Annotated in this window: 109 protein-coding genes and 4 pseudogenes (1 of these 113 running past the window's edge); 22 read left to right on the forward strand and 91 right to left on the reverse strand. The window is 34.2% G+C overall.

Annotated features, from left to right (window positions below; all coding sequences use genetic code 11):
* The 24 genes from ACYFX0_RS15145 to ACYFX0_RS15260 all read right to left on the reverse strand — a co-directional run.
* Positions 1–2,591: the 5' portion of a DNRLRE domain-containing protein gene (locus tag ACYFX0_RS15145; protein ID WP_000331177.1), read on the reverse strand. The gene continues 1,765 nt to the left of window position 1, outside the view; 2,591 of the gene's 4,356 nt are visible here — the first part of the coding sequence; it begins with the start codon at positions 2,589–2,591; its stop codon lies off the left edge, out of view.
* A gap of 42 nt (positions 2,592–2,633) precedes the next feature.
* A complete protein-coding gene (locus ACYFX0_RS15150) occupies positions 2,634–5,522 on the reverse strand; it encodes a fibroblast growth factor (RefSeq protein ID WP_000350106.1) in 2,889 nt (962 codons plus the stop codon).
* Positions 5,507–6,118 carry a hypothetical protein gene (locus ACYFX0_RS15155; protein ID WP_000602965.1) on the reverse strand — a complete coding sequence of 204 codons (612 nt, stop codon included), beginning with the start codon at positions 6,116–6,118 and terminating at the stop codon, positions 5,507–5,509. Before ACYFX0_RS15155 ends, ACYFX0_RS15150 begins: the two co-directional genes overlap by 16 nt.
* A 40-nt stretch (positions 6,119–6,158) precedes the next feature.
* Entirely contained in the window at positions 6,159–6,650 is a 492-nt protein-coding gene (locus ACYFX0_RS15160; RefSeq protein WP_001111327.1) for a hypothetical protein, read from the reverse strand.
* A gap of 75 nt (positions 6,651–6,725) precedes the next feature.
* Entirely contained in the window at positions 6,726–7,169 is a 444-nt protein-coding gene (locus tag ACYFX0_RS15165) for a hypothetical protein (RefSeq protein WP_000345538.1), read from the reverse strand.
* Between the two features lie 78 nt (positions 7,170–7,247).
* Complete coding sequence (locus tag ACYFX0_RS15170) at positions 7,248–7,979, reverse strand: hypothetical protein (protein WP_000537241.1); 732 nt, start codon at positions 7,977–7,979, stop codon at positions 7,248–7,250.
* An 11-nt stretch (positions 7,980–7,990) separates the two neighbouring features.
* On the reverse strand, positions 7,991–9,112 hold the full coding sequence (locus ACYFX0_RS15175) for a hypothetical protein (protein ID WP_000022192.1): 1,122 nt from the start codon (positions 9,110–9,112) through the stop codon (positions 7,991–7,993).
* 13 nt (positions 9,113–9,125) lie between these two features.
* Entirely contained in the window at positions 9,126–13,796 is a 4,671-nt protein-coding gene (locus tag ACYFX0_RS15180) for a ring-infected erythrocyte surface antigen domain-containing protein (RefSeq protein ID WP_016098070.1), read from the reverse strand.
* A 76-nt stretch (positions 13,797–13,872) separates the two neighbouring features.
* The gene (locus ACYFX0_RS15185; RefSeq protein ID WP_000052790.1) at positions 13,873–15,762 is read right to left on the reverse strand and encodes a hypothetical protein; all 1,890 of its coding nucleotides are present in this window, start codon (positions 15,760–15,762) and stop codon (positions 13,873–13,875) included.
* 23 nt (positions 15,763–15,785) lie between these two features.
* Positions 15,786–17,921 carry a hypothetical protein gene (locus tag ACYFX0_RS15190; RefSeq protein WP_001146342.1) on the reverse strand — a complete coding sequence of 712 codons (2,136 nt, stop codon included), beginning with the start codon at positions 17,919–17,921 and terminating at the stop codon, positions 15,786–15,788.
* A gap of 122 nt (positions 17,922–18,043) precedes the next feature.
* Positions 18,044–19,720: a hypothetical protein gene (locus tag ACYFX0_RS15195; RefSeq protein ID WP_001146340.1), complete on the reverse strand. Its 1,677-nt coding sequence runs from the start codon at positions 19,718–19,720 to the stop codon at positions 18,044–18,046.
* A 149-nt stretch (positions 19,721–19,869) separates the two neighbouring features.
* Positions 19,870–21,795, reverse strand: coding sequence for a hypothetical protein (locus ACYFX0_RS15200; RefSeq protein WP_106103103.1), 1,926 nt, complete (start codon positions 21,793–21,795; stop codon positions 19,870–19,872).
* Positions 21,796–21,808: 13 nt separating this feature from the next.
* Positions 21,809–22,108 (reverse strand): hypothetical protein, encoded by a 300-nt coding sequence (locus ACYFX0_RS15205; RefSeq protein ID WP_460270863.1) that lies wholly within the window; start codon positions 22,106–22,108, stop codon positions 21,809–21,811.
* A 13-nt stretch (positions 22,109–22,121) separates the two neighbouring features.
* Positions 22,122–24,707 (reverse strand): hypothetical protein, encoded by a 2,586-nt coding sequence (locus tag ACYFX0_RS15210; RefSeq protein WP_106081361.1) that lies wholly within the window; start codon positions 24,705–24,707, stop codon positions 22,122–22,124.
* A gap of 15 nt (positions 24,708–24,722) precedes the next feature.
* Positions 24,723–25,163, reverse strand: coding sequence for a hypothetical protein (locus tag ACYFX0_RS15215; protein WP_106081362.1), 441 nt, complete (start codon positions 25,161–25,163; stop codon positions 24,723–24,725).
* A 14-nt stretch (positions 25,164–25,177) separates the two neighbouring features.
* Positions 25,178–25,894 carry a hypothetical protein gene (locus ACYFX0_RS15220; protein ID WP_106081363.1) on the reverse strand — a complete coding sequence of 239 codons (717 nt, stop codon included), beginning with the start codon at positions 25,892–25,894 and terminating at the stop codon, positions 25,178–25,180.
* Positions 25,895–25,972: 78 nt separating this feature from the next.
* Positions 25,973–29,164, reverse strand: coding sequence for a M23 family metallopeptidase (locus ACYFX0_RS15225; protein WP_098838305.1), 3,192 nt, complete (start codon positions 29,162–29,164; stop codon positions 25,973–25,975).
* 13 nt (positions 29,165–29,177) lie between these two features.
* A complete protein-coding gene (locus tag ACYFX0_RS15230; RefSeq protein ID WP_106081364.1) occupies positions 29,178–30,251 on the reverse strand; it encodes a hypothetical protein in 1,074 nt (357 codons plus the stop codon).
* Positions 30,252–30,253: 2 nt separating this feature from the next.
* Positions 30,254–30,871, reverse strand: a complete 618-nt coding sequence (locus tag ACYFX0_RS15235) for an S-layer homology domain-containing protein (RefSeq protein ID WP_000068593.1) — start codon at positions 30,869–30,871, stop codon at positions 30,254–30,256.
* 58 nt (positions 30,872–30,929) lie between these two features.
* On the reverse strand, positions 30,930–36,251 hold the full coding sequence (locus ACYFX0_RS15240) for a phage tail tape measure protein (RefSeq protein ID WP_106103105.1): 5,322 nt from the start codon (positions 36,249–36,251) through the stop codon (positions 30,930–30,932).
* A gap of 72 nt (positions 36,252–36,323) precedes the next feature.
* Positions 36,324–36,542 (reverse strand): hypothetical protein, encoded by a 219-nt coding sequence (locus ACYFX0_RS15245; protein ID WP_223266653.1) that lies wholly within the window; start codon positions 36,540–36,542, stop codon positions 36,324–36,326.
* Between the two features lie 110 nt (positions 36,543–36,652).
* Positions 36,653–37,123, reverse strand: coding sequence for a hypothetical protein (locus tag ACYFX0_RS15250; RefSeq protein WP_016098062.1), 471 nt, complete (start codon positions 37,121–37,123; stop codon positions 36,653–36,655).
* A gap of 231 nt (positions 37,124–37,354) precedes the next feature.
* Positions 37,355–38,443: a hypothetical protein gene (locus ACYFX0_RS15255; RefSeq protein WP_000077128.1), complete on the reverse strand. Its 1,089-nt coding sequence runs from the start codon at positions 38,441–38,443 to the stop codon at positions 37,355–37,357.
* Complete coding sequence (locus ACYFX0_RS15260) at positions 38,443–38,895, reverse strand: hypothetical protein (RefSeq protein ID WP_000465972.1); 453 nt, start codon at positions 38,893–38,895, stop codon at positions 38,443–38,445. The genes ACYFX0_RS15255 and ACYFX0_RS15260 overlap by 1 nt, the downstream gene beginning before the upstream one ends.
* A 616-nt stretch (positions 38,896–39,511) precedes the next feature.
* Between ACYFX0_RS15260 and ACYFX0_RS15265 the strand changes: the two genes are divergently transcribed.
* Both ACYFX0_RS15265 and ACYFX0_RS15270 read left to right on the forward strand, forming a co-directional pair.
* Entirely contained in the window at positions 39,512–39,871 is a 360-nt protein-coding gene (locus tag ACYFX0_RS15265; protein WP_001048701.1) for a BRO-N domain-containing protein, read from the forward strand.
* Positions 39,872–40,014: 143 nt separating this feature from the next.
* Positions 40,015–40,299 (forward strand): hypothetical protein, encoded by a 285-nt coding sequence (locus tag ACYFX0_RS15270; protein WP_001008319.1) that lies wholly within the window; start codon positions 40,015–40,017, stop codon positions 40,297–40,299.
* A 743-nt stretch (positions 40,300–41,042) separates the two neighbouring features.
* On the opposite strand, the pseudogene ACYFX0_RS15275 reads toward ACYFX0_RS15270, so the two are convergent.
* The 7 genes and pseudogenes from ACYFX0_RS15275 to ACYFX0_RS15305 form a co-directional block, all read right to left on the reverse strand.
* Positions 41,043–41,339, reverse strand: a pseudogene (locus ACYFX0_RS15275) (nuclear transport factor 2 family protein); the annotation flags it as partial.
* Between the two features lie 142 nt (positions 41,340–41,481).
* Positions 41,482–41,901 (reverse strand): annotated as a pseudogene (locus tag ACYFX0_RS15280) (chemotaxis protein); the annotation flags it as partial.
* Positions 41,902–42,167: 266 nt separating this feature from the next.
* A complete protein-coding gene (locus ACYFX0_RS15285) occupies positions 42,168–42,722 on the reverse strand; it encodes a TlpA family protein disulfide reductase (protein WP_016098059.1) in 555 nt (184 codons plus the stop codon).
* Between the two features lie 18 nt (positions 42,723–42,740).
* Positions 42,741–42,881 (reverse strand): hypothetical protein, encoded by a 141-nt coding sequence (locus tag ACYFX0_RS15290; RefSeq protein WP_162495423.1) that lies wholly within the window; start codon positions 42,879–42,881, stop codon positions 42,741–42,743.
* A gap of 48 nt (positions 42,882–42,929) precedes the next feature.
* The gene (locus ACYFX0_RS15295; protein WP_106081366.1) at positions 42,930–43,742 is read right to left on the reverse strand and encodes a M56 family metallopeptidase; all 813 of its coding nucleotides are present in this window, start codon (positions 43,740–43,742) and stop codon (positions 42,930–42,932) included.
* Between the two features lies 1 nt (position 43,743).
* Positions 43,744–44,160, reverse strand: coding sequence for a BlaI/MecI/CopY family transcriptional regulator (locus ACYFX0_RS15300; protein WP_016098055.1), 417 nt, complete (start codon positions 44,158–44,160; stop codon positions 43,744–43,746).
* Positions 44,161–44,270: 110 nt separating this feature from the next.
* Positions 44,271–44,666, reverse strand: a complete 396-nt coding sequence (locus ACYFX0_RS15305) for a DUF3942 family protein (protein WP_016098054.1) — start codon at positions 44,664–44,666, stop codon at positions 44,271–44,273.
* Positions 44,667–45,059: 393 nt separating this feature from the next.
* On the opposite strand from ACYFX0_RS15305, the gene ACYFX0_RS15310 reads away from it, so the two are divergent.
* Positions 45,060–45,758: a peptidase E gene (locus ACYFX0_RS15310; RefSeq protein ID WP_016117545.1), complete on the forward strand. Its 699-nt coding sequence runs from the start codon at positions 45,060–45,062 to the stop codon at positions 45,756–45,758.
* A 57-nt stretch (positions 45,759–45,815) separates the two neighbouring features.
* Here the strand turns inward: ACYFX0_RS15310 and ACYFX0_RS15315 are convergent, their stop codons facing one another.
* From ACYFX0_RS15315 to ACYFX0_RS15325, 3 genes are all read right to left on the reverse strand, one after another.
* Positions 45,816–47,225: an MATE family efflux transporter gene (locus ACYFX0_RS15315; protein WP_016098052.1), complete on the reverse strand. Its 1,410-nt coding sequence runs from the start codon at positions 47,223–47,225 to the stop codon at positions 45,816–45,818.
* A 97-nt stretch (positions 47,226–47,322) separates the two neighbouring features.
* Entirely contained in the window at positions 47,323–48,087 is a 765-nt protein-coding gene (locus ACYFX0_RS15320; RefSeq protein WP_016098051.1) for a DUF2087 domain-containing protein, read from the reverse strand.
* Positions 48,088–48,577: 490 nt separating this feature from the next.
* The gene (locus ACYFX0_RS15325; RefSeq protein WP_460270870.1) at positions 48,578–48,745 is read right to left on the reverse strand and encodes a hypothetical protein; all 168 of its coding nucleotides are present in this window, start codon (positions 48,743–48,745) and stop codon (positions 48,578–48,580) included.
* A gap of 163 nt (positions 48,746–48,908) precedes the next feature.
* Between ACYFX0_RS15325 and ACYFX0_RS15330 the strand changes: the two genes are divergently transcribed.
* Positions 48,909–49,331 (forward strand): PH domain-containing protein, encoded by a 423-nt coding sequence (locus tag ACYFX0_RS15330; RefSeq protein ID WP_000669083.1) that lies wholly within the window; start codon positions 48,909–48,911, stop codon positions 49,329–49,331.
* 95 nt (positions 49,332–49,426) lie between these two features.
* Here the strand turns inward: ACYFX0_RS15330 and fumC are convergent, their stop codons facing one another.
* Positions 49,427–50,815 (reverse strand): class II fumarate hydratase, encoded by a 1,389-nt coding sequence (fumC, locus tag ACYFX0_RS15335; RefSeq protein WP_460270872.1) that lies wholly within the window; start codon positions 50,813–50,815, stop codon positions 49,427–49,429.
* A 191-nt stretch (positions 50,816–51,006) separates the two neighbouring features.
* Between fumC and ACYFX0_RS15340 the strand changes: the two genes are divergently transcribed.
* Together ACYFX0_RS15340 and ACYFX0_RS15345 are read left to right on the forward strand one after the other, a co-directional pair.
* Positions 51,007–51,717, forward strand: a complete 711-nt coding sequence (locus ACYFX0_RS15340) for an SDR family NAD(P)-dependent oxidoreductase (RefSeq protein WP_016098047.1) — start codon at positions 51,007–51,009, stop codon at positions 51,715–51,717.
* A gap of 16 nt (positions 51,718–51,733) precedes the next feature.
* Positions 51,734–52,114, forward strand: coding sequence for a MerR family transcriptional regulator (locus ACYFX0_RS15345; protein WP_016098046.1), 381 nt, complete (start codon positions 51,734–51,736; stop codon positions 52,112–52,114).
* Between the two features lie 39 nt (positions 52,115–52,153).
* Here the strand turns inward: ACYFX0_RS15345 and nhaC are convergent, their stop codons facing one another.
* The 4 genes from nhaC to ACYFX0_RS15365 all read right to left on the reverse strand — a co-directional run bounded on the left by nhaC (position 52,154) and on the right by ACYFX0_RS15365 (position 56,683).
* Positions 52,154–53,557 carry a Na+/H+ antiporter NhaC gene (gene nhaC, locus ACYFX0_RS15350; RefSeq protein WP_000843986.1) on the reverse strand — a complete coding sequence of 468 codons (1,404 nt, stop codon included), beginning with the start codon at positions 53,555–53,557 and terminating at the stop codon, positions 52,154–52,156.
* A gap of 463 nt (positions 53,558–54,020) precedes the next feature.
* Positions 54,021–54,680: a class I SAM-dependent methyltransferase gene (locus ACYFX0_RS15355; RefSeq protein ID WP_001104666.1), complete on the reverse strand. Its 660-nt coding sequence runs from the start codon at positions 54,678–54,680 to the stop codon at positions 54,021–54,023.
* A 112-nt stretch (positions 54,681–54,792) separates the two neighbouring features.
* A complete protein-coding gene (locus ACYFX0_RS15360; protein WP_000409945.1) occupies positions 54,793–55,677 on the reverse strand; it encodes a TIGR03943 family putative permease subunit in 885 nt (294 codons plus the stop codon).
* Positions 55,678–55,690: 13 nt separating this feature from the next.
* Complete coding sequence (locus ACYFX0_RS15365) at positions 55,691–56,683, reverse strand: permease (RefSeq protein ID WP_187298993.1); 993 nt, start codon at positions 56,681–56,683, stop codon at positions 55,691–55,693.
* Positions 56,684–56,851: 168 nt separating this feature from the next.
* Here ACYFX0_RS15365 and ACYFX0_RS15370 point away from each other — a divergent pair, with 168 nt between their 5' ends.
* A complete protein-coding gene (locus tag ACYFX0_RS15370; RefSeq protein WP_000757662.1) occupies positions 56,852–58,039 on the forward strand; it encodes a GTP-binding protein in 1,188 nt (395 codons plus the stop codon).
* A gap of 35 nt (positions 58,040–58,074) precedes the next feature.
* Here ACYFX0_RS15370 and ACYFX0_RS15375 read toward each other — a convergent pair whose 3' ends face one another.
* Positions 58,075–58,305: a hypothetical protein gene (locus ACYFX0_RS15375; RefSeq protein ID WP_050583512.1), complete on the reverse strand. Its 231-nt coding sequence runs from the start codon at positions 58,303–58,305 to the stop codon at positions 58,075–58,077.
* An 8-nt stretch (positions 58,306–58,313) separates the two neighbouring features.
* Between ACYFX0_RS15375 and ACYFX0_RS15380 the strand changes: the two are divergent.
* A pseudogene (locus ACYFX0_RS15380) lies at positions 58,314–58,433 on the forward strand (GntR family transcriptional regulator); the annotation flags it as partial.
* A gap of 52 nt (positions 58,434–58,485) precedes the next feature.
* On the opposite strand, the gene fbpA reads toward ACYFX0_RS15380, so the two are convergent.
* Together fbpA and ACYFX0_RS15390 are read right to left on the reverse strand one after the other, a co-directional pair.
* Entirely contained in the window at positions 58,486–58,656 is a 171-nt protein-coding gene (gene fbpA, locus ACYFX0_RS15385) for a Fur-regulated basic protein FbpA (protein ID WP_000098300.1), read from the reverse strand.
* A gap of 193 nt (positions 58,657–58,849) precedes the next feature.
* Complete coding sequence (locus ACYFX0_RS15390; RefSeq protein WP_000510030.1) at positions 58,850–59,749, reverse strand: cation diffusion facilitator family transporter; 900 nt, start codon at positions 59,747–59,749, stop codon at positions 58,850–58,852.
* A 211-nt stretch (positions 59,750–59,960) separates the two neighbouring features.
* Between ACYFX0_RS15390 and ACYFX0_RS15395 the strand changes: the two genes are divergently transcribed.
* Positions 59,961–61,034 (forward strand): WD40/YVTN/BNR-like repeat-containing protein, encoded by a 1,074-nt coding sequence (locus ACYFX0_RS15395; protein WP_106103106.1) that lies wholly within the window; start codon positions 59,961–59,963, stop codon positions 61,032–61,034.
* A gap of 41 nt (positions 61,035–61,075) precedes the next feature.
* Here ACYFX0_RS15395 and ACYFX0_RS15400 read toward each other — a convergent pair whose 3' ends face one another.
* Positions 61,076–62,182: a DUF4179 domain-containing protein gene (locus tag ACYFX0_RS15400; protein WP_106081371.1), complete on the reverse strand. Its 1,107-nt coding sequence runs from the start codon at positions 62,180–62,182 to the stop codon at positions 61,076–61,078.
* Positions 62,179–62,745, reverse strand: coding sequence for a sigma-70 family RNA polymerase sigma factor (locus tag ACYFX0_RS15405; protein WP_044783488.1), 567 nt, complete (start codon positions 62,743–62,745; stop codon positions 62,179–62,181). Before ACYFX0_RS15405 ends, ACYFX0_RS15400 begins: the two co-directional genes overlap by 4 nt.
* A gap of 261 nt (positions 62,746–63,006) precedes the next feature.
* On the opposite strand from ACYFX0_RS15405, the gene asnB reads away from it, so the two are divergent.
* Positions 63,007–64,830 (forward strand): asparagine synthase (glutamine-hydrolyzing), encoded by a 1,824-nt coding sequence (gene asnB, locus ACYFX0_RS15410; RefSeq protein ID WP_106081372.1) that lies wholly within the window; start codon positions 63,007–63,009, stop codon positions 64,828–64,830.
* A 42-nt stretch (positions 64,831–64,872) separates the two neighbouring features.
* Here asnB and ACYFX0_RS15415 read toward each other — a convergent pair whose 3' ends face one another.
* Positions 64,873–65,700, reverse strand: coding sequence for a protein phosphatase 2C domain-containing protein (locus ACYFX0_RS15415; RefSeq protein WP_106081373.1), 828 nt, complete (start codon positions 65,698–65,700; stop codon positions 64,873–64,875).
* Between the two features lie 121 nt (positions 65,701–65,821).
* On the opposite strand from ACYFX0_RS15415, the gene ACYFX0_RS15420 reads away from it, so the two are divergent.
* From ACYFX0_RS15420 to ACYFX0_RS15430, 3 genes are read left to right on the forward strand one after another with little or no spacing between them, the layout of a single operon-like run.
* Positions 65,822–66,232: a MarR family winged helix-turn-helix transcriptional regulator gene (locus ACYFX0_RS15420; RefSeq protein WP_001059787.1), complete on the forward strand. Its 411-nt coding sequence runs from the start codon at positions 65,822–65,824 to the stop codon at positions 66,230–66,232.
* The gene (locus ACYFX0_RS15425) at positions 66,216–66,545 is read left to right on the forward strand and encodes a DUF3147 family protein (protein WP_000545623.1); all 330 of its coding nucleotides are present in this window, start codon (positions 66,216–66,218) and stop codon (positions 66,543–66,545) included. The genes ACYFX0_RS15420 and ACYFX0_RS15425 overlap by 17 nt, the downstream gene beginning before the upstream one ends.
* The gene (locus tag ACYFX0_RS15430; RefSeq protein ID WP_002083200.1) at positions 66,506–67,438 is read left to right on the forward strand and encodes an alpha/beta fold hydrolase; all 933 of its coding nucleotides are present in this window, start codon (positions 66,506–66,508) and stop codon (positions 67,436–67,438) included. The genes ACYFX0_RS15425 and ACYFX0_RS15430 overlap by 40 nt, the downstream gene beginning before the upstream one ends.
* A 21-nt stretch (positions 67,439–67,459) precedes the next feature.
* Here the strand turns inward: ACYFX0_RS15430 and ACYFX0_RS15435 are convergent, their stop codons facing one another.
* From ACYFX0_RS15435 to ACYFX0_RS15460, 6 genes and pseudogenes are all read right to left on the reverse strand, one after another.
* The gene (locus ACYFX0_RS15435; protein WP_000461779.1) at positions 67,460–67,831 is read right to left on the reverse strand and encodes a hypothetical protein; all 372 of its coding nucleotides are present in this window, start codon (positions 67,829–67,831) and stop codon (positions 67,460–67,462) included.
* Positions 67,832–67,920: 89 nt separating this feature from the next.
* Positions 67,921–68,496, reverse strand: coding sequence for a histidine phosphatase family protein (locus tag ACYFX0_RS15440; protein ID WP_000208260.1), 576 nt, complete (start codon positions 68,494–68,496; stop codon positions 67,921–67,923).
* A 152-nt stretch (positions 68,497–68,648) separates the two neighbouring features.
* Complete coding sequence (locus tag ACYFX0_RS15445) at positions 68,649–69,278, reverse strand: DUF3885 domain-containing protein (protein WP_106081389.1); 630 nt, start codon at positions 69,276–69,278, stop codon at positions 68,649–68,651.
* A 68-nt stretch (positions 69,279–69,346) separates the two neighbouring features.
* A pseudogene (locus ACYFX0_RS15450) lies at positions 69,347–70,438 on the reverse strand (serine hydrolase).
* A gap of 238 nt (positions 70,439–70,676) precedes the next feature.
* On the reverse strand, positions 70,677–70,838 hold the full coding sequence (locus ACYFX0_RS15455) for a hypothetical protein (RefSeq protein WP_000108702.1): 162 nt from the start codon (positions 70,836–70,838) through the stop codon (positions 70,677–70,679).
* 65 nt (positions 70,839–70,903) lie between these two features.
* On the reverse strand, positions 70,904–71,020 hold the full coding sequence (locus tag ACYFX0_RS15460; protein ID WP_002011946.1) for a hypothetical protein: 117 nt from the start codon (positions 71,018–71,020) through the stop codon (positions 70,904–70,906).
* Between the two features lie 40 nt (positions 71,021–71,060).
* On the opposite strand from ACYFX0_RS15460, the gene ACYFX0_RS15465 reads away from it, so the two are divergent.
* Positions 71,061–71,483, forward strand: a complete 423-nt coding sequence (locus tag ACYFX0_RS15465; protein WP_106103108.1) for a YfmQ family protein — start codon at positions 71,061–71,063, stop codon at positions 71,481–71,483.
* A gap of 49 nt (positions 71,484–71,532) precedes the next feature.
* Here the strand turns inward: ACYFX0_RS15465 and ACYFX0_RS15470 are convergent, their stop codons facing one another.
* Genes ACYFX0_RS15470 through ACYFX0_RS15490 form a run of 5 tightly spaced genes read right to left on the reverse strand, consistent with a single transcriptional unit; the run spans position 71,533 to position 77,324 of the window.
* Positions 71,533–72,366: a hypothetical protein gene (locus ACYFX0_RS15470; RefSeq protein ID WP_000755318.1), complete on the reverse strand. Its 834-nt coding sequence runs from the start codon at positions 72,364–72,366 to the stop codon at positions 71,533–71,535.
* A 20-nt stretch (positions 72,367–72,386) separates the two neighbouring features.
* Positions 72,387–73,649 carry an MBL fold metallo-hydrolase gene (locus ACYFX0_RS15475; RefSeq protein WP_033668886.1) on the reverse strand — a complete coding sequence of 421 codons (1,263 nt, stop codon included), beginning with the start codon at positions 73,647–73,649 and terminating at the stop codon, positions 72,387–72,389.
* Positions 73,646–75,316, reverse strand: coding sequence for an ABC transporter permease (locus ACYFX0_RS15480; RefSeq protein WP_106103109.1), 1,671 nt, complete (start codon positions 75,314–75,316; stop codon positions 73,646–73,648). The genes ACYFX0_RS15475 and ACYFX0_RS15480 overlap by 4 nt, the downstream gene beginning before the upstream one ends.
* A gap of 12 nt (positions 75,317–75,328) precedes the next feature.
* Entirely contained in the window at positions 75,329–76,354 is a 1,026-nt protein-coding gene (locus ACYFX0_RS15485) for an ABC transporter substrate-binding protein (RefSeq protein WP_460270879.1), read from the reverse strand.
* Entirely contained in the window at positions 76,332–77,324 is a 993-nt protein-coding gene (locus ACYFX0_RS15490; RefSeq protein ID WP_016077895.1) for an ABC transporter ATP-binding protein, read from the reverse strand. The genes ACYFX0_RS15485 and ACYFX0_RS15490 overlap by 23 nt, the downstream gene beginning before the upstream one ends.
* Before the next feature lie 162 nt (positions 77,325–77,486).
* Between ACYFX0_RS15490 and ACYFX0_RS15495 the strand changes: the two genes are divergently transcribed.
* Positions 77,487–78,380, forward strand: coding sequence for a LysR family transcriptional regulator (locus ACYFX0_RS15495; protein WP_016098035.1), 894 nt, complete (start codon positions 77,487–77,489; stop codon positions 78,378–78,380).
* Positions 78,381–78,420: 40 nt separating this feature from the next.
* Here the strand turns inward: ACYFX0_RS15495 and ACYFX0_RS15500 are convergent, their stop codons facing one another.
* Together ACYFX0_RS15500 and ACYFX0_RS15505 are read right to left on the reverse strand one after the other, a co-directional pair.
* Positions 78,421–78,945, reverse strand: a complete 525-nt coding sequence (locus ACYFX0_RS15500) for a DUF4398 domain-containing protein (RefSeq protein WP_000736417.1) — start codon at positions 78,943–78,945, stop codon at positions 78,421–78,423.
* Positions 78,946–79,058: 113 nt separating this feature from the next.
* Positions 79,059–80,327: an MFS transporter gene (locus ACYFX0_RS15505; RefSeq protein WP_000502462.1), complete on the reverse strand. Its 1,269-nt coding sequence runs from the start codon at positions 80,325–80,327 to the stop codon at positions 79,059–79,061.
* Between the two features lie 116 nt (positions 80,328–80,443).
* Between ACYFX0_RS15505 and ACYFX0_RS15510 the strand changes: the two genes are divergently transcribed.
* From ACYFX0_RS15510 to ACYFX0_RS15530, 5 genes are all read left to right on the forward strand, one after another.
* A complete protein-coding gene (locus tag ACYFX0_RS15510; RefSeq protein WP_000212336.1) occupies positions 80,444–81,658 on the forward strand; it encodes a helix-turn-helix domain-containing protein in 1,215 nt (404 codons plus the stop codon).
* A gap of 66 nt (positions 81,659–81,724) precedes the next feature.
* Positions 81,725–81,904, forward strand: a complete 180-nt coding sequence (locus ACYFX0_RS15515) for an H-type small acid-soluble spore protein (protein WP_001025740.1) — start codon at positions 81,725–81,727, stop codon at positions 81,902–81,904.
* A 217-nt stretch (positions 81,905–82,121) separates the two neighbouring features.
* Entirely contained in the window at positions 82,122–84,347 is a 2,226-nt protein-coding gene (locus ACYFX0_RS15520; protein ID WP_000059017.1) for a glycosyltransferase, read from the forward strand.
* Positions 84,348–84,416: 69 nt separating this feature from the next.
* Positions 84,417–84,752, forward strand: a complete 336-nt coding sequence (locus ACYFX0_RS15525) for an antibiotic biosynthesis monooxygenase family protein (RefSeq protein WP_000799455.1) — start codon at positions 84,417–84,419, stop codon at positions 84,750–84,752.
* A gap of 2 nt (positions 84,753–84,754) precedes the next feature.
* The gene (locus tag ACYFX0_RS15530; RefSeq protein ID WP_000660112.1) at positions 84,755–85,339 is read left to right on the forward strand and encodes a dienelactone hydrolase family protein; all 585 of its coding nucleotides are present in this window, start codon (positions 84,755–84,757) and stop codon (positions 85,337–85,339) included.
* Between the two features lie 79 nt (positions 85,340–85,418).
* Here the strand turns inward: ACYFX0_RS15530 and ACYFX0_RS15535 are convergent, their stop codons facing one another.
* The 18 genes from ACYFX0_RS15535 to ACYFX0_RS15620 form a co-directional block, all read right to left on the reverse strand.
* Positions 85,419–85,589, reverse strand: a complete 171-nt coding sequence (locus tag ACYFX0_RS15535; protein ID WP_000602229.1) for a DUF3951 domain-containing protein — start codon at positions 85,587–85,589, stop codon at positions 85,419–85,421.
* Positions 85,590–85,651: 62 nt separating this feature from the next.
* Positions 85,652–85,963 (reverse strand): AzlD domain-containing protein, encoded by a 312-nt coding sequence (locus ACYFX0_RS15540; RefSeq protein WP_000425944.1) that lies wholly within the window; start codon positions 85,961–85,963, stop codon positions 85,652–85,654.
* Positions 85,954–86,679 (reverse strand): AzlC family ABC transporter permease, encoded by a 726-nt coding sequence (locus ACYFX0_RS15545; RefSeq protein WP_000030479.1) that lies wholly within the window; start codon positions 86,677–86,679, stop codon positions 85,954–85,956. Before ACYFX0_RS15545 ends, ACYFX0_RS15540 begins: the two co-directional genes overlap by 10 nt.
* Positions 86,672–87,508 (reverse strand): TrmB family transcriptional regulator, encoded by an 837-nt coding sequence (locus ACYFX0_RS15550; protein WP_000343356.1) that lies wholly within the window; start codon positions 87,506–87,508, stop codon positions 86,672–86,674. The genes ACYFX0_RS15545 and ACYFX0_RS15550 overlap by 8 nt, the downstream gene beginning before the upstream one ends.
* Before the next feature lie 17 nt (positions 87,509–87,525).
* A complete protein-coding gene (locus ACYFX0_RS15555; RefSeq protein ID WP_460270884.1) occupies positions 87,526–88,236 on the reverse strand; it encodes an alanyl-tRNA editing protein in 711 nt (236 codons plus the stop codon).
* A gap of 138 nt (positions 88,237–88,374) precedes the next feature.
* Entirely contained in the window at positions 88,375–89,673 is a 1,299-nt protein-coding gene (locus tag ACYFX0_RS15560; protein WP_106081393.1) for an NtaA/DmoA family FMN-dependent monooxygenase, read from the reverse strand.
* 169 nt (positions 89,674–89,842) lie between these two features.
* The gene (locus ACYFX0_RS15565) at positions 89,843–90,616 is read right to left on the reverse strand and encodes a flagellar basal-body rod protein FlgG (RefSeq protein ID WP_001013934.1); all 774 of its coding nucleotides are present in this window, start codon (positions 90,614–90,616) and stop codon (positions 89,843–89,845) included.
* 42 nt (positions 90,617–90,658) lie between these two features.
* A complete protein-coding gene (gene flhF / locus ACYFX0_RS15570) occupies positions 90,659–91,969 on the reverse strand; it encodes a flagellar biosynthesis protein FlhF (RefSeq protein ID WP_000446178.1) in 1,311 nt (436 codons plus the stop codon).
* A gap of 14 nt (positions 91,970–91,983) precedes the next feature.
* Positions 91,984–94,050, reverse strand: a complete 2,067-nt coding sequence (gene flhA / locus ACYFX0_RS15575; RefSeq protein WP_000472586.1) for a flagellar biosynthesis protein FlhA — start codon at positions 94,048–94,050, stop codon at positions 91,984–91,986.
* Between the two features lie 23 nt (positions 94,051–94,073).
* The gene (gene flhB / locus ACYFX0_RS15580; protein WP_001040120.1) at positions 94,074–95,120 is read right to left on the reverse strand and encodes a flagellar type III secretion system protein FlhB; all 1,047 of its coding nucleotides are present in this window, start codon (positions 95,118–95,120) and stop codon (positions 94,074–94,076) included.
* 10 nt (positions 95,121–95,130) lie between these two features.
* Positions 95,131–95,892, reverse strand: coding sequence for a flagellar biosynthetic protein FliR (locus tag ACYFX0_RS15585; RefSeq protein ID WP_001055718.1), 762 nt, complete (start codon positions 95,890–95,892; stop codon positions 95,131–95,133).
* A 15-nt stretch (positions 95,893–95,907) separates the two neighbouring features.
* Positions 95,908–96,183, reverse strand: coding sequence for a flagellar biosynthetic protein FliQ (locus tag ACYFX0_RS15590; RefSeq protein WP_001098080.1), 276 nt, complete (start codon positions 96,181–96,183; stop codon positions 95,908–95,910).
* Between the two features lie 33 nt (positions 96,184–96,216).
* On the reverse strand, positions 96,217–96,975 hold the full coding sequence (locus tag ACYFX0_RS15595) for a flagellar type III secretion system pore protein FliP (protein WP_001220582.1): 759 nt from the start codon (positions 96,973–96,975) through the stop codon (positions 96,217–96,219).
* Positions 96,972–97,292 (reverse strand): hypothetical protein, encoded by a 321-nt coding sequence (locus ACYFX0_RS15600; RefSeq protein WP_000121178.1) that lies wholly within the window; start codon positions 97,290–97,292, stop codon positions 96,972–96,974. Before ACYFX0_RS15600 ends, ACYFX0_RS15595 begins: the two co-directional genes overlap by 4 nt.
* A gap of 12 nt (positions 97,293–97,304) precedes the next feature.
* Positions 97,305–97,664 carry a flagellar motor switch protein FliN gene (gene fliN, locus ACYFX0_RS15605; RefSeq protein WP_000680010.1) on the reverse strand — a complete coding sequence of 120 codons (360 nt, stop codon included), beginning with the start codon at positions 97,662–97,664 and terminating at the stop codon, positions 97,305–97,307.
* A 10-nt stretch (positions 97,665–97,674) separates the two neighbouring features.
* A complete protein-coding gene (gene fliM, locus ACYFX0_RS15610) occupies positions 97,675–98,661 on the reverse strand; it encodes a flagellar motor switch protein FliM (RefSeq protein WP_000012361.1) in 987 nt (328 codons plus the stop codon).
* Positions 98,662–98,675: 14 nt separating this feature from the next.
* Positions 98,676–98,900, reverse strand: coding sequence for a flagellar motor switch protein FliN (locus ACYFX0_RS15615; protein ID WP_000775712.1), 225 nt, complete (start codon positions 98,898–98,900; stop codon positions 98,676–98,678).
* A gap of 62 nt (positions 98,901–98,962) precedes the next feature.
* Positions 98,963–99,748 carry a lytic transglycosylase domain-containing protein gene (locus ACYFX0_RS15620; RefSeq protein WP_000635222.1) on the reverse strand — a complete coding sequence of 262 codons (786 nt, stop codon included), beginning with the start codon at positions 99,746–99,748 and terminating at the stop codon, positions 98,963–98,965.
* 257 nt (positions 99,749–100,005) lie between these two features.
* On the opposite strand from ACYFX0_RS15620, the gene ACYFX0_RS15625 reads away from it, so the two are divergent.
* The gene (locus ACYFX0_RS15625; RefSeq protein ID WP_001222396.1) at positions 100,006–101,109 is read left to right on the forward strand and encodes a flagellin N-terminal helical domain-containing protein; all 1,104 of its coding nucleotides are present in this window, start codon (positions 100,006–100,008) and stop codon (positions 101,107–101,109) included.
* Positions 101,110–101,217: 108 nt separating this feature from the next.
* Positions 101,218–102,018 (forward strand): flagellin N-terminal helical domain-containing protein, encoded by an 801-nt coding sequence (locus ACYFX0_RS15630; protein WP_106081394.1) that lies wholly within the window; start codon positions 101,218–101,220, stop codon positions 102,016–102,018.
* Between the two features lie 94 nt (positions 102,019–102,112).
* Here the strand turns inward: ACYFX0_RS15630 and ACYFX0_RS15635 are convergent, their stop codons facing one another.
* From ACYFX0_RS15635 to flgB, 15 genes are all read right to left on the reverse strand, one after another.
* Positions 102,113–103,060, reverse strand: a complete 948-nt coding sequence (locus ACYFX0_RS15635; protein WP_142398753.1) for a DNA-binding domain-containing protein — start codon at positions 103,058–103,060, stop codon at positions 102,113–102,115.
* A gap of 740 nt (positions 103,061–103,800) precedes the next feature.
* Positions 103,801–104,709, reverse strand: a complete 909-nt coding sequence (locus tag ACYFX0_RS15640) for a chemotaxis protein (RefSeq protein WP_000075943.1) — start codon at positions 104,707–104,709, stop codon at positions 103,801–103,803.
* A gap of 122 nt (positions 104,710–104,831) precedes the next feature.
* Entirely contained in the window at positions 104,832–105,317 is a 486-nt protein-coding gene (locus ACYFX0_RS15645; protein WP_000068294.1) for a hypothetical protein, read from the reverse strand.
* 310 nt (positions 105,318–105,627) lie between these two features.
* Entirely contained in the window at positions 105,628–105,963 is a 336-nt protein-coding gene (locus ACYFX0_RS15650; RefSeq protein ID WP_000198167.1) for a DUF3964 family protein, read from the reverse strand.
* A gap of 49 nt (positions 105,964–106,012) precedes the next feature.
* Complete coding sequence (locus ACYFX0_RS15655; RefSeq protein ID WP_000588320.1) at positions 106,013–107,236, reverse strand: flagellar hook protein FlgE; 1,224 nt, start codon at positions 107,234–107,236, stop codon at positions 106,013–106,015.
* Positions 107,237–107,252: 16 nt separating this feature from the next.
* A complete protein-coding gene (locus ACYFX0_RS15660) occupies positions 107,253–107,831 on the reverse strand; it encodes a flagellar hook assembly protein FlgD (protein ID WP_001143485.1) in 579 nt (192 codons plus the stop codon).
* A gap of 3 nt (positions 107,832–107,834) precedes the next feature.
* Positions 107,835–108,944 (reverse strand): flagellar hook-length control protein FliK, encoded by a 1,110-nt coding sequence (locus tag ACYFX0_RS15665; RefSeq protein WP_000616459.1) that lies wholly within the window; start codon positions 108,942–108,944, stop codon positions 107,835–107,837.
* Between the two features lie 10 nt (positions 108,945–108,954).
* Positions 108,955–109,365: a hypothetical protein gene (locus ACYFX0_RS15670; RefSeq protein WP_000360864.1), complete on the reverse strand. Its 411-nt coding sequence runs from the start codon at positions 109,363–109,365 to the stop codon at positions 108,955–108,957.
* A 116-nt stretch (positions 109,366–109,481) separates the two neighbouring features.
* The gene (gene fliI, locus ACYFX0_RS15675) at positions 109,482–110,786 is read right to left on the reverse strand and encodes a flagellar protein export ATPase FliI (RefSeq protein WP_000088700.1); all 1,305 of its coding nucleotides are present in this window, start codon (positions 110,784–110,786) and stop codon (positions 109,482–109,484) included.
* Positions 110,783–111,472, reverse strand: coding sequence for a FliH/SctL family protein (locus ACYFX0_RS15680; RefSeq protein WP_106081396.1), 690 nt, complete (start codon positions 111,470–111,472; stop codon positions 110,783–110,785). Before ACYFX0_RS15680 ends, fliI begins: the two co-directional genes overlap by 4 nt.
* The gene (fliG, locus tag ACYFX0_RS15685; RefSeq protein WP_000883364.1) at positions 111,459–112,463 is read right to left on the reverse strand and encodes a flagellar motor switch protein FliG; all 1,005 of its coding nucleotides are present in this window, start codon (positions 112,461–112,463) and stop codon (positions 111,459–111,461) included. Before fliG ends, ACYFX0_RS15680 begins: the two co-directional genes overlap by 14 nt.
* A 13-nt stretch (positions 112,464–112,476) precedes the next feature.
* Positions 112,477–114,051, reverse strand: coding sequence for a flagellar M-ring protein FliF C-terminal domain-containing protein (locus ACYFX0_RS15690; RefSeq protein ID WP_000413953.1), 1,575 nt, complete (start codon positions 114,049–114,051; stop codon positions 112,477–112,479).
* 22 nt (positions 114,052–114,073) lie between these two features.
* Positions 114,074–114,373, reverse strand: coding sequence for a flagellar hook-basal body complex protein FliE (gene fliE / locus ACYFX0_RS15695; RefSeq protein WP_000701668.1), 300 nt, complete (start codon positions 114,371–114,373; stop codon positions 114,074–114,076).
* 16 nt (positions 114,374–114,389) lie between these two features.
* On the reverse strand, positions 114,390–114,803 hold the full coding sequence (flgC, locus tag ACYFX0_RS15700; RefSeq protein ID WP_000484680.1) for a flagellar basal body rod protein FlgC: 414 nt from the start codon (positions 114,801–114,803) through the stop codon (positions 114,390–114,392).
* Between the two features lie 21 nt (positions 114,804–114,824).
* The gene (flgB, locus tag ACYFX0_RS15705) at positions 114,825–115,283 is read right to left on the reverse strand and encodes a flagellar basal body rod protein FlgB (protein ID WP_003277601.1); all 459 of its coding nucleotides are present in this window, start codon (positions 115,281–115,283) and stop codon (positions 114,825–114,827) included.
* Positions 115,284–115,343 lie beyond the last annotated feature (60 nt).

Below are 115,343 nucleotides of genomic sequence, written 5' to 3' on the forward strand. Positions count from 1 at the left end.
TTATCTCTAACAAGAATGTTACCAATTAAATCTTTTACCTTATTCTGAATAATTGTGATTTCTGCTGAAATATACGCATGATCATCAGAATATATCTGCATGTCATAGTATGTAACTTCTAACTCTGGTCTTCGCTCGATTGCTTCTTTTGTATAAAATCCTCTAGATAAATTTTCGGACTCTTCTACTGCCCGCACTAAGAAACCAAGGTTAGGTTTTTCATATATATGCCACTGCTTAACTAACTGCGTAACATCAAACTCTACGTATCCAGCTGCTCCACCTATTACTCTAGTTACAGAAAATCCATCTATTGCAGCTTGAGGTTGGTTAGCCCACGTTACACCTGTTTCATTCCATTGACTATTACTTTCAATGACCTGAACAGACTGAGAACCTTGTCCTCTCCCATCATAATACAGTCGTAAAATAGCTTTACCTATTTCAGTATTTACTGTAGGTATTGTTGAAATATCAAATCCCACAAGGGAACGATATTTCTCAGGAAACGGTGATCCAGTCCTACCTATATACATCTGTGTTTCTGAACCATAGTTTAATTTCGGGAAAAATTCACGAATAAATGCATCCTTATTCGGATACAGTTTCATATTAAACTTTGGCCTTTCCATCATGCCATAACTAGCCCTTAATACGAATGGCTTAGAGACAAACAATTTACATTGTAAATTTTCAGTTACTCTAATCGATAACTTAGATGATAACCACTCAAAATAAATAGGCGCTATTTCATAGGTAGCCATCATACTGTTTTTCAAATTAATGAACATGTCTCCATATAATTCATTCCACTCTTTAATCCCTAAATCCATAGGTAAATCTGCTATAAAGATTGGCGAAATTTCATAGCTGGCAGACATTATTCCTTTTACAGCTACCGTTAAGGTACCATCGAGCTCTGAAAGACTAGTAATAGTAATTTTTGAAACCAAATCATCTATGATAATCCCAGACATACCATACTGTGCTCTCATGGATGAACGGGTCGTTACGTTAATAGTAGAGGGAAGTTCCTGTACAGCTCTTACAGTAAGATTTGCAAGGAAATCTCTAATGGTAATACCATCTACTCCATAGGTTGCTCTTATATATGAATTAGTAGAGATGTGTATACTTGATTCCAAGTTATTCGTACCCATTACAAAAATCTCGGAATAAAGATCACTATAATACGAAGGCTCAGTAAAGTATGTAGCCCTTACTAATCTATCTACATTTATATTAACTCCAATATTGGAAGGTAAATCTTTAAAATATGTTACAGAAATGGCACCTTTAAAATCATGATATGAAGCTTTGTCCGTTTCATACTTAGCAGACAAATGAATTTCTTTCATATTCACTATAATGTTTGATTTTAAATGTGCAGGATACGTCAATACATTTACTTCAGAAAGTAAACTTGAAATATATTGTTCATCAATCTCATAATGGCCTACTAATTTGGCATAAGGGTTAATAGATATATTGGAAAATAGATTGTTATGTGTACATACTCTAATTTCTGATTTAAAATCGCTAGATCCATAACCCTCCATATTATATTCAGAACGCATATAACTGATAGGATTGATATTCAATGTACATCTTAAATCTTTTTGGAAATGTGTGACACTAATTGTAGCAACTAAATCTTCTTCTCCAAATTTATCAATCTCATAGTTAGCGGCTATTCTAATACTTGGATTAATTATAATAGAACTTATCATATCTTCAGGTTTCATAATATCTATGAAGCCTTTTAAATTTTGACTATCTACTTTGGCTGTCTCATATTTCGCTATTGCTCGCGACATTATGCTTACATTTAAGGTAGCTTCTATCTCATCACGCCATAATACTAATCCCTTAGAAGATAGTTCACTTTTATTGTCGGTAATAAGAAAACCTGCATTGTAACTATTCGTTACCTCATCCCAACTAAGTGCCCTTTGATATATTCTAAAAGTTGCTATATTTCCTTCAAAATAACTATTATTTGCTGTTGATGATTTACCTAATACTAATGGGGCTGTTGTATTAACGTATTCCCCCAATACAGGTAAGCTAAATCCCTGCGGAGCTGCATTGATCATACCCCATAAACGTTCCCCGTCATACAGTAAAGTTACATGTTGCCAAGCCTTTACGTTAACTTCAGCAAAAACAAAAGACATTTTCTTTGTTTCTGTTGTTATTTGAACCCGAATTTCACGAGTATCTAAGTCAAAATAAAGTGAAAACCCTCGTTCACTTCCCGCACCATAAGATGCCACATAACCTGACTTAACTGGTTTGACCCAAGTTTCAAAAGTAAAACCTGAGTCTATTGGCAGTAATTCCAAATGATTAGGGATTACCACGTGATTGTTAAGGCCGTTAAAGTAAAGCGAATAAGGATCCGTAGGTATATTCATACCTGTCCAAGTCTTATCTTGCGAGAAGTTAAAACTTATCAAACTTCCGTTATGCCCTTTTCTTGCTAAATCAAACCAAGAATTAACAGGGGATGTATTTACACCCTGTGAGTAACCTTGGTTAGCTAACGCAGAGTGTAAATGTAAAGTCAGTCCCTTTAACGGATAAGCCATTCTAATCACGTCCAATCCCATTGTATTGAGATGAAAAGCTCATTAAGCAGGACTTGCTTTTGCCTTCATATCAAATGTACCACCCTCTGTTACTGTAACTTCGGACAAGAACCTAATATAAAACTGTCTAGCATCTCCAATAGGTATAGTTCCAGGGAAAGGTATTTCATCTACAGGTACAAAAGGATTATTTGATAAACTTAATTGGACTGTAATTCCAGGTTTAACTGTATGTGGATCGACCCAAACTTTCATATCTTTAACAGGAAAATCAGCATTATTCTGCAACCATACTGGATAAGCCTCAGAGGTACTACCCGCTACCAAAGTTCCATATTCTAAATATCGTAAAATATTACCAGCTTCATCCGTATAATACAGGCCTATTTCATTTCTAAAACCTAAAATCGGAAGTTTTGGTGGGATGTGTTTTATTAATACGGGATCCCCATCTCGATTTTTTTCATCGAATGCCCAAATATTCACAAAGTCATAGGCACCGTAGGTGGAAGGATGTCGAATTTCTGGTGTATATTTGGCATCAAGTGTATTATAAGAGCCTGCATTAGTTTTATTTCTATTAAAGAAACTATTATCAAGAATCCATCCATTGATGAAATATCCAGGAGATGGATTTTCTCCATAGTTAGAATCCCATGTCCAAAACGATAAAGTTGACGCTCTAGCATAGCCTGTGATAATAACTCTAGAAATTGTTACTCCCCATACTCCAGATTGACCTGATGTATTAGTATTATAATATTGTTCTTTTCTGCAATGAATTCCACCAATAATACCCGAATTATTAGATGCATTCGCCATATTAGCGTGAACAACACAATCTTGTATTTTGATACTTTGACTAGATTTACTGTAATAGGAGATATAAGGAATATTACCAACAATTCCTCCCATATATCCGGAAACTTGATCAAAGATACCTGATACTGTACATTTTGAAATTAAAGCTGTCCTATCTGTAGTTCCAACAATTCCTCCAAAATATCCACTTTGTTGCTGCATAGGTGCATCGAAAAGACAGTTTTCAATAGTGGTATCGTTACCCATAGTGCCCACCATTCCTCCTGATCCGTTTCCGTTTCCTGCTTTAGCAAAGACTTTATAATTAAATGTGTTAAACATCTTTACACTTACATTAAGTAATTTAGAAGAACCGGACATTTTCCCTACCACAATTCCCGATTCATTTCCAACTTCCATGTCAACATCAATAATAATAAGATTTTTTATAATAGCAGAACCAGATAATTGATAAAATAGCCCAACATTACTTGCTGAACGCCTATACATATAAAGGTTACCTATAGCCTTATTATTTCCATCAAAAGTACCTTCAAAAACATTAGCCCACCAGCCATTATCATAATTACTCATCCCCATTCCAATTGGTAGCCAACCAGAACCCGACTTAGGATAGTTCAGTATAATATCATTTTCCATACGAAAATGTTTGTCCGCGAAATGACGGACTTGTTCTAAATCAAATTGATTATAAATGAGGAACGGGTCCTCTGAAATTCCTTTACCCTTTTTAAACTTAATAAATTTTCTATTCTCAGGATATCCTCTATTTACTTTATAATCACCAATATGCCAATAATTCTGATAATCAAACGAGTATGAAGAAGCTTTTTTCATGTCTGCTTCATTAAGTGCAGTGCCCCCACCTTTAGCTACTCCGCCTTGTTTTGTAAGATTGTAGTAGCAATAGGATACACTTCCTGAACCTACAAACCCCCCATGATACGAAGCGTTTTTAGCAACTGTTAAATCAGTAACAGAACCTGTTGAGAAACATTGAGATACAGATCCACCATTAACAATTCCTAAAAAACCACCACAGTTATTACCTGAAGACATCACATCCGCATGACTATAGCTTCTTACAATTCTCCCTGCATTTTGGTAACCAACTAAGCCACCTGTATATTGAGCAGAGCTCCCCTCATTTTTAACTGTTCCCGAAATTACGGCACAATCCTCAACATCTCCATCAGACTTTCCTACTAAAGCACCTACCATTGATCCGTTGGCCACAATATTTACATTAACTAATCGAACACGCTTAATAGTCCCCCCGGTTTGTTCACCAAACAAACCCACATTAGATTGGGTACGATTAATATATAAATCTTTAATATCATATCCCGCACCATCATAGTAACCTTTAAAGCTAGTAATTGGAGCAAAACCAGAACCAGTTTGATAACTAGTCATAATAATATCCTTTGTTTGCGTGTAGTAAGCACCTAAGTTACTTCGGACATTATGTAAATCCTTTTCATCCTCAACTAAATAGGGACTAGATTGTGTTCCCCCTCCACCAGAGAAATGGTCAACATATATATATGTCTTACCTTTTTCTTTTAAAAAGTATGGTCTTTCTTGATTTTTTTCTGTTTTTTGTTCAATAAAGACAATTAAAGGGTTTCCATCTTTATCCGGATCAGTAGCAATAAATACTTTATCATAATCATCTTGAGGTAAAATAATAACGCCACTTGTCTCTGATGCCCCGTCTACCCAAGTAAATTCCCTCGGCAAATCTATACCTGCTTCAGAAATTAAATTAGATAAATCACGAACTCGTTCACGACTTCGTACAGAAATACCTGTTGGATCATCTGTGTCTAAAATTATTTCACTGTCCAGATGAACTTCTTGAAATGTTGAATATATTAGGCTTAAATCTTCATCACTTACTACACTCTCAATATCACACCATTCGTTTTCTACTAAGATTTGAACTGGTATATTAAATGTTTTTAAGTGAACTTTCTTATCTATAACTTCTATTGTGTAGTTTCGAATCGTTTCAGTATCTTTTACTACACTCCCATCCATGTTATAAGATGTACCATAAAGGGTATTTAGAAGTTGTTCTCTTGTTAACTTTACTGAATGATCCAATTCAATTCACCACCTATATTAGGTTCAAGAGGCGCTTTAGTTTCAAAAGCTACTCGTCCATTATTTACTATAATCACTTTTCCATCTAATTTCTGATCAGCTACCATTCGTAAATTAATCATGGCAGGTTGGTTAAGTGGAAGTTTTACAATGGGTTTAAAATGAAAGTTAATACCTTCTACATTAATATTCGTTTTATACCCCAAGCTGTAATGAGTGATGCGGTTCGATAGCATTCCGTTTCCCTGAAAACCAGCCACAAGTCCTGATGCTTCTGCATCTTTAAATGTGATAATATCGTTAATGTCATACTTAAAATCGCCATTTAAAGGTATAGTTTTTCCATCAAACTCATAAAAGAACTGAATGCGATGACCTGCTATACTGAAAATACCATCACGTTCAAAATAAATTTTATTACCATGACCAATTAATCCGAATCGGAAAAGCTTATTTCTATCAATCTTATAAAAGCTATTCTCTTCTTTTGTATTAAAATCAAATTCTGGGAGATGAGTACCGTCAGGATACTCAGCCACCCAGATAAAATCCTGTGCCACAGGAGAATGTGTATATTTATCATTTTGTAAAATCAATTTGCTTCCCCCTACCTCATTGCATTGAAGTAACTATTTTTTATACGTACTGATATGCAACACGTGTTAAGAATGCTACGTTTCCTGCTGTCGCGTTACCTGGAACATTGGCACGAAGGATAACTTCTGCATAGTTACCTTTTGCACTAGTTTTATTACCATCATTTTTAACACCTAAAATTTCATTTGCATTTGGAGAAAACGTACCATCAGTATTCGTTGAATTTCCTCCTGCTTGGATTGGATGAGTAGAATTACCTCCAATAGGTGTACGACCAGTTTCAGCTGCCGATGCAACAGTCACCTCAACCCATTTATTTGTTACTAACTCACCCGTATTACCACCTGCACTATCTTTTGTCGTAATAGTACAGTTTGTCATAGTAGATAAATCTGTTGTTCCCGCAAAGTTATTCCAAATTAATACTCCAAAATCAGAGGAAGGTGTTCCTGCATCAATGGTCCCAATATTCCAAGACGGTACAGCTCCTGAGTTGTCTTGTTTTCTCCAATTCACTTGTGGTGCTGGCATATAAATGACCTCCTAATTTTTATTTACACTTTAATTATCGCTACATCTCTTTATAAAGTTGTGATGAATTATTTATTATTCTTCGAGAGCTAATTCAACTACCAACTCTACAGTAATATCTTTTACGCCCTTACCTACCTCTTTGATATTGATTCTAAAGTGATCATCACGATTAACAGCTAGTTGTGACGGTTTAAAAGAATATGGTGTAGAGGACGTACGATTAGATTTGCTCTTTCCATCAATAACAAGTTCATCAGCAAGAATGCTATGCCAAATAGGTGTTGTATCATATGAACTTTGACTGCATCTTTCAATGTCAATACACGTTTTTGATTCTCCCATTGTGCCGCACGTTACATATGCATCAATTAACTCTCCCTTATAAGGGAAACGTAATTCTGTACGAACAATACCTACTTGTACAATAGATGGCACAACAAATACCATCACTTTATCGTCAAGCTTCCGTATACGCCTGTTATTGAGATGTGCTCTATTGTAAGCAATAAAATCCATAAATTTATCCTCCTTATAAATCGAGGTATGCACTGTCATTATAAGAACTTTCCATTGGAAATTAACAAAGGGATAGACTTAGCTATCCCCTCGTACTGTTGTCTTTAATAGTCTTCTAGTTGCAGGATCATATGAAAATTCCCTTGTAACCTGTTGAGATAGACTTCCAAGACCATCTGTATAATATACAGTCTCTGTTTTCAATTCACCCTTTACCATAGGTGCCTCGTTCTCATAATACGTAAACTCTCGAATAATAGTATGATCTCCCGTGATAATTTCACGAATAATTTGACCTCTTTCGTTATATTCATAATCTATATCTACACTAGAATTTCCACCGTACACCAATTCTAACTGGCGTTGTATTTCATCTAAACGTGCATCTAATGAAATATGAGGCTTATCACTCTCTCTGAATTGCCGAGCATCATATACTTCCTTTTGTAAGTCATAAAATTGCGTTCCACTAATAGTAGCTTGCCCTCTACTACAATATTGGTTTTTATAGACTTCTATGTACACCTCATCACCAATTTGTAGCTGTATAGAACGCTCTTCATTTTTTGAACCTACACCTAAATGGATGTGATAATCATCCAGCTCAATATAATCAACTCCGCTTAGTAAACGCCGGCCATTATAATACACTTTTAATAACCCTTTATTTGGTTCATAAGTATGACCAACTGGTAAAATAGGATTTGATGTACCATATGTTTTCACGAAATCTTGATCAACAACGTGTAATATTTCATCCCAATCTTTTGTGATAGGACTATATCTATGGAGCTTCATTCTTGTTCCCATTTAGCCACCCCTTATTCGTTTCTTATTTCCAAGAAGAAGTGTGAAGGTCTCATCTGTTGTTTTATTTTTTCAGGATCGGTTGTATCGACCCTAGCAATTCTCACCCAAAAATCCTTTGATTCTCCTTCATGTAACGTTCCTATACGTATTGTTGTATCTTCATATTGATTAGGAGTACCGTTGTTGTCTGTGGCAAGATCACACCATTCCCAGCCAAACTCTTTTTTATAAACAGCAATCTGAATTTCAATATTCTCCGCTACATTTCCCGAAGTATCGTTTAAGACAGTCAATTTTTGTTCAATTATGTCACTTTTCAGTGCACCTAAATGTGTAGCTTTTGTTTCACTTAACTCTTGGCCTTTCCATTTGACTTTTAAATTTGTACCTTTTAAAAACAGATCTCCGCCGTACATTTCAGCGTATTCTTTTTGTTCATCTATTAAAACATACTCACCAGTCTCACTCTTATCGTAAACTCTAATTTTCCCCTTAAAAGGAATGGTAGGTAATTCAATGTCTATACCTGAATATCCATCTGGAACTATTTGAGTAGTTACAATATTTCTTTCATAATCAATTAACTCAACTTTATAAAAACTATTTAAATTACCAACACTAATATTGGTACCTTTACACAAGATGACCCTTTCTACAATAAGGGGGGTATACCCATCTCTTGGTGTACCTTTTAATATAACTCCAGCCATAGCTGGATCGATACAAATTGTTGAGTCAAATAGCTCCCACGCATTTCCTCGCTCTGCAAAAAAGGTCCACAGATTTTGTTTTTTTACTGTTCTCCAAATATTATAGGTATTCTCATAAATGCTATCTTCACTTTCCAAAAACTCAACTTTCTCAAGAGCATTCTTCCAAATAACGAGACCACCTTCATCTCCCAAATATTTTGGTGTATAGTTCGAATGCACTTGTAGTAACAATTCATCTTCATTTTGAGGCAGAGAAAAAAGAGCATTTGTACTTCTATCAGTAGAGTTGTGTTTAAGTACTAATTGTTTATCAGAATCACTGTACGTATAAGAATCAGTAGGGGATACGATCCAACGTGAATCAAGTGTTTCAAAATTATCGTCAAAAATAAGTCCAGTCTGAACCCTATGAATGCTCAATAGTAACTTCCTCCTATCGCGTCTTCTTGATATTCCAACCATTCCATGCAGGGAATGGTTTACCCATAATGAGCCATACTTTATCCTTTTCTTTTTCATCCCATGGCTTATCTGGTTCAGGTAATCCTATACCTGTATCATCTTCATCAATTACATTCATTTCATGCTGTCTTTCAATATTTAAATCCACTTCATTTTCTATAGAAATTATATTTGAATTCGAATGCATTCCCTCATCAATTTCATCAATAAATCCATAATTTCCTTTATTAATATTTAACAATTCATCATCTTCTATAGACATTGTATTTAATATTAATTTTTTCGTTGTAGTTTCACTATCTATTGTGATATTTGAAGCAGAATTAATGTTTATCTGTTCTTCTTCATCCAGTATCATTATAGTTTCATTACTTGAACTTCCCTCTTCTTCTTGGAAAATCCTTATTTTCTTCTTATTTACCTGTTCTGTTTGCATTTCATCTTCTATTGTCATTTTTCTATTTTTACGTAATATTGTTTTATCAAATTGTTCTTGGATAACATCTAAGAATACATTACATTCTGCTAAGGTACTTTCTTCCACCTCTGTATCTACATGAATTCCCGAAATTGCCATTTCATTATTGTTTATAATTGAATCTGTTTCTTGACTATTACTCGCAAAATCATAGTGATTTATAGTAGTTTCGAAATTACTTTCTGAACCTGCAAACTCTATTTCTTCTAATGTTGTTTCTCTATCATTACCACTATTTACGAATTCAATTGTTGCAATATCCACTTCATTTGATGCATGGTGATCTGCTAAATTCGCATCTATAACTACAGTGTCTATAGTTGCACCCATTTCACCTTTAATAGTAGGATCAATAATTGACTCATAAGTATCCCCCAAACTCATAAGAGCCCCATCAGTAACTACAACTCCAATTTCATTTGTTTGATTACCTGAAACTGTATCTTCAATGGTAGCATCCTTTTCTTTCCCTACATTGGTTAGAACTTGATTGTTCATTTCAATATCAAATATGTTAAACAGATGAGCTAAATGTTTTTTTTCTACTGCAACGTGGATTTCACTTCCACTTAATGCGCTTTCTACATCTTGTATCATTGTTTCATATTCTTTATGAATAATTAATGGTTCTACCTCTTCTATTAACGTTTCATAAGTCTCTCCTACTATACCTTCTGATACATAATCCAATAGAATACCATTGTCTTTTTCAGCCATATTTGACATTGTATTTTCCTTATAGACAACACTATCAATTATCCCATCAGATTTTGCTGTACTTAGATTAATGAGGTAATTTTCCTCTTCACGAAGATTTTGAAATGCTCTATCGTCACTTTGCATATACACTTCTAGCGTATCTTCCAGATTCATATCTAGTAATTTATCGACGTGTAATTCTTCTTTGCGTTCAATTTGGTCTGCTATCTCACCATTTTGCACATACGTTTCTAGTGTTTTTTCAAGATTCATGCTTAGCGGTTTATCGACATGCAGTTCTTCTTCACGTTGTAATTGGTCTAATCTATCCATACTTTGCACATGCATTTCTAACGTTTCTTCCAGATTCATGCCTAACAATTTCTCTACTGTTGTTTCTTCTTCGCTTTCGATTTGTTCTGCTATCTCACCACTTTGCACATACGTTTCTAGTGTTTTCTCCAAATTCATACTTAGTGGTTTATCGACATGTAGTTCTTCTTCACATTGTAATTGATCCAATCTATCCATACTTTGCACATGCATTTCTAGCGTTTCTTCCAGATTCATGCCTAACAGTTTTTCTACAGCTGTTTCTTCTTCGTATTCAATTTGTTCTGCTATCTCATCACTTTGCGCATACGTTTCTAACGTTTTTTCAAAATTAGTGCTTAGTAGCTTCTCGACATGTAGTTCTTCTTCGTTCATTCGTTTTGCTTTATTAATATTTTGTGCATACGTCTCTAGCGTTTCTTTTCTAATTTCATTTTGTTCTGCCATATTACCGCTTTGCACATACGTTTCTAATATCTTTTCATGCTTCGAACTAACTAACTTCTCAATATATACCTGTTCTTTATGATCAGTTTGATTCGCTCTACTACTATCTAATAAATACAAGTCTCTTGTATTATCTAGAACAGCATCAATTAGATATATTTCATTGAGCTCTTCTTCTCGTTCTGCAAGCGCTGCTGAATCGTTATTTTGAATATAGGTTTCAACTATATTTTCTAATTCCAATCCAATTAGATTATCAACATGAGCTTTTTCTTCTCTCTGTATATCATCTGCTATCATGTTGGTTGATACATCAGTATTCAATACCTTTTCACTTTTAGCATCTAAAAAATTCACTAAATTTATTTCTTCTTGTTTCAATTGATTTACTACATTACTATCTTGAATATAAGATTCAAATATCTTTTCAAGTTTTGAATTGATTAGTGTGTCTTGCTGAATTTCCATGTTCTTTTCGGGTTTATTTACTACACTTTGTTCTTCTACATAAAGTTCTAAATTCTTCTCTATCTCCCCAAAATCTCCATAGTCATTCGAAATATCAACTACGATTTCTCTTTGATTACTTAAGGTAGTTGTTGAAATAAATGTGTCAAATTCTTTATCTAGATGATACTTAATTTCATTTTCTATAGTTATCTCATAATCAGCTACACTATTTTTAACAGAAATATTTTGTTCAATTTTTGTTTCATTTGTTTTTTTCTTTTCACTCTTTTTTACTACATGTGTAACCACTACATCTTCACATTGTTCCAACACACTTGAAGAAAAACCATCTATTTTAGCGTCCTTTAATAAAGAGTGAGTTTGCATTGTATTTAACTCGTTAAGTTCAACATCTATCATATCCTCATTGCTAAAGGCCTGTTCTGTAGCTATTAATTCCCCTTTAAAAGCAAAACGATTAGCACCATTCTCTAAATTATTCAAATGGCCATTTTGAATCTGGAATGTTTCACCGGAATTTATAACAATCTTTTCACCAACTTGGTAATTTCTATCTCCACTAAGTAGATTTAACTTTTCTGCTTCACGAATAAATTCTGTGCTATCCAATAAAGTAGTAACATTCGCTTGATAATGACTACTAAAATTACTATTTAATACTGAATCTTCAAATCCATACTTAAATGATTTGCTTTGTGTTTTTTCCATATCCAGTGACTCAGAACCAGAATGGTAAACCTGACCTAATTCGAATCCTGATAAATTATTTTGAACATTTTTATACTTATCTGCAATGATAAATTTCTCACTATTCTTCGTATACTGATAAGATTTACTATCTTCCATTCTATGAATTAGCTGTTTTACAGACTTGAAAGAGGTACTACCAATGTACTGACTAAAATCATTCAAAGTATAATTCACATTTGCCCTTGGTACTGTCATTGAATCTACTCTTCCGTCTGAAATATTCTTACCTGCACCTAAACCCTGAATAATTACATCATGTACGTTTCGTGTTTCATCTAATGAAGCTTTCTGATTCATTAATCTATAGACTTCACTCGCTTCACTTAATGTAGCTATATGAGACACACCCTCGTAAATTTTAGGTTCAATATACGCCTCATATACATCAAATGGGACTAATCCATATAAATGATAATTCCCTCTACTATCCTGAGAAACGTTTCCTTCTAATGCAATTAAAGATCCTGTTTCAGTATTTGCAACCTTACTTGATAACAGCTTATTTCCATTACTCATTTCATGCTTTTGTAGAAAACCTAAAATTCCTTTATAGGATTCACCTATATCTCCTAAATTCAGAACGCCTTGAATTGGTGTATCTTTTCCTTTTAATATTCCTTCATCAGGATAACTTGTAAAAATAACTTTAAAGTTCTCAATCTTATTGGGCTCTTTCCCAAATTCACTTAATTTGTTCCCCTTATCCAATTGGCTATAGAGAGCATCCAAAACCACTTTTAAAAAATTGGCTTTTGCTATTTCTACAACTTTCTCGCCATATTGTAAGGTTAGCAATCTTTCTTCCGTATTAATTTGCCCACTTTTAAATAATACATCTGCTAATTCTTTTACTTGATTATGACCAAAACTCGGTAATAACTCGAGTAGTTCTAAACTAATATTTTCTCCAATTAACTCTTTCAAAAAGCCGAAATCATAAGAATTCCTTTCACTATAAACCCTCTTATTACTACTTTTATATTCAAATGGAGTTTCTGTATGAATCATCGACTTTTTACTAGATTTCAAGTCATATTTGTTTAGTTTCTTAACTAGATTTGTATTAATTTGACTAATAACTTCTCCAAAATAAGCGTAAAAATCCTTATTCTCTGTTATTTCTATTAAATCCCCTTGTCGTGCACTTTTATCCCCTCTAGTTAATGCTTCTCCTACCTCCGCTATATAAATAAGACTACCTTTTTCTAAATTTAAATTGGAGCCTTCAAATATAGTTTTGTAATCAGCTAATACAGAGTGCATCGCACCAGCCGCTCGTTTCACTTTTGTACCCATTTTCATATCATCTAAAGCTAACGCACTATACCTATTCCAAGGATCAAAAGCCAATGGGACAACATCTAGATTAGGTACATTTTGATGACGATTGAACCTGAATACATATCCCTTTTTATTATAAAAAAGGGTAGTGAAACTGAGTAAATAATGCTTACTGTTACTCATTTTCCACCACCCACCTTTCGACAAAGTAAGACTTGCACCGTAGTATTCGGTACAAGTCATGACTTAGTTGCGGTTATTATAAATTTTCTTTTAAGAAACCAAGTCCAATAGGAGCATATGGAGTCATGTTCGCTAAACGGAAAGGTGTTCTAGGTGTATCTGCTAAAGTGTAACGATATGTTTGGGCGTAATTATAAGCAACAATCACTTCTACGCGATCTTTTGGAGCATCACCCAAAATTAATCGTTTGGTAGAACCATCTACTGTAAATTTCCCAGCAGCTGGAGGTGTATCTGCTTTATATTCAACATAATTCGCTTTAGTTAACGTATTACATCCAGTTGAACTTACTAAGCGAACTTCAAATTCATCATCGATTGTAGGTCTATGGAATAAATGAAACTCTTTGATTGCTCCATCTCCTGTACCTACTTGCTCGTTTTCAGATCGTTCTTTTACTTCTAGTTCATCTAATTGTGAGATATTTTTTGGATGAATTGCATAAACTTCATCTAGTCTACCCACATAACCATCAGAAGGATGAACAATATACATTGGCGAAATGTGATATTTATTAGAATATACAGACGGATTAAAACGAGACTCATGGCTTGGATCTACGTCAGCATCATGAGTAATAAATGCTAAGTAATGTTTTTGATACATTGCCCCGCCAACAGTTCGCTGTACAAGTACAGAACTATTACCATTAGATGTATTTACACCATAGTCAACTACACTACGTCCTAATTTCATGCCCGCTTTATATTGAATCTCATCATCAGAACGAGCTCCACCAATAATTACATTATTCATTCGAGGAGTCTTACCAATTGTCGATAGACGTCCAATATATAATGGTGCAAAGAACGTACTTTCAGGATCCGGCGCAGGATCTAAACGGAAGTAAGAAACGATACGGTCCTTTGTAATATTTCCCCAATAATAAACTTGAGAATCTCGTCCCCATCCTAAACCGATATCATTTTGCGGAATAAACGATACGGCTGTTGGTAATGAAGGATAAACAAAGCGAACTGCATCATAAGCGGCCCCCATAAGTTCTGTTGGAACTTGCGGATTAAACTTATTTACTTCAATATCTCCATAACTACCGTTTGCATCTTTTACATATTCTAATTCATAGTCAGCGAATAATGCTAACGGCTCAGTTCCTCCTGAAAACGTTACTGTACCGGCCTCATGGTCCACAGTATAATCAGCGGAATCAAGGGGTACTGTTCCAGTTAATTTATCATAGAACTTATATGAATTCTCGCGGATACGTTGGTTCCCTTTCTTCATTTTAAAGCTAAATACTCCACCTTTTTTGTCTTCTAGCTCAGCCAAGTCAGGGCGTTCAGAACGTAAAATAAATCGAGTAGGGATAAATCCTTCAAACGTAAAGAACCATAAGCGTTTTACTAGATCAGGAGCATTATCTGTAAGCGAGTATGTAGAAAGAACCTTACCTACTTGACTATCATTGAATGTTACAGTCCCTTTCTCTCCATCTATTAAATACTTTGTTGTAGCTTGGTCAATCATTGAACCATCTTCACGATATAAAATTACACTAGAAGGAATAACTGGTTTAACCATAAATTCAAATACTGTCTTTGTTTTTTTGGCCCCACTAGGAGTTACATCCTTCATTTCACCTAAAAATGTATCTTTTGAAATTACAGGTTCCTCTCCAAGCTTTCTTACATTTCCACCATAACCTGTGGTGAATCCAAAGTAGCGATGTTGTTTATCGCTACCTTTCGATTCAAATAGAAAAGTTTCAGCAAAAGTTTTTCGGTATGAATCCTTCTTTCCATTTGCATCTGTTAAAGGCGATACCGCACGGTATTTCCCTAAAGTACTCCATCCTCCCGCATTAAACAACTTCTCTAAATCTAAAGGTAGAAGTTGCACGGACAAATCTACATCGAAAAATCCATCTGTATTAATTAATGACATATTGGTCACCCCTTCTATATTTATTAAGAAACCTCTATAGGTGTTGCAGTAATACCTACAGATTCGTTACCGGCTGAATCCACCGTAGTAATTTTGATCTCAGGTTTAAATCCTGTGTTTAATCCCATTAATCTGTAATAAGTTGTTCCAGTAATTCCAGTAGCATAGATCTTACCATCTAAGTAGATATTGACATGCTTTAAATCCTTATCTGTAGGAAGTTCAAATTCTACATCAATAGTCTGTGATATTGGACTTAATACTTTAGTAATCTTCACTTCTCCTGGAGGAGTTTTATCATTCTTAATGTCGTGAGGAACTTCATTTGGATTAAAGTCCTCAGAATAAATCCCCAAACCTACAGGACGGAAAGGTGTAACAGGTAGCTTCGTTAGAGGAGATACCGCACCTATACTATGTGGTTTATACATTTCATAAACTTTTTCCGGACAGTTTTGTTTTGCAACACGTAAGTTCGTTGCACTCATTCCTTGTGAGTTAAAACCAATTGCTTTATCTAAATACCCCCTCACACCCTCTTCAGGATGAACTACATAAATTCGAGAGGAGTGTACTTTATCTGAGTATCGGGAAGTATTAAATTGATATTTATAATTGTTAGTTTTTTCAACAGGATTATATGCTCTCGGATATTTCTTACCAATTTCATCTACTCTATTTGGTGGTAGCTGGTTCGAAGGTGCGTTCCATGAGAGATAGTGAGCCTGATAACGTGCACCAAATCTTGAACGGGAAACCATTACAGAATCTACACCATTTGAAGAATGATGTGGATACAATTTAAGTAAAGGATAAATTGTTTCGCCAACAGTTGCGCCAGGATCATCAAAATCAAATAAAGATACTACATCTTCATTCTTCACTCGTTTGCTAGCGTTGTTAGTCGATAGACGAGCAATTGTCGCACCTGTGTCCCAATAAGGTGCACGCATGAATGTTCCTAGTTGCGCACGTTCAACAGTTAAATAGTTACCTTTTTTCTCAATTAGTTTAACTACCTCTGTACCATTAATCGTTAACAACGCTGGTGCCTCAGGTAATTTCGTTGCATCATTGACATAAAGGATTGTATCTCCAGGCATAATTTTCCGCCAAGAAAATGTAGTTTCTTTTCTAGTTGAATCCACACGTTTTACAGGTGGAATAGTTCCTGAAAATAATGCATAGCCTTCATCTTTATCTCCATCTAAAGAATTTACTTTACCGAAATATAGCGGTATAGTCGGAACCAAATTCTTCTCCCAAACAGGGGCTGTATCAGCTTGAAGAACTAGGAAAAATGTTGTGCTATCAATATGACCTTTGACACGAACTTCTGAATCTGTCCACCAGTTCGTATGCCATAAAGGATCGTTTATATGCTCTAAAAATTCAGCGCGCAATGTAGTCTTAACAATTGGTGACTGCATTACACGAGGATCAGCTTTTTCAATTACCGCTTCTTGCATATCAGTATCCCAACGTGTTTCTAACACTTCAATATCTAGTGCTGAACGTATTACATGGAAAGGAGAAGCTGATAATAATTTTTCTTCATAAATTAAGTCTTCTGGATCGTAGTCTCTATCTTCTACATGGTAGTTTCCTTCAAAATACTCATACCACCACTTAGACCAGTCATCTCTATCCCTATCTCTGTCTTGCTCAAAGGATGTACCACCCATACCTGGCATAGTAACGATAGAAACAATACCATCTTCTTTAACAAGATTAGAGTTTGGTAACTTCTCTAACATATAGAAATACAAGTTTGTTCTTGTTGTATTATCTACATACTTTTGTTTAATCCATTCATCCCAAGTAGGCTTCATTTTAAAGTTAGGATCATTAGGATCGGTATCATCGTGAGGTCTACGAATAGGCTGTTTTTTTTCATACTTGTACTTAAGAGGGAATTGGCTAATTGTCGCAAAACCTAGCAATTTCCCATCTGCATTTCTAAAAATGGTATGTCTTGCAATTGCATAATTGACTTGATCCGTTCGGCGATTGTACGCCCTAGTATCTACCGCAGCTTTATAAAAGTTCCTCACTAACGTCCAACCGTTATCAATTAACATTTGTGCAAATACGTCCTGCAAGTTATCTTCTTCAAACTTAGAGGGATAATCCTGAGGAGTTGAATCAATATATGGCATCTCATCACCCACTTCATCATTTTATTTTAATAATAGGTTAATTAGTTTTATAAATAGCAATTCTTCTATGTCATGTATATTATAGGTAGGTACCTTCCTTTCATAACATGTAAGTTGCATTACTACATTACGTTCACAGATACTTCAATACCTGCAGATTCATTACCTTTCATGTCTACAGAAACTAGTTTAATTTTTACACCATTTCCTTTTGTCACATTTTTAATAGTATATGATTCTACTTCAGTGACACCTGTTGCATACTTCATACCATTTACGAAGATGTTAACCGTTGAGAGCTCCATATCATTCGGATTTGTCCAAGTAAGTAATACAGTTCCTTCTTGTGGATTTGTAGCTTTTAGGTTAGAAACATTAACTAGAGTCTTATTCGCTGCTGGTTTCTTAGAAGTATTTAGTGCTTCTTTGTACAACCCTAATCCCATTGGTCGAAATTGTGTGGATGGTCGCTTCGTTAGTGGTGAAATTGCACTAACTGGGACACACTGATATACATCAAAAACCTTTTCTGGACAACTCTCTTGACGAATTCTTAATTCACTAGATCCCATATTAATTGAATTAAATCCTACAGAGTTCTTTAAATATCCTCTTACTCCTTCTTCTGGATGAATCAGATAAATAAATGAAGTTTGTACTTTATCCGAATAACGTGAAGGATTGAATTGATAATTATTAATTCGTTCCCATGCTCGTGGGTATTGTTTATTACCTACTTCAGATACACGCTTAGGAGGCATATCTTGTGCAGGTGCATTCCAAGACAAGTAATAACTTTGATAACGAGAACCTAATTTAGTACGACTCACCATTACAGAGTCAACACCATTAGATGGATTAGAAGGATATTTTTTCAGGACAGGCATAATTTGACGCCCACCTTTAATCTTAATATCATCAAAGTTATAAGCAGCAACGCCATTTGTATCAGTACCTTTTGGAACAGTTCCTGCGAATAATGCGATAGCAGGATCACCTTCATCTATTGCTTCAATATCGCCAAAGTAAATCGGTACAATAGGTACGACATTATTTTCCCACATTGGTGTATTATCCGTTTGGATAATTAAGAAAAGACTATTACTGTCAATATGTCCTTTAATATTAATTTCCGAATCAACCCACCAATTTGTATGCATATAAGGGTAATCAATATTTTCAAGTAATGGTGAACGTAGAGATGACTCTACAATAGGCGACTGCATCACAACAGGATTCGCTTGTTTTACAAATTCTGAACCAGCACTTGTAGATTTAAAATCAATTTGTGTAACTTCAATATCTAAAGCCATTTGAAGTCGTTTTTCATCTGCACTAGAGCCCGTTCCCCATGGGGTAAATAATTTATCTCCCTCTTTTACATCTGGTAATTTTTCCAACATATAAAAATAAAGAGATGTATTTACTTTTCTTTTTTCAAATTCTTTGGCCATATAGTTAATAAGGGCCTCTTTTTCAGTAGCTGTTGATTTAAAAGCATTGTAATATGGAATCCCTTTATCATGAGCAGTAAACTCCTTCCAATCTGCAACTACAGCAAAACCAAACAAATCACCTCGTGCATTACGTAAAATAATATGATTGGCAACTGTAAATTTTTCATCATGCCTTCCTTCTAAAGGATGATCTGTAACATAATAAGACCCTGTTACAGCTTTTTTAAACTCTACTACTTTGGTCCAGCCGTGTTTAATCAGTAAATCCATAAAACCGTGTTGTAAGTTACCTTCACGAACCTTATAAGGGGAAAGTGCAGGTGTGCTATCAATATACGGCATTTCTACACCTCTCTTTCTATTAATTAAGGACGAGATTTTACCCGCCCTTATTCTGCAACTTAGTTATCGTTATGAGTAGGTAATAAGTTGCAACTAATTACTTAAATTCATTATAAGTAGTCTTTTTATTCTGTTAACAACACTCATGTCTAATTAATAATTTTAGCTTTTAGTTTTACATCCGAAGGTACACTACTTCCACAATAAAGGGTATAACTCCACCTGCTTCCTTTATCTTGACCATCATTCATTACTACTCTTAATTCCCCATCATCAGGTTTATAATAAAAACCAAACGGACTTCCTTCTTTATCCATTTTACGTGAAGTATCATAAATCAATTCATTATTAACAAATACCCGCATCCTATCTGGCGCAGAGAAGAAATCATATTCCACATAGCAGATGCCCTCTTCACTTACAGCATGAATATATTCCCCATATCCCATGCCACCCTGTGCCGTTTGTCCGCATTTTAGTACATTTTCACCTGGTTTCTCACCTTCGCCTTCTGGTTTTCCGCCTTCGCCTTCTGGTTTTCCACCTTCGCCTTCTGGTTTTCCGCCTCCGCCTTCTGGCTTTCCACCTTCGCCTTCTGGTTTTCCGCCTCCGCCTTCTGGCTTTCCACCTTCGCCTTCTGGTTTTCCGCCTTCGCCTTCTGGTTTTCCGCCTCCGCCTTCTGGCTTTCCACCTTCTCCTTCTGGTTTTCCGCCTTCGCCTTCTGGTTTTCCGCCTCCGCCTTCTGGCTTTCCACCTTCGCCTTCTGGTTTTTCAGGTGGAATATTTTTTGAGATAAATTCAATATTCACTATTTTTTCGCAAACTCCAAAACCATAATCAACGATAAATTTAATTGAATATACTCCTGGTGAACTACTAGTAAAAGTGTAATTTCCTGTCTGCATGACTTTAGGAGGGGTTTGAACAAGTACACCTATATTAGAAGCTGAACTATTTTGTCCATGATCTAAATGAAGAACAATTGAATCTCCTACATGTGATTTTAAAGAAGGACCAGTAATGTTTAATTCACAAATAAATTCGCCAATAATAGTCCCCTCAGTTATACATTCTTGTCCATCGTTATACGTTACAATAAATGTAATTTTATATACGCCCTTATTAATAACTTTAAACGTTCCATTCCCAAGACTCTTTAAACCATTCTTATCATAGTTCGTATCAATGCGTAGAATACCAGATTTATTTGTGTGTACAAGCGAGAATGTAACAACCTCTCCTACTACCTTATTAAATCGTGATGTAATTAAATTTAAACCACAGCTACTAATTGGGATATCATTAATAATCTGTATTTTTGAAGGCCTTGAAATTGGTTCTAATACAGGAGTCTCTATTCTTTTAAAACAACCCGCATCTTTTAACATACCTATACCTGCCATTCTAAAATGGGTAGAAGGCCTTTTAGTAAAAGCTGAGTCCCCCTCTACAATCGTCACGTAATATTCATCATTATATTCTGATTTTTTGTTATCCTTGCCCGCATCATCAGAATCATGACCATCTTTTTCTGGATGAATACTAGGAACCAAATTATCCCATTGAAAAGGAACCCTTAAATGCATTTCTTTTCCTAACCCTGTAATTACTTTTATCCAGACTTCATAAATGCCTTCTTTAGACATATTCATAAAGTCGTACATAGGTGTACCATCACCTAGGTCTTTTTGCGTAAAAGCAATTCCTTTAACTCTCCTTAATTCATGGTTTACTTCATCATCCTCTAAAGCTATTACTGCCCCAGCCTCTCCAATTTTATAGGGTTCCTCTATTAAAAGCTGATCTTTTTCTCTTAAAAATCTGATATATGCTGTTACTTCAACGATATCAGTATCTTTTAGGAAATAAACATCAAAATAAGATACACCATGCTTGTTAATATCTATAGTAAGTGGCTCATGAGAATGATATGTAATTACGTCATCTACGTCTTTAAAAATGTACCTCGATGGTAAATGCCTCCATCTAATTGAATGTATAATTGGTAGTGAATCAGTTCCTTTAAACCCTTTATTTTGCGGTACTGATAAATTAGGAACGGGAGTTAATGCCATATCAAAATCACCTCTACGCTTTTATAATTTCCACGGTAAAGCCTTGTAATTCTAAGTCTCTTTTAAAATATTCCATAAGATATAATTTATTAGATTTATTGATTGTTGGAGGATTTTTTCCGCTCTTTGTAATTAATTTATGTGGAATCCCCTTAATCTCTCCTCTAAACCTTATTCCTATTTGAACATTCAAAATATTATCCAAAGATTTTACAAGAGATTCATTATTACCGCTTACTCTGACTTTATGTTGAATATCACCTTCATTATCAATAAAGGCAAAATCTTCTCCTCTTTTTATCTTAAGAATCATTATATTTTACCTCCTACAGTTTTGGATCAATACCCATTTCTTTTAATTTATTAACTATAAAATCGTGTTTATCTTTAAAATTTCTAGCTAAAAATTGTCTATTAATGATATACATCATAAAGGCCTCAGCAAAATCTTCGGTCGGGCTAAAACATCCATAATCTGATACCGGAGCAAGTTTTCCATTATCTAACGCTGTACCCGGCGAGCTTTTCGTTAGTTCATTAAATGAACCATCAATATTCTCGATCCACCCACTAATATTTAACCATTCTTGCATTTCATGTAGTTTTTCACCTAATATGTCATATCCATAATTAGATAATGCATGACCCATCTCATGTACAGCTACTTCTGCGGCAACATAAGGTATATAATTATCATCAGTCATATCCGGTAGATAATATGCTTTATATTCTCCATCAACAACATGACTGCCAAAACCCAGGTTAGGTTTTATATAGTCATATGGGCGATGTGCCTTGGCAGCTGAAATATTATAAAGCAGCACCTGAGGTTCAAAGTTAACTAAAGAACGAAAAGAAGATAAAATATTTTCCTTTTTCCCATTACTATGCATGGCTGTAGCAAAACTATCCATTACCCAAGCTCCAACAAGACCCGTATCATCTTCGTTTTCAATAAATACATTATTAAAGTCAATCCAATCATATATAACACTTGGTACTTTCTTAATGAAAGGAAGCATTTTATCTAAAATATCGCCCTTTAAAAACCCCTCTGAACCTGGGAAGAATAAGACAGGTTTATTGAGTTTAGCCGACATAAATACTGAGGCTTTTTGCAATTCATTTAAACAAGGTAAATTTGTCTTTCCCCACTCGTTAAAATCTAGCCATCTATCTTGTAAACTATAACCTTCATCTTTAATATCTTTTAAAGTTTTCCATAAAAATTTATGAAAATCTTCATTTTTTATTTTAGAGTGATCCAAATGATACTGACTTTGAGGCTCCTGTAAATAATCTAACCAATCATTTCGCCCTTCCCAGAACGATTTGCTTAATTCCTTTCCAATACCATCTGTGCTGTTAGCCAAATAATCTTGCGTAATAACAGAGGGGTTCCAATAAGTATCATCTACTGCTGGTGCCTTTACTGACCCATCGCAATAATAAGAAAATTTATTACCTTTATCAGAATTGGAATTAGAATTATTGGTTGAATCTCCTAAATTCACATGAAGATTATTCAGTTTGCTTGTACTCTTAGCAATTCCCCACTCTAATTTAGTAGATTCTTTAGGTACCTCAGGTTGATATTGAGATTCATTACATTCTTCACACCAATAAGGGAACACTAATTTCTCACCTTCAGAAACATTAATAACGGGCAGAAGTACGATATTAGGAATATACCCTAATACACCATCTTCAGGATGCATGACTGTTGCGCGAGATGTATGAATCTTATTACTATACCTAGACGCATGAAAATCGTATTGATAGTAACCATATCTTAAATAATTCCATGCCCTTGGGTACTTACGAGCATATTCTTCCTCTTTCTCGGTTCCTTGTGCATTTTTGACCAGTCTTAATTCTTCACGAGTAGGTGGCATTAGGTTAGGTGGCACGTTCCAACGTAAAAAATGTTCTTGATAACGTGCTCCATATTTTGTTTTTTTGATCATAACGGAATCTACTCCGTTTGATGGATGGTTTACATAATTTCTTGTGATAGGTTGTAAAATTTCAGTTTTAGTCTCTATACTATCGAAATCAAAAAATTCTCCTACTTGCCTACCTCCAAGCATAGCGATTGGTGTTTCATTTTTCGAAGATGTATTTTTAGATACTAGATTTCCAAAGAAAAAGGGAATTAAAGTCACCATATTATTTTCCCAGCTAGGAGCTGAATCTACTTTTAATGTAAAAAATGCACTTGTCTCATCAAATACACCTTTTAGCTGAATTAAAGAGTCCCCCCACCAATTCGTATTAGTTCGATAATTCAACTTCCCTATGGAGGCAACTAGATCACCTGTATCTCCTTTTAATTGCATGGTAATAATCGGTGATTGTTTCATACTTTCATAGTATTCACCCTCACCGTAGTACTCTATATCCATGCTATCCCTAAATATATCCAAACCATGATTTTCACTCATGATAGTAACTGGAGCAAGTTCACCACTAGGTGATACATAATGCGTATATCCAGCATATGTGTCTAGTGTGTATGAATAAACAGTTGTATAGTCTACAGATTTTCTATAAAAATTAGAAATCCATTCTAAGAAACCTTCTTTTTCTCTAGGAATATCTTTAGTGTTAATTTTTACAGCCCCTGTTGACTGTGCGAATGCTAAATACTCATTATCCCACCTACGCATAATCATATGCCGAGTGATGCATAACATACCTTCTCGAGATTCAAAAGGAGGTAGATATCCCTCTTCCTCTTTTACAAATAACCCTTTTTCAAAAGTAATTTTATATAGATCCACTTTTGGAACTTGATTGTTAAAATTCTGCCACCAGTAATTACCTGATTTATCTTTAAATCTTCTAAATACTTTATCAAACATATCATCTAAAAAATTATCGTGTCTTAATGTTTCCTCTACCCAAGGCATTTATATCCACCTCTCTTATTTGTTAGGATTATCCCTTAAACATTGAAAGTTTATCCAAACATATTTCGATTGCCCACCTTTATTATCAAAGCGGAATGTAATTGGGGTACCTGCTTTTACTGTTTTCACAGCCATTAAATAAGCACCTTCTGGTAAATCCTTCGTATAAATTTCATCAAATACGTAGTTATTTTTATGATCATCTCCAATAAACAAACTCCAATTATCAAAGGAATGATATCTAGATGCTCCTACAGCTACGGAGACCAGCTCAATATCAAAATCAGGAATAAATTGAATATCAAAGTGCTCTAAAGTACCTAGTACCTCTAAAATTTTCCCCTTTATATAAGGAACTGTTTTTGTAGGCATAAATGGATAATCTAAACGTCCACCACCCAATCTACCTACTCTATCTATTTCCCCTCCAACTACTACATTTGCTCCAAAACTCATGTAGGACCTCCTCTCTAAATTTCATCTGTTATCTTTGGTCCGAGTTCCACATTAACATCTACAGGAGACGATGGATTATATCCATCAGACCAACCATCTGGAGAGATTTCAATTTCTTCATTAGATGCATATCCTATTTCTGCATAGTCTACATAATCCTCTACTATCACTTCTTCATAATTACTATATTTACCGTTATAAAAATCAGATGGATTTTCATATTTAGACGGCATAGAATCTTCTTCAATTTCGTCCTCACTCCAGCCCCATTCCGAGTCAAAATACGTGAGTTTAACCTTTTTAAAATTACCGTAATCATTTTCCCTTATAATCTTTGCAACAACTTCTTGGGATTTACCAAACCACTCTGTTTTTATAGAAACTTCTGTAATCATAATATTGTTGATGTACTCATAATCTTGAATTTCATCAGATACAGATGGATTGAGCCCACGGACTAAAGAAATTTTATCTAATGCACCATTTCGATAAATAATTCGGATCTCATTAATTACATGATTAGCTATTGAATTTTCTGTTTCCCTTATGACTTCAAATGACTCTACTTGCCATTGAGAAGAATTCAATGTTGTTACACTATTGTCGTTATCATTATTGAATAGCGGACTAGTAAAATGGTGTCTTGTTCCCTTTCCTTGATTAACTTTTCTATTGATCATATCAAGTATTGGATATACATCATTTACGTTCATATGACTCTTTTGCGCCATTTTCCCACCTCGCTTTCCATAGCATTATAAGAAAAAACAAGGAGATTCCTAACGTTCCGCAGGAATCTCCTTGTTTTTTTAGCTATAATAATTCTCTTTGTCATGCCAAGTAAATTCTAGGAAATTTAACATACCTTCCTTATTTCCAACAAGTCGGTTCCCTTTTATGACATAATACCCTGCATTAGAAGTATTACTATCATAAACATAACAACCATCTAATAACTCTATCATTGGATTTCCTTTAACAACGGCATTAAAAGTACGGGCTTGCCTTTTCATATCAAAAAATAATTTGTTCGAAATATCCTCTTTGGTTCCTCTTGCATTTGAACCAAATCGCTCATCAATCCAATCAGCAACAATCTTAGCCGTTCTCATATTACCCTTTGTAGATATAAGAAGATCTTTATCTACAAAATGCTCAATTTGCCCACCATTACCAACAATAATAAGATGATTACGTATACGAGAATGGTCAATAGAAGTGGAAAGAGAATATAAATTCTCACCATCTATAAATGACCATTTTGCCTCACTTGCATTAATTTTACGGATATTTTCCAATCTAAATGTTCCATAACGATCACAGTAGGAGCGATACATAATATCTCCGATGACTTCATGAACCGCATCAGATGCTCTTGTACCTTCTAAAAAATCTATCGCCTGTACATAAGGATTTTTATAACCTTGTGCATCTTGTACAGTTGCTATATCTTTTTCGACATATTGTTGACTTTTAGTATCCCAGACGACTGCCTTTTTCCCACCTCTATCGATATCAATATAATACGTTTCTTCAATAATAGCATCAGCATATCTCAAATCATCTTCATGGATCCTCCATCCAATCATTCCTGCCTCATTTACGATATTATGAATAATAGATGATTTAACCCACATGGTTACTGGTTGTTTTTCATCACCATGTATCTCGTCTCTTCGAGGAAAAGTTAGGACCCTATCAAAAACATGTTCTTCTAACATATCGTACATATCTACACAATTAATAGTAATTGTTTTTTCATCAGAATTTTGCTCAATCTCTCCTCTTATACGTCCTGTAAAAACCCTTACTAGGTTTTCACCATAGCCTGCATAAATACGTACTGGGGTAGCTTCACTTAACACATGTCTGATTGCACCATTCTCATAATATGACATCTCTGCTTCTCTTAAATTCTCAGGAAAGATATTGGCTCGTTCATATGTAGGAGAATAAATACCATGTTTATTGTCTAAAGTAATTCTTGCAGTTGCGACTCTGGCGTCAAAATGGCTATTTATCTCCCACTGTAATACATCTTGGTCTACTGTAAAGGTTTTATCGTATACAAACGCCCCTGTATCAACCCATACATCACGTTTACGAGCCTTAATTCTTTCATCAACATATTGTGCACCGTATTGAGTTTCAATTTCCACTACCTTAAAGCATTTTAGTCCAAATACGGCCTCACCACTTACATTATTTAAGGAGAAATCTAATATATGTGAATTGGTCCCTTGTATATCACTTGCAACCCATTTTGCATAAACTGGAGGTTCATATGTAGGTTGTGTTGTATTGTTCTCTTTTGTATATCGTTTTACAATCATTCCGTCATATGTAACCGTTACGGAATCTCCTTCTTTAAGATCTGCATAGAAAGCATATTCATAAAATCCGTCTGAAGAGAAGTTATGTTTATATCCAAAATCTTCAACTGCTCCTTTGGCAATATTCTCATTAAACCCTAAATACTTTTCGCCTGTTGACCAAGCTGTAAAATGGGTTATGTTCTCTTGTCCATGCCAATTCTCATCCAGATTTGCATCCTTATCAAAGCACTTATTAAACTTAATATTTTGGGTAATGGTCATTTGGGGTGGTGGTTGACTAACACCACTTCCATTTCCTGTACTATTATCATTTCCGCCCGTATTACCGCCTCCATTATTACCTTTACCGCTTGGTGCTACTCCTAATTTTTGAGCACCTGTTAAAACAGGATATGGATCAATATGATTATTTCCACCATAAATCCATTCACCTTTCCAAATTTCAAAGTGTAAATGGGCGCCATAAGATTGACCTGTATTTCCGACTTTCCCTAAACGTGTTCCTGGAGTAACTAAATCACCTTTTCGAACCTGTAAAGAATTATTTTGCATGTGGGCATAAACTGTCATATATCCATTATCATGTTGAATCATTACACAATTACCATAAGATGTACTTTTATAAGCCTTATGTACATGTCCAGCCCAAGCCGCTACTACCCACATACCATTAATTTTACCTTGGGATGTATGTATAATATCAGTACCCTTATGCCCTGAACGTGCACCCCCGCCCTTATGTTTCATATGGTGTGAAGATACTTTCGCACCATTTCCAAATGAAATTCCTTCAACAGGAAAAGTAGCACCGGATAACGCACTAGAGGTTGCATTATGAACTTCTTTCCTTTGTTCCTCAATTGTATAAGTCTCAGCTTTCTCACAACCACAGTCTTCTTCCTTCTTGGAAACATTTAGATTTGTAGAATGCTTTGGAAACAGATTTTTATTAATAATAGAACCAGATTCTTTACAATGCCATTTTTTTTGACTAGATTCACCAATAATTCTATCAAAATAGCTTTTCACAAGTTTTTTCCAGTTAGGTCCATCTGCTGACCATTTCCACTTTTTATATCCTTTATCTCCACCTTCATGGAAATAATCAACATCACTAGCATCCATATATCCATTGGAAATTTTTGCGTATCTGCTCCTCATTGCTTCGGAAAAACGTTTTGCAGCATACTTCGCTTGGGTATCTATCCCTTTATATTGAGGATCGCATGAACCCGGGCAACCATATCCTACTATATAACTTCCTTTTTCAGGTTTCCCTTGTCCCAATGTTCCAAATCCTGTTTCATGCTTTGCTACAGCTAATAGAAAGAAATAAGCAACATTGGGACACTTATAATGTTTTACCCATTTATTTAAGGCACATTTAATATACTCAAATCTATCCCCTGATTCTCCACCTTTTGTAACAGAACTTGGCTCAGCACCTGCTACTGGTGTTGTTAAAGTTGCCTCTGCTGCCTGATGCACAATAGATGCTTCTCGAATTCTGTCCCAAACTTCAAACTTATTTTTCATTCCTGGTACATAGGCCATTTTGTCAAATTCAATAATAACCCTAGGTTCATGACCTAAAGCATTAACTTTTCTCATTACGTCATTTAACAACTGAGGCGCAGGAGTTCTATGATCAAATACGTTCGGCATACCTTATTCCCCCCTATCTAAATCTTTCTAGTGCCCATTCTGTAAATCTATGTAAATATACAATTGCTTCAGCTCTAGTTACACATACCTCAGGTTGAAAGGAATCATCTGCGTAAAGTGGAAATACATAACAACCATCATTAAATTTTTCATCTAATATATTTAAGACTGATTCGGCATACCATTTTCCTACAATCTTATCTTTATCTTTAATGTATCTCTCCGTTTGCTTAATTGTATTATTTACATATCCTCTATCTGTATATCGATTATAAATATTCATTCTTAAACGTTGTAACAAAGTAAAAAACTCTCCTCTATATATCGTTATATCAGGAAAGAATCTATCATTATAGAGTGCGCAACTTGACATAGGAACAACTTTTTCTCCCTGCCTATTTTTAATTTGAGCACCCTTTTGATAATTGTAATTCACATAAATAGGAAACTGATTTAAATTATAAGATACATAAAGATATCCATTAATTATAGTAAAACAGTCTCGTTTAAATCCTAACGTTCTTGTAAGTGCATCTTGTATGGATTCGTCTTCATTTACATCTACATGTATTCTCTTTAACTTCTTGTTCATGCAAACTGCTATTTCATTTAAAGAGTAAGTGATATCAAATACGTAATTATTTGCTTTTTCTAACTTTTTTGCCGGATATGTCAAAGAGCATCCGCTCATCAAGGGATAAATCTGACAGTTTTCAGGAGTATGATCTCCTTCATGCATTTCCACTACCCCAGATAAAAGAATACTAACTTCTCTTCCATTGGTTAACGGGTAACCAATATGTATAAAATTATCCTCAAGTTTAGATGGGAGTGTAGGCACCCCATCAATATAAACAAACACCATTTCCCTAGAATCAGGTTTATATCCGCTTACTTCAAACTTGGTTTGTCCCTCTGTTGAAGTGAAATTATGAACCTGACGTGACTTGCCACCAATAAATTGGTTATAGGTTTTTCCACTAAATAAGGTTTCTTCTTTTTTTGTATCAATAAATATATTATCTGTTTCTAATACTGCACGATAAAACCAATCCTTTGGCCCCACATCTAACCATCGCTTTGGCATTTTTAATACCCCCTCAATATCTTTTCGATGTATTTAAAAGTCCTTGTCATATAGGATGCCGTTTGAGCCCTTGTAATCCAAACTTCAGGTTGAAAATACTGTACAGGTGTTCCATCACTAGCATAAGTAGTGATAAGTCCCCTTTTTTGCATTTCATCTATATACGTTTGCGCCCAATGATTTTCAATATCTATAAAAGGATATTGATGACGATATTCGAAATCTTGTTTTCGAATTAACATAAGGTTTACAGTAATGATATATTTCGTCTCAAATTCTGCTGTTTTAATATCTAAATCACCATTAACAATCCCTAAATAAATCGTGCCTTTTTCATCATAGTATTTGTGTTCTGCACCAATAAACTGTAGCCAGTCTGCAAATTCCTCTTTGCTCGCAAATAAAAATTGAATGGTAGTAGAATAATGAGAAGTCCCTTTCCCTACCAATCCTGCAGAAGATTGAATATTTTCGTTTATATGGGATTTCAATACTGGCGTTGGTGGCTTATAATCGCCAGTCATACGCCCCCTTACTTGTACAAAACGAATCCCGTTATCATAAAATAATTTACGTTTAAATACATCATCATTAGATTTACTTGGTTTTTGTTGTGCCATTTAATCACCCCTTAGTATTATAAGAAACCCCACCTAATAATTAGATGGGGTTTTGTAATTAGAATGTTGGATATCCCCAAGGGGCTGAATTTAACTGATTTCGTAGTGGTGTTGTTCTACCTTGTGCTAATCCTTTTCCTAAATTCATTCCAAGATTCGCTAACTGTTGACTAGAAGTTTGTCCAGTTACATTAGGTAAAGTAATATTGACATACATATCTCCCGATTGAACACTAAAGTTTGAATGTGTACCTTTACTTGTTAGATAATCATACTGAGACATAACCTGTACGCCTTCAGGAAGATTAAATGTTCCACCCATTTGCGCTCTTAACTCTTGGTGGATACCAATCTGTGCTTGTAAAGATTGCTTTGTCAATTCTCGAATATCTTTCATGATTTGTTCGTATTCAGATGAACCTTCTTCAAACTTACCACTATTTCGCTCTGCAATTCTTACCGCTAAGGTCTTATCTATAAGTGATTTACGATCTTGTAATTCTCTTACTCTTAGATCACGTGCTAAGAAACTATCATCTCCTATACTTGGTCCAAAGTTTACACGTTCCTGCATGTACTTAATTTCCAAATCATCCATATTATTACCGAAATCATGTCTCCAAGCTGTAAGCCTTTGTATCCTTAAATTTTTAACTTCTAATTCAGCACTTGCGATTTGTTGACTCAATCCTTGAATAGTATCTTGTAACTGACCATCTGGATCTGCTAACTGTTGGGATTGCAGATTTGCCAGTTTACTTTTCATTTCTCCAATCATAGATTGGCTTGAAACAATCTGTGAATCAATATAAGTAGGACTCTCTGTGTTCATGCTAATAGCATTTAATGTATCCTTATACTGTTTCTTAGCCTGTGCTCTAGAAAATCCTTTCTGAGTGTCGTTAATATAAAATTCCGTTTTAATACGTTGTGCTTCAATTTGTTTTTTCTTATCTTCTAGGTCAAATTCAGCTTTTAATTTCTTTTCTTTGTCCTTACTCCGTTCAACAGATTCTTTAATTTTTTTATAATCATCCGTCTCTATTCTTTCTTTAGTTTCTGGATCCTCAGTATATCTTTTTCCATTTTTCTCTAACGATTCCAACTCAGCTTCTCGCTGTTGAGTAAAATTATGAAGCTCGTCCATCTCTTTTTTGTAAGCTTCGCGCTCTTGTTGAATTACTTGTAATCTAAGTTTCATATACTCTTTTGAGTCAGCTTTCACACCATCTAAAAGGGCGGTAATTAAGTTAAGTTCTCCCTTATTATTAGCAACTTTCTGGCTCTCTTGAATACGAGATTTTAAATCATCATAAGAAAAGGAATCATATTGACCCTCACCTAACATTTTATTTTCCCGGGCTTTACGAGCTTTTTCTGCATCATCCCTTCGCATATTCTGCTCTGATTCAGAGATGGCTGCTTTCGTATATTGATCTATAAACTCTTCTTTTTCCAATTGCTGCTTCTTAGCATACATTCCAGATTGATTTAAATACGATTGTGTTAAATCTGTTAAAGATGCTTTTGAATAATTCCCATCTTGACCTTTAGATTTTGCATCATTTGCCCTTTTCTCATTCTCTTTTCCTAAAGCTTCATTCCAATCTGATGTTCCATATTCTTTCTTCATCCAATTTTTAAAGTTTCCTTCAAACCCCTCTACATCTGTAATATCTAATTCAGGATGTCCCGGCGATGCTAAATTTACTAATCCATTCCAAGCCAATCCTCCTTTTCGTAAAATATTTCCATACCAACTACTACCTTCTTCATTTTTAACATAAGCATCTGCGGCTCCTGTAGTTTTAATCTGGTAATCACGTATTTTTTCCTGGTTTGCCGTTAACCCTAGAGTTTCAGCACTATTTGATATAACGTCACCCACAGCCATGGCAACCGCTATTTGTTTTACAAAACGGCCCATGCTACGTGCTAATCCTACAATTGCACCACCAGCACCTTTTGCACGTTGAGGAATAGTGTCAAGAAAATCAAGAAATCCCTTCATTCTATTTTTAGATGCACCTTCAGCTTCATCAGCCACTTTTTTTACAGCACTCGATAAATCTCTATACGCAGTGGTACTTTGTCTTGTTTGTATAGTAACCTTACGGTTATTAGCCTCATATTCATCGAGTGCCTTATTAAGTCCATCCATATTATTTATTGATTTGCCTACACTTTGATAGTTTTGATCTAGATAGGTCTCAAATCCAATACGTTTTTGATCATCCATTTGAGCCAAACGACCAGCTGTTGATTTTTGATTCTCATTCATACTGTCAAAGTTAGTTCTATTTGATAAGGTATTGACTAAATGCTCTGAGAAATTTGTAGTAAAAACGTCTGTTAATAATTTACTTTGGGTAAGGTTGCGAGCATTATAAGCTGAACGAGTATGTAATTCATCAGCTGTTAATTCTTTCTTTTCACCTTTATAATAGCCTTTAGATTCATCCATGATGCTAAGAAAATCGGCCATATTTTCAGCTTTTCCACCATGATCTTTTACATATTCTTTTATCTCATTCTTTCTATCCTCTTTTAAATCTGCTAATTCTTCAAAATAACCTTTTAACGTATCATTTTTCATAGCCGCACGGTAGAATTTTTTGTTATTTACTTGATTACGTAAATTTTGGCTCTCTCCCAAAACATGATCATTTAAAAAACCTACCGCTCCGTCCTCTTTACGATTTGTTAGAGATGTACCACCAAAGAATTTATTTTCCATATTGGCTTTCTTGTAATACTCTTCATAATTACTCAATTGACCTAATCGTTTTACTCCATGAATAGCACCAAAACCTACCAAGGCATTACCTAAAATCGTAATTAACTGTGCAAATAGCCCTGCATGTTCCTTCATTCCCTGGGCTAAGTTTGTAATAATTTTTGCTAAAGTTTGTACCTCTGGATTTAGCGCATCTAATACTGACACTAATGCGTTATTAACAGATACCCCAGCTCGTTCCATTGTCACAGAAGGTGATTTCATTGTCACAGCCATCATTTCTTGAAGACGTGCAGGATCTTTTTTAAATTCATTAATTTCTTGCTTAATTTTCCAATACGATAAATCCTTACTGTTATTTATCCCTTCTTTATGCATGGTCTCTAAAAAGGACATCAGTTTTGGTGGCTGATTTGCCCCACCTTCTCCATACAGAATGGATTTTACTTTATCTTCTCCAATATATTTATTTTTGCTTGCTTTCGCGGTGTCTGATAGGATATCAATGAAATTCCGACGTACTTTCATACCACTTTCATTTTTTTCAAATACCTTTACACCATAATTTTCTAATTGTTTAGAAACAGATGGTAAAGTAATACGCTCTGCAATCGTTTTTATGGCTGCACCTGCATTCTCCCCTGTTTCTCCTGAAGTTTGAATAGCTAAAGCATTTAATGTCACAGCATCTTCTGCATTCACTCCCACTGAATGGAGTGCTGTACCCGATTTTGACATAGCCTTCATAACATCTTCACTGTTCGCTTTAGTTTGACTCGTAGCAACAGCAAAAGAGTTAACTACTCCATCCAACTCCCAGACAGATAATTTAAACTGTGCCATAATTGTCTGTAATCCTGGAGCAATTGTTTCAACTAAGTCTGATTTGTTATCTAAGCGATAAACCTTAGAAGCTTGATCAACAAATTGTCGTGCAGATTGTTTATCTCCTGTTACATTTGATGCTATACCAGCTACCTTAGACATTCTTTCATAATCAATACCGTAAAGACTGGATAAATCACGTACATTATTCATTAGATTTCCAGTATCATTATCTAATTTTAGCCAATCTGTATTTCCATTTTTGTTTTTATATTCTGGTTTCAAAGAGAAGTTTTGTGTAATCTTTAACTGTTCTAACTGAGCAATTTTAAAGGTTTCCATTGCTTTAGATATTGCAGCCATCGGATCTAGCATTGAACCCGAAGCAAGGCTCCTAACTTTTTTGGTAACCGCTCCAGCCATTCCAAACCCGTCAAAAGGATTGTCTTGTTTTGTGGACTTACTTGTACTAGAATCGCTATTATTTTTATTTGTATTACTATGATTTGATCCACTTGAGTTATTTAAAGTATTAGCACTATTTCCTGCTATAAAGCTTAACTGTCTATTACTATTCGCCTTTTGAGGGTTAGTATTAATTTCTAGAATTTCATTTCTTATATGTGCAAACTGCTTATCAACGGACTCCTTGATTTTTTTAATAATTTGCTTATTCAGCTTGTTAATTTCACTAGTTAAATATTGCGTAATATTAGAATGAGGTTCAAAGTCCACAGCTCTTACTGATTGTTTCATTGACATCATTATTTTATTTGTTCCTGCAGTTAATTTTTTATTAATTGTATTTTCCATACCTTCAAACTGCCTTTTTAAAGCATATCCTCTTAGAGATCCTCGATCCACAGAATGAAAAGTATGAGCTAATTCGGCTGGAGAAACACCTAAATCATTTGCAATATACCTTTGAAGTTGTTTAGAGATATTTTTCATAGGTACTTCTACAGATTTGAGATCAATCTTTTGCAACCCTCCTCGTATGCCTTTTATATAATTTTCTATTAAACTATCAATGCGCTTAGCTGTTTTTATAATCTCGCTATCAATGCTATTCTCTTCGCTAATAACACCCTCGAAATTAAATTTTATAGAATCTTTTATTTTCCCTCTTACTTTTTTCGTTAATTCAGATAAATCTTTCGATGAAATTGTTAATGTCTGTCCTTCAATAGCAACCTCAGAGTTCAGTAAAATAGGTTTTAATTGATTTTTAATACTTACTAAAATTTGCTTAACTGTTCCCTTAGAAATATCTAATTTAAGTCCACTCAAGTTATCTGCATTTACTAAATCCCCCCCATTTTCGCGAATGGAATTTACTAATTGTTTAATTTGATTACTAATTAACTTAGAAATTTCTTTATTAATTTTATTAAATTCATCTTTTCCAACTGGTACTACGCTATTATTCATAGCAGAATCCATATTAATGTTTATGTTTTTGATCATCTTTACAATCGTTTTATTTAACTCTTTATCTACTTTAGACATCAATTGTTGAACGGTTTCTTGTTTAATACTTAAAGGTGCTGTCCCAACTGAAGATAAAGTAATACCATTTGCCTGGACGATATTATTTAATTCTTGCTCAAGTTTTGCTCTAAGGTTACTTCCCGCTGCCTTAGATGTCTGAGCCGATAACGAAGATAAAGAGTTTTTCATAGTATCTATACGTTTTTCTATACTACCAAAACGATGATCTAGCTGTTCCAACTGTACTCCAAACTCTTTCATATTTTTTATTGACTTATCAAACTCTAGTGCAATAGTAGCACCAATATTTTGATTATTGACTGTCACTTATTTCACCTTCCTTTTACATAATAAAATCCCGCCCTATCCTCAAATAAAAAGGAAGGGCAGGATTATTTATTAGAGAATACCTGCTAACCACTCCATGTCATCAGCATTTGCAACCTCATATCCGTCAATTACTTCTTTTCCATCACTATTTTTTAGATTATCCTGTTCGGTAGCTTGAGCTGAACCGCCCCCAAATAACCCAGTGAAGGACATTGAATGTACCTTAACTGTAAACTCTATATGCTTATGGCATTTCTTTAAGTAATAGTTTAACTGAGGTAATGTCAAATCCCATATATCCTGTTTTTTCATCCCCAGGTAGTGACCTAAGTTAAAGAAAATCTCTGCCCAATCAACGTAGGCATTTTCGTCATATTCTTTTTCTTCTTCCTCAGAGTCTATAAAGACTTTTTTAAGCCATTAAGTCCAATCATAATATCTATAATTTCTTTAGCTGTTACAATATCAATATAATCCCCTAAATACTGAGCTGAAATTTCTTTATAATACGGTTTAAAGCCCATCAATAGGACCTCTAATAGTTCATCATAACTATCATTACCTGTTTCATCTGCAATTAAATTAGCAATAATGACACCTGTATCAATTGTATTCAACTTTTTCATTAGGTTTTTAGCATCTTTTAATCCTAAAGGAGGGATAGCATAGGTTTTTCCATCACGTAATGTTACCTTTTCATCCTCTTCGAAGAATACTTTTTCAATAAACTCTGATTCCTGCTTAGTTAACTTTACTTCCTCTTGTTTATTAGGTTCTTGCTGTTCAACCTTCTCTTCTACTTCCTCTACAAGAGTAGGTTCCTCAATAGCTTCTTCTCTACTTGGAATTGCTAAATTACGTTCACTCATTTAATCTCCCCCTATATTACTCTATTACCCCTTATTAAATTTAAAGAGGACGCAAGGAAGGGGATCACCTAAACGACCTCGTAACTAATATAAGAATTTATGTGTTAAATGTAACAACCTTACGAAAAAAGGTTTAAGTGATAGATATTTTTATAATCCATTCTCACCTTATCTAAAATGTTTAAAAATAAATTAATAAAAAAGAGGATACATAAGTATCCTCTTCTCTAATTAACAAACATCGCCACTTTTTTCAATTTGATAACGCTTAATAGAACCTAAACGACTGTCTGTACGTTCCCCATCAATAACTGTAAGTGTAATACTATGAGTCGCTGCTGTTTGTCGTGCTGTGTCTAATGTAAAGTTAGATTTCACTCGGCAAGAATATAGTTCAACTTGGTAACCTTGAATGCTACCATCCATTTGTTCAAAATGTCCATCATGAACAACAGATACTGTAAGAGGGAAATCACGAGAACCAATTGCCATTACATCTACAACCTCTGGGCGCTTGTAGTTCACATAAATTTGCTCTCCTTCAAGATAATCATTAAACTTAATCTCCCCTGTAGAAGGATCAATTGTATACTCACCTTTTGCAGGATTAGTTGTTACTTTTTTAAGTAATTTATTCTCTTTTACTAATCTTACAGATACATGCTCTGTCTTAGAAGAAGCTGAACCTAAAGATCCACCAAATAGAGGATTCTTAAGAGTCACTAGTCCACCTTTAACATCATGACGTTCTTCTAATACCCATACGAAACCATCAGGATCGATAGATGATGATGCCACAGGATAATAAACTACTACAGTATCACCTTCAACCGCACCACCTTTTAGTGTTACAGCTGATCCATTTACTGTAATTGCTGATTCTGGTACAAATGAACCTGCAACTTGGTTGAAAATCTGTACTTTAGGTGCTCCGCTACCTGTTAATACTGGACTAGATAATTTAATAGAAACAGGTTCAGTATCGCCAGCAATTGTTACTGTTTCATTTTTCAATTCATAGGCTAAGCCGCTAACTCCTTCTCGAAGTTTTGCCCCTAACACAAGACGTACCATGTTTAAATCAAATTTTGCATCCTCTGCAGTAATATCAATTACCTTTTTACGTAGTAGTGTATCAATAGGTGCTGAAGAGTCTCCCCCTTCAATATCAACCATATCCAACTGCACATCAAGACGCATATTCGCCATATGACCTAGTGTAATTAATTCATCACACCCTGGAATTTTAGCCATAAATTTACCTGCACCTTTAATAATCATTTTCTTATTCTTACTGTTAAACTTGTCAAATTGTGACATTAACTACACCCCTCAATTTCAAAAATAAATTCAAATCTAGTGAAATACTTATAAGAGTGTTCTATTTCACTTGCAACCTCTGCAGATCCTACATACTGACCCTTGAAAAATACTCCTTTAAATAACTGCAGAGATTGATTATCGAATAATTGATTTATTCTATCTGCAAGGTCTAATGCCAATTCCACATCATCATTTGTGTAGATATCGAAGTCAAATGTTATCACATGAATATTATTGTTTCGTTCCTTTTGAACAAATGACTTGTAAAATGCAATTAAAGGAATTTGGTTGTTTAGTGCCTCTTTAGGAGACATACGCTTTTGTATGTGCATTTCATTTTCCATATCTACTGTAATATTATTAAGACCCATACATTTACGTATTACACTATCTTCTCTCAATGTCTTATGTATGCAAGCATAAACATCAGTGATACGTGGAAAGAACAACTCATCACACCCTCTTGTAAGTATTTGCAGTAACAATATAAGAAAATCACAATGAAAATTTAACATCACTTAGAATAAATTTAGTCAAACTCTATCTCACCCCATAATTACTCTTAACAAAATTAATTTTTTACACTTAGCTTCTATTAAGCTCTCACGTACATTCTTAACTATTGAATTGACATGATCAAAGATTTTCTTATTTATTCTTCAATTAACAAATTAGCAATTCTATTAAAGAAGTATTTGTCATTTAACATAAAACATGTAAACGATTTATTTCTCTGAATTTGTTTATAAATTACACTAAATAATTAAATCCACTTTGAAATTGATGGAATTCAATATAAAAATAATGGTTTTAAATATTTTTAGTTTCTAAAATGAGATAGTATTGAATCTATTTTTATAACAAATAATCATTATTAAATAATAGATAATAATTTATTAATAATATTATTTAGCTTTAATATGATGGATTCAGCTTTTACCTTTAAATTAAATGCTGCAATTTATACATTGTGATTCAGCAACAACCTTTAAACTAATAAGTCTCTTTACAATTCACTTGCAACTATAGTTACTTAAATTTCGATAACTATAGGGAGGTGATATCTTGAATTTACATAAAGATAGAAAGTTAAACACTACTGATATAAAAAAATATTTTTCATTTTTATACAATGATAAACAGATAAGAGCTGTCCTTACTACAAGTAATCAATTCTTATTTGTTGGATACGATATTGGGAAAAATGCAATTGGAATAAAAAATCCTTATAGCTTAATCGAAAATATGGACAAACGCTCTAAATGCAGTGCTGTAATTACCTTTAATCAGGATATTAACCCTCAACGCTATATTTTAGTTGATTTAGAGGGACTCCACCATATGGTCTATAGAGCCAGAAAAGTTAAGGTTAATAGATTAGATTTTATTCATTGGGCCATATCTTTAGAAAAAAATATACTTTAATTCATTTCATTATGTTAGCTTTTACTGGGGTAACTATCTTTCAAATGATTTATTAAATATCCCAGCTAAATATTAATTATTTTGTAACCCTCAACTTTCTAACAACTTATTACGACTTTTAAATAGGAATTGGAGGTGAGATAATGAATTTTGATATAAGTATAAGCCTGTTGCTATTTATATCCTTAGGGGTACGCGCATTTTTATTTGAAATAAAATTTCAGTACACACGTGAAAAATTACGTAGTATTCATGAATTGTTTGAAATTTTTTTAGACTGTTCTTTTTGTAATGGCTTTTGGACTGGTTTTTTTGGTTATGTAATTGTAAATGGTATTGATATTATTCTAATACCATATGCTATTTTAGTTGGTTCTTCCTCATACTATTTAACGCTATTTGTTAAGAGTCTTACACAAAGAAATTAAGAAACACAGTTTATGTCCTTTATTTCTTAAATTATCCATTCTACATCTTTATCTACTTAACCCTACTAAACTTTAGTAGGGTTTTATTCACTATTCTTATTATTTCTATCTCTATACAAATTCCCAAACAAAAAAATTGTTCAAAATAGCAAAGTACATTTTGTACTGTACCTTGTTTACGCAACTAAAACAATAAATAAGACGACTATTAAAATATCTATCACCTTTAGAAATGGAGTGAACAATATGATTTTCTTTTCAAGTAAGCACCAAATTAAAGATCTTTCTTTCCTAAATAAACTTTGGATGACACCCGTAGCTTATGGACTAAAATATCTTGCCGGAACTGTAATATACATTGCAGATAAATTTGATGAAAAGGTAAGATTTGAAATCCTAAAAAGACATATCTAAAACGGAGGAAATGAGAAAATAAAAAGAGGATTTATTCACTTTAAGAAAGGTTATAACGAATTGATAAAGGCCACTTTAAATTCCTGCCATCATGCAATGAATTAAAAAACATTTATAAATCCTTTCTTGAAAACTTTAGTCAGGGAGATATTATTCCTATAAACTATACAGGATAGTATTAGGTATCGCGGTGATTTCAAGTATAATTACGGAATTAAAAAGTTTAAAATTGCGTTAGTAAGAAAGAATCACTCTAAGGATATTTTTACTAACGCAATCTTACTTATTTTCGAAAAAATATTTTAACAATCTATAAATAGATTTTCTACCTAAAACATCGTATTATCATTAGCTGCTTCACTTGGAATCTCTTGAATTACATCCCAGTGTTCGACAATCTTTCCATCCTTTATACGGAAAATATCCACTATAGCAACTCCCTTATCTTGAGAGTGAGTACGAGAATGTACATGAAGAGCAACTGTATCTCCTTCAGCTACTACACGTTTAATTTCTGCAAAAGAATTAGGGTTCTTAACAAAATCCTCCTTAAAGAAATCCATGAAAGCTTTTCGTCCATCAGCTACAAAAGGATTATGTTGCTTGTAATCCTCACTTACATATTTTTAGTAAAAAAACTCATAGTTGAATTTAATGTATCTAATTCCTTTTATTATCAGAATAAGCCTTTACAACAACTATTTATTATTTTGCATTTCATTAATTCTATAGTTTCTTTAATACACTTACCATTATCCATTGTTATATCTAATTTCTATATTGAATTTTAAACTCTCCAATTAATTCTTGTAACTCTTGTGATAGCCCACTTAATGATGTTGCTAGTTCTGCAATATCTTGTACATATACTTCTTGTTCTTTCATACTAGTCTCTACATTACTACTGCTATCCACATATGTATTAGCAATATGTGATAATTCATTTACAATCTGAATTATAGTTTGACTATTTTTAAAAATATCACTTGAATTACTCGAAGTCGCTTTAATTTGATTTGTAACAGCTTGTGCAGATTTTGAAATTTTTTCGAAGAAAGCACCACTACTTTGAACAGGAGTTATTCCTGATTCGACTTCTTTTGAGCTCTTTTGCATTGAAACTACAGCCTCTTCTGCTTCAGCTTGTGTTTCACTAATTAATTTAGCTATCCCCTTTGCAAATGCCTTCAAAAGTCGTGAGTTTAGTGTTTCACTTAACTCTTTGATGTTCGGATATTAACAATGTATTGTTAATAATCACCATTTTATAGGTACACCTACATATAGGCCAAGTATGCAATTACAGAACGTTTGTTATAAAAAAACGTAAACATGTCAAACAAAAAAGACTCAATTACTATATCTCATCCCTTCTTTTAAATATAAATCTACTACCTCGTTCTTAAATTCTACATTGTTAGTGACTCTAATTTTCCCCATAGAAAAATCCGCTCTTAACTCTCAATCAATTTCTTAAATTTCTTTTCTAATTGATCTGGTGGTAATACACCTCGTACATGAGCTACTATAATTCCATCTTTATTAACAAAAAATGTCGTCGGTAAAGAGAATACTTTATAATCTAGTCCAGCTACTCCGTCCATATCTAGTAGAACAGGAAACTCAAACCCATAGCGATTAGCAAATGCGCTTGCTTCTTGTACTGGGTCACTAACAGTAGCATTCACCGCAAAAATTTCAACATCCTTTTTATATTTATCATACATATGAACTAAGTCAGGTGCCTCCATTTCACACGGCCCACACCATGATGCCCAAAAATTAATAATATACGGTTTTCCCTTGGCATCATTTAACGACTGCAACTTTCCGTCTAATCCTTTTAATGTGATGCTAGGTGCTTTAAAACCGACTTGTGGTAATACTTCTTTCTCCTGTAGCTCTGCTTGTTTCGCTTTTCTTTCCTTTTCTTCTTTCTTTGAATTATAAAAGTTAACCCCCGCCCAAACGAGAGCACCTACTAGTATAATAGCAATTAGTTTCTTCACTTTTCTTCCTCCTCATTTTTAAAAACCTGTAAATCCACCGAATAGACGAATAAAGAATGCTGTCATTTCCGTCATTTGATTTGTATACAATAAAATACCTGTAATATATGATAAATAAGATATATATAGCGATAAAAAGTATAATGATATAAATGACAACACTCTATCCACACTACATAGAGTAGTGTTTACCCTAAAAAAAAGAGGCTATATGCACTCTCCGACAATAAGTACAATCGACACACAGAATAACCCTATTGTTACATATACCGAGTTCGTATGTAACGGAATAGTAAACTTAGCAACCTTTTCATTTAACACTTGCTCGATTCGTAAATTTATTGCTGTTTTTGCAAATGAAGCTGTAACACATCGATTTTCCATTGTCTTTATTTTAATTAATTTTAATAACGCGCTACCTAACTCAAATGAAGATTCCATTTTTTTCATCGCATATTTATCTGCTGCTAACTCTTGATACGTATGATATCGTTGTAACAATTCTTTTAATATCGGGATGTACATCATTCCTTCTGCTAATAACGTAAAACAAAATAATTTTAGCGGATCCCAATTATTTTGATGATATTCTTCATGGAAAATAATCGCATCAATCTCTTCATCTGAAAACGTCTGAAGCAAACCTTCCGACATGACAACTTTTGGACGGAATAATCCAATTGTAAACGCTGCAACTTCCGCAGTCGGCAGTATATATATTTGTTTCCCTTTTCTAATAAATGGGATAAGTACTTTTTGTACTTTTTTACTATAGAAAAATTGCCGCAAAATTCTTTTACACACAATCAATACAGTAATTAATAATAACCCCGCTATTATAATACGAACCATTGATAGTTCTTTCATATGTTTTTCTAACTGAAACAAGCAAAACTTTGAAAGGAAGAATGCCTTATTTTGAAAGAGAAATGGATATGTAACATAATACAATAACAAGCTGAAAAAGAGGGTACTAACAATGAGCGCTAACAATACGATTTTACGCATTTGCCATTTCATTTCATCGACCCTCTTTTTTTAACTGATTCAATTTGTCTTCTAATTTTTTTATTAAATTCGGATCAGCCTGCTCTAATTCATCTATCATATGTGTTACAACTAAATCTCCAAATTCCCCCACTAATTCCTGTGTCATTTTCTTCGTTTGATTGGATAAGAATTCTTCTTTCGTTTGTATAGCACGATATATGCCACTTCTTTTCACAGTCTGTTTTTCTAAGTGTAATTTCTCTACTAACCTGTTCATAACTGTCATAACGGTATTAAAATTCACAGGCGATTCTTCACTTAATTTCCGCTGGACTTCTTTAATAGTAATACCTTCAGTAGACCAAATAATCTCCATAATCTTCGCTTCAAGCGGTCCAAAGAAATGATTTAATCCTTGCTCATTTAACCTATAGTTTTGCGTAAACATCGTATGACTCCTTTCACACTACGAATTGTAGTACAAATTAAATGAGAGGTCAAACGCAAGTAATACAAACTAAAATTCACTACCTATAAATACGTACCTCATTCTATTCATTATAAGCCTAACTTATCTCCAAATGTATCAAAGAGATACTGCTCTAATATTTGTACACTAAACTTCTCATTACGCCCAAGGGCAAATAATTCCCGATCCTTCGCTACGATAGTATCTAACGGAATAACTACATTATCCACTATTTTTATAATTTCAATTATATTACTTTTTACATTTACTTCTGTTTTAAATTCAACGTTTTCTAACACTATATGTGAACGTCTTCCTGATGCAAAAAAAGTAAAATTAGGATTTTTAACAACGCCAATTTCAGTCTCTAACGCATATAAATAGTGAAAAATTACATCTCTATGTCCATCTTTTATTATTTTTTCATCCTTCTCATCGTCTAAGTATTCTTTCAGCTTCGTTGTAAATTCAAATCGAAAATCCACTTTTTTCACGCTCCTTCTTTGTATTTCATATTAAATAAATATATTGAAATAATTTTACCATATTGTAATACAACTTCCTATTAAAAGTAAAAACTGTTTTAGAAAATCGCTATTATTTCCGATACCCTTTTAAAATATAAGTATAAATTCAATATGAATGAATGCTTCATTACATCTATTTAAACATATTTTTTCCATTTTTTGAAACATTAGTATAAAATATTATATATCAATGAATGGTTTCTAATGCATTGGTATATATAGTCAGTAGTTTCTTTACTATCCCGATATACTTAAACTACATTTTCTACTTATTCATTACATATAGAGAAGGAATGTAACTCTCTTCTATCGAATTTTTATATAACAAAAATAATTAGGTGGTGCTTTACTATGAAATTAGCTGTCATTGGTGGCGGTGATTTACAAGATTCAAATCACTTGCCTATTAATGAACGCCTTATAGAATTAACAAATAAACAGTATCCAAAAGTATTGTTTATTCCAACGGCTAGTCATGATGATGAAAGCTATATAAAATTATTTTTAGACACGTTTGAAAAACAATTACATTGTGAAGTACAAATTTTACGCATTACAACAGATTCACCTTCTAAGTATGAAATAGACGAGATGATTCATTCAGCCGATTTAATTTATCTAGGTGGCGGAAACTATATTCACATGCTTACGCAATGGAAAGAACATAGGCTTGATGAAAAATTATTATTGGCTCTGCAACAAGGAACACTTATTGCTGGTTATAGCGCTGGTGCTATGTGTTGGTTCACGTCTAGTATCCGATCAGATTATGAAGGTTCTGGTTATATAGAGAGTAATGGATGGGGGATTGTTAATAAAAGATTTTGTCCACATTATAATCAATTAAACAGAATGAACGCCTTCCATTCCTTTTTACAAAATCATCAAGGGAATATAGAAGGAATTGCACTGGAGGATAATTGCGCTTTATATATTACAGAGGAATCCTTTGAGATTATCGGTGAATCGGAAAAAGCGTGGGAGTTTTATATGAGTGATAAAACACTCATTAGACAACATTTTGATATAACTTTAAAAAGCTATTTGTAAACCTGCACTTAAGAAAAAATGTCCCTAAGTCTAATAACTTAGGGACATTTTTTCTATTTAACTAACTAATCGTGTAATTCGTTTCTTTTGCCATGAAAGCTTATAATATGCATACTGCAATATTAAGCTGACAATAAATGCTGCTGGATACCCGATCCAGATGCCTTCTATTCCAAGACTTGTATGGTAAGAGAGATAATATGCTACGGGTACTTCTACAAGCCAAATTGAAACAACTCCAATAACAGTTGGCCAAAGTACTGTACCGCTCGCTCGCATTGTCGCACTAATAATTTGTGCATGACCGAAAATTAAATAACTCCATAACGTAATCATAACTAAGCTATGAGCAATTTCAATTGTAGTTTGACTCGTTAAAAATAGTGATAAAATGTCTCTTGAGAATAAATAAATAAGAGATATTAACACACCACCGATGACGTAGTTCATAATAATTCCGGCCTTCACAACTTTCTGCAATCGATCAAATTGATTCGCCCCAATTGATTGTGCTGCAAAAATAGAAACTGTAATACCAAGGCTAACTGCTGGCATTTGTACATAACTTGCAACTTGATTCACAACGCCGTAAGCAGCTGTTGCATCCGAACCGTAACGATTTACAAATGCGATTACGGCAATCTCAGATAATGAAACTAATATCATATTTATACTTGCCGGTATACCGAGCCTTAGCAATAGCTTTAATAACTCCCCATCCATTCGAAGGTATTTTCTAACCGTTCCATCTAGTTGTAATGGGTGATTTTTCTTCTTTAAATACACAAGCATGACAATAAACGTAATAACTGTAGATATAACAGAGGCATAGGCTGCTCCATACACATCTAATTTCGGAGCTCCTAACCATCCAAAAATAAGAACTGGTAATAAAATCATATTTAGTGCTGTACTTACAATTAAAAAGTAAAATGGCGTTTTAGAATCTCCTGTACCTCTCATAAATGTTGTATATGCGAAATATAAAAATAATACTGGCATCGATATAAATAAAATCCGTGCATAATGTACACTTATTTCAATAATATTTTCTGGCGTTCCCATTAGACGCATAATATCCATCGCAAAAATACTTCCTATTATCGCCAACACAACTCCAATAATAAAGGTAAATGTCAGCGTCGTACCAACGATAGCTTTTAAACGATCTTCGTTTTTAGCACCAAACGCCTGACCAATTAAAATAGAGCTTCCTGAACCGATACCAATTACAAATGAAACGAGCAAGAAAAATAATGGGAAGAATGCTGATATAGCCGCTAAATCATTAACTCCAAGCCATCTTCCTACTACTACCATACCAAATAATTGTCCAACTGATTGTAGTACATTACTTAATAATAACGGTACTAAAAACATCGACATCGATTTCCAAATCGGTTTACTCTCACTTTCCAACTTATGTGACTCCACACCTTCTTTATTGTTATCTGCAGGTGGTTTCAAATTTCATTTCTCCTTTTATTAAACATCTATTTTCAATCTCTATCTCTTTGTATAGTTGTTATAATACTGTGCTTCTATTCATTTTCTTTTCTTATGATTATAACTTCACCCAATATTGACTTCCATCGGCTGTTCGATCTAAAAATCCATATTCGATTAAATATCTTCTTAAAGTTACGAAATCAGGGTATACATTTTCTATCACTGTATTTACTTCTTTTTCAGTATACTTTTTATTACTATCAAACTTCTTTACTAAATGACGTAATATAATTAATTTACGCTTTTGTTTTTTCGGAAATTTAGAAAGAGGTCCATCTAATCCTTCTGTAAAATGAGCTTTTAATACTTCATCATTTTCTTCTTCCGTAATATTGTATCGATCATCCACCATCGTTGCTGTTCTATGAATTGGTACAAATTTCGTTTGTACTTTTGATTTTTCTTCTGATAATTCCATTAGAGCTAAAAATACTTTTGCTTGCTTCATTTTCTCTCGCAGTGTAAATCGATGATTACGAATTGTTGATGTACTTCCGCCATCCAACTCTTTTACAATTTCTTTATCATTCAGTCCCATATGGAAAAACTGAACCATTTTCTTTTGTAAATCCGTTAAACCAGTAAATTTCTTATCCATATTTAACAAATAATCAAACATAGACATATGCTCATTTTGAATATGCAATCGGACGAACTTCTCTGCTTCATACAAAACTTGATTATCTTGATAAATAACACCTTTAATAAATGTTTCACCACAAGCTAAGCAAATGTACTCCTCTTTTTCTCCATCAAACACATACCCTTTCTTTAATTCCTCTATTGACGCATCCCAAAACTTCTCTGAAATACCACCCATACTAAACACTCCTTCAAAATGTTTATTCAAAAACCAAACAAATCACTATAACGTTTATTATCACTTCACCATCTTATCATAACACAAACAAACATTTCAACATTTCGTTTACCCATTTTACAAACTTTTATAAAAACATCTACCGAAAGGGTTTAATACAACGAAAAGCGAATATGTTTATACAAATTCATTTTATAGGATGTAAAATAGAACATGGATATTCTTCAAGACTCTTGGTTTACCGTTAAGCAAATTGCACAGAATACATATGCGATTAGTGAATATGGAACCGGTATTCATCCATTACAAAACTTCAGTATTCAATTTCAACTACAAAAAAGATGTTTCCGTATAAGAAAACACCTTTTACTTTTTATCCCACATTTAAGGGCAGTAAGACTCCCACATCAAAATTCAGCGGAAGCAAAGAAGTTAAATGAGGGCGGGCTGCCCGTAAAAGCCCGATTGGTGAGGGCTAATAATCAGTTGATTAAATTTTCAATTTATATATTCTATTTACAGTCTCTACTAAAATCTTACTTGCTTGTACAAATGTATGCTTTCGATTTCTATCTTCAACAAATTTATTAGCACAACTACTCATAATCATCATACAACTAATTATGACTAACACTATCTTTCTATTCTTGTAAGTCACTTCATGTCACTCCACTATTACAAAACTTCTTTTGAATTTATCCTATCAAGAAATTTTACATGAATAATAAAACGTGTGAATATGCAATTCTGCATATTCACACGTTTTATCACAATGTTATGATTTAATTTAGTTAAAGAACAAGTATACCGAGGTGACTAACTTGAAATTTAAAGCGAAAAAAAATCCATTCCACGTCATTTTCATTACATTATTTCTAATTATTTTTTTCGTTTCGTTATTCTTCCAAAATGAAAATTCTATTTTTTTCACTCTCATGATGCTATTAAATATCGTGAATCTTTCTTCATTCTATTTCTCTCACTACAACGTAACGGAATCATCTCTTGTTGTAAAACACGGTTTCATACTTCGTACTGAAATCCCATTTAAAGACATTCGCCATATTAAGTACTCTGGCAAAAAACTTCGTTCAAAAAAATGGACTAGGCAACAATTAGAAATTAATTATAATTTATTTGACTCAGTGACCACTTTCGTACCACAAGAAGAAGAAAAATTCATTTCACTCTTAAAAGAGAACTGCCCACAGATGAAAGTAATGAATACGCCTGCTAACAAATAATATATTTTGAAGCTTGCAGTATTGCAAGTAGATGAAACATAAAAATGAACATCAAAAAGGCCAAGATTCTATACTAAGAACCTTGGCTTTTTCTATTACTCTTTTGGACCAATCATTTTCTTTGGATCTACAATTTCATCAAATTGCCCTTCTGTTAGTAGCCCAGATTGCAATGCTGCTTCTTTTAAAGTTAACCCTTCTTTATGAGCATGCTTCGCAATTTTCGCTGCATTTTCATATCCGATATGTGGGTTTAGCGCTGTTACAAGCATTAGTGAACGATTCACATTTTCATTAATTACTTCTTCATCTGCTTCAATACCAACTGCACAATTGTCATTAAACGAAACAATTGCATCCGCCAATAAGTGAGCTGATTGTAAGAAGTTATAAGCAATAACAGGTTTAAATACGTTTAACTCAAAGTTACCTTGGCTCGCAGCAAATCCGATTGTTGCATCATTCCCCATCACTTGCGCTACAACCATCGTTAATGCTTCACTTTGCGTTGGATTTACTTTACCTGGCATAATAGAGCTTCCTGGTTCATTGGCTGGAATAATAATTTCTCCAAGACCACTACGTGGACCACTTGCAAGCCAACGTACATCGTTAGCGATCTTCATTAGATCTGCAGCTAATGCTTTTAATGCACCGTGAGTATATACAACTTCATCATGGCTCGTTAATGCATGGAACTTATTTGGTGCAGAAACAAATTGTTTACCTGTAAATTGACTAATTTCCTCTGATACCATCTCACCAAATTTAGGATGAGCATTAATACCTGTTCCAACCGCAGTTCCACCAATTGCTAACTCTTTCATATATGTATTGCTCTCTGCAATCATACGCTCTGTTTTTTCAAGCATACGGTGCCATCCGCTAATTTCTTGCCCTAAAGTTAACGGTGTTGCATCTTGTAAATGTGTACGACCAATTTTTATAATATGTTCAAATGCAGTTACTTTTTCTGCTAAAGTTCCTTTTAATTTCCTGATTGCTGGTAATACGTGATTTTCTACTGCGATTACACAAGCTACATGGAGCGCCGTTGGAAATGTATCATTTGAACTTTGTGACATGTTCACATCATCATTTGGATGAATATGTACGTCAGATCCATTCTCTTTCAAAATTTGATTCCCACGATTTGCAATTACTTCATTCACATTCATGTTTGACTGTGTACCACTACCTGTTTGCCATACGACAAGCGGAAAATGTTCATTCCATTTCCCTGCAATCACTTCATCAGCAGCTTCTACAATTGCTTCTGCTTTTTCTTCTGATAGCTTTCCTAATTTTTGATTGCTAAGCGCTGCACTCTTCTTTAAAATTACAAATGCTTTTACAATTTCAAGCGGCATTTGCTCTGTTCCAATTGGAAAGTTTTCTTTACTACGTTGTGTTTGTGCTGCCCATAATTTATCAGCTGGAACTTTTATTTCTCCTAATGTATCTCTTTCAATTCTGTACTCCATGTTTTCATCCCCTTGAAAATATAATACCTACATCTCTTATAATAACAGACTTTTTCTTAAATGATAAGAATTCTCACTCTTATATATAGATATTCTATATTTATTTTAAAAAATTCCTCTTGACCTAAACTTAAGTTTAGGCTGTATCCTTTCCATTGTAACCTACTATAACACTACTGGAGGAATTCAATATGAAAAAATATGCTTTTATAACAGGTGCGAATAAAGGAATTGGATATGAACTTGTTCGTCAATTAGCAGAAAAAAATTATCACGTATTTTTAGGTGCTCGTAATGAACAATTTGGACAACAAGCCGTAGACTCTTTAAATATTTCAAACGTTTCCTATATTCAAGTAGATATTTCAAATTCACAATCCATTCAAGAAGCAACAAAGAAAATTCACGAAACGACTGACCATTTGCATTTATTAATTAATAACGCAGGCATTGCATTAGACTTCAATACGCTACCTAGTGAATTAAATATTGAAACTTTACGCCAAGGATTTGAAGTTAACTTTTTTGGAACTTTCCAAATGATACAAGCCTTTTTACCATTATTAAAGAATTCAAGCAACAGTAAAATACTAAATGTAACAACTGACATGGCCTCACTAACAATGTTTGCTAATGGTGAAACACATCCAATCAATACACTAGGATATAATTCTTCCAAAACTGCTATTAATGCTTTAACATTAGCTTTTAGTAAAGAATTTGCTACTAACGGTCCAGAAGTATTTGGGATAACTCCTGGTTTTACAACTACTGATCTTAATGGAAATTCCCCTGGTGGCCATACAACTATTGAAAGTGCTAAAATTATTATTAAATATGCACTAAGTGAAACAAACTATAATGGTAAAATACTAAATAAAAATGGCATTATACCTTGGTAACAAAAGGATGAATGATATGTATTATACAATTGGGCAAGTCGCCAAAATGCAACACTTAACTATTTCTCAAATACGTTATTATGATAAACAAGGACTGTTCCCTTTTCTGCAAAGAAATGAAAAAGGAGATCGAGCTTTTGATGAAGAAGCACTCAAATACTTAGAAATGATTTTGTGTTTAAAAAACACTGGTATGCCTATTCAAAAAATAAAACAATTTATCGACTGGTCTATGGAAGGAGAATCTACCATCTTTCAACGGTTGGAATTAATGAAACAACAAGAGACCAATGTCTTACAGCTCATCCAAGACACTGAAAAAAACTTAAAAAAGATACAACAAAAAATTGCTAAATATGAGAATGAAATAACTTCAGCAGATGCTATTACAAAATAAAAAATCACCTTCTACATATTGTAGAAGGTGATTTTTATTTTATGATGCTTGCTTTCCTTTATCTGCATCATCTACATACCAGATGAATTTGCCTGTATATCCGTAAATAACTGCTAAAATTAACGATACGAAGCTTAACCACATAAACGGAACGTATGAGAACGTTGCTACACCTAAAATACCCGCCATAAAAATACCATTATCAGACCATGGAACCATACCTGAAGTTAACGTTCCACCTACTTCTGAGTTACGCGCTAATACACGACGGTCTATTTTTAATTTATCATAGCTATCTTCCATAATTTTTGGTGTTAAAATTAGTGATACATACATCGCACAACCAAATATATTAGCTAAGAATGCCACGATTAATGTAGACAATGTTACATTACCTGCAGAATTTAATTTCTTCTCAAATTTTGATACGATTACTTTTAAAACACCTAGTTTTTCAAGTAATCCACCAAATCCTAAACCGAAAATAATAACAGCTACTGAGCCAAGCATGCCGTTAATTCCACCACGGTTTAATAACTTGTCAACAAACTCAACACCAGATTGAATTGAGAATCCGTTATAAGCTGTTCCAATCGCCTCTCCAAAGTTCATCCCTTGGAAAAGAGTTGCCCAAATTGCACCAATTAAAGCTCCCATTGCAATTGTTGGCATAGACGGTTTCTTCATCGCTAATAGAACGATAACAATGACCGCTGGAATAAGCATCCATATTTTAATATCAAATTGCTTTAATAAAGCTTCTTTTAAAAATTCTACTCGATTCAAATCTACATTATCGCCGCCATACATCCAACCAGCTACAGTAAACATAATACTAGTAATAATATAAGCTGGAACATCTAATACGAGCATAGCTCGAACGTGAGCAATAACATCTACTTTCGCCATAGAAGCTGCAAGAACTGTGCTATCAGAAAGTGGTGATAATTTGTCGCCGAAATAAGCTCCTGAAAGAACTGCACCAGCAACAAGCGGAAGTGGTAAACCAAGTCCTTCACCAATCGCCATCATAGCAATACCTGCTGTTCCCACTGTTCCCCAAGACGTTCCTGTTGCGATAGAAGTTATAGAACAAATAATTAATGTTGCTAATAGGAATATGCTAGGGTGAATAAATTCTAATCCATAATAGATTAATGTTGGTACTACCCCACCAGCAATCCACGTTCCAATTAAAGCACCTACTGCAACTAAAATCAGTATTGCTTCTAATCCGTTAGAAATCCCTTTCGTAATTGCATCTTGCAATTCTTGATAACGAAATCCTAATCTTAATCCAAGCGCAATTACTAAAAACCATGAAATAAATAGCGCTAATTGAATTGGGAGATCAAAAATCGTTTGGAAGGAAAAGACAACAGCAAGAAATAGTAATAAAAGAACTATGATTTCTAGCATCGATGGTAATCTTACACTTTTCATTTTTTTCTCTCCTTACAAGTCGATAACATGACGTATGTCGTCTTACATGTATGTAATATACAATTAGCGAAGACAAAACAAAATTTTCATATTATTTCGATTTATTTTTCCAGTATAATATATTCACAACCCTTTCTATTGTAAAAGTAGATTACGTTTTTCGCAATGAAAAATATAAAAAATGTTGTATTTTTATTTATCCCGATATTTTCGGCCAATAAGACCTCCGCCTTAAAATTCAGTAAGCGCAAAGCACTTAGATAAGAAATTAACTACTGTAAAATTCCGAATTGATATGAACGTATTAAAGCTTCACTTTATTTACAAAGAACAATCCCATACTAACTTTTTTAATATTTGCTGCAACAAAACTTTTTACAACTATCTTCACTTTTTAATTAACACCATTATTTTCTACGCAAAAAATAGGGCACACATCATTAAAATGATGCATGCCTTATCTTTATTTATACATATTTTGTATTTCTTCTTTATTTTTAAGTATTTCCTCAAACTTATCACTACAACCCTTCGGAAATAACACTCCCAGTCCATATGAATGCGCAAATTGAAAATGAGGGTACTTCGCTTTTACCTCATCCCAAAACTGATATACGCCGAAATCACCACTTCTAACTTCAATATCATGAAATAATACAATACCGTTTTTCGCGACTTTCGGTAGCCATGTGTTATAATCGTGAGAAACAGCTTCATACGTATGATAGCCATCAATATGCAAAAGATTTATCGTTTCATCTTGAAACTGGTCTACAGCATCATCAAAAGTAGATCGAATTAAATTTCCTATATTAAGGTAGTTATCGCTCACTACTTTTTCTACTATTTGAAAAACCCCTTCTCCATATGGACCTGTATGCCCATCTCCAGCCCAAGTATCTACTGCAAAGCATTTAGTCGATAACCCTCCATCTTTTACTCCCTGACAAAAACTGAAGAAAGAAGCACCTAGATGTGTACCTAACTCAACTAAAGTTTCTGGTTTTTCAAATCTTACTAAGTCATATGCAAAATCTAAATGTCCACTCCACGCAGATTGTGACCGAATAATAGGACTAAATGTTTCAAATTCAAATGATGGTTTATGAGTAACCCAGTTCATCGCATAACTCCTTCTGCACATATTTTTAACAAACCAAATTACTCTTATCTTTATTTTTTTATCGCCATGATTATGATTCTATTTCATGAAAATATGAAGAATTTATTCTTTTCTATTGAGGTAAAGCGTCATATACATATGGTTCAGTTGGCTTATCAATTTTCTCGATTTTGTTTACTTTTACAAGTGGAAAGACTGTTCCTTTATATGTCGTTTCATCTAATAATCCTGTTATTTTCACCCATGTTTCTTTTGGAATTTTCCCAACGTTTTTCCCGGTAACAATCATCCCCCAGACTGATGCATCCGCAATACAACAAGTTATGCCATATCGAGCCACTACTGCTTTATTACCCGTCACATCCTTATCATTATATATAAACCCTGAGAATATAATTTCTTTCCCTTTAAACCCTTTTACATCTTGACCAATTATACTCATTGTTTGAACATAATCCTTATCCTCTACTTGTAGTTTATGCTGTCCTAACATACTTTTTACTACTTGCTCTTCCGTTTCATAAGTCGTTGATAAATTTGATGTTTCATCTGGATCATCGAATACCTCTCGCCCATCAAAATCATCCTGTTTCCCCTCTTTTTCGTTCCCTTCCATACTTCTCGCCTGTACACTTTGATTCATACCCCTTTTTCCTGCTAAACTTCCATCAATTGTTACATTTCCAAATAGAAAAGCACTAATAATCGGAACAACAAATAAAACATATACAAAGAAACTTTTCATCCCTGATTTTAATGCTGTATGATGCTTACAACAATTACAATCATCCTCTTTTTCTCTCCCATCTCTCCAAACTTGTAAAGAACCAAGAAGTAAAATCACTACAAAAGCTATATACGTAAATTTAATCATTTTTGGAGCGATAAAATTATAAATATTCCCTGTTACAAGTAGTTTAAATAAGAGCATTGCTAAACCAATTAAAATAATGCCACGAATATAGCGATGATATGCCTTCTGCTCCTCTTTCTCCATTCTTTCTCACCTCCTATAACATTATAATTTGCAGGATGGTATACACAGATACAATGACAATTCCCATTAAAAAGAATACAAATTTCTTTTGAAAATATGCAAATAGCATTAACGTATTCTTCATATCAAGCATCGGCCCAAACACAAGAAATGCGAGAAGTGCCTTTACTGAGAAAACATGTCCAAAAGATGCCGCTATAAAAGCATCGGCTGCAGAGCAAATTGATAAAACATAACCAAATCCCATCATAATAAAGGGGGCAATTACTTCGTTATGTGCTACTGCATCCAGTACATTCCGATCAAAAAACGTTTGAAATACACTTGCTAAAAAAGCACCAATCAATAAATACTTACCAGTATCAAAAAACTCATCTACAGTGTGATTCATAACATCTTTCCAACTCTTTTTTTTGCTTGTTTGAACTGAAACCTCTACGTCTTTTAAAACATTTCTTTCGCGATAGCAATAATACACAATTAGACCTATGAATAGAGCAACTAAAATTGTTATCCCAAAGCGTGCATATACAACATAATCATTTTTTTGAAACGCATATACAGTAGATAAAAAAACGACTGGATTCATAATGGGTGCACTCAGTAAAATAACAATGCCTACATGAAGTGGTAACCCCTTTTGAATGAGCCTTCTTACAATTGGTATAATGACACATTCACACATTGGAAAAAGAACTCCCACAAATACTGCTGGAATCATTGCAACAATCGGAGATTTCGGCATTACTTTTTGAATCATATCTTCCGTCACAAACACTTGAATAAATGAAGAAACAATTACCCCTAATAAAATAAAGGGTATTGCTTCAAAAATGATACTTAAAAATACTGTATTCACATTCAACCATTCCTGTGGTAAATTTTTGTGCAAATTTGCTAGACTTGTAAAATCTACAAAAAATAATAAAAAGAGAAACATAGCGATAAGAGCTATGCCTACTAATTCTTTTGAAACTCTATTAAAGACCAAGCTTCTCGCCTCCATTTTATTTATATGTAAACATGTGCTTGTCCAAATGCTTCATACTACAGCACAAATTTTATAGTCTATTTCTATTCTCAAATCGTAATCATTATGATTTATTATTGATTTTTCTTTTTCCATCGTTTAATATAAAACGTAATCATTACGATTTAAAGGGGAGATCATTTCATGAAAAAAGTACCTATCACTGTATTAAGTGGGTTTTTAGGATCTGGAAAAACTACCTTACTACATCACATTTTGACTAATAAGAACAACTTAAAAGTAGCTGTTATCGTTAATGATATGAGCGAAGTAAACATTGATGCATCTCTTATAAAAAAGGGTGGTTTTTCACGTACGGAAGAGAAATTAGTAGAAATTCAAAATGGTTGCATCTGCTGTACACTACGAGAAGATTTAATGATAGAAGTGGATCGTCTTGTTGAAAATGGTGATATTGACTATATTATTATTGAATCTTCTGGTATAAGTGAGCCTATTCCAGTTGCTCAAACGTTTACTTATACAGACGAAGTTCTTAACATTGATTTAACGAGAAATTGTCGCCTCGATACGATGGTTACAGTTGTAGATGCAAATAGGTTTTGGGATGATTTTGCAGATGGAGAAAGTTTATTAGACCGAAAACAAGCAATCGATGAGAATGATACCCGGGAAGTTATTGATTTATTAATAGATCAAATTGAGTTTGCAAACGTAATTATTCTTAATAAAATAGATTTGCTAGAAAAAGAAGATGTGATAGAGCTTCATCATTTACTAAAAAAATTAAATCCTAATGCAAAAGTTCTTAAATCTTCGTTTAGCAAAGTACCATTACAAGAAATTTTAAACACAAATCTATTTAATTATGAAGAAGCCAGTCAATCGGCCGGCTGGATACAAGAATTAAATAGTGAACATCATACACCGGAAACGGAAGAATACGGTATCAATTCCTTTGTTTACCGTCGCAAATATCCTTTCCATCCCGAGCGCCTTATGAATTGGCTAGAAAAATGGCCTTTAGATGTTGTAAGAGCGAAAGGATTCTTCTGGCTCGCATCTCGTAATAATATGATAGGGCTTCTATCTCAAGCAGGTTCCTCTATTACAATTCAAGGAGCCGGTGAATGGATAGCCGCATTACCTGAAACTGAAAGAAATCAAATGATTGCAGAAGAACCAGAAGTATTAAAAAACTGGGACGAGCGATATGGAGATCGAATAACTGAGCTCGTATTTATCGGTATTGATATGAATCGTTCTGTGATTGAACAATCATTAGATGATTGTCTATTAACAGAAAAGGAAATGGAACAAAAGTGGAATACATTTATTGATCCTATTCCGGCTTTTACTTATACTTCATAATAATTAATAAAAGGCTTCAGTAGAATGAAGCCTTTTTATTTTATAGCACTCTTATTTAATAGGTTTGCTTTAATTATAAATGCAACTGTACCTAAAACAATTAATATAGTATATATGTTACCAACTACATCACCTATTTTTTCTAAGCCAAGCGGTAATATTATAGTAGCAACTCCGACTATATAAGAAAATGCTCCTGAAAGCTTCACTAATTTATTTTTATCTCCAACAAACGTTTCTTCTTGATATCCTGCTAACAAAAACAACCTCTAAAGAACAGCACCCTATTATTCAAGCGCTACAAAAACAAGATGAAAAACAAATGGAACAAATGATGTCTCAAAACTGGCTCCGTCCCATGAAAGAAATACAAAAAATGATTTCTATGAAATAATAAAGCTGGCTACACAAAAGTGTAACCAGCTCCTTATTTACTAATCTATGTGCTATGCCTGAATATTTGCGTAATCCTCAATATCTTCATACTCTTTTTCTAATTCCTCTAAAGACAGCTCGTATAATTGTCGGTCACGAATTTTAAACACACCTGCTCCAATTAACTCATCAATTAAATGCCTCTTACGATTTTCAACAGCAAAACGGAGTTGACTACTCATCTTTAAAAAAACTCCTTTCCACGATCATTGAAAATGATAATCTTTATCAATTACCACTTTTGATTATAAAAGATGACTCTTTATAAGTAAAGTAATTTCATGAAATATTTACCTGACAAAGTATTTGTGGCCACATTATATATATGTATGCCGTGCGAAAAATGTTATGACACATTTTCTTATCCTTTTTCTTTCATACTTTGCAGGTTGTCTCACTATGATTAAATTCACCATCTATTTCTACTTGAATGGTGACATGTTCTACATGAAACTTCTCCTTTAATACATCCGTAGCCTCTTTTAATACATTTTGCGTTTCATCACCTTTAATAATCAAATGGCAAGTTAATACTTGAAAATCAGATGTGACAGACCATATGTGCAAATCATGAACTTCTTTTACAACCGTAATATTTAATAATGTACTTTTTACCTCTTCAACATTTATGTGCTGGGGTGCACCTTCCATTAATATATGGACGGTATCACGTGTTACACGCCATCCACTAATAATGACTAAAATAGACACAAGAATACTAGCAATCGCATCAGCAACCGTCCATCCGAAAAATTTAATACATAGCGCTGCAATAATCGCTCCGACTGATCCTAATAGATCGCCTAATACGTGGAGGAAAGCACTTCTTAAATTCAAGTTCCCCTTCACATCTCCGCCTCTCATTAATATCCAAGCTGATAAAATATTAATAAGCAGACCAAGTACAGCAATAATGAGCATCCCATTACTAGCAATCTCAACTGGTTCTTTAAAACGGCGGATTGCTTCAATAAAAATGTATACCGAAATGACAATAAGAACGACACCGTTACATAATGCTGCTAACATTTCGACTCGCTTATATCCATATGTTTTCGCAGTTGTTGCTGTTTTTTCTCCGAGCTTAAACGCAAGTAAACTTAAGGCTAAAGATACCGCATCACTTAACATATGCCCCGCGTCAGATAATAGTGCTAAGCTATTTGTTACAAATCCACCAACAACTTCTGCAATCATAAAACTTGTTGTTAGTAGGAAGGCAATTAGTAACGCCTTTTTATTTTTTGAATGACCATGATCATGCGAATGTCCCATACGAATACTCCTTTAAGTACAATATCTGTATGTTAGTATGAAACAAACTCCCCATCTTTATCCCGAATTGACTGATTGTAAACGCCCGCTTCCTCTGTATACACACTTCGCTTCTTTTTAAACAATCCCTTTTTCTCAAATAAAACAAGACTACTTCTTTTTTATTTTCATATTGTTTACTAATGAAAGAATTTTTAAGGAGGTTACTAAAATGAAACGTTTATTTCTCTGTATGGAACGTGAACTTGTTGTAGTGAAAGAACAATATGATGACTATGAAACGACTTACCACTTACAAAATATGCAACCTACCTGTATCGCTGTTGATCCATTTCAAAAAAATCGTGTATATTGCGGAACATTTGGACGAGGTCTATGGTTAAGTGACGATAGCGGGGATTCATGGAGACCAATTGGAGATTCTTATCGTTACTTTGATTTTCCTAAAGAAGATGGTATTTTGCACTCCTCTATCACTTCCATAACAATAAGCTCAAATGAACAAGTTAACGGATATGGTGTCGTTTATGTCGGCACAGAACCGAGCGCTTTATTCCGCTCTGAAAATGGTGGTGAAACGTGGACTGAACTTAAAAATATGAAATCATTATTATCTTCTTATACGTGGGCATTTCCGCCTAGACCTTTTACCCATCACGTACGCTGGATTACAGTTGATCCAAACAACCCTAATACAATACACGTTTCAATCGAAGCTGGTGCTGTTATTCAAAGTAATGATAAAGGGCATACATGGATCGATAAAAAATTCGGTGCCCCTATCGATGCTCATCAATTACTTATGCACCCTGAAGCACCAAATCGCCTTTATGCATCATGTGGTGACGGATTTATGGGCGGACCTGATCGTGCATATCTTGAAAGTTATAACAATGGAAACAGCTGGATCTCATGCAGTGAAGGACTTGAACATCATTATTTATACAGCATGGCTATCGATCCCGCTGATTGCAATACGATTCTCGTTTCAGCTGCACCGAGTGCTGATCTCGCTCATCACCATATTCCTTATGAATCTTATATTTATCGAAAAACGAAAGATACTCCTTTCCAGCAAGTACAACAAGGACTACCATCCGCAATCGGTACAGTCATTTCGATGTTTGCGACAAACAAGGCAGAACCACATACGTTTTACACGTTAAATAACAACGGCGTGTTTCAATCCAGTGATAGCGGCGAATCGTGGGAACAACTAAACATTCCGTGGAAAGATGAGTATAAAACGCAGCATCCACATGCGTTACTCGTAACTAGTTTTTAGCGAAAAGAGAGACTGCCTAATGTTTTTAGGCAGTCTCTCTTCTATTTCTTTAAATCAATTACGATATCATCTAGAACAATATCTTTACTCTTCGCTTCTTTTTTCGGCACTTCAATTTTCTTCTCTTTTCCATTCACATACTCCACTCCACCATGATTTTCAGGTGTATGCACTCGCAAATTCACATGAGGCGTAACGATAAGCTTTGTAGCATTTTTATTCAATTTTTGGAATGTAGTACTCCAACTACTTTTATGTGGTTCTGCTACTGTACCCGTTCCGCCATTTCCTTCACCAGCGTATTGATTTCCTAAATCATCTTTTATTTCTAGCTCAACATCTGCACTATCCCATATACGCCTTAATGCCTTAGATTCTTCCTGATTATAAAAAACGATAAATGACATAGGTGTTACTTCCATTTTGTCTATATTTACTTTTATACCTTCTTTTTCGGAAATCCCATTAACTTTTATATCCTTACTATCCATCGCCTTTAAAGTAAGAGCAAAATTCCAATTCCCTTTTATTGATTTTTTTTCTTCGTATATATTAATTGATTCCATATTCCATCTAACATTTGCAACGTCCATTCTTTTACTACCAAGATCACTTGTTGTAGTCATACCTACATATTTTTTATCTCCTACTTTCGTAGTTTTAGAACTTCCAGCCGCACCATTAGACATGCTTACTTGCGGGGAACCAAATATGCTCGGATGCTCTCCTAAGTCTTTTTCACTTTCGATAGAATACGTTATCGTTACAGTTCTCCCATCAACCACAGCATCATTAATTGTAACCTTAACCCCATTACTCTCTCTCGTCATATTCAATTCAGTCGAAAACTCTTTATAATTTTCATATAGCCCTGTTCTACCATTATCTAAAAATCGGAATATATCTCCTACTATAGGAAGACCTCCAGCATAGGTTGGAAAACCAATACCAAGTGTTGCAACTGATAATCCTACTAAAATAGATGCAGCAGCGACACCTTTTTTCCAACTTTTCATCTTTTTCTTCGTACGTATCGATTGTTTTACATTACGCTTCACTTTTTCTTTTTCAATTTCAGAAGCCTCAATTTCCTCTAGTTCTTTTTCATCTATATCAATATCATTCAATAGTTCATAAATGTCTTTCATATTGCACTACCTCCAAAACTAATTTTCGTAGCATTTTGTTGTAGTTTCTTTTTCCCCCGGTACACTCGATTATCTATAGCGGCTCGAGTTAATCTTAATTTTTCTCCAATTTCCTCTGTCTTCATACCGAGGAGATATTTCATAATGAATACCTTTTGATCTAACGGTTCTAATTGATTAATGAGCTTCAATAATTCTTCCCTATCTTCCATAACGATTAATTCGTCTTCTGCTGATTTTTCTGTACTGATATGAAACTCATCTGAAATAATTTCTACTTTTTTAGTCGCTTTTCGGTAATAATCAATTGCTTTAAACTTTGCAATCGCTGCAATCCACTTTTTAAAATCACTCGGCTCTCCATGGAATTTATTTGCGTTATTCCAAATGGAAAGAAATATATCGTTTATACATTCCTCTATGAGTCCATCATTTTGAATTGGAAGTAGAACTTTATGCGTGATCCCCTTTATGAGTGGTAAGTATGTATCGACAACAAATTCTAACGCGTCTTCTTTTTGCCGCTGTAATCTTTTTATAAAATTTTTCTCATTTGATTTCATGTAGCGATTCCCCTTATTGTTTTGTAAAAGCTTTTACACCCTATATAACGTCTGAAGAAATTTTTTCTCTCATCTTTTTTATTTTTTGTATGTAATGGAATCCTTCCCCTTAGCCATTGTCTCACATGACTATGCGTTCAAAGAAAATTTTCTCAAGTCTACAATTTAATTCATGTAGTACACTATTTATATAGTCATTCTTTAATTTGGTGTACATTTTATTTCATTAATATATTTTTTAAATTAGGAGATGAGATGTGTATGTGTGGAATTACAGGTTGGGTAAATTGGAATAAGGATCTCTCCAATGAACATGTTATTTTAGAAAAGATGGCAAATAGTATCCAGCATCGTGGTCCTGATGCTGAAGGATTTTGGTTTTCACCTCGCGCGGCCTTTGCACACCGACGTTTAATTGTTATTGATCCAGAAGGCGGGACGCAGCCGAAGACATTTCGTGCTGGTGATTATACGTATGCTCTTACTTATAATGGAGAAATTTATAATTTCCGTGAACTGAGAGAGCAACTTCAAAAATGTGGTCATACATTTGAAACCCATTCAGATACAGAAGTATTACTACATGCTTATTTAGAATGGAAAGAAGACTGCGTACGACATTTAAACGGAATTTTCGCTTTTGCATTATGGGATGAACAGAAGCAACAATTGTTTTTAGCACGAGATCATTTAGGTGTAAAACCGCTCTTTTTTACAGAAAGAAATGGCAGTATTATTTTCGGCTCTGAAATTAAAGCATTATTAGCGCATCCATCTGTCCCTGCTGAAATTGATGCGGATGGAATAAATGAAATATTTGGATTAGGCTTATTTCGCACTCCAGGATGTGGTGTGTTTAAGCATATTCAAGAAGTACGTGCTGGACATTCTATAACATTTACACGTCATAAAAAAGTAGTTACGAAGTATTGGAATTTAGAAAGTAAGATCCATACAGACTCTATAGAAGATACATCTTCGCATATTTTATCTATTTTACAAGATACAGTAAAAAGACAATTAATTGCCGATGTTCCTCTCGTTTGTATGTTATCAGGCGGATTAGACTCTAGCGGTATTACTGCACTTGCAGGTAAAGAATTTGCAGAGGAGCACGAAACACTTCACACGTATTCAATCGACTTTTTAAATAGCGCCAAAGATTTCGAGCTGACATTTGCTCGCACTGGCTTAGACGCTCCTTGGGTAAAACGTGTTTCCGAACATGTAGGGACATCGCATCATGACATTATTGTGAGTGCTGAAGAATTAGCAAATCACTTATTCGTTCCCCTCCATGCGAAAGATTTGCCAAGTGCAGGCGAAATGGAAACTTCACTATATTTACTATTTTGCGAAATGAAAAAAGATGCAACCGTAGCTTTATCTGGTGAATCGGCTGATGAAGTATTCGGGGGATATCCTTGGTTTCATCAAGAAGAACTACTGTATGTAGATAAGTTTCCGTGGTTAACAAACTGGAAAAACACATCTTCTCTATTATTAAACGAAGTAACAAAGCAATGTAATCCTGAACATTATATCAATAAAAGATTCCATGAAGCTGTTCATGAAGTACCTACTCTTGAAGGGGAAAGTAAAAAATCCGCGAAACAACGCCAAATGTTTTATTTATTTTTAACGAGATTCCTTCCTTTCTTACTTGACCGTAAAGATCGTATGAGTATGGCTGTTGGTTTTGAAGTTCGTGTACCGTTTTGCGATTATAGATTAGTTGAATATTTATGGAATGTTCCTTTCAACATAAAAAGTATTGATAATATTGAAAAAGGCATTTTACGTAGAGCACTACATCCAGCTTTACCTGACGATGTACGCAATAGAAGAAAAAGCGCTTATCCAACTTCACAAGATCCACACTACTTAAAAACAATCCGTAATTTAACACTTGATATGTGTAGCAATAAAAACAATCCTATTTTCTCACTTATTAACCATTCCATCTTACTTTCAATTGCTGATCAAAGTAATAAAGAGATTAACAATTTTGAGGCAAGAAGTGCCATGGAGTATATGCTACAAGTAAATGAATGGTTGAAAACATATCATATTCATATTGCTTAACAAAAAAGAGTTCAAGGATAAAAACCTTGAACTCCTTTTATATTAATTAGCACATTGTTTATTATCAGTATCAATAGACCATCCAATAATCGTGGCACAATCTCTACCTTTCCACTGCAATACATTTGTTAATACGGGCTCAATCTGCAAGCAACTTCCGTCGTGTAATATTTCTACTAAAGATTGATCATCATCAAACCTTCGTTTGTCACACTCTAAAATACCATCTGTTGCCATTACAATGTGATTCATTCCTTTTTCTAATCCTCTTACACCTGACGTAAAGCAAGGTGTATTTGCTGCAAAAATATTTTTCCTACCAATATATTCGTAATTTTTCCGTTTATTTAATCGTCCTTTTCCATTTTTCGTTTTCTCAGAATGGAATAAATACGCGAAACAATCACCAACTGATAACCAATATAAAAATCCGCCTTTTCGTAAACAAATTAAGCAAGCGAGTTCCTCATCATCTTGATCACATTTTTTAATAAATAACTCATCTGTAAATAACGCTAATAAGTACATATGTGTATGATGAAAAGCTAAATGTATTGGATATGAGAATAACTCTTTTAGTTTTTCTTTTCTTGCCGAAATCGCTTCTATTATATAATCTATATTTTTTGTTTTGTGATGTGTATCAAAAATCATAACAAATTCAAATTGTAATTCAGGATCCCACCAAGCAAGCACCGCATCTCCTCGTTCATATGCATCACTCTCTTGATTCCCCCCATATACGCCGACTGAAAGAGGACCACATTTTTCAACATGTATTTCATCTACATACATCTGTTCATGACTAATCCATTTGAATGTATTCACAGCTATCATCCTCTCTCTTGCTAAATGTATACCTTTACACATAGATTACCTTATATTTCAATAAAAATAAACTTTTTCAACATTTTTTATCCAAATAAAAGGATTTTATTTCTAAAATAACGAATATATCTTACTATACGATATAAAAAGGGGATTTATTATTATGAACAACATTAATCAACATTGGGAGAGCATTTATTATCACTTACGATACGAATACGAGGACAACCTTTCCCACCAAGCAATTCGTATTTTACAAATCGTTTCTCGTGAGAAAGATATAACAATTGGAAAAGTCGCTACTGAGCTTAGTCTTTCTCATAACACAGCGTCTGAACACATAAAGCGCCTTATTCAAAAGGGCTTCATCGTTAAAGAGAGAAATAAACAAGATGAAAGAGTGGTAAACCTTACATTAACAATTGAAGGGATTGAAGTATTAGAAAAACATACTTTACTGGATAAAGAAAAGATAAAAATATTAGAATCACAGTTATCAAAAGAAGAACAACAATTAATTGAAAAAGCATTTTCGTTATTAGCGAAGGAGGCAAAATATGCATTTCCTCGTTAAAGTAATCGTTTCGGCACTTATTATCGGCGTTATCACTGAAGTTGCTAAACATTTCAGTACGATAGGTGGCTTTATTGCTGCCCTTCCACTCGTTAGTTTACTTAGTCTATTTTGGATTTCATTCGAAGGCGGGAATAAACAAGAATTAAGTCAATTTGCTTTAGGGGTATTATATGGATTCCCCGCATCAGCACTACTATTATTTATCGTCTATATTGGTTTAAAAAATTCATTTACACTTAGTACATCTGTCCTACTCGGTATAGGTGTTTGGTGTATCGTTTTTGCTTGTCAAAAATTATTTCAAGCTTAGGAGGAATTAACATTCATAAATTTGTAGAAATAATGGGGCAAAATATAGAAGTACATATAAAAGGAAGTGGTAAACAAACTGTAGTCATTCAAACCGGAATGAGTTGCTCATTTTATGATTGGTTTCCTATTATAGAAAAGCTTTCAGAGTACTTTACAGTCGTTTCATACCATCGCCCAGGTTACGGAAAAAGTGATGTAGGCCATCAGCCGCGTACAATAAGGCAAGTTACAAAAGAGCTACATATGTTACTAAACAAACTAGCTATTCAAGAGCCATTTATTCTAATCGGTCATTCCTATGGAGGATTATGTGCACAACATTTTGCGATGTTACATGAAGATAAGCTGCAAGCACTTATTTTAGTTGATTCTACTTCGATGAACTTACACCGTTTAGATGAACTTCATTTACCAATTTCTGATCAAACTGATTCTGATGATGTTTGGTTTCAAAAATATAATATGTATTCCAAAATGGATGTAGACACACTTTATAATGAACTAAAATCTATGCTCGCCAATCAATCAAAACAGCAAATTGAATTCTCTACCTCCGCCTCATTATATAAAGCGACAGCTTCTGAACTATCTGAGTGGAAAAACTGTGCTCTCTCACTAAAAGAGCTATGTAAAACATTAGAAATACCATTAATCGTTATCGGTAGAGATCCTCAATATTCTATTACTCAATTGACTAATGGTGGCATGCCAAAAGAGGAAGCAACACAACTTGAAGCAATGTGGCAAGAACTAATTCATGAACAATTACACCTCTCAACTAACAGCCACTATATTCTTGCCCAACATGCTAGTCACGGTATAGAAAATGATCGACCAGATATTATTATTGAAGCAATTCATTTCTTACAAATCAAAAAAGGAAGCAACTAAAGCTGCTTCCTTACTTATCTTCTATTCATAATCTTCTTCATCATCGATTTCTTCGTAATATGAACTACCATTACTTACATATATAGGGCCATTCGCAACATCAATACGTAGTACCCACGCCCATGGCACAGCTAAACGTTTATGTATCGCTCGCCAAAAGCTCATTGATTTTCTTTCGTACTCCTGGAACTCCTGAAGTAACTCTTTGTAGGAGGAACCGTCTAACTGAATATTTGCTTCTAACAAACGAGAATGAGCATAGTACTGTAACTCTAGTTCAGCAGCAATTTCCATTTCTTCTTCCGTTGCCATACCAATAATTGTTCCATCTTCTGGTGCAATTTCATATACGTTTTGAACTTCAATAAGCCCTTCTTTCTCTTTCTCAAACATGTAAACAGCCTCCTTTAACATATATTTTTTATGTTACAAAGTCATACTTCTACAATAACTTCTCTCTTTCCTCTTTTTTTGATAAACTTTTACAAAATATTTAACCGATGACCTGTTTTCTCTATTCTTTCAGCAGAAATGAAACGATTTTTATCAAAATTTAATTTATACACATCAGGCATATGAAGTGTTTTCCAAAATTCAAAATCATATTTCGAATTAAAATAATTCATTAGTAATACCATAATATTCCCATGCGTACCTATTACAATGTTCTTACCTTCATATTGTTTTAATATATTTTGCATACATATTACAGCGCGCCTTTGTGCGACATCACTCGATTCTCCGCCTTCGTATGCAAAACTCCAATCTTTCCACACATTCTGCATAGCAACATTAAAATCTGCTACTGGCTCTGTACTCAATAATCTTTCACGCAAATCTTCTTCTGTTTGTATTAATAATTTATATGTATTCGCAATTCCTTGTACAGTTTGGATCGCTCTTTTGTACGGACTAGAAATAACAACATCAATATGTTTATCTTTTAATAAATGCGTTACATTCTCTGCATCACAGTGCCCTTTTTCAGATAAAGGTCGTTCCCTTTCTTCTTTTGTATATGTAGAGTGGGCATGGCGAACGAAATAGATTGTCGTCATTTATTCATCTCCCTTTTCTGTTTTTATCCAAATTCAATACATTACCATCAAATCCCTTTACTTTTATTATAAGTACTGTCAAATTTAAATGTTGATTTTCATATTAATAAAAGGGAAACACCTCATATGGTATTTCCCTCAATTAAAATAGACTACATCCAATTAAATACTTTATCAATTTTATTTCTATCGTATTCTAATATCCAATCATTATATGTATTATAAATATCCCTAATTGTATCAGGAGAGATAGCTAATACATCACAACCTCTATCATCATAAACGTGAAATATAGTATTCTTGTTAACATTTATAAAATACACCCTATGAAAAATACTCGGTTTTATTCCCATATCTTGATTACAAATTGCTTTTAGCATAGGAATGTATGTAAAGTCAGAGATTTCACATTTCAAAGTATATCTATGTGTTTTATATGCTCCATCTTCATCTTCATCTGGAAAAACATAAGGGATTGTATTTTTCTGTAACTTAAACAAATCGGACTTCTCTTTGACATACTTAGAAAAGATATTCAATTTCTGTTTGAAAGTTTCACCGTTTGCATAGTCATTTACATCCACTACAATATAAATATCATCTTTTGTTGAATGTAAAGACTGAAATAAAGTAATCGTCCTTTTATAAACGCCTTCTAAATATAGACAATTTTCATAAATGTTATTACAATCATAGTCCACACCTAATCTAAAACGAATACCAATATCCCAATTATAAAATAGAGGTGGTCTAAGTTCTAAATTCGGAAACGTTTCAAGCATATACTCATTCAACCTCATCTCAATACCTACCTTTAATAGCATGTTGTTTACATAATAAAATTATTTCATTATAATTTATTTCTAAACTCTTCATCTGTTATAGCATCTTGAATAAAATAATTTATATTATTTCTCAGTTTTTGATATACAACTTGATCTTCTATATCGTTAAACATAATTACAACTTCTACTTTATTCCCTTTCTTATCTGTAGTATACAAGCTTTTTGTCAATACGAATGCGGTAGAACCACCTTTTTGCCCCGCAAATTCTAACTTACTATTATTAACTGTTCCTTTGAAAATATTCTCGATTTCTTCCTGCATTGATTTTGGAAAATACTTTCTACTATTTGTTTTTTCCATTATACTCATATAATCTTTAGCGTTTGCACCCACTAATCGATCTGACCAAATTCGCTGAAATCCCATATCTACCTTTAATGGAATTTCACGTTTTTTCCATTCTTCTTCATCTTTCATCCATTCATGAATTTGTAACACATGTTTATTATACTCATCTTTTGACATGTTACGTAACGTTTTTAATGACTGATTTTCTGGCACATGAAGTTCTTTTTCTACGTATCCTCTCATATATAGTGCAGCCGTATAAGAAGTGAACTTATCATGACTAGTAAGCTCTAACTCTTTTATACTTTCATTTACTCTTTCTATTCCAAGCTTTTCTAACAAATATGTTGTATTTGCATTAGAACTATAATGAATCATTCCTTTAGCGACTTCTTCTAAAGCGATTTGTCCATTTTTCACTAATTCTCTCGCTTTGGCATCTTCTAACCAGTTAGGATGTGCTCCACCATCAGTATCTTTAACTTAATATTTTTCTAGCTCGTGCAATGAAATTTGTTCATCACGACTTATTTTTCCTTCTGACACTTGCTTAGCAAATTCAACTGCTATTACGATTTTTGCCATACTTGCTAATGGCAATTTTTTATTTTCATTTATAGAAGTTAATACTTCTCCATTTCTTTTAATAAGTAATGAACATGTTTCATCTTCTTTATGTTCTTTTATGTACTTTAATACGTAATCAGGATCTTCTTTTGACAAATAGTAATTCATAATAACAAAGAAAGCTATAACAGCTACTATAATGACTCCTGCAATTATTCCTATAATCTTTAATATGTTCACAATATACCCCCTCTAACAAATTTCCTTCTATATCATAATTATACCGAACCAAATTACAAAATTATACAAAAACGAATAAATATTCCTACAAGCAAAGAATCATTTTTTTATTTCACACTGTATTGCACGAAAAAATCTCATGAATATGTCTAACATTCACATAACAAAAAAACATGCTTTCATGATGAGAGCATGTTTTGTGATATTCTTCACATTGTTTCGTTAAAAAATTATCTTTTTATTTACCATGATGTAACATTAAATCACTAAGTTCTTCTTCAATGTGATTTAATTTCGCAACGCTTTCTTTCCATTTATGAATATAACGTGAAACCCCAACAAAAAACAAAACAATAATTGTGGAAAGAATAATACCATATACGATTGCTACAGTACTCATAGTTACACTTCCTTATAATTAGTAATGTGGTTATTAGTTATATTTTTATTATAAACCTTTTTCTTTTAAAATACTTCAATTTCAACTTTTTGTAACAAAATTGATTTTTCTAATATTTCATTCGTAAAAATGGCATATTTTTCACAAATTATACAAAACTTCACCATATGTACTATTACCATATGAGTTATATTATTAAATAGAATAAAGGGGATGATTACTATGACGACTTGGTTTATTGTAATGTTAGTTGTATTTGGGGCATTTAAAATTATCGTTTCTAGCCTTCCTAACACTGTTATTGAATCCATTATTAGCAAGTACGAAACACATCCAAAACTTGAAGAAGAGAATGTGACTATTACAATTCACGGAAATAACGTAGAAGGCGAACAGAAATCAAAAATTATTCATGATTTTAACGAAGGTTTATTTTTAGATCGCTATTATGCACCACCCCATAATGAAGGCACTCCTTTAATTATCAATGCAAAACGTGGTAAAAAAGATTTCACATTTTATATTTACAGTCATGAAGAGCATGTTGATGTTGTAAAACAATATAAAAAGAAGGTAGTTGCTTATAGTTTACGCTCTAAAAATCTTCAAAATAGTGACATGTTCATGTCAGCTGATTTAGCTTAATACTCATATATAAAAAGGAATCCATGGCATATGGATTCCTTTTTACTATTTACTGAAAAATAAGCTCTGTCTTCAAACTATCTTTCGGTAACAACCAGCCTTTTTTCTCTAAACTCGCTATTAATAATTCCCTTTGTTTTGTCGCAATACTTTCTTCATTTGTTTTAAATGACACTTCTATTACGAAGTCATCTTCTAATTTTCCGGTATTACTTAATGGCCAAATTTCAATATTTGCTTTTATGTTTTCAAACTCTCCTGTATATCGCTTCATTAATACAGGACCGTAAATACGGGAATTCTTTAACATCTCTTCTCCCCAATTTGTATACAACCATTTGTTCATTTTCCCTGGTAATTTTTCTATTAACATGTTTTGAGCAGCTTGTTCATTTGGTAAATCAAGTATCCCATATCCTTTAGCACTGTAGCTTTTCTTATTTGAAATGCTTAATGTTTTCTTCTCAAATCCCCAATCTATTTCCGCCTCATAACTATCCGTATTACTATCAAATCCTTCTTTTTTAGCTACTTCTAGTGCATCTTGAATTACACCATTTTGAATAGGATATCTTTTTTTATATGTTAGTTCAAAATCTTTACTAAATTCTTTCTTTCGAATTCTAGCAAACCAACCTTCATCACTTAAACTTTTATTTGCAGTATCTAAAAATTGTACTTGTATTCTTTCATATTTTGTACCAGCCTGGAAATGTTCTAGCACCTCTTGCTTCATCTCTTTGTTATAACCTAATACTTGTTCTGGCTTCAATAATAACTTTACTTCAAAACTAGGTTTCATTGGACTAGCAGCAAACCCTTCCTTAACGTTATAAAGAAAACAACAAAAGAAAATACTTACGAATACAAATACTTTTTTCATATACCTATCCCCTTTACATTTTAAATGACTTCTATACGTTCCATTGCAAGTGAATATACATTTTCATATCCTGCTGTACTTAGCTTTTGTTGTAATCGATCCGTATCCTCTTTCAAAGCATGCACTAGCACCGTATGTTCTGGTAATAATGTATTTAACATCTCTTTAACGTCTTTTATACTTTGGTGAACTTTATACGGAACTCGCTTCACCCTACATGTACTCCTTACATGTTCTTTCATAACTCTTTCTGCAAAACTCCCTTTCGCAATATGCCCAGTAAAAATAACGGAATTACGTTTTTCATTCCGAAGCTGTTCATAGCATAACTGTGCTCGTTTCGTTTGCATATTCGCATCACTCATTACAACTATTCCATAACTATTTTGCATACTAATGTCATTATCCATAACGATTATGTTTCTTTTTAAACTCTCCATAATCCATTTAAGTTCTTCATTATTTTTTATCCAATCTTTATATATGAACATCTCTTCAAATCCAGCCAAAATTTCTTTATCTACTATAAGCGGAAATTCTTTATATCGTTCATATAAATACAATACTATATCTTGCGCCCTACCAAGTTGTGGCAGCGGTAGCAATGCTATTCCTTTATTCTGCATAACTCGCTCAATTTCTGCACATAGATCATCTAATCTTTCATTTTGCGAAACATCATCTGTGTGGTAAGCGGCATCTACAATTGCAACTTTTATATTGTGGCCCAATTTCTCAGGTAAATTAGCTCGTAGTATATTAGACTCTGCTGAATAATCGCCGGAATAGAACACGTATGTATTACACAAATCAACTAAAAACCAAACAGCTCCTAATACATGCCCACTATATCCCCACTGAAACCGCAATGTAGGAGTAATTTGTATCCATTCATTTGGATTACTAATCTCATCAATACATACATAATTTAAATCTTTTATGTGTTGGTCGCTATAAGGTAAATTCCACCCTTGCATCACATTATAGTTTCTCCATTTTTCATAATATAACGGCAGTTGCTCCTTCGTATAACGAGTCGTCCAAATTTTTTTCTTATATCCATACTTCGCTAATAAAGGTAAACCCATCGTATGATCTTCATGAATATGTGATAAAAATACCGCATCTAAAAATGGAACAGCTTCTCTCTCTATTTCTGGATAACTCTTCTCATATGATCGATTAATACCACAATCAAATAATATTTTCGTCTCTTTATTTTTTACAAAATAGCAGGAGCGACCGTATTCTCCTGCCCCACCCCATACTTCTATCCTCATCATGCTACCCCTTTTCGCTTTTGCTCCATATGTTGTAGCAGTAATAAGCACATTGTTGTAAGTCCAACAGAAACAACGGCCATCGCCATGCCTATAGATACTTCACCCTGTTCAAATTGAGCAAAAATAAACGTTGCTGACGTTTCTACTGATGGAGGTAATACGAGAAGCGATGCTACTAACTCTCTTATCGAAATTGTAAATGTCATCGCCCATCCAGCAAGAATGCCTGGGATAATAAGAGGCAATATTATTTTTCTAAAAATATAAATATAATTTCCCGAAAAAACACTTCCTGCCTGCATGAGAGAATCATCAATTTGTCCGAGTGATGATTTTACATATTGCACCGTGTAAGGTAAAAACAGCACAACATACGTTACGATAACCATGACTGGTGTATTGTAAATTGACAGGGGCATATATGGTGAATTCCAAAATAGAATAAGACCTACAACCATAATGATTCCTGGTACCATATTGGGTAACATACCGCACATGTCGAGCCATTTTTCAGAGTTTTTTTTCCCCTTTCGAATCATAAGTGCCAAAAAGACTCCAATCATTACCGCAATAATCGCTGTTACGAGTGAAAAAAGAAAACTATTCCATAAAGCCTCTAATCCCGGAGCTCCCATTGTAAACAATGCCTCATAATGGCTTGTTGTAAAGTTATTTACATGTAAACCGCCGCCTCTTAATTTTGACAAAGAAGCAATCAGTATAGAAAAGTATGGAATTCCAATTGATACGATTAATAAACCAATTACATACATCCATGCTACAACGCGCGTAAATATAGACAAAGTATATCTTTTAGATTTCACACCTTTTCCACTAACCATTGCATATGAATACTTTCGATTCAATACATTTTGCATATACCAAATGAGCATACAAGCACTAAGTAATAAAGAAGATAATGCTGTTGCACTACTAAAATCAATTGGCCAACTCGAAATAAATTTATGGATTTCTGATGTTAACACGTGGAATCCTATTCTACGTCCGAATGTAGCCGGTGTTCCAAATTCAGCAATCGTCTTTACGAAAATGAGTAAAGCACCCATTACATAACTTGATACTAATAACGGCAATATTATTTTTCTTAAACGATAGAGAAAACTTCCGCCATGAACTGCTGCAGCTTCTTCTTTACTACTCCCAATCTGAAGTAACGTGTTTTTCAGCATGAAATAAAGGAATGGGAATAAATGCAGACTCATAATTAAGACCATACCTCCTAAACTAAAAAACGATGATGAAACTGTCTTTAGCATCGGAAAAAATTGTTCAAAATAGCCGTTAGGTTGCATGAACAAAATCCAGCCCATTGATCCAATATACGGCGGTGTCATAAATGGAATCATAAAAACAATATCTAACTTACTATACTTTCCTACATCTGTTTTGCTCATAATAAACGCCAATGGAAATGAAAATATTGTAGCTCCTATTACAACGAGTACACCTAGAAGCATCGAGTTTAGAAAAATCCCAGCTAATCCACCACTCTGCATCACTTCAAAAGGCTTTAAAAAGTTCCAGCTGCTATTTTCATATATACTAGAAAATAAAATGAGAAAAAGCGGAATGACGATTAACATCGCCACAAGTAATAACGCTACCGTCATTCCAACTTGTCTTACTGATATGAATCGATTTACCATGGAATCACCATCTTATTGAAATACTTTCTTAAATTGTTTTCCTATTTCATCTTGCTCTTTCTCAACTGTTTTCCAATCAATATTTAATACTGGAATCTCTTCTACATTCGGTCTATTTTCAGCTTTTATATCTGTTCTACCTGGCAATAAATACGCTTTAGCAACTTGTTTTTGCACATCATCTGATAATAAATAATCAATAAACTCTTTTGCACCCTCTACATTTTTACTATCCTTCATAACCCCCGCTGCACGTGGGCTAATAACTGTTCCGCTTTTTGGATAAACAATATCAACCGGTTCACCCTTTGCTTTTGCGCTGTACGTCATATAATCAACACCTGCAATTACCATATCTTTCGCACCTGTTACTACTGGATCTAACGCTTCTTGATTTGCTCCTGCTACTGTAACTTCATTTTTCTTAAGCTGTTCAAATAAATTCCATCCATCTTTTCCATTCTTTTTCACATACCCTGTTACAAAGTCTAAAGCTGAACCTGAAAGTGCTGGATCTGGAAGATTCACTTTTCCTTTCCATTCCCCTTTCGTTATATCGCTCCAATCTTCAGGCGCTGTCTTCACATTTTTTGTATTGTACACAATCCCTAATGCTGAAGCACTATACCCGAAATAATGTCCTTTATCATCTGACCATTCAGAACGCAGCTTATCAGCTTGTTTCGCTTCTTTATAAGCTAACGTTTGACCCTCTTTCTTTAATCCTTCCATCGTTGGTAATGATGCAAGTACGACTACATCAACGACTGGATTTTTCTTTTCAGCTTCCATTCTCGCTAAAATCTTACCTGTTGTTCCTTGAAACATTTCTACTTTTATACCGGTTTTCTTTTCAAAGTCTTTTTGAATTTTTTCTGCTAACCCTTTTGGCCCTGCACTATATACAACAATTTTCTTTTCATTCGTATTTTTACTTTTTGCATCTGCATTGCCTGTCTTTGAACTACACCCTGTTACTACAGCCGAAAATAATAAAGTACATACAAATAAAGACTTAAGCGAACTGAATTTCTTCATACGATTCTCCCCCTATATGATGAATACATTTTTTGGGCACATATAACGATACTGGTTTACCGATGCTTAATTTACTATTGTGATAAGCTGTCCATATTCCGAGTGCCCCCATGTTTACTTTTATTTCATACCGTTCTCCTACATATGTAACGTGCTTAATTTCACCTGTATACATTTCGCACACTTCATTTTTCGTCCAGTTCACATGCTCTGGACGAACCATTTTTTTACCCTCTACAAGCCAATTCGCCTTACCAACAAATTTGGCAACAAATTCATGAGACGGTTTCACATAAATATCTTCCGGTGTTCCTTTTTGTAATACTTCTCCTTGTTTCATGACAATAATTTGGTCTGACATTGACATTGCTTCTGTTTGATCGTGAGTGACATACAGTGCAGTTAAACCAATGGAATGAACGATATCCATAAGCTCTATTCTCATTTCTTCTCGCAAAATTGCATCGAGTGCACTTAGCGGTTCATCAAATAAAATAAAATGAGGTTTTGTTACAATTGCTCTAGCGAATGCGACACGTTGTTGCTGTCCACCAGAAAGTTCGTGTGGATACCTTTTCTCCATACCTTGCAGGCGAACTCGCTTTATCGCATCTTCTACTTTTTCTCGTAAATGATTTGTTTGCTTTGTAGCCCTTAAACCAAATGCAACATTGTCAAAAACAGTCATGTGCGGCCATAAAGCAAAATCTTGAAATACCATACCGATATTCCGTTCATGAGGAGATGTCTTTATCTTTTTTGCAGCAGAATACATGCACTGGTCTCCAAAATATATTTCTCCCTTATCCGGTTCTTCAAGCCCTGCTATCATTCTAAGTAAAGTCGTTTTCCCACACCCCGAAGGTCCTAAAAGTGTAGTGAATTCCCCTTGTTTCATTACAATCTGCAACGGCTTTAACGCCTGTGTTTTTCCAAATGTCTTTTCTAATCCACTAATTGTAATATCCATTGCTTCACCTCTCTCCCCTCATTCTTAACCTGCTTTCATTCTATATGGAAGATTTATACTGAATGTTAATGTACTGTAAAGATTAAATTAAAAAACTTCTAATAAACTATTTATTTCTATAGATTTTTTCTATAGTTAAAATAAAAAAGGCGGCAATTCATAATGAATCTCTTAAAATTAGAAATTGTAGTACTTATTAAGAAATACAAAAAGCTTACAATTGTTGCAGAAAAACTTGGCGTTAAACAACCAACTATTACATTTCATATAAAAAGCTTAGAAGAAGAACTCGGTGTGTCTTTATTCGAATTACGTTCTGGAAGGTATTTCTTAACAGAGGCTGGTGAGGCTTTGCACCATTATGCTTCTAAAATAGATGCACTTATGAAAGAAGCTAGACGTGTCACGCAAGAGTTTAAAGATTTTAATAAAGGTGCTATAACAATCGGCGCTAGTTATGTACCAGCGACTTATCTTTTGCCAGAAGTCGTTCATGAATTTCAATGTGAATTTCCCAATATAAAAATAACGCTACTAGTTAAAACAGCCCCTGAAATTCGAATGATGCTACAAAATCACGAAATCGATTTTGGGATAATTTCCGCTGCTCCATTTGATGAACCACTTTTAAAACAAACGAATATAATACCTGATACACTTGTTCTTGCCTTTTCCAAAGAACATCATTTTTCAAAGAAAGAAAATGTATCGTTACAAAATATCGAAAAGGAACGCATACTATTGCATCGTAATCCATCTACAACGAGAGATTTACTTACAAAATGGATGTCAGTTCATAACATTACATTCCAATCAGAAATTGAATTAGACTCATTAGAAACGATGAAACAAATTTTAAAATATGGTAATGGAATTGCCTTTATTTCTAAACTTGCTATTGAGCAAGAAATACAACGAAATGAGCTATGCTATATACCAATCCCAGAATTTGAATTTCAGCGTAATATTTATACAATTCATCATGAGGACAGATGGAATTCTAAAATCATTTCTTTTTTACTACAGAGCATCCATTCATTTGCAACAAAAAATTAAAAGGCTGTCGTTATGCACGACAGCCTTTTACACTATAAATCTATTTATTTTTCTTTGCCTCAATTTTTGCTTGCGCCTCTTCAGCCTTATCTAATGCTTCTGATACTTTCTTCTCTTTTTCTTTCACTTCATCTATACTATCGACAGCTTTAATAATTTTATCGATTCCTTCTTCTTCTACCTTTCTACGCTTTGCTACTCTTTCATTCACTTTCTCTTCTACATCTTTTGCTTTTTGAAGCATATTCTCTGCATTTGATGTTACAGCTTTTTCAAGTGCATCATCTTTTTTCTTTTGTAACACTTCATTTGCAATGTCTTTCGCTTCTAAATACTTACCGTCTTTTAATGCTGTTGCCCCGTGATCCATTTTCTCAGCAACTTCTTTATATGATTTCGCTTCATTTCCTGATTTCTCTTTTTCTGCTTTTTCGAACCACATTGTTGCATCACTATACTTTTCATCTTTCAATGATTGCATACCTGTTTCAATATATGTGTCATAATTGCTACATCCAGCCATTACGATTAATAGAAAAAGCATAACAAAACTTAATTTTTTCATGCTGTTGTCTCCTTTTCTTTGCAAGCTCACTTTACTTTAACATACATGAAAAAGAGTTTCAAAAACTAAAATACTAATTCGGTCATTTTTATTTCGTTAAGTCAAATTTCCTTTTAGGCAGACACATCCACTTGCTTTTTCATTACATGCTTCTTTACTCCTACTAATACAACTAACAATAAGCCTCCGCCTAATGTCATCATAACAATGCTAGTTGGCAACATATCTAATAATAATCCATACACAATCATACCGAGTGGTGCGATTGCAGTAGAAATTGTTTCAAGTAAGCCGAAAACGCGTCCTAAATAATTTGGATTTGTCGTCTTTTGCAAATGTACTTGCATCGGAATATTTACAACCATCATTGATATACCAGTTAACATCATAAAAGCGATATAGTAAATAAAACTTGCTACTTTCGGAATGGTGACTACTAATGGAAACACTGTACATAAACTCAAGCTCGCAAATAAAAACAACCCAATATAAACAGAGCGAAACGGATTATTCACTTCTTTACGTACTGATAACGCAATTGCACCAATTAACATCCCAACTGCTAACATTCCCTCTACAACACCGAGTTGATTCGAAGATAGATGCAAATTTTGAACAATAATATATGGAAGTGAAACGAAAAGTGCACTCGCAAAAAAGTTTACCCCTACTGCAATTTTCATTAAACCATATATTTCATGCTGTCTTTTTACATATGAAAACCCTTCTTTTATACTTGTCAAGAAATGCTCTTTACTTTCAGCCATGTCTTTTTTATATAAATCGAATACGATAAATAATTGTACAATTACCGCTAAAAAGAATGTAATGCTATTTAGCAGGAAAAACGATTTAATTGAAAAGAAACCAAATACAACTCCACCAATAATCGGTGCTAAAATATTTGATAAAGATGCTGCCGTCTGGTTCAAAGCACTCGCTTTTTGAATACGTCCCTCATCTACTAAACTTGGAATAGATGAAGTTAATGCAACAGAATAAAAACTCGCACAAATTGATAATAATGCTGCTGAAACATAAATAAACAGAAGTGATGGCCCAAAAGTAGTTGCAAGGATAAACATAATAAGCATTGTTAAACTACTTAACAAATCAGTACCGATGACAAGCCATTTTCGATTAACACGGTCAGCTACAGCACCAGCAATCGGTCCACAGATCAGCCTTGGAATCGATCCGCAAATAAGCGTAGTTGCAAACCCCATTCCTGAACCCGTTGTCTTTAATACGTATAATCCCATTGCAAACGTATAAATACCCGCTCCTAACAAGGACGTCATTTTTCCAATCATCATTAAAATAATATTTCTCGTTGCAATCTTCATTTTCCAATCATTTTGACCTATATTTATATCCCCCATTATGACACTCTCCCCTTAAAAGTTAAATTGTGTTAAACTTATTATATAATTAACTTTCCAATTTTTACAACAAAAGTTTAATTGTATTTAACTTTAAAATTATAAAGGAGCATATAATGGCTACTCTCGGTGCAAAAATTAAAACGTTACGAAAAGAAAAAAAGCTTACTCAAACTGATTTAGCAGGTTCAGTACTAACAAAAAGTATGCTTAGTCAAATTGAAAATGGAAAAGCTACGCCTTCCATGAAAACATTACAATATATTGCTGAAAAACTTGGATGTGAAACGAGTTTTTTATTAGAAGAAGATAATGTAGAAATTGTAGCACTCATTCAAAAAATGGAGCCATTAATAAAAGCAAATAAATGCGATGAAGTATATGAAACTTTACTACCTATCGTTCAAAAAGAACTACCTCTTACTTTAAATACAGCACGTTTATATAAGCAGTTCTTAACCGGAGCGGCTATTATGAACGATTATAATATTGAATATTACGTTGAAACAGCTGTTTCTATATTTGAAAAATATACTTTGTATCGCGAAAGTACTGAAACGAAACTACTGTTTTACTATATGCTCTACAAACGGAAAAAATATAAAGAATGTTTACAGTTGATTACCAGAATTCGCGATGAATATAAAACGAAGAATTTAGAAATGGATCTTATTACACATATACAATTATATTTAAAAGAAGCAATTATTTTACTCGCATATGGTAATTATGAAAAATGTGAAAAAATCATTTTAGATGCACTTGCATTTTCAAAAAAACATCAAGTGTATTATAAAACAGATGAATTTTACCGTATTTTATCTTATCAAAAAATCATTACAACCGATAAAGAACAATATTTATATTACATAAAAAAATCGGAGCAATTTGCCATTTTTACAGAAGATACTTTATCCGCTGCAAATATAGATATATTAAAAGCTTATTACTACAATACCGTTACGAATGAATATACAATTGCATTAGAACATTTAGAACAATTCCGAGAAAAACTAAAAGATGTACCGATTTTTCAAGACGATGGATTGTATTATCTTGAAAAAGGAAAATCTCTGTATGGTTTAAAACGTTACGAGGAAGCTTTGGAAACATTAAAACGTGCTAACATTCCAGATTATATGAGTCATCCACTTGATCAGTCATGGTTATTAACAGCTGGATCATATCGTGCCCTGTGTCATATAGAACTTCAAGATAAAATGGCTGCTCTGATAGAAGCAAAAAAAGCAGTTCAAACGATAGATGGTTATCCTGATTCCATCTTCACTTCATTTATTAAAGAAACATTAAAAATAATACAAAAACTTTAAGAATGTCTCAAAATGGTATATTATTCCTCTTTTTTAGCAAAGATAATAATGATGGGAGGAATATAAATGAATATTCAACGTGCAAAAGAGCTTTCTGTGTCAGCGGAACAAGCCAATGTCAGTTTTCAAGGCATGCCTGTTATGATTCAACACGTCGATGAAAGCAATGAAACCGCCCGCATATATGAAGTAAAAAACCCAGGACGCGAATTAACTGTTCCAGTTAATAGCTTAGAGGAAATATAAGAAATGCCACTTCTCTTTTGAAGTGGCATTTTTCTTATGAATCAAAAATACAACTATTATTTCTTCTAATTTTTTAAGCTTATAATAAGAAAATGTAAATTTTATACTCTAACCCTATATTTTGTGATATTTTATACTCTGGAAATAATCAAATCTTTATAGATGAATAATATAATTTTTTTTCTATTTCCCACTCTATACATAAAGGAGGATTTGTATGAGCCTCTCTATATACGAAGGTTTAGGTATTATTTTTTTCGTAATCATTATTACTTACGCCCTTGCACACAAATATTTATGGTCAAAAAAATTACTTATTATTCTATTTCTCATTTGTAATGCTATTTATCTTATTTGGCGAACTTTTTATTCGTTACCAACTATTAATCTCATAAGTATTATCGCTGGTATTATATTGTTAATTACAGAATGGGCTGGTTACTTACAATCTATCGTTTTTAGCATTGTTTCATGGAAACCATATAAACGGAAAGAAGTACCATTATCCACTTTTGAAAAACTACCTACTGTCGACATATTTATTGCCACTTACAATGAACCGATCGATTTGTTAAAACGTACTGTAGCTGGTTGTACGTTGATTACTTATCCGAAAGAGTTACTAAACATTTATATTTGTGACGACGGGCGCCGTGAAAGTGTAAAGCAACTTGCGGCAGATTTTTCTGTTCATCACATAACTCGCACCGAAAACAAGCATGCAAAAGCTGGAAATTTAAATCATGCGATGCTTCATTCAAAAGGTGATATTATCGTAACAATGGATGCCGATATGATACCACGAGCTAACTTTTTAGAGCGAACGATTGGATATTTTTCTAAAAATAATGTTGTATTCGTTCAAGCACCACAAGTTTTTTATAATGCTGATCCTTTCCAATATAATTTGTTTTTTGAAGATAACATCGCCAATGAACAAGATTTCTTTATGCGCCAGTTAGAAGAAGGGAAAGATCGCTTTAATGCTACGATGTATGTTGGTAGTAACGCCCTATTTCGCCGCACCGCGCTTGAAGAAATTGGAGGATTTGCGACTGGAGTTATTACTGAAGATATGGCAACTGGTATGCTACTACAAGCTAACAAATGGGAAACTATATTTGTCAATGAAACACTAGCTGTTGGATTATCCCCAGAAACATTTAGTGATTTATTAAAACAACGGGACCGCTGGTGTAGAGGGAACATTCAAGTCGTAAAAAAATGGAATCCTTTCACTATAAAAGGATTATCTTTTATGCAGCGTCTTTTATATGCAGATGGAATTCATTATTGGTTTTTCGGTGTTTATAAAATGATATTTTTATTAGCACCGCTATTATTTTTAGTATTTGATATTTATAGTTTAGAAATTAATTTCATGCACTTATTTATGTTCTGGGCACCTGCCTTTTTAACATCACAGCTTATTTTCAAAGCTGTTTCTAATAAAAAACGAACAACTACGTGGAGTCATGTGTACGAAGTTGCTATGGCTCCTTATATGGGATTTGCTATTTTATCAGAAATTTTCTTACGTAAAAAGTTTCAATTTCATGTGACAAGAAAGGGAGTTCAAAATAATACAAGGCATTTTTTATGGATTGCAAGCATCCCTCATCTCATATTACTCATTTTAACAATTATTGCACTTATTCGAGCAACACTTATGCTCTTATACCCTGAGCAATATCATATTGAAAGAGAGAGCTTATATATTAACATTTTCTGGTTACTATACAACGGGATAGCTATTGTCACTTCACTATTTGTAGCATTTGAAAGACCGCGTTTTCGAAATTCAGAACGTTTCGTAGTAAATTTACCAGGTACTTTATATGCCGAAGATATGATCATTTCTTGCAATATCCTTGATATTAGTGAAACGGGGGCACGTTTTGAATTAGATTCCTCCATTCCATTTGAAACTTTATCAAGTCTATCTTCCTATATGCTATCTTTTGGCGAGGTAGAAAAGATTTATAGTACAAAAAAATGGATTCGGAGACAAGAAAATTCTGTACAAGTTGGTGTATCATTTGATGATGTATCCCATGAGCAATATTGTAAAATCATTCTTCATCTATTTAGTAAACCGGTTAATGACCGGGTGGAAAAGGTGTACGATAAAGCCTTTCTTACACTAGCAATTGCATCTTTCATAAAAAACACAAAAAAAGCACCAAGACAATTTCGCAGGCAACATATACGTGAGCAACTGATGTCTCCTGGAACATTGCATATGAATGGGATGCCGATTGAAGCGACCATTATCGACTATAGTACAGGTGGGTGCCAAGTACAAACGAACATCCCTCTTGTGATTGACCAAATTATACAAGTAACAATGGAAGAACGTAATATTCAAAAGAAAAATGCACAAGTGTGTTGGATTCAAAAAAAGGGTCGTAAAATATATGCTGGATTAAAATTCACAGCGTAAAAAAGAAAAGAAGCGTCGTGCTTCTTTTCTTTTTTACATGCTAAAATACTTATTAAAGGGGGAATGTATATGAAAAATACTTCACAAAAAATGAGTCATTATTATGCCGTGATATTCACTTCTAATTTATCAAATGATACAACAGACTATAATACCGTTGCCGAAACAATGGAGGAACTTGCAAAGCAACAACCTGGATTTTTAGGTGTAGAAAGTGCACGAGGTAATTCTGGGCTCGGAATAACAATTTCTTATTGGGAATCACTTGATGCAATTGAAAATTGGAAGAAGAACGCCTTACATAAAGAAGCGAAAAAAAGAGGTCGTGAGCAATGGTATGAAAACTTCCATCTGCGTATTTGCCTTGTTGAGAAAGAATTTAAGTTTCAAAGAGGCACAATATAACTATGAAGGAAAAATTAGCTCTCGTTATTGTTCATGAAATATATGGTGTGAACGACCATATGCATCACGTTACCGAGCAATTTACTTCATCTCATATTGACGTATTCTGTCCTAATCTTCTGCACTTACAACACGCATTTCATTATCGTGATGAAGAAAAAGCATATGAACATTTTGTAAATCATATTGGATTTAATGATGGAAAAGACCAAATTGAAGCATTCATCAATACCCTTTCAAGCAATTATACACATATTGGACTTATCGGCTTTAGTGTTGGAGCTACCATCTCATGGCTATGTAGTAACAATCCGAAAATAGATTTTATCATCGGATGTTACGGTTCTCGTATACGCGACTATGTTCACATAAAGCCTACATGCGCTACACTACTTATATTTCCTGAAAAAGAAGCTAGTTTTTCAGTATCCTCTTTAATTCAAACATTGCAGCAACAAAAAAATCCTTTACTAGAAATACAACAACTACACGGTGAACATGGATTTCTAAATCCGTACACTGAAAAATATAACGGGCACTCTACAAAACAAGCATACAATGTAATAGATTCATTTCTTGTAAAGTGAAACTTTATTAGTTTTTTATTTGGGTTATTGTTGTTAGTTATTTCGGGGATGTAATAGAAGAAGGAAGAAAAGCCAACATTCAACTTTTCTTCCTTCTATCTTTACCTTTAGCTTTCACTGTCACTGATTCACAAGGGGTATAATATATTTGAGGTGTCGCCTTATCAACAAACATCATAAACGTAATAAAGCCGATAATAAAGAAAATAAACAACGTTAACAAAATTGCTCCTATCGTTAAAAGTATCATAACACCACCCCTATATTTTTCATGTTATTACACCTTTCGCTATTATATGAGCGTAATCCTTTTTAGAAAAAGAAACGTAACAAAATAATCACAACCACTCCCGTTAATACTGTACCTAATAAACTACGAGTATATATCGCTACAAGAAATGTGGGAATTGCTGCGATAAGGTAATCCCACTGCATCGTCTCATGCATAAATAAAACTTGTGCTAAAAGCGCTGCTAATATCGCAATTGGTATGTAATTTAACCATTTTAAACCCCAGTCAGGAATTTGTAGTTTGCTAAATACGAGTAGAGGTAAAATACGTGGCACGAGTGTAACAGCTCCTGCTGCTAGTAAAAGTAATAATACATCTAATCTCATTTCCATTTTTCAATCACCACTCCAATCGTCGCAGCTAGTAAGGTTGCGATAATAACCGCTATACTATCTGGCATAAATAGGTGTGAAACGTATGCGATGATAATCGCTACAATTGCAACACTTAAATGAATTGCTAGTTTTGGTTTACTACTTATGAGCTGAAGAACAAATAATCCAATAAACATCGCTGGTAATGCATAATCCATCCCGTATGTATGTGGATCTGGTATCCACTCACCAAACAGTCCACCAATAATAGTAGCAAGAATCCAATTTAAATACGCTGTTACGTTAAGCCCGATCATCCATCTTTCACCTAAATATCCTTTTTGCGCCGCGTGTTGCACTGCAACGCCGAAAGTTTCATCTGTAATTTGCGAACCGATGATTAAGTTTTTAAATAGAGGAATTTTCGTAAAGTACGGCGCGAGTGCAGCACTCATAAGAAGGTGGCGCAAGTTAACAAAAAATACAGTAAAAATAATTGCGGAAGCAGGAGCACCGGCTGCATACATACCAGCTAATATAAATTGGGCAGAACCTGCATAAATTAAAGTGGACATAAATGCAATTTCAATGATAGAAAAACCTGCTGTTTTTGCAATTACACCAGCTGCTATACCGATGCTCAAGTAACCAAATACAGTTGGTAAACAATCTTTTACTCCTTGCTGAAATGTATCATCGCTCTGCAAAGCTACATGTGCCTGAGCTTTACTCATCTCTATCATCCTCCATTCCTTCTAAAGTTCGTTTTCCTGTTACGACATGAACTAAATCTATATTTTCACGCCATAACGTATCTAACTTATCAGCTCCAAATTCCTTCGTGATTTCTTCAACCATAATATCGTGCCGCACATACTCTGTAGCAACGAGAACTAGCGCTGGGTCATACGTTGTAACGGCCCATGAAGTGCTATCATTTGAGAAGTTCGCAATTAATACTTCCTCTCCATCACGCGCAATAACAGTTAAATGACCACCCATTCTCTTTTCAACAACGTGAGGCGTCATATAATTATGGTGAAACGTCGCTCCTATTTTTGTTTCTGGAGCTCCAAATAAGATTGAAAATATATGTACGCCTTCCTCTTCCTTTTGATAAATGTATGGCTCAATTTCATGCACTTGATCTTCCCATACAGAAATCCATAATTCTTCCTTTGCCCTATTAATTATATTGCATATTTCTTTTAAAACACGATCATTTGAGCGAATATGCGAAATTACATCTATTTGTCGCTCTTGTTCTAAACAATTTAATTTCTCATCTAAAAATTCAAAGGACTTTTCAAAGTCTTTTCGCATTCGATTCATTAATTCGGTAGCTGGTACTGGTACATATTTAACTGGTTCAGAAGGTACAATATGCACTGCTCCTTTATCCATTAACTTACCGAGTACCTCGTAAATCATAGAACGAGGTACTCCTGTTTGTTTACTCACTTCATAGCCAGTTACTGGGGAATGTTTTAACAATCCAATATACGCTTTACATTCATATTGGGAAAATCCTAACTTTTGTAATTCCTTTATAATTTCATCCATCGGTAACCCCTCACAATCTAAAGCGCTCTTACTTCAAAACGGCGATTTTGCTTCCCTTTACTTTTTACTTTATCAATAACAAGTGTTCCTATTTCACTCGTATTTTTCACATGTGTGCCTCCACAAGCTTGTTCGTCTAAGTTTTCAATTGTAACAATGCGGATTTCTTGGATAGTAGTTGGCAGGAGATTTATTGCTGTTTTAATCATTCCTACAGCATTTTCTGCTTCTTCGCGGCTCATATAACGAGTGGAAATTTCTTTATTTTGCTTAATAAGTTTATTCACTTCCTCAACAATTTCTTCTACTTCCACGCTCGATAACTCTTGTAACTCATTAAAATCGATACGTGCTTTATCAGGATAAATTTGATTTCCGGTGCATAGAGCTCCATACTTTTCATAAACTACAGCTCCGATAAGATGCAGTAAAGAGTGATGACGCATTAAATTATGACGTCTTTCCCAATTAATCTCTAATTTAACTGGACCTAATTTTACTTGAGCTTCATCTTTTATATAGTGAACTATTTCTCCCTGCTCCTTCTTTACTTTTTCAACTTCAAATACAGACCCATCTTGTACAATGACACCCGTATCACATTCCTGTCCTCCACCAGTTGGATAAAAAACTGTTTCTTTTACAAATACTTTATTCCCTTCCACTCTTATCACTTCTGTCTCGCAACTCGTTTTGTATGCATCTTCTAAATATAATGCCGTTTTCATACTCTCACCTCTTTAGTAGTTATAGTTATACCTACTAATATAAAAAATAATATTCATACAGTCAACTTATATTTCAGAATTTTTAATTTTAAATAAAAAAAGCCTTTTATAATAAGGCTTTTTTCTACATGCTATTATTTATTTTAACTGTAAAGTATTTAACATGTTTCCCGCCAAATGCTCCCGTAAAGTAGAACCTGTATACTCTTCCCTAAATACTCCCGCCTTCACAAATAAAGGAATGACTTCACTAAAGAATAGATTTAGTGACTTGGGAGGTCCTCCTGGAATAGCAATAAATCCATCTAACGCTCCGGCCTCAAACCTATCCATAATTTGCTTCGCAACGTCTTTTGGTGTACCAACCGCAACCCAATGAGCCGATCCAACAACTTCTGGTCGCTCTAGTATTTGTTCAACTGTTGGTTCATTTTTAATAATGAAATGCCGTAATAATTCTGCATGTGTTTTACTACGTACAGTTTGATCCCGACTTGGCAGCATCTCTTCGGTAATTTTACTTTCTAGCGGAATCCCTCTCGCATCTAATCCGAGAACCATTTCAAGTAACGCATATCTCTTCTCTTTTGTGAGATGTTGATGAGCTTGTCTATGCATTTCTAGCGCCTCTTCATATGTATCACCTATAAAGAAATATAATCCAGGTAATACGCGTATAGCATCTTGCTTTCGGCCATGCTGTTCTGCTCTTCTTCTTAAATCTTGACGAAGTTCAATACCTGACTCTACATCTGGCGTTGCAGCAAAAATTGCATCAGCAACAGAAGCAGCAAAATTCCGACCAGACTCTGAAGCACCGGCTTGAAATAATGGCATTTCTCCTGATATATGCTGTGGGATATTCAGTGGACCTTTTACCTCAAAATATTCACCGCTATGTTCAATTGGCTTGGCCATCTCTCTAATAACTTCAGTGTTATCTATTTTCAACACTTCATAAGGATGACTCCTCCAAAGTTTTCTTACTAACTCTGTACATTCTGCCGCTTTCGCGTATCGTTCCTCAGATGATGGCATCCCTTCCTCACCAAAGTTTTCAGCACCGTCAATGGATGTAACAATATTCCACCCTAATCGGCCGTTACTAATCCAGTGTAACGATTGTAATTGCCTTGCTAATATATATGGTGGATAAAATGAAGTTGAAGCGGTTGTAACGACTCCAATTTTTTCAGTTGCGTACGCAATAGCAGTAAACAATAATGTTGGGTCTAAAATTACATTCCCTTTATTTCTAGCAATTAAATCTGGGTGGGCCACTAAATAATCGGCTTTAAAAACAAAATCTAACTTAGCCTTTTCTGCCTGTAGTGCCAACTCTACTTGCTCATCAATTCCGGAATTAAACTCATTCTCTTGTTCTTTCTTTCTAGAAATTAAACATAATCCAATGCAAAGTTGATTCTTTTTAGACATCTTCACACCATCCCCTTATTTTTAATTCACTTAGTTAAACAAATGTTGCTGTCATTATGAAATTCTATTCTTATGAAAATAGATAAAATGATATTGATAATCATTATCGTTTTATGGTGTAACTGTAATAAAAGCAATAACAAAAAAGACTCCCACTTTTGGAAGTCTTTTATCTCAATATTTCATTCGCTTCTTTTTCATAAATTTTATCAAATGACGTCATAACACGCTGTGATGCTTGAATCATTTTTTGATCCGTCATAAGATCTGCCATCTCTTTCGTCATATCAACATTTGAATTTTCTAGCATATGATTTTTTACTATTCCTGTTCCGTTCGGTAAATTAGCAATGTTTCCTTCTGCTAGTGTAAAGCTTTTGTTCTCACGTTGCACGAGACGAGCATTCGTTTCGGCATCTACTGTTTTTGTTTGTAAACGAGCAATATTATTTTGTGTTACTTCATCATATAATGTACCGTCTGCTTGTACAGCAACCTTTGCTCCTTCTGGAATACGAATACGCTCATTATTCTCTCCCATTACGAAAGCACCTGAAGATGTTTGTAAATAACGATCACTATTTAATGTGAAACTACCATCTCTCGTTAAAAACGTTTCATCATTTTTAGAAGTAACGAAAAATGATGTTGTGCCGGCCGCGCCGTCATCTAAAAAGAAATCTGTAGCACTATTTGTCATTTGTATATTTCCTTGTACTAAATTCACATGTGTTGCAGCTGGTACTACAGCGTAATCGACCGAACCGATATTTGTTACCGCCCCATCTCCTCGGCGATATGTGTCTTGTACATCAAATACTTTAGACGTCATATTTTCTGCTTTAAATCCTGTCGTTTGAGCATTTGCAACGTTATTCGAATGAACATTAATACGCTGCATGTAATTCATCATACCCATAGAACCTATATAAAGACCGTTCATACTCGTTTGAATAAGGCAAGCGCCTTATTCTTCACCTCTTTTCTACGATGTTTGTAACATTTGTTTCGCTAAATGTTCAGCTGTAGCGATATGTATATTTTTCTTTATATCTTGTCCGTCTGTCATTAATACAATAGGAGCTGATGATACTGCTGGAATTTTCAACAATTCACCACTACTTGCTGTTTCATCAAATTTTGTAAACACAATACCATCTATATGAATATCTTTAAAGTTTGTAATGATTTCAATCATATCTTTACTTTTCATCGAAGCTGATAACGTTAAACAAATATAATCTGGTTCTACTTGTCCCATCGTTTCAATCATTTCTTCCACTGTTTCTGACGTACGATAATTTTTTCCGGCTGTATCAATTAAAATATAATCGACGCGTGCTTCTTCTTTAAAGTACGTAAGCGCTCTTGTCATTGCAGCCTCATCACGCACAGCAATTACTTCCGATCCAATTGTCTTTACGTTATCTTGCAATTGCTGCACTGTCCCTATGCGAGAATGATCTGTCGTTATAAAACCAACTGTTTTGTTCTTACCGTGAAATTGCCATGCCATTTTGGCGAGTGTCGTCGTTTTACCAACGCCAGTTGGACCGATTAATGCGATTGTTTGTACTTCTTTTTCAAAGACGTTTTCCGTATTAAAATGAGATTTCATATCTTCCAATATGTACCTGATAACTTCTTCTTCTGTAATCATCGTTGCATTTTCAAACTTTATTTTTAACTTTTCAGCATATGCATAAATGAAATATTGTTCTACATCGTTTTGTTCTAGCATCCGAATTACTTTTTGAATAATAAACGGTACAGATTCTTGATTTTCTTTCTTTGGAGCTACTTCTTCTTTCTTTACCTGAACGACTTGTTTCACAACTTTTTTCTTTTTCGTTACTTCCGCTTCTTTCGTCGGTTTCACAACGACAATTCCTTTTTCGAACAGCTTTAATAGTTTCTCTTTTTTTCTTGCCCATTCTTCACTATTTCCTGTTTGCATCGCCGCGTATGACATAGAAGTCGTTACGTTTTCTAAATTGTGCAGTACTGATTGAATTCCATTCGCCTTCACAATTTGTTCTGAAGGATCATTCACAACATCCATTAACTGTTCATGAAATTGAGCTGTACCTTCATTCACTTCTTCCTGTTTTTCTTCTGGAAAAGCAACTAACATTTCATAATCCTTTTTCCAGAAAAACGGTATATTTCGTTTTACACTTTCATCGACAACGTAATAATAATCTGTACCATATTGGTCAAATAACTTTCGATACAATTCATTTTTCGAAGCTGCTTTTATTCGCATTAACGCTTCTTTCTTTTCTGTACTTTCCATTACTTCACCCCCTACTATTCAATATAGGCAATTTGATCCACAACAATTTCTGGTGCTAATTCGCTAATACAAAGTACTTGTGCTTCCACTTGATAACGTTCTAGCAGTCTTACGATCGCAAATCTAAAATCTTTTCTACGTGTTAATAACACTGGTTCTCTTCCCATTAAACGTGCTTGCTTAAAGACGCGCTGCACTTGCTCAACGACACGTGTTTCTAAATCTAAATCCCAGTTTAATAAGTAACCTTGATATGAATTATTCACAACATCCGCATCTAACTCAATTGAATCAGAGAAGAGCGCTGCATATATTTTTCCGTCCGGATTTTTCGCATTTTCACAAATAACTTTTGAAATACATTCACGAACAAATGATGTCACACCGTCAACGTGGTTTTGATAAATTTCTTTGCCGTCAATAATACCTTCAATAATTGTTGGTAAATCACGAATAGAAATACCTTCTTTTAGAAGTTGTTTAATAACATTTTGAACGAGTGATAAATCAATTTCTTTCTTCTTAATCTCTTCTAATAGAACGCCATTATCATTTTCAAGCGAGTTAATTAAGTCTTTTACATGTTGACGCTGAATTAATTCATGAAGATTACGTCTAACGACAACATCTAAATGTGTAATTAATATGCTAAGTGGCTCTAACACTTGATAGCCTTTCATTTGTGCATCTTGCACCATATGCTCTAAAATCCAATATCCATCTTCACCGAAAATTGGATCTTTAGCTGGCTCTGCATCTAAATCAGCCATTACGTTCGGTGTTTTCAGTGCTAATAAATAACCTGATTTTAAAACACCTTCAGCCGCCTTAGCACCTTTAATTCGAATAATGTAACGTCCGCGTGGTCTAAAGCTCGTATTATCTTTAAAGTTAATTCCAGGAACGTTAATACCAAGGTCAGTAATAATCGACTTCCGCATAAGAACAACTTTATCACGAGCTGTTTCCCCGTTAATTTTCTGCTTTACAAGTGCTGCTAAATCTAAACCGAGTTCTACAATAATCGGATATTTATCCGTAAATACTCCGAATGAATCTTCCACTTGTTGCAGTTGCTCATCTTCGCCTTGAATCATTTCTAATTCTTTTTGAAGCTCGTCTTCTTTTTCTTTCTTTATTCGATTTTTATTACGAATGCCTAAGAAGATAATCGTTCCACCAACGAGTGCGAATGGTAGAAACGGTAGCGGAGTAAAAATACCCATTGCGATAAATAAACCACCTAGTGCATATACAACGACTTCATGCGCTAATAACTCTTTAAAGATACCTTCTGTTACTGTATCCGGTGAGCCGTCAAATACACGCGTTACGATAATACCTGTTGAAATTGCAAGCATTAATGAACCGATTTGGTTTACGATTCCGTCACCGACAGTTAACTGTGTATAATGAAGAGCTGCATCTGCAAAGCTCATTCCTTGCTGCATCATGCCGACAATTAAACCGAAAATAATGTTTACGAATAAAATGACAATCCCGAAAATAACGTCCCCTTTAATGAACTTTCCGGCACCATCCATCGCCCCGTAAAACTCTGTTTCCATATTTAATTTTTTTCGTTTTGCCTGTGCATCTTTTTCTGAAATAATACGCTGGTTTAAATCAGCATCGATAGACATTTGTTTCCCCGGTAAAGAATCAAGTGTAAAACGAGCTGCTACTTCAGCTGTACGAGATGCACCGTTTGCAACGATAAACTGGAATATGATTAATACTGTAAAAATAACGATACCAATTAATAAGTTTCCGCCAATTACGAACTGGCCGAACTCTTCAATAACATGACCTGCATTTCCATCTGTCAAAATCGCTCGCGTCGTCGAAACGTTAATCGATACGCGGAAAATCCCGATTAATAACAACATCGTTGGAAATGACTTTAATTCATCCCACTCGTTAATACTTGTCGCTCGCATATAAATAAGCACTGACATACTTAGTAGAAAAACGATAATGATATCAAGTATAAATGGTGGAAGTGGAATTAAGAGCGCCACTACGAATGACGCTGCTAAAAAGATAGAAAAATAGGTTCTTGCAGACTCTATCTTAAACAAAGAGATCTCCTCCAAACGCGCTATTACACTTCAAGTTCGTTCGTCTGAATTAAATAGCGCATAACTTCAATTACAGCTACGTATAAATCTTCTGGAATCGTCTCATCTTCCTCGACTTGATAATATAAAGAACGAGCAAGCGGACGGTTTTCCACCATTGGTATTTCTTGTTCACGGGCAAGCGTTCGTATATATAATGCGAGCTCATCTTCCCCTTTTGCAACGACAATTGGTGCTGCATCAACGTGTTTATTGTAACGAAGTACAACCGAAATATGAGTCGGGTTGTTTACAATAAACGTTGCGCCATCCATCTTCTTCGCAATTGTTCCTTGCAAGATCGCATGCATAAAGTTTTTTCGTTTCCCTTTTACTTGCGGGTCCCCTTCATTATCTTTATGCTCCCTTTTTACTTCTTCTTTTTTCATCTTAATATCTTGTTCGTACTCCCATTTTTGATAAATGAAATCAATAATAGAAAGAATGATTAAAATAATTAAAATGGCTAAAAAGATAAATTTAATTTGGCTAATAATTTCAGTAAGTGACGCTGTCCAGTTAAATCCAATCATACTAACAATCTTCTCTAAATTCTTTTTAAAGAGAACGTACGAAACGTAACCGATTAATCCCATGTAAAACAGTGATTTCAAAATATCTACTAAACTTTTACGACTAAACAATCTCGTAAAATAGTTTTTCGGATTAATACGTGACGCTTTCGGTTTAATGACTTTAGAAGAAAATAGGAAGCCGACTTGAATCATATAATTGAATAAATGAAAAGCATATACGAGTATTAATATCGGAGCCGATACTTTCAGTAATAAAATCCCCATTAAATAAAAATACTCGGTTGAATCTGTATTTTTTCCAATTTGATCAAACAGCACCGCTACGGAATTTGCAATCTCATAACCTAGCCAATCTCCGAAGAAATAAACGACAACTGCTAATACGAGAATGGAAAATAAATTATTTAAATCTTTACTCCGGGCAATATTCCCTTCTTCACGCGATTTTTTACGCTTCTGCGGGGTGGCCTTTTCTGTTTTATTATCCTTTGCCATGCGCGTCCCCCTACTTCGTTAAGAAAAAGTTAAATAGTTTCGTATATTCTTCAAGTAATACATCCGTCATATTTTTAAACACATAACCGAGCATCGGTACACTCATCGCAATAAACAAAATACCACATGTAATTTTAATTACGTATGCATTCATAAAAACGTTTAATTGCGGAGCGTTTTTTGCAATTAAAATTAGAACAAAATTAATGATGAATAAACTTCCCATAAGCGGCAGAGCAATTTCAACCGCTGATGTGATCGCAAATAATAACGTTGCGAGTAGACTATCTAAAAAACTAGTCGTCAACAATTTTGAAATCGCCTCTGTATATTGAAACGACTTTAAAATAGTGGCAACGAAATAGTTAATGCCGCCAAGTGAAATAAAAATAATGAGAAAAAATATATCAAAAATGGTTGATAGTAAAGTAGACTGTGAGCCTGCATTTACATCAAACAAACTTGCTTGTGATAAACCAATATCAAAGTCTAAAATATGCCCTGCCATTTTCGGAATGTTCCACAGCATTTCTACAATTTTTGAAAGTGATAATCCAATTACAATTTGCGTTCCTGCATAAGCTGCAACGTCCCAAACTGTCTTGATGTGAGAGACATCCACTTGATCGGCCACTGTAATTGAAAGAGCAAGTCCAACTGTAACCTTCGCCATTGCTGGAATGGATCGGCCTGAGAAAAACGGTAAAAAATATAAAAATGAAGTAATGCGACAAAACGCAAAAAACGTTGCCGCCCATAATTCCATATTCATTTCAGTTCACCTATCTTAGTACGAACGCAATAGCGATGGGATTTTATCAAATAAATCTAAAATAAGCATCGTTAACTCTTGGAACATCCACGGACCTAAAATGATAATTACGAGCACAATACTCGCCATTTTCGGTAAAAACGTCAGCGTTTGCTCTTGAATTTGCATCATTGCCATAATAACCGCGATAATAATAACGACAATCAGACTTACAACGGCAATCGGCATTAAAATCATAACCCCTTTATAAAAAAAGGTTTGGAAAATATCTATAATTGGTGACGTATTCATTTATATGACTCCTATCACATAGCATCAAGCGCTTCAGGCGACCGTCTTAAACATAATATCGACGATTTTTGTATATCCACCTAAATATACGAAAACGAGTATTTTAAACGGTAAACTTAAAATCATCGGCGGTACCATCATCATCCCGAGGTACATTAAAAGTGTACTAATAATCAAATCTATAAATACAAACGCTAAATAAATGAACATCCCTGTTAGTAAACCTTTTTGAATTTGCGTTAACGTAAAGGATGGTACAAGTGTAAATAAGGAAAGATCTTTCAAATCTTTCGGCAACTCTTCTCCGCGTACTTTCAGCATCATTTTCAAATCATGCTTATACGTATGCTTTGACATATATTCTTTCATAATAGGAGCTGTCGTTTCCGCAGCTTGACTTACTGTTATTTTCTCTTTCGTCATCGGATCCCACACATCGCTCTTCAGTTGCCCGAGTACAGGCTGCATCGTAAAGAGTGATAAAAATAATGCAAGTCCAACAAGCACTTGGTTTGGTGGTAAATTCATTACCCCAAGTCCTTGACGTGTAATCCCAAGAACGATCATAAAATAAGTAAAATGTGTAAATAATAGAACGATAGAAGAAGATAATGATAAAAGGGTAACGAGCGCAAATAGTTGTACACTTGAATTACTCGTAAACTCTTTTCCATTTTCGAAATTAATAAAACCGTTCGGGGCCGCATACGCTGGATTTACAAAAATAATTGAAAAAACGATAGAAAATACGAAAATAACGGCTAATAATGATAACTGTTTCTTTATTCTCATGATGGATCCTCTACTTTTTTCGTTTCAGTCTTCACCGCGTCTTCTAGTGCTTGTTGAAACTGATTTCCTGTTCCGGTTAATTGCACAGACTGTACACCGTTATTACTAATAACAGTGAACACTTGCTTTCCGTCCACTTCAAATAAAAAGGCACTCGTTTGATGATTTAAATACACGCCGTCTTTTACTTGAATATGGCCATTTTCACCCTGCTTAAAAAACTGCTGTTTGCGCGTCTTTTTCGTCATATAATATGCACCGTAACCGAGCGCACCAAACAGTAAAACGACTTGAAATAAGGTCGTCATATACGACATATGACTCCTCCTCTACTCTTTATCTTGCATTTGACTTTGCGCTTTCATAAGCGCCGCTTGTTTCTTATCAGCTTCAATTTCAGAAATGATAATACCGAATTTCTCGTCCATTACGATTGCTTCACCGATGCCGACTTTCATATTACTTAAATACACATCTACTTTATGTCCTAAGTTTTTCTCTACTTCAAGAACATCGCCAACCTTTAGCTGCTTCACATCACCAAGCGTAATAGATGACTTTCCAAGCTTTACACCAAGTTCAATCGAAATATCTGAAACAGTATCAATATGTGCTTTACCTGCTTCATTTCGCTTTCCTGCAAAATCTTCTAATCCCATTAATGACACAGGAGATACTTCATGCTTCATATGGATCCTCCTACTCTACAAAACTTTTAAATAGGAGCGCCTTACGCGTTCCATCTTTTCCAATAAAACAATTAAATTTATGCTTTCCATCTACATAACCAAGTAATTCATCCGAAACTTTCGTATGAAGCGGAATAATATCGCCTTCTTCAATTTGTTCAATCTCACTCATTGTCATTTTCTGCTCACCAATTGCAACGTGAACAGGTTTGTACACTTGATTTACTTTCACTTCCACTTCAGACGTATACTTCCTACGTTTGTCCGAAGAATGTTCGACAATATTTTCAGATGTTAACTTATCCATAATTTCTTCAACAGATAAGAATGGAATTCCGATACGCACCGTCGTATTCCAAAAATCTGTTTTCATATTTACGTTAAGTAATGAAATGATATCGCTCGCTGTCGTAATCTTTAATGCATTCGGATCTGTTTCCGTCGTTACAAATTTCGGTTCAATCGCAACAACACTTTCAAATGATTGCTCTAAATTTTTACAAAGAAGCAAGAATATATTATCAAGCGTTAAAAACTCAAACGCTGTTAACGGTCTGCGCATCGTAAAGTTACGCTTACTATCTCCGCCAAGCCAACATTCATGAATATAAATAACGAATGCTAAATCAATCTCAATAACAATTTCTCCAAGCTCTGGTAAACCGAGATCAATTACGCAATATAAATAATAATCTTTCGGCATTTTCTCCACATACTCACTCGTAAATGGAACTTGTTCAACTGTTGAAGGCTCTAGTTCAATTGGAATACGCATACGCGCTGATAACGTCTGTGACGTCTGTTTTCCAAACGTAGAAGCAATCGCCTGCAAACTACGTAAATGCTCAACACCGAACTTCTCTGGTCTATTAAAATCATACTCTTGAAATTTCTCTTGCTTTCCTGCTTCTTGTGCGAAAGCTGGCATTTCCTCGCCTTCATTTACCGCCTTCAGCAGGGCATCAATTTGCTCTTGGCTTAATTTTTCGCCACTCATGACAATCCCCTTCCCTACCTTTTCAATTCAACGATTTCAACGTACATCTTCCCATTCTTCGTCAAAATCTTTCCGGTTCCAATCTCTTCATTCTCAAGCATAAGACGCACCGTATTTTTCGTTGAATTTTCAAGACGATACAATGTACCTTTCGTAATATGAAGCAGATCTTCAATTTTCTTTTTCGTATTTCCGATTTCAAAATAAATTGTTAACGGAATATCATCTTGTAATTTCAAATCTAGCCAACTCCCATATCATGTTCACGAAAATTTCATGTTCTCTCTATATATGAAACTTCTTATTTTGAAACGTCGATATTTAATATTTTTTTAATATATCCTTGCGTTTCTTTAAATGGCGGTACGCCTCCGTACTTTCTCACATTACCAGGACCAGCATTATAAGAGGCAAGTGCCAATACTAAGTCGCCGTTATTTTTCTTTAAATAACCGCTTAACTCTTTCACGCCACCTTCAATACTTTCAGCTGGTGAAAAGGGATTCTTCACACCCATCTCTTTCACATTCGCTGGCATAAGTTGCATAAGACCCATCGCACCTGCATGTGATACCGTTTTCGGATTAAAATTAGACTCTACTTCAATCATTTTTTGAATTAACGTTTTCGGAATTCCGTATGTACGACTTACACGATCAATAATATCCTCATACTTCCCTTCATTGGAAGAACGTATTTTTTGAATATTATACTTCTTCGTTAATTCCCACGTATCAGCGGCCTCATTTTTCGTTTCTGGGAAACGTCGTTCAAACTCTTTTTGCGCAACTTGCACTTCATCTGCTTTCTTCGTTTCAACCTTTTCTTCAGGCTTACTCGCTTCCTCTACTTTATTAATAGTTTCTACCGGTTTATTAACAAACGCTTCTATTTTGGTAGATTGTACCGGCTGACTCATATCCTCTACTTTTGCCGGCTGAGTAGTAGCCTTCGTCTCCTTCGCAGGTTCACTCTGCAACTTCTCTTGAAAACGACTACTAACAAATGCTTGTGGACTACTTAGCTTTTGCTGAATTTGTCCTTTCTTATATGCAAGCACTTCTTTTACTATATTTCCAACTATCATAATATCACCTTTTCGGTAAACAAAGATAATCTAATATTAGAGTTTTTTTTTAAAGTTTGCAATAATCCTTTTAATAATTATGTAATAAAAAAATGAATATATTGTTAAACTGTTATTTTTTTATATTTATTAATTCGAATTTTTAGTTGACACCCGTTGTGGCAAGGATTACAATAAATCTCGAAATTGATTTTTTCGCATATTACCGTTTTTCAATTTGCAGAAAAGTCAATATAAAAAAATGGGGGTTTCTTAATATGAGAATTAATACAAACATTAACAGCATGCGTACACAAGAGTACATGCGCCAAAACCAAACAAAAATGAGCAATGCTATGGACCGTTTATCAAGTGGTAAACGTATCAACAACGCTTCTGACGATGCAGCAGGTCTTGCAATTGCAACTCGTATGCGTTCACGTGAAGGTGGCTTAAACGTTGCAGCTCGTAATACAGAAGACGGCATGTCTTTAATTCGTACAGCTGACTCAGCTTTAAACTCTGTATCAAACATCTTACTTCGTATGCGTGACCTTGCAAACCAATCTGCAAGTGAGACTAATACTAGTAAAAACCAAGCTGCAATGCAAAAAGAATTTGATCAATTAAAAGAACAAATTCAATACATTGCGGACAACACTGAGTTTAACGACAAAAAATTATTAGACGGATCTAATAGTACTATTAATATCCAAACTCTTGACTCACATGATAAAAATAAACAAATTACAATTTCACTTGATTCTGCATCACTTAAAAACTTAGATATTACAGATTTAGCCATTGGCTCAAACACAGTTAACAAAAATGATCTTGATACACTTAATAATTCTATGAAACGACTAGAAACTGCAGCTGCAGATGCAGCTGTACAAGCTCAAGACGTTACAGATGCAAAAAATGCTTTTAATAAAGTCAAATCAGGTTATACACCAGCAGAAGTAGAGAAAATGGAAGATGCTTTCAAAGCTTATGATAAAGTAGTAGCTGATCCAGCTAAAACTGATGCTCTTCTTAAAGCTGCTGCAGAAAAGATTAATACAGAATTTAAAACACTAACAGCACCTACGGCAACAGCATTCGATCCATCTTCTTCTGTTGAAAAAATCGACAAAGCAATAGAAACAATTGCTTCTAGCCGTGCTACTTTAGGTGCTACATTAAACCGCCTTGACTTTAACGTAACAAACCTTAAAAGCCAAGAAAACTCTATGGCAGCTTCTGCTTCTCAAATCGAAGACGCTGACATGGCGAAAGAAATGTCTGAAATGACTAAGTTCAAAATCTTGAACGAAGCTGGAATCAGCATGCTTTCTCAAGCAAACCAAACGCCACAAATGGTTTCTAAATTATTACAATAAGCCATTTGAGTTAGTTTCCTGAATAAACCTCTCTGCTTGCGGAGAGGTTTATTTTTTATTTATTAGCTTTAGAACACTAACTATATCAATCTATAAGGAGTGTCTATTATGCGTATTAGTACGAATATTTCGAGTATGAATGCTAGACAGTCGTTTTATGAGAATGAGAAACGTATGAATGTTGCGATGGAGCATTTGGCTACTGGTAAGAAGTTAAATAACGCTTCTGATAATCCTGCAAATGTTGCGATTGTAACTCGTATGCATGCGAGAGCGAGTGGTATGCGCGTAACCATTCGAAATAATGAGGATGCGATATCGATGCTACGTACAGCAGAAGCTGCCCTTCAAACTGTAACGAATGTTTTGCAACGTATGCGTGATTTAGCTGTTCAATCTGCAAATGGTACAAATTCAAATAAAAACCGTGATTCACTGAATAAAGAATTTCAATCTTTAACAGAACAAATTAGCTATATTGGCGAGACGACTGAGTTTAATGATTTATCCGTGTTCGACGGCCAAAAACGTCCTGTTACATTAGATGATATCGGTCATACAGTAAATGTAACGAAACATATTCCCCCTGCCCCTACACAACATGACATCAAGATTTCAACAGAACAAGAAGCAAGAGCGGCGATTCGTAAAATTGAAGAGGCTTTACAAAATGTATCACTTCATCGTGCTAATCTTGGGGCTATGATGAATCGTTTACAGTTTAATATTGAAAATTTATATAGCCAAAGTATGACGTTAACAGATGCTGCATCTCGAATTGAAGATGCGGATATGGCGCAGGAAATGAGCGATTTTTTAAAGTTTAAATTGTTAACTGAAGTTGCACTTAGTATGGTTTCACAAGCAAATCAAATACCGCAAATGGTTTCTAAACTACTACAATCGTAAAAGTTCATCTTCCATCTTTGGAACGATTCCATACAAAATAAAAGGGAAATACATATAAACTATGTATCTCCCTTTTATTTTGTACCCAAATTTTTTACTGTGTTACGGTCATAACTTGTCCACTACGATCAACCATAATTTTCATTTTACCGTCTTGTGCATTATATAGCCCTAGTTTATGTAATTCCATTTTACAATCTTGTACGAAAGTTGGTAATTTACGAATTTGATCGATATCAGAACTTGTAATGAAATGAATTAAAAGCTGCGTCATGCCTTTAATATCTTGTACAAGCTCTTCTTTCTCTCGTTTTAACCTTTCATTTTCTAGTTGTAACGACTGCAATTCACCTTCTAGACTACGTGTATTCTTCGCTTCTCTAGAACGCCCTGCTGCCATGCTAGAAAGCTTATAAATACCTTCCATAAACTGATGTAGTTCGTCTTCTTTTCTTTCACTACACTGATTAATTGTTTCAAAGTTATCAACGATACCAGATATAACTGTTACAAGATTTTTTTCATCCTCTTTATGCTGGATTTCTTCTTTTAATTCGTACTCATTTTCTTGTTTTCTTGCAACAATCGTCTCTTTTACTGTTATATATTTTCTCTTTCGTCCTGGTTTTTGTTTTTCAATATTTTCAAACGGTATTTCACATTTTTTCAATTTATAATACGTATTTTGCAATTGACTTTCTGTTTTTGGAAAAAGATTTAGTTCATTTTTACTTACGTATTTTGAAATATTTAAAATGTTTAAACCGTGACGTTGGCAAAATTGATATACTTCATATAGTAGCTCTAGTTCAGACTTCAGCCATGTAATTGCTGATTTTTCATATGCTCGCATCCCGCCATTTTTTTCTATATCTATTTGAAATAATACCATTCGATTATGTAAATCAACTAACTCTTCATACTTTACTTGGAATTCTTTTTCTATTTTTTTTAATTCCACCTCTAGTTGCATATCGTTCATTTTATTATTTGACATGTTTTGTAAAAGACCTAATACATTAATTGCTGTGTGGTGATACATAATCTGTGCCACTCCCCCTCATCCTTTCACAATTCTCATCTGACTCCCATGTCTTTTAAGAAAATAGCAATTTTTACATATCCATATTATAACAGTTCGAAATTATCTGTCAAATAATTAACATACAAAAATGTATAGAAAGTATAAAAATTTGGAAAATGTTTTTTTATTAATATGTAAAATTGCATATTAATTACATTTAATTATATTATATGGTATTTTGAATATTTTTTCACCGAAAAAATTTGCGTTACCACGAAATCTAACTAAAATAATCCCAAAAATACGTTCGCTTATATTTTTAAATCAAAAATCTCTAAATGAAGATTATTTACACAGACAGCGACAAACACCCAAGAAACCTTTCATTTTTCTGCCTGTTTAAAGTATAGAATACTAAAAAGGAACTAACCAATGCTTACACATGGCTAATTCCTTCCCCCTCTAACAGAATAGAGTTATAAACCCAGTCTTCAAATCCTCAATCGAAGTCTCGCTTCTTCTTACCTAAAACTACTTCATACCTCTGAACTCACATCGCATAAGACTCTATTAAGCACTGAAAACTTCCTTACATAAGTAGTTCCTCTATTCCTACTAAATAGAAAAATGTTATACACCAGCTCTTCTACTTACCTATAACCACTCCATATGTCTGGTCTCAACATCACATAGGGCTCTATTAAGCACTGACCGCTCAACACTTGGCTAGCGCTTCTATTCCGGCTAAAAAGAAGCTTTTAAAGCACTAACTTATCAACTAAACCAATTAGCTCTTGAATATCTGGCTTACTTACTTGAGCATTTGCTCCTACAGCTTCACCTTTATGGAATAATTCATTTGTAATTAATGAAGAGAAAATAATGACTGGTAAACGATTCATTACTTCACTATCCTTAACCACTTTCGTTAAATGATGTCCATCCATTTTTGGCATTTCAATATCCGTAATTAGCAAGTGAATATGTTCAAACATTTTTTCGCCTTGCTCTTTCGCTAATTTTTCAATTTGCGCTAACGCTTCTGCACCATTGCTGAAGAAGTTCATTTTCGTATATCCAGCTGATGATAATGTTTCTTCTAATATTTGGCGAAGCATTGCTGAATCTTCTGCAATATAAATTACTTTTTCAGCTCGATCTGTTTTTTGTTCTAACCCTGCAATTGATTTATTGTCATAACCAGTGCCGCTAATTTCACATACAATTTTTTCATAATCTAATAGTAAGATGATTTTGCCATCTAGTTTTACAATACCAGATGTCGTTTCTTCTAGTCCCATAGATAATGAAGCTGGTTCATCAATTTGTTCCCACGAAATACGTTGAATACGATGCACTTCATCAACGCGGAAAATAACTTTCATTTGGTTTAATTCTGAGATGATAAATTTCGTTTGATCAAGTGGCTTTGTTGACTTTAAATTAAGAGCCATTGCCAAGTTAATAACAGGTAAAATTTCACCGCGTACTTGAACAACACCTTCAACTGCATGATGAGATTCTGGCACAGTTGTAACAGGGAATGGATTAATGATTTCACGTACTTTCATTACATTAATACTAAATAGGTTTTCACCAACAGTGTACGTAACAATCTCTAATTCATTTGTTCCGCTTTCTAATAAAATACTTTGTGCTTGTGACATAAAGGTGTCGCTCCCCTTCCATTAATTCCGTATATCTAATTATTAAGCTTTATAAAAGCGAAAAAGTCAACTACCTATATAAAAAATATAGATAGTCGAACGATTCATTTTATAAAAAAAAATTAATCTTGTATAAACGAAGCAAGTGCCTCTAATAACACTTCTTGTGCTCCTACAATTTCCGTCGGCATTGCTTCCCATTTTTTCGAAAGCTCGGTCTCTACTCTTATTCTCAGCTCAGAATTCATTTCTGCTAGCACATATTCTTTCGTTGCTATATCAACATCAAGTAGCGCGAGTGCATATAATTCCGGGTCATTTATTTTTTCGAATAATCGTTTTAATACCACCGGTGCTATATGTTTTAATTTTTCAATATGAATTTCCTTATCCGAAAATAGTAACTCATATTGAATAAACATAACATTTTCTTTAATCACTTTAAAATAACAATTATTTTTTTTATCATTTACAAAATAACCGTTTGGATCTGCAATAATACTTTCTACTTTACGAATTAAATCTGGCAAACTATTCGCCGCCATTACAGTCCGCTGCTCAACCTCACTCGGCGAAATGAATGTAACGCGATACTTATTTTGCGCCATCCTCCTCACCTCTCCTTTTATAAAAATCTATCGTCACATACTATCCAGAAGGCACACTGGCCTACTATGAAATGATTATCTCATCCCCATCCATCTCAGTATGCCTCCATAGCTCTATTCTTACAACTAGGAACTCTTCTGGACCATAACTGTTTATCCACACTAAACTTTGCTTACCTCTTCTTATACTACTCTAGTAACTCTCCATACCTCTGTCCTTACACACCAGTCGAGGTCCTATTAGGCACTAACCGCTCCAAAACAACGCTGGGTCCTCTCGTCAACCCTAAAAAGAGCTTTTAAGATCTTTTTAAGAACTTTTCAATAACTCTATGTTATTAAACCAAAACGCTATCTGCTGATCCGTAATATTTGGCAACATAACAAAAAACTCACGACACTTCATCTCATCCTTAAACAGTTGATACTTCCAAACGCTATCGCTACCAACACTTATGAAATAAAACTCATGGATACGGCCAATGATTGCTTGTTTTTCACCAAATGAATACGGAGGCACTTGCTTAATTTCAAATTGATCTGGTAAATATACATGCTCTTCTCGTTCTATTTTTAATACTTGCTCGGCAAGTTCACGTTTATTTTCGAAAAAAGGCAATTGTAAAATTCGCTCTTGTCTTGTCATACGAATAAAAAACCCTTTCTACTCCATTACATTTTTTCCATGCGATATATTATCGAATTAAGTTTACAACTTCATTTAATACTTCATCTGAAACTTTAATCACTTTCGCATTTCCTTGGAATCCGCGTTGGTATAACATTAAGTCAACGAATTCTACAGATAAATCTACATTGGCACCTTCTTGTGCACCACCGCGTACTTTACCTGCACCGTTTTGACCAGATGCACCAAGAGCTAAAATACCTGTTGTATTCGTCGCTGTATAGTTACCATTACCTGTTTTCATTAGTCCGCCTTCGTTCGGGAACATCGCAACAGCTAATTGACCAGCTGATTTCATACTTCCATCAGAATATTTTACCATCACATATCCACCGTCAGCAATGAAACAATCTTTAACCGTCGCTGCTGCTCTACCATCTACGTCTGTTACTGATAATGTTTTATCTGTTGGATGGTTTGTTAAATGACTTAAGTCTAATTTTATAGAGCCGCCATCAAATGGAATATTGGCCCCTTGCTCTTTCGGATTTGGATTTCCAACAGCATCAAATGTCATATTACCACCTGCACCTGGAACATCCTTAAACTCTGTTTCTTTTTTCGAGTCATTACGCATTTGTACTTTATATGTATAATTATGTTCGCTCGTTTGTTTAAACTCGACACGCATTGTCCATGTATTCCCCGCATTATCATATACAGGTAAATCTTGTGTAATTTGTTTTTCACCAGTTGGAATATTACCTTTAATTGTCCCTTTCGATGTTCGAATACCACCAATTGCTGTTCCCATTGGAATTTGCAACGGTCCTGGAATTCCAGATAAATCAACTTCACCAGTTGCCTCATTCGCAGGGTATGCAAACACGTATTGACCTTCAGTATTCGTAATATAGTAATCTGAAGATATCCCGAACGTACCTTTACGAGTAAATTCCATATTTCCGCCCTTTGAATCACCTACAACGAAGAAACCATTACCTTCCATTGCGGCTTGTGTTTTGCCACCTGTTAACGTAATTGTACCATCACTATAATCCGTAACCGTACCACTCATTTTCACACCGTTACCAATACTTTTCGGATTCGTTCCTGCGTACTTACCGTCACCTTTTGCACCAATCGAATTGTTATATAATAAATCATCAAACATTGCTTTTTGTTTTTTATAACCTACTGTTTGTGCATTGGCAATATTATTTGAAGTTACACTTAATGCATTTTGTGTTGCATTCATCCCTGTAATACTTGTATATAACGCTTTAATCATAACGTATGGACACTCCTTATGAATTTGTAGTTTTTACTTCTTCAGTTACTTTTTGATCGTCTTTCTTTGCGTCTTCTGGGTTCGTTTCCCCAATCGGTTTATCAGACACTCTCTCAACGAAACGAAGAGATACAACTTTATTATTAATAACGAGCTGTACATCGTTATTTTCCGCAAGGCGAACCGTTTCTACTTGACCGGTTACTTTGTTTCCGTCACCGTCAACACCTCTTACGTATTTACCTAAAAACTTCATTCCACCATCAAGTGCTGTTGAATACATCGTTGATTGCAGCTTATCTACTGCTTTCGTCATATTCTGTACTTGTTCCATAAGAGATAACTGCGCTGTCTGATTCATCATTTGATTCATATCCATCGCATTAAATGGATCTTGATGTTGGAAACTTGATAAAAACAATTTTAGGAAATCATCTTTCCCCATTACCCCAGGAGTCTTTTGCGCTCCTGCTGAAACTCCATTACTTTGTTGCACTGGCGATTGTACACCATTAACAGGTACATTACTTTTTTGCGCTCCTGTTTGTAACGGAATATGATTTGTACTCGTTGTATTTAATCCAACTGTTGGCACGCTTTATTCCTCCAATAATCCCGCAAATTCTGTTGATTGTTGTTTTTCATGATTTGTATTTGCTAATTTCTGTTTTTGCCTTTGCTCTTGTTCTCGCTGTTCTTTTCGATTTTCATCTTTATCTGAATAGCTAATTTGAATATTGATTTCTTTTTCTTTTAATTTTAATTTCAATTCATCAAAAATGATTTCAACACGTTTTTTCGCATCGTGTTTTTCCATTTCTACGTGAACGTCAATTTGATCTCCGTGTTTTTTCATAAACACTGTTAATGTACCAAATTTTTCTGGATTTAACTGGAATAAAACACGTTCTTGTTTCACTACAAATTTTTGCAACGCTTCTACTTGCGCTTCCATTTTCTTTCCTAAGTCAGGTAATGAAACTTTCTCAGCACTACTATTTGATTTCCCTACTTGTTCGGTACTCGTCGTTTTATTTAATAATTCTGCACCTGCAGAGCTCGAATCGTTTAATGCATCAACTTCTGGCAACTCTACCTTTGCATCATCGCTCTCAAGTTTCGGAAGATCTATCTCTTTAGACTCTTCTTGCTCCTTGGCAATATTACAAGTTTCTGTTTCTACAACTTTCAATGCTTGCATCGTTTGCTCTGGCATCTTCATTTTGTCTAATACCATTTGCATTGTATCTTCTAAACATATAGCATTTTTGATACTCATATTTGAAAGAAGTTCTTGTAATTGTTGTAATTCAGCTGCAGGTAATTCATTAAGTTTAATATTGCCATATTCTTTATATAGCTCTTGTATTTTTTGTATGTATTGATATAACAATTCCGGCTGCACATGTAATTGCTCAATTGCAACCATTTGCTCAGATACAGCTAATAACAACTGTTCTGTCTCTTTTTTTTCTTCTTTCTTTACATTTGGTTCTTCTTTCGTTACCGATTTTTTAGAAAGAATATAATCTTTTTTCTCTTCTGTTGGTGCTTCTTCTCGTTTCGTTTTCTCCGTTTGCGGCTGTTTTTTATTTTCCATTCTCATCGTACGATCGAATGAAGAATCTTCATTTTTTGATTGTACTTCTAGCCCTTTTTCTTTTTGCGGAGGTAAACTTTGTTGCACCGGTAATACAGACTGTATCACTACATTCACCTCATCCATTCATACACATTTTCAAATCCAGAAGCATTTTTTCTTCCAGCTTTTCTTGTGCTTTCGCAAGCTTTTTGCAATCTTCTTGATACATCTCATCAATGACACGTTCTTTTTCTTTTACTTGCTCTAAAAGGCTTTCATTTTTTTGAATAAAACCTTCCGTTTTTTTAATTTTTCGATTCCATTCTTCTATTCTTTCAGGTGAAAACGTATGTGAAGAAAGCATGCCCGCCATAATACGTTGCCCAGTTTGTACGACTTTACTACGCGATTTCACAACATATAAATCATATTCTTTTTTTTGTTCTATTTTTCTTTTTTCAGCTGTTAATTCATACACTTCTTTTAAAATATTTTCTTTTTCTTGATTTATTTGCAATTTTATTGTGTCGTACTGCTGTTTATCCACCTGTTTTCATAGCCCCTTCCTATTATAACGTTCTCTTTTTCTATTATATAGTTTTTTTCCAAAAAAATCTGTGAAATATTAAAAAACAAAAAAATAAGACCTCTTAGGCAGAGGCCTTATACTATATGGTGTATCGCTTGAACGATATCATCAAATTGGAAACTATCCGATCGACCTTGCTTTAAAAATGTATTTATACCTTCTACTTTATTTTTACATTCAAAAATATAAGCATTTTCTTCATTTTCTTGAATCGTTCCTAGCTTAAAATACAATTCATTTTCTTTATAAATTGATAAAATCTTTCTCATTTCATTTGCAAGTTGCCAATGATGTGGCGAAACAATTTCTTCCATAATCCTACTTACTGAATCTAATACTGAAATTGCAGGGTAATGACTAAGCGTTGCAAGCTCACGCTTTAATACGATATGTCCATCTAAAATACCACGTGCTAAATCTGGCACAGGACCATTTAAATCATCCCCATCAACAAGCACCGTATAAATACCTGTTATAGATCCCTTTTGTGTTTTTCCGGACCGCTCTAACAACTTCTTCATATAACTTTCCATTAACAGTGTTTTACCACCAATCGGTAACTCTTTAACAGCAATATCAACACTTCTTCGTGCATCAGCAAAACGAGTAACAGAGTCCATCATAAGTAATACGTTATTACCTTGATCACGGAAGTATTCAGCAATAGACGTTGCGAGTTTCGCTGCACGAAGTTGCATAAGATGACTTTCATCTGACGTCGCTACAACAACGACGCTTTTTCGCATACCTTCCTCGCCTAACTCTTTTCGAATAAAGTCTTTTACTTCCCGGCCACGTTCCCCTACTAAACTAATAACGTTTATATCAGCTTTTGCATTTTTTGCTATCATTCCAAGTAAAGTTGATTTACCAACACCTGACCCAGCAAAAATACCAATCTTTTGACCGATACCAATTGTTAGCATAGAATCAATTGATTTTATTCCTGTTTCAAATACATCGGTAATCTCTTCACGTTCAAATGCATGTATAGGTGGTGCATCTAGTTTTATTTTCTGTAATGGAATGTTTTCAGCTTCCTCATTTAACACTTCACCATTTGCACTTAACACTTTTCCGAGCAAGTGATTACCACGTGGTACAACAACATCTTCTGAAACTAATGTCACTGAATCTCCATAACATACTTTTTCTGTCTGTTCAAATGGAAGTAGCATATTATTTTCTTTTTCAATGGCAATCACTTCACATAAGACGTTATGTTCTCCAACGAAGCAAACATCACCAATCTTCGCTTTCGGCCCTTTTGCTACGAAAAACTGTTCTTGTACACTATGAACTTTGCCTACTTTCGTATACAGCGGTGTTTTAATAAACTTATTCCATTTTTCGTTCTCATTCATTAACAGGCGGCTCATACATTTTGCTCCTCAAATAACTTCTCTTCTTCCCATTTCTGACGAAGTTTCGCAAATATAGGTGCAAATTTAAATTCAAAGAACTCTTTCTCTTCTTCCAGAACAAATTCACCAAACTGCAAGGAGAAATCATATTTCCATTCTACTAATTGTAGTAACCAATATTCTTTCGTATTCTCCTTCTCTTCTTGAATACGTTCAAACGTTTCTGGATGTACTGTAATGATTAATTTTTCAAACGAAGTTGGCAATGTTTGCACGATGCCAGTTAAAATAGGTAACACATCAAGCAATCGTGAATCTACCGCTTGATTCACGATTTTTTCTGCTAAATGAAATGACTGATCCCATAATAACTCTGTCCATTCATATGCTGTTTCTTGTTGTTCTTTTTGAAACTGCACACGCGCTGCTTCCATCTGTTCCATTTGTTCATGAATATGCATTTGAAATTGTTCTTTATCTTGTAATAACTGCTGACGCTCTCGTTCTAGCATTTGCTGCTCTTGCCTTAGCTGATGCATTTCCATATGTAATGATTCTTGCTGGGCACGAAGTTCTGCATGATCTGCTTGTAATTCTTGCTCTTCTATTTGAACTGAAGCTGGTTTTGGAAATTGTAATTCATACGTTTCTTCAGAAAAAGAAACAGAATTCTTCGGAATTCTGTTTTTAAATAAGGACATCCTCTTCACCTCTTTGAACGATAATTCTTCCTTCTTTCTCTAGCTTTTTCACTGTACCAGTGATCGTTTGCTGCGCTTTTTCAGCATCCGTCATCTTAAGCGGTCCTAAGCCATCTAATTCTTCTAGAATCATCTCTTTACGGTTTGAAGACATACATGTAAATAATTTCTCTTTAATTTCTTCTTTTGCAATTTTAAGTGCTTTCGCAAGAACACCGTTATCTGTAATTTCTTCTAATACACGGCGAAGCGCAAGATCTTCAAGACCAAGTAAGTCTTCAAAGACAAACATATTTTCTTTAATTTTCTCAGATAACTCATAATCGACTTCATCCAGCTTTTGAAAGACTGTTTTTTCAACACCTCGTGAAACATTATTTAAAATATTTACGATTGTTTTCAAGCCATCAGTTTTATTAATTGCACTAAATGCCATATTATTTAATTTCGATTTTAACAACTCACCAATTTGATTAATTAACTCACCATCAACTTGTTCTAACTTCGCTATACCCATTACCGTTTCAACGCGCTTATGATCTGGCAATCTCTCAATTAATTGAGACGCAAGTTGCGGTTTAATATAAGAAGCGATAATTGCAATTGTTTGTGGTGACTCATCATTAAGCACTGTAAGAAGTGGCTCTAAATCTGTAAGTGAATTTAAGAACTCAAACGGATTATCTTTGTTATACCAAAGGTCTTCCAATAATTTTTCCAGTTCGTCTTCTGGCATGTTTTTAAATATGCGACGAATGTATTCTTTATCTGGAGTGACTAAGTTCAATTCTTTTACATTTAGTTCATATAAGAACTCTCCTAGTACATTTTCTAACGTTTCTGGTTTGTATACACGAAACTTTGCGATTTCACGAAGTAATACTTCTTTTTCCTCAGCTGTCATATATTCAATGACTTTTGCTGCCACCCCTTCTTCTAATGTACGAATAAGGATGGCAGCTTTTTCTTTGGAGGAGATTTCATCTAACATCGTTGTTCCTCCCTTACTGTCCGTTTAACCATTTTTTAATTACTTTTGCAGTTCCTTCTACATGTTCTTTCGTAGCATCCTGCACTTGTTCATCTAACGTTGGTTCTTTCGGTTCTTCTGGTTCAGGTTTTGGCTCTGGCACTATTTTTTCTTCAGGAATTTCCAAGATACTTTCATTACTTGCAGCAATTTCCTCTTCTGCTAAGTATTCTTCATATTCCTCTTCTTCTTTCTTTCTCTTACGTCTTGCTAATAAGAACCATACTAGGCCACCAATCGCTAATAAGCCAGCTGTAATTCCACCGAATAACCACCAGTTCATACCACTTTTTTCTGGCTCTTTCTCTTTTTCAGCTTTCGGCTGATCGAACTGAACAGTTACAACGTTAACTTGACCATTTATAAAGTTACCGTTCGGATCAGCTTGAAGTCCTGCCGCTGTTCCGATTGCTTCTTTAAAAGTTGTCATATCAATTCTACGTTTTACTAGCGTATCATTATCTACCCATACAACAACATTTGTTTTCGTTAATTCTGGGTGTTTCTTAATTGTTTCAACTGTTTTATCTATTTCATAGTTTTCGATTTTGTTACCATTTTTATTATCATAGACAACTTTACCATTTTGATTATTGTTCGTACCGTAGTTTGGCACTTCACCGTTCGCTGTAATACCAGCACCTTGCTTCGTATCTGCCCCTTCTTGCGCAGTAGAGCTTTCCTCTTGCTCTTGTTTACTACGAAGTACACCTTTATCACCATACTTCTCTGACTGACGTGTAACTTCATCGTAGTTTACAGATACTTTCGTATTCACTTTATATTCATTCGGTTTAAACATCGTCATTAACGTTGCATCAATATCTTGCTTTAATTTACCTTCAAGTTGGTGCTGCATCTCTACTTCTTTCTCATAAGAAGAGGAACTACTAGAATGTGCTTCATCTGCTCCTTTTGAGATAACACCTTTTTTACTATCAATAACACTTACTTCTTCTGCTTTCACACCAGGAACCGCTGCACTAATCATTTGCTGTATACCTGCAACTTGATCAGCTGTTAACAATTGTCCACGTTTCACTCCAACCGTAATCGCCGCTGTTCCTTTCGCTTTTTCTTCATCAAAAATTGTCTCTTTTTCAGGCAATGTAATTTGAACATTTGCCGTTTCAACTGTCGCAAAGTTTCTTACAATATCTTGTTCCAATTGCTTCTTCGTACCGACAATTTGCTTCATTTTTTTATCTTGTTCACTTGAACCGAGAGAGCTTTCTAATAAAATTTCTTCACCGCTTTTCGAATTAAACGGTAAGCCCATCCCATTCATTTCTTTTCGAACCCATGGAGCATCATTCTTTTGCACACGAATCGAACCATCGGCCGCTAATTGATAATCGACACCTAACTTCGATAATTCTGCTGTAATCTCTTGTTTATCTGTATCATTTAAATTTTGATATACAACAACATATTTATCTGGCAAGGTGAAGTATAAAAGTGCTCCTGTTACAATCGCTAAAAGCGCAGCACCAATTACTAACTTATGCCACGTTTTTAATGATTGGATAACATTTTTCATCTTTTCCATTTAAACACACCCGTCCACTTTCCTAAATTTGCATATTAATTAGTGACTTATAATTTTCAATAAGATTATCACGTACGAGAGCAGCCGTTTTCATTTGAGACTCAGCTTTCTTTTGCTGAATTAAAACGTCATGTGTTTCTCCTACCCCTTTAGTTAGTAAATCATATACTGCTGTTTGTGCATTGTTTTGCGTTTGATTCATATCTTCCAATAAATCAATAAACTTTTTCCCCGGAGCTACAGATGTTTCAGAAGTTTTCGGTGCACCAATTGACTGAATTGCTCCAAATGGTTGTGTATGTAACATTGGTTGGATTTTCATATTACCATCTTCCCCCTTATCCTCGGCCGATTTCTAAATCTTTATCAAGCATTTTTTTATTTGCATTTAATACACTCGTATTTGCTTCATACATTTTTTGAGCAACCATAACATTCGTCATTTCAGCAGTTACATCAATATTTGGATAACGTACATATCCTTCTTCATTTGCGTGCGGATGCGTCGGATCATACACTAAATTTTCCGTTTTGTCTGCTTCAATACTTTTTATCTTTACTCCGTTAGTAGGAGCCCCATCTAGCATACTTGCAAAACTATTGTTTGATTCTAGCACCACACTACGACGCTCATATAAATCTGCCCCCGGAGCCGCCGTCGTATTTGCATTTACAATATTGTTAGAAGTAACTTCCATCCACTTTCTCGCTGTCGTTAGCCCTGAGCCACTTGCATTAATTGCCTGAAACATCCGTTGTCTCTCCTTCTACTTTTAACGTCCGCGTGCCGCTTGGTTAATTGCATATTGTGTATTAATTGCGTTAACTGAAATACCGTATAACTGATTTGTTTTCATTAAATCTAGCATTTCTGTCGTTACATCCACACTATTTCCGTCTTTATTCGTTTGCATTGATTTTGTTTGAATCTTTGCATATGTATTTTTCGTATTTACTGTCGGCAAGTGCATTTCATTCGTTTGATATAAATCTGGATTGCTCTTTAAATCAGCCGCATTGTTTTTATATAATGCACTACTTTTATTCATCTGCTCAGCAAATGTTACATCTTGTGCTTTATAGCCAGGTGTATTCGCATTTGCAATATTACTAGAAACAGTATTTCGTTTCGTCACTAAATAATTCATATAATGGCTTACATCACTCACTAAATCTGGCATATTCCACACCCTTTCTTTTCTAACGTAATGATCCACTGATAGAAGTTTCATTTCATTATTTATTTTCTTATATGTGTTTATTAAAATATTTACTATTATGTACCCTTACAT

The sequence above is a fragment of the Bacillus sp. NEAU-Y102 genome (assembly GCF_054788175.1).

Coding starts and splice junctions, on each gene's coding strand:
- fbpA (WP_000098300.1), bottom strand. CDS start 58,656: ATGAGTAGTCAACTCCGTTTTGCTGTTGAAAATCGTAAGAGGCATTTA.
- ACYFX0_RS15445 (WP_106081389.1), bottom strand. CDS start 69,278: ATGCTTGAAACGTTTCCGAATTTAGAACTTAGACCACCTCTATTTTAT.
- ACYFX0_RS15420 (WP_001059787.1), top strand. CDS start 65,822: ATGAACAACATTAATCAACATTGGGAGAGCATTTATTATCACTTACGA.
- ACYFX0_RS15190 (WP_001146342.1), bottom strand. CDS start 17,921: ATGCCATATATTGATTCAACTCCTCAGGATTATCCCTCTAAGTTTGAA.
- ACYFX0_RS15590 (WP_001098080.1), bottom strand. CDS start 96,183: ATGAATACGTCACCAATTATAGATATTTTCCAAACCTTTTTTTATAAA.
- ACYFX0_RS15475 (WP_033668886.1), bottom strand. CDS start 73,649: ATGATGAGGATAGAAGTATGGGGTGGGGCAGGAGAATACGGTCGCTCC.
- ACYFX0_RS15505 (WP_000502462.1), bottom strand. CDS start 80,327: ATGGGGGATATAAATATAGGTCAAAATGATTGGAAAATGAAGATTGCA.
- ACYFX0_RS15500 (WP_000736417.1), bottom strand. CDS start 78,945: ATGAAAAAATTAAGTTTTGTTATGCTTTTTCTATTAATCGTAATGGCT.
- flgB (WP_003277601.1), bottom strand. CDS start 115,283: ATGAAACTTCTATCAGTGGATCATTACGTTAGAAAAGAAAGGGTGTGG.
- ACYFX0_RS15655 (WP_000588320.1), bottom strand. CDS start 107,236: ATGATTAAAGCGTTATATACAAGTATTACAGGGATGAATGCAACACAA.
- ACYFX0_RS15545 (WP_000030479.1), bottom strand. CDS start 86,679: ATGAGTAAAGCTCAGGCACATGTAGCTTTGCAGAGCGATGATACATTT.
- ACYFX0_RS15170 (WP_000537241.1), bottom strand. CDS start 7,979: ATGGGAACAAGAATGAAGCTCCATAGATATAGTCCTATCACAAAAGAT.
- ACYFX0_RS15490 (WP_016077895.1), bottom strand. CDS start 77,324: ATGGATATTACAATTAGTGGATTAGAAAAGACATTTGGAAAAACACAG.
- ACYFX0_RS15215 (WP_106081362.1), bottom strand. CDS start 25,163: ATGAGTTTTGGAGCAAATGTAGTAGTTGGAGGGGAAATAGATAGAGTA.
- ACYFX0_RS15180 (WP_016098070.1), bottom strand. CDS start 13,796: ATGAGTAACAGTAAGCATTATTTACTCAGTTTCACTACCCTTTTTTAT.
- ACYFX0_RS15365 (WP_187298993.1), bottom strand. CDS start 56,683: ATGGAGGCGAGAAGCTTGGTCTTTAATAGAGTTTCAAAAGAATTAGTA.
- ACYFX0_RS15255 (WP_000077128.1), bottom strand. CDS start 38,443: ATGTCACAATTTGACAAGTTTAACAGTAAGAATAAGAAAATGATTATT.
- ACYFX0_RS15465 (WP_106103108.1), top strand. CDS start 71,061: ATGACGACTTGGTTTATTGTAATGTTAGTTGTATTTGGGGCATTTAAA.
- ACYFX0_RS15650 (WP_000198167.1), bottom strand. CDS start 105,963: ATGACAAGACAAGAGCGAATTTTACAATTGCCTTTTTTCGAAAATAAA.
- ACYFX0_RS15405 (WP_044783488.1), bottom strand. CDS start 62,745: ATGAAATCAAATGAGAAAAATTTTATAAAAAGATTACAGCGGCAAAAA.
- ACYFX0_RS15390 (WP_000510030.1), bottom strand. CDS start 59,749: ATGGGACATTCGCATGATCATGGTCATTCAAAAAATAAAAAGGCGTTA.
- ACYFX0_RS15630 (WP_106081394.1), top strand. CDS start 101,218: ATGCGTATTAGTACGAATATTTCGAGTATGAATGCTAGACAGTCGTTT.
- ACYFX0_RS15355 (WP_001104666.1), bottom strand. CDS start 54,680: ATGAACTGGGTTACTCATAAACCATCATTTGAATTTGAAACATTTAGT.
- ACYFX0_RS15270 (WP_001008319.1), top strand. CDS start 40,015: ATGAATTTTGATATAAGTATAAGCCTGTTGCTATTTATATCCTTAGGG.
- ACYFX0_RS15195 (WP_001146340.1), bottom strand. CDS start 19,720: ATGCCGTATATTGATAGCACACCTGCACTTTCCCCTTATAAGGTTCGT.
- ACYFX0_RS15620 (WP_000635222.1), bottom strand. CDS start 99,748: ATGATAGTTGGAAATATAGTAAAAGAAGTGCTTGCATATAAGAAAGGA.
- ACYFX0_RS15210 (WP_106081361.1), bottom strand. CDS start 24,707: ATGCCTTGGGTAGAGGAAACATTAAGACACGATAATTTTTTAGATGAT.
- fliI (WP_000088700.1), bottom strand. CDS start 110,786: ATGAGCCGCCTGTTAATGAATGAGAACGAAAAATGGAATAAGTTTATT.
- fumC (WP_460270872.1), bottom strand. CDS start 50,815: ATGGAGTACAGAATTGAAAGAGATACATTAGGAGAAATAAAAGTTCCA.
- ACYFX0_RS15295 (WP_106081366.1), bottom strand. CDS start 43,742: ATGAAATGGCAAATGCGTAAAATCGTATTGTTAGCGCTCATTGTTAGT.
- ACYFX0_RS15485 (WP_460270879.1), bottom strand. CDS start 76,354: ATGAAGAAATTCAGTTCGCTTAAGTCTTTATTTGTATGTACTTTATTA.
- ACYFX0_RS15415 (WP_106081373.1), bottom strand. CDS start 65,700: ATGTGTAAAGGTATACATTTAGCAAGAGAGAGGATGATAGCTGTGAAT.
- ACYFX0_RS15470 (WP_000755318.1), bottom strand. CDS start 72,366: ATGAAAAAAGTATTTGTATTCGTAAGTATTTTCTTTTGTTGTTTTCTT.
- ACYFX0_RS15345 (WP_016098046.1), top strand. CDS start 51,734: ATGTATTATACAATTGGGCAAGTCGCCAAAATGCAACACTTAACTATT.
- fliN (WP_000680010.1), bottom strand. CDS start 97,664: ATGAAGCATGAAGTATCTCCTGTGTCATTAATGGGATTAGAAGATTTT.
- flhF (WP_000446178.1), bottom strand. CDS start 91,969: ATGGAAAGTACAGAAAAGAAAGAAGCGTTAATGCGAATAAAAGCAGCT.
- fliG (WP_000883364.1), bottom strand. CDS start 112,463: ATGTTAGATGAAATCTCCTCCAAAGAAAAAGCTGCCATCCTTATTCGT.
- ACYFX0_RS15310 (WP_016117545.1), top strand. CDS start 45,060: ATGAAATTAGCTGTCATTGGTGGCGGTGATTTACAAGATTCAAATCAC.
- ACYFX0_RS15510 (WP_000212336.1), top strand. CDS start 80,444: ATGGCTACTCTCGGTGCAAAAATTAAAACGTTACGAAAAGAAAAAAAG.
- ACYFX0_RS15340 (WP_016098047.1), top strand. CDS start 51,007: ATGAAAAAATATGCTTTTATAACAGGTGCGAATAAAGGAATTGGATAT.
- ACYFX0_RS15300 (WP_016098055.1), bottom strand. CDS start 44,160: ATGTTTACGCAAAACTATAGGTTAAATGAGCAAGGATTAAATCATTTC.
- ACYFX0_RS15555 (WP_460270884.1), bottom strand. CDS start 88,236: ATGAAAACGGCATTATATTTAGAAGATGCATACAAAACGAGTTGCGAG.
- flgC (WP_000484680.1), bottom strand. CDS start 114,803: ATGTTTCAGGCAATTAATGCAAGTGGCTCAGGGCTAACGACAGCGAGA.
- ACYFX0_RS15585 (WP_001055718.1), bottom strand. CDS start 95,892: ATGAATATGGAATTATGGGCGGCAACGTTTTTTGCGTTTTGTCGCATT.
- ACYFX0_RS15645 (WP_000068294.1), bottom strand. CDS start 105,317: ATGGCGCAAAATAAGTATCGCGTTACATTCATTTCGCCGAGTGAGGTT.
- ACYFX0_RS15435 (WP_000461779.1), bottom strand. CDS start 67,831: ATGTTTGAGAAAGAGAAAGAAGGGCTTATTGAAGTTCAAAACGTATAT.
- ACYFX0_RS15520 (WP_000059017.1), top strand. CDS start 82,122: ATGAGCCTCTCTATATACGAAGGTTTAGGTATTATTTTTTTCGTAATC.
- ACYFX0_RS15230 (WP_106081364.1), bottom strand. CDS start 30,251: ATGCCAAAGCGATGGTTAGATGTGGGGCCAAAGGATTGGTTTTATCGT.
- ACYFX0_RS15165 (WP_000345538.1), bottom strand. CDS start 7,169: ATGGATTTTATTGCTTACAATAGAGCACATCTCAATAACAGGCGTATA.
- ACYFX0_RS15640 (WP_000075943.1), bottom strand. CDS start 104,709: ATGTCACAAGCACAAAGTATTTTATTAGAAAGCGGAACAAATGAATTA.
- ACYFX0_RS15680 (WP_106081396.1), bottom strand. CDS start 111,472: ATGTCCTTATTTAAAAACAGAATTCCGAAGAATTCTGTTTCTTTTTCT.
- ACYFX0_RS15560 (WP_106081393.1), bottom strand. CDS start 89,673: ATGTCTAAAAAGAATCAACTTTGCATTGGATTATGTTTAATTTCTAGA.
- ACYFX0_RS15425 (WP_000545623.1), top strand. CDS start 66,216: ATGCATTTCCTCGTTAAAGTAATCGTTTCGGCACTTATTATCGGCGTT.
- ACYFX0_RS15540 (WP_000425944.1), bottom strand. CDS start 85,963: ATGGAAATGAGATTAGATGTATTATTACTTTTACTAGCAGCAGGAGCT.
- ACYFX0_RS15515 (WP_001025740.1), top strand. CDS start 81,725: ATGAATATTCAACGTGCAAAAGAGCTTTCTGTGTCAGCGGAACAAGCC.
- ACYFX0_RS15370 (WP_000757662.1), top strand. CDS start 56,852: ATGAAAAAAGTACCTATCACTGTATTAAGTGGGTTTTTAGGATCTGGA.
- flhB (WP_001040120.1), bottom strand. CDS start 95,120: ATGGCAAAGGATAATAAAACAGAAAAGGCCACCCCGCAGAAGCGTAAA.
- ACYFX0_RS15395 (WP_106103106.1), top strand. CDS start 59,961: ATGAAACGTTTATTTCTCTGTATGGAACGTGAACTTGTTGTAGTGAAA.
- ACYFX0_RS15495 (WP_016098035.1), top strand. CDS start 77,487: ATGAATCTCTTAAAATTAGAAATTGTAGTACTTATTAAGAAATACAAA.
- ACYFX0_RS15595 (WP_001220582.1), bottom strand. CDS start 96,975: ATGAGAATAAAGAAACAGTTATCATTATTAGCCGTTATTTTCGTATTT.
- ACYFX0_RS15565 (WP_001013934.1), bottom strand. CDS start 90,616: ATGAACGGTCTTTATATAGGTTCTATGGGTATGATGAATTACATGCAG.
- ACYFX0_RS15625 (WP_001222396.1), top strand. CDS start 100,006: ATGAGAATTAATACAAACATTAACAGCATGCGTACACAAGAGTACATG.
- ACYFX0_RS15185 (WP_000052790.1), bottom strand. CDS start 15,762: ATGTCATTAATTAATACAGATGGATTTTTCGATGTAGATTTGTCCGTG.
- ACYFX0_RS15160 (WP_001111327.1), bottom strand. CDS start 6,650: ATGCCAGCACCACAAGTGAATTGGAGAAAACAAGACAACTCAGGAGCT.
- ACYFX0_RS15205 (WP_460270863.1), bottom strand. CDS start 22,108: ATGATTCTTAAGATAAAAAGAGGAGAAGATTTTGCCTTTATTGATAAT.
- nhaC (WP_000843986.1), bottom strand. CDS start 53,557: ATGAAAAGTGTAAGATTACCATCGATGCTAGAAATCATAGTTCTTTTA.
- ACYFX0_RS15525 (WP_000799455.1), top strand. CDS start 84,417: ATGAAAAATACTTCACAAAAAATGAGTCATTATTATGCCGTGATATTC.
- ACYFX0_RS15535 (WP_000602229.1), bottom strand. CDS start 85,589: ATGATACTTTTAACGATAGGAGCAATTTTGTTAACGTTGTTTATTTTC.
- ACYFX0_RS15400 (WP_106081371.1), bottom strand. CDS start 62,182: ATGAAAGACATTTATGAACTATTGAATGATATTGATATAGATGAAAAA.
- ACYFX0_RS15360 (WP_000409945.1), bottom strand. CDS start 55,677: ATGGAGAAAGAGGAGCAGAAGGCATATCATCGCTATATTCGTGGCATT.
- fliE (WP_000701668.1), bottom strand. CDS start 114,373: ATGAAAATCCAACCAATGTTACATACACAACCATTTGGAGCAATTCAG.
- ACYFX0_RS15530 (WP_000660112.1), top strand. CDS start 84,755: ATGAAGGAAAAATTAGCTCTCGTTATTGTTCATGAAATATATGGTGTG.
- asnB (WP_106081372.1), top strand. CDS start 63,007: ATGTGTGGAATTACAGGTTGGGTAAATTGGAATAAGGATCTCTCCAAT.
- ACYFX0_RS15460 (WP_002011946.1), bottom strand. CDS start 71,020: ATGGTAATAGTACATATGGTGAAGTTTTGTATAATTTGTGAAAAATAT.
- ACYFX0_RS15250 (WP_016098062.1), bottom strand. CDS start 37,123: ATGAGTGAACGTAATTTAGCAATTCCAAGTAGAGAAGAAGCTATTGAG.
- ACYFX0_RS15480 (WP_106103109.1), bottom strand. CDS start 75,316: ATGGTAAATCGATTCATATCAGTAAGACAAGTTGGAATGACGGTAGCG.
- ACYFX0_RS15600 (WP_000121178.1), bottom strand. CDS start 97,292: ATGTCGTATATGACGACCTTATTTCAAGTCGTTTTACTGTTTGGTGCG.
- ACYFX0_RS15550 (WP_000343356.1), bottom strand. CDS start 87,508: ATGGATGAAATTATAAAGGAATTACAAAAGTTAGGATTTTCCCAATAT.
- ACYFX0_RS15220 (WP_106081363.1), bottom strand. CDS start 25,894: ATGGCGCAAAAGAGTCATATGAACGTAAATGATGTATATCCAATACTT.
- ACYFX0_RS15440 (WP_000208260.1), bottom strand. CDS start 68,496: ATGACGACAATCTATTTCGTTCGCCATGCCCACTCTACATATACAAAA.
- ACYFX0_RS15635 (WP_142398753.1), bottom strand. CDS start 103,060: ATGTATCACCACACAGCAATTAATGTATTAGGTCTTTTACAAAACATG.
- ACYFX0_RS15320 (WP_016098051.1), bottom strand. CDS start 48,087: ATGGGTGGTATTTCAGAGAAGTTTTGGGATGCGTCAATAGAGGAATTA.
- ACYFX0_RS15225 (WP_098838305.1), bottom strand. CDS start 29,164: ATGCCGAACGTATTTGATCATAGAACTCCTGCGCCTCAGTTGTTAAAT.
- fliM (WP_000012361.1), bottom strand. CDS start 98,661: ATGAGTGGCGAAAAATTAAGCCAAGAGCAAATTGATGCCCTGCTGAAG.
- ACYFX0_RS15690 (WP_000413953.1), bottom strand. CDS start 114,051: ATGGAAAAGATGAAAAATGTTATCCAATCATTAAAAACGTGGCATAAG.
- ACYFX0_RS15455 (WP_000108702.1), bottom strand. CDS start 70,838: ATGAGTACTGTAGCAATCGTATATGGTATTATTCTTTCCACAATTATT.
- ACYFX0_RS15200 (WP_106103103.1), bottom strand. CDS start 21,795: ATGGCATTAACTCCCGTTCCTAATTTATCAGTACCGCAAAATAAAGGG.
- ACYFX0_RS15235 (WP_000068593.1), bottom strand. CDS start 30,871: ATGGCACAACAAAAACCAAGTAAATCTAATGATGATGTATTTAAACGT.